At 46.2% G+C, this 115,343-nt stretch carries 81 protein-coding genes (1 of these 81 cut by a window edge); 46 read left to right on the top strand and 35 right to left on the bottom strand.

Going from position 1 to position 115,343, the window contains the following annotated elements; translation table 11 throughout:
* The 5 genes from BMX95_RS15635 to BMX95_RS15615 all read left to right on the top strand — a co-directional run.
* On the top strand, positions 1 to 1,733 hold the 3' portion of the coding sequence (locus tag BMX95_RS15635) for a TonB-dependent receptor (RefSeq protein WP_081203372.1). Its footprint begins 742 nt before the window's first position; the window shows 1,733 of its 2,475 coding nt (coding positions 743-2,475); its start codon lies beyond the left edge, outside the window; the stop codon is at positions 1,731 to 1,733.
* A 70-nt stretch (positions 1,734 to 1,803) separates the two neighbouring features.
* Entirely contained in the window at positions 1,804 to 3,036 is a 1,233-nt protein-coding gene (locus BMX95_RS15630; protein WP_081203371.1) for a TolC family protein, read from the top strand.
* 14 nt (positions 3,037 to 3,050) lie between these two features.
* Complete coding sequence (locus BMX95_RS15625) at positions 3,051 to 3,965, top strand: efflux RND transporter periplasmic adaptor subunit (protein WP_081203623.1); 915 nt, start codon at positions 3,051 to 3,053, stop codon at positions 3,963 to 3,965.
* A 10-nt stretch (positions 3,966 to 3,975) separates the two neighbouring features.
* The gene (locus BMX95_RS15620; RefSeq protein ID WP_081203370.1) at positions 3,976 to 7,008 is read left to right on the top strand and encodes an efflux RND transporter permease subunit; all 3,033 of its coding nucleotides are present in this window, start codon (positions 3,976 to 3,978) and stop codon (positions 7,006 to 7,008) included.
* Positions 7,009 to 7,019: 11 nt separating this feature from the next.
* Entirely contained in the window at positions 7,020 to 7,991 is a 972-nt protein-coding gene (locus BMX95_RS15615) for a YncE family protein (protein ID WP_081203369.1), read from the top strand.
* 8 nt (positions 7,992 to 7,999) lie between these two features.
* On the opposite strand, the gene BMX95_RS15610 is transcribed toward BMX95_RS15615, so the two are convergent.
* Positions 8,000 to 8,704, bottom strand: a complete 705-nt coding sequence (locus BMX95_RS15610) for a LytR/AlgR family response regulator transcription factor (RefSeq protein ID WP_081203368.1) — start codon at positions 8,702 to 8,704, stop codon at positions 8,000 to 8,002.
* 4 nt (positions 8,705 to 8,708) lie between these two features.
* Entirely contained in the window at positions 8,709 to 9,734 is a 1,026-nt protein-coding gene (locus BMX95_RS15605) for a sensor histidine kinase (protein ID WP_081203367.1), read from the bottom strand.
* 195 nt (positions 9,735 to 9,929) lie between these two features.
* Between BMX95_RS15605 and BMX95_RS15600 the strand changes: the two genes are divergently transcribed.
* The 11 genes from BMX95_RS15600 (at position 9,930) to BMX95_RS15550 (ending at position 24,176) form a co-directional block, all read left to right on the top strand.
* The gene (locus BMX95_RS15600) at positions 9,930 to 12,104 is read left to right on the top strand and encodes an outer membrane beta-barrel protein (RefSeq protein ID WP_165759068.1); all 2,175 of its coding nucleotides are present in this window, start codon (positions 9,930 to 9,932) and stop codon (positions 12,102 to 12,104) included.
* Positions 12,105 to 12,178: 74 nt separating this feature from the next.
* The gene (locus BMX95_RS15595) at positions 12,179 to 12,880 is read left to right on the top strand and encodes a response regulator transcription factor (RefSeq protein WP_081203365.1); all 702 of its coding nucleotides are present in this window, start codon (positions 12,179 to 12,181) and stop codon (positions 12,878 to 12,880) included.
* A complete protein-coding gene (locus BMX95_RS15590) occupies positions 12,877 to 14,130 on the top strand; it encodes a sensor histidine kinase (protein WP_081203364.1) in 1,254 nt (417 codons plus the stop codon). The genes BMX95_RS15595 and BMX95_RS15590 overlap by 4 nt, the downstream gene beginning before the upstream one ends.
* A 129-nt stretch (positions 14,131 to 14,259) precedes the next feature.
* Positions 14,260 to 17,115, top strand: coding sequence for a TonB-dependent receptor (locus BMX95_RS15585; RefSeq protein WP_081203363.1), 2,856 nt, complete (start codon positions 14,260 to 14,262; stop codon positions 17,113 to 17,115).
* 17 nt (positions 17,116 to 17,132) lie between these two features.
* The gene (locus BMX95_RS15580) at positions 17,133 to 18,554 is read left to right on the top strand and encodes a hypothetical protein (RefSeq protein WP_081203362.1); all 1,422 of its coding nucleotides are present in this window, start codon (positions 17,133 to 17,135) and stop codon (positions 18,552 to 18,554) included.
* Between the two features lie 79 nt (positions 18,555 to 18,633).
* Positions 18,634 to 19,668, top strand: a complete 1,035-nt coding sequence (locus BMX95_RS15575; protein WP_081203361.1) for a YncE family protein — start codon at positions 18,634 to 18,636, stop codon at positions 19,666 to 19,668.
* Between the two features lie 97 nt (positions 19,669 to 19,765).
* Positions 19,766 to 20,164, top strand: coding sequence for an NUDIX hydrolase (locus BMX95_RS15570; RefSeq protein WP_081203360.1), 399 nt, complete (start codon positions 19,766 to 19,768; stop codon positions 20,162 to 20,164).
* 178 nt (positions 20,165 to 20,342) lie between these two features.
* Positions 20,343 to 21,392 carry an HAD family hydrolase gene (locus tag BMX95_RS15565; protein ID WP_207631702.1) on the top strand — a complete coding sequence of 350 codons (1,050 nt, stop codon included), beginning with the start codon at positions 20,343 to 20,345 and terminating at the stop codon, positions 21,390 to 21,392.
* Positions 21,393 to 21,533: 141 nt separating this feature from the next.
* The gene (locus BMX95_RS15560) at positions 21,534 to 22,397 is read left to right on the top strand and encodes a DUF6515 family protein (protein ID WP_081203359.1); all 864 of its coding nucleotides are present in this window, start codon (positions 21,534 to 21,536) and stop codon (positions 22,395 to 22,397) included.
* A 98-nt stretch (positions 22,398 to 22,495) separates the two neighbouring features.
* Complete coding sequence (locus BMX95_RS15555) at positions 22,496 to 23,398, top strand: alpha/beta fold hydrolase (protein ID WP_081203358.1); 903 nt, start codon at positions 22,496 to 22,498, stop codon at positions 23,396 to 23,398.
* Positions 23,399 to 23,477: 79 nt separating this feature from the next.
* A complete protein-coding gene (locus BMX95_RS15550; RefSeq protein ID WP_081203357.1) occupies positions 23,478 to 24,176 on the top strand; it encodes a response regulator transcription factor in 699 nt (232 codons plus the stop codon).
* Positions 24,177 to 24,259: 83 nt separating this feature from the next.
* Here BMX95_RS15550 and BMX95_RS15545 read toward each other — a convergent pair whose 3' ends face one another.
* The 15 genes from BMX95_RS15545 to BMX95_RS15475 all read right to left on the bottom strand — a co-directional run bounded on the left by BMX95_RS15545 (position 24,260) and on the right by BMX95_RS15475 (position 38,992).
* Positions 24,260 to 25,282: a proline iminopeptidase-family hydrolase gene (locus tag BMX95_RS15545; protein WP_081203356.1), complete on the bottom strand. Its 1,023-nt coding sequence runs from the start codon at positions 25,280 to 25,282 to the stop codon at positions 24,260 to 24,262.
* Positions 25,283 to 25,292: 10 nt separating this feature from the next.
* Complete coding sequence (locus BMX95_RS15540) at positions 25,293 to 25,781, bottom strand: YybH family protein (protein WP_165759067.1); 489 nt, start codon at positions 25,779 to 25,781, stop codon at positions 25,293 to 25,295.
* 113 nt (positions 25,782 to 25,894) lie between these two features.
* Positions 25,895 to 26,794, bottom strand: a complete 900-nt coding sequence (locus BMX95_RS15535) for a LysR family transcriptional regulator (protein ID WP_081203354.1) — start codon at positions 26,792 to 26,794, stop codon at positions 25,895 to 25,897.
* Between the two features lie 19 nt (positions 26,795 to 26,813).
* Positions 26,814 to 28,220, bottom strand: a complete 1,407-nt coding sequence (locus BMX95_RS15530) for a RagB/SusD family nutrient uptake outer membrane protein (RefSeq protein ID WP_081203353.1) — start codon at positions 28,218 to 28,220, stop codon at positions 26,814 to 26,816.
* 5 nt (positions 28,221 to 28,225) lie between these two features.
* Positions 28,226 to 31,594, bottom strand: a complete 3,369-nt coding sequence (locus tag BMX95_RS15525; RefSeq protein ID WP_165759066.1) for a SusC/RagA family TonB-linked outer membrane protein — start codon at positions 31,592 to 31,594, stop codon at positions 28,226 to 28,228.
* Positions 31,595 to 31,786: 192 nt separating this feature from the next.
* Positions 31,787 to 32,854 (bottom strand): FecR family protein, encoded by a 1,068-nt coding sequence (locus tag BMX95_RS15520; protein WP_081203351.1) that lies wholly within the window; start codon positions 32,852 to 32,854, stop codon positions 31,787 to 31,789.
* 68 nt (positions 32,855 to 32,922) lie between these two features.
* Positions 32,923 to 33,570, bottom strand: coding sequence for an RNA polymerase sigma factor (locus BMX95_RS15515; protein WP_081203350.1), 648 nt, complete (start codon positions 33,568 to 33,570; stop codon positions 32,923 to 32,925).
* Between the two features lie 84 nt (positions 33,571 to 33,654).
* Complete coding sequence (locus BMX95_RS15510; RefSeq protein ID WP_081203349.1) at positions 33,655 to 33,957, bottom strand: putative quinol monooxygenase; 303 nt, start codon at positions 33,955 to 33,957, stop codon at positions 33,655 to 33,657.
* Positions 33,958 to 34,059: 102 nt separating this feature from the next.
* Complete coding sequence (locus BMX95_RS15505) at positions 34,060 to 34,728, bottom strand: type 1 glutamine amidotransferase domain-containing protein (RefSeq protein ID WP_081203348.1); 669 nt, start codon at positions 34,726 to 34,728, stop codon at positions 34,060 to 34,062.
* Positions 34,729 to 34,945: 217 nt separating this feature from the next.
* A complete protein-coding gene (locus BMX95_RS15500; RefSeq protein WP_081203347.1) occupies positions 34,946 to 35,512 on the bottom strand; it encodes a DUF417 family protein in 567 nt (188 codons plus the stop codon).
* A gap of 250 nt (positions 35,513 to 35,762) precedes the next feature.
* Positions 35,763 to 36,626, bottom strand: a complete 864-nt coding sequence (locus BMX95_RS15495) for a helix-turn-helix domain-containing protein (protein WP_090519455.1) — start codon at positions 36,624 to 36,626, stop codon at positions 35,763 to 35,765.
* 62 nt (positions 36,627 to 36,688) lie between these two features.
* Positions 36,689 to 37,075 (bottom strand): VOC family protein, encoded by a 387-nt coding sequence (locus tag BMX95_RS15490; protein ID WP_081203346.1) that lies wholly within the window; start codon positions 37,073 to 37,075, stop codon positions 36,689 to 36,691.
* Between the two features lie 50 nt (positions 37,076 to 37,125).
* Entirely contained in the window at positions 37,126 to 37,719 is a 594-nt protein-coding gene (locus tag BMX95_RS15485) for an HD domain-containing protein (RefSeq protein ID WP_081203345.1), read from the bottom strand.
* Positions 37,720 to 37,775: 56 nt separating this feature from the next.
* Entirely contained in the window at positions 37,776 to 38,153 is a 378-nt protein-coding gene (locus tag BMX95_RS15480) for a DUF1634 domain-containing protein (protein ID WP_081203344.1), read from the bottom strand.
* A 2-nt stretch (positions 38,154 to 38,155) separates the two neighbouring features.
* Positions 38,156 to 38,992 carry a sulfite exporter TauE/SafE family protein gene (locus BMX95_RS15475; RefSeq protein WP_081203343.1) on the bottom strand — a complete coding sequence of 279 codons (837 nt, stop codon included), beginning with the start codon at positions 38,990 to 38,992 and terminating at the stop codon, positions 38,156 to 38,158.
* A 126-nt stretch (positions 38,993 to 39,118) separates the two neighbouring features.
* Between BMX95_RS15475 and BMX95_RS15470 the strand changes: the two genes are divergently transcribed.
* A complete protein-coding gene (locus BMX95_RS15470) occupies positions 39,119 to 40,726 on the top strand; it encodes a DUF5605 domain-containing protein (protein WP_207631700.1) in 1,608 nt (535 codons plus the stop codon).
* A 717-nt stretch (positions 40,727 to 41,443) separates the two neighbouring features.
* Here the strand turns inward: BMX95_RS15470 and BMX95_RS15465 are convergent.
* Positions 41,444 to 43,810, bottom strand: a complete 2,367-nt coding sequence (locus BMX95_RS15465) for an arylsulfatase (protein ID WP_090519453.1) — start codon at positions 43,808 to 43,810, stop codon at positions 41,444 to 41,446.
* A gap of 122 nt (positions 43,811 to 43,932) precedes the next feature.
* Here BMX95_RS15465 and BMX95_RS15460 point away from each other — a divergent pair, with 122 nt between their 5' ends.
* On the top strand, positions 43,933 to 44,697 hold the full coding sequence (locus tag BMX95_RS15460) for a hypothetical protein (protein WP_081203341.1): 765 nt from the start codon (positions 43,933 to 43,935) through the stop codon (positions 44,695 to 44,697).
* Positions 44,698 to 44,769: 72 nt separating this feature from the next.
* Here BMX95_RS15460 and BMX95_RS15455 read toward each other — a convergent pair whose 3' ends face one another.
* From BMX95_RS15455 to BMX95_RS15445, 3 genes are all read right to left on the bottom strand, one after another.
* Positions 44,770 to 46,278, bottom strand: a complete 1,509-nt coding sequence (locus BMX95_RS15455) for a RagB/SusD family nutrient uptake outer membrane protein (RefSeq protein WP_081203340.1) — start codon at positions 46,276 to 46,278, stop codon at positions 44,770 to 44,772.
* 24 nt (positions 46,279 to 46,302) lie between these two features.
* Positions 46,303 to 49,389 carry a SusC/RagA family TonB-linked outer membrane protein gene (locus BMX95_RS15450; protein ID WP_081203339.1) on the bottom strand — a complete coding sequence of 1,029 codons (3,087 nt, stop codon included), beginning with the start codon at positions 49,387 to 49,389 and terminating at the stop codon, positions 46,303 to 46,305.
* Between the two features lie 363 nt (positions 49,390 to 49,752).
* Positions 49,753 to 52,395, bottom strand: a complete 2,643-nt coding sequence (locus BMX95_RS15445; RefSeq protein ID WP_081203338.1) for a hypothetical protein — start codon at positions 52,393 to 52,395, stop codon at positions 49,753 to 49,755.
* A gap of 190 nt (positions 52,396 to 52,585) precedes the next feature.
* Between BMX95_RS15445 and BMX95_RS15440 the strand changes: the two genes are divergently transcribed.
* The 7 genes from BMX95_RS15440 (at position 52,586) to BMX95_RS15410 (ending at position 69,206) form a co-directional block, all read left to right on the top strand.
* Positions 52,586 to 55,834: a SusC/RagA family TonB-linked outer membrane protein gene (locus tag BMX95_RS15440; RefSeq protein ID WP_081203337.1), complete on the top strand. Its 3,249-nt coding sequence runs from the start codon at positions 52,586 to 52,588 to the stop codon at positions 55,832 to 55,834.
* Positions 55,835 to 55,857: 23 nt separating this feature from the next.
* Positions 55,858 to 57,669, top strand: coding sequence for a SusD/RagB family nutrient-binding outer membrane lipoprotein (locus BMX95_RS15435; protein ID WP_081203336.1), 1,812 nt, complete (start codon positions 55,858 to 55,860; stop codon positions 57,667 to 57,669).
* Between the two features lie 5 nt (positions 57,670 to 57,674).
* Positions 57,675 to 58,781 carry a glycoside hydrolase family 99-like domain-containing protein gene (locus BMX95_RS15430; RefSeq protein WP_081203335.1) on the top strand — a complete coding sequence of 369 codons (1,107 nt, stop codon included), beginning with the start codon at positions 57,675 to 57,677 and terminating at the stop codon, positions 58,779 to 58,781.
* A 238-nt stretch (positions 58,782 to 59,019) separates the two neighbouring features.
* Positions 59,020 to 60,717 carry a glycoside hydrolase family 99 protein gene (locus tag BMX95_RS15425; protein WP_081203334.1) on the top strand — a complete coding sequence of 566 codons (1,698 nt, stop codon included), beginning with the start codon at positions 59,020 to 59,022 and terminating at the stop codon, positions 60,715 to 60,717.
* 44 nt (positions 60,718 to 60,761) lie between these two features.
* Positions 60,762 to 62,273 (top strand): SGNH/GDSL hydrolase family protein, encoded by a 1,512-nt coding sequence (locus tag BMX95_RS15420; RefSeq protein ID WP_165759065.1) that lies wholly within the window; start codon positions 60,762 to 60,764, stop codon positions 62,271 to 62,273.
* Between the two features lie 214 nt (positions 62,274 to 62,487).
* Entirely contained in the window at positions 62,488 to 66,096 is a 3,609-nt protein-coding gene (locus tag BMX95_RS15415) for a glycoside hydrolase family 2 protein (RefSeq protein WP_081203332.1), read from the top strand.
* A 5-nt stretch (positions 66,097 to 66,101) separates the two neighbouring features.
* Positions 66,102 to 69,206 carry a glycoside hydrolase family 2 protein gene (locus BMX95_RS15410; RefSeq protein ID WP_081203331.1) on the top strand — a complete coding sequence of 1,035 codons (3,105 nt, stop codon included), beginning with the start codon at positions 66,102 to 66,104 and terminating at the stop codon, positions 69,204 to 69,206.
* 93 nt (positions 69,207 to 69,299) lie between these two features.
* On the opposite strand, the gene BMX95_RS15405 is transcribed toward BMX95_RS15410, so the two are convergent.
* From BMX95_RS15405 to BMX95_RS15380, 6 genes are all read right to left on the bottom strand, one after another.
* On the bottom strand, positions 69,300 to 70,757 hold the full coding sequence (locus tag BMX95_RS15405) for a TlpA family protein disulfide reductase (protein WP_133054030.1): 1,458 nt from the start codon (positions 70,755 to 70,757) through the stop codon (positions 69,300 to 69,302).
* Positions 70,758 to 70,882: 125 nt separating this feature from the next.
* Positions 70,883 to 72,418: a RagB/SusD family nutrient uptake outer membrane protein gene (locus BMX95_RS15400; RefSeq protein ID WP_081203329.1), complete on the bottom strand. Its 1,536-nt coding sequence runs from the start codon at positions 72,416 to 72,418 to the stop codon at positions 70,883 to 70,885.
* Positions 72,419 to 72,480: 62 nt separating this feature from the next.
* On the bottom strand, positions 72,481 to 75,804 hold the full coding sequence (locus tag BMX95_RS15395) for a TonB-dependent receptor (RefSeq protein ID WP_081203328.1): 3,324 nt from the start codon (positions 75,802 to 75,804) through the stop codon (positions 72,481 to 72,483).
* On the bottom strand, positions 75,801 to 76,991 hold the full coding sequence (locus BMX95_RS15390; RefSeq protein ID WP_081203327.1) for a FecR family protein: 1,191 nt from the start codon (positions 76,989 to 76,991) through the stop codon (positions 75,801 to 75,803). Before BMX95_RS15390 ends, BMX95_RS15395 begins: the two co-directional genes overlap by 4 nt.
* Before the next feature lie 80 nt (positions 76,992 to 77,071).
* On the bottom strand, positions 77,072 to 77,734 hold the full coding sequence (locus BMX95_RS15385) for an RNA polymerase sigma factor (protein ID WP_165759064.1): 663 nt from the start codon (positions 77,732 to 77,734) through the stop codon (positions 77,072 to 77,074).
* Positions 77,735 to 77,751: 17 nt separating this feature from the next.
* Positions 77,752 to 78,984, bottom strand: coding sequence for a hypothetical protein (locus BMX95_RS15380; protein WP_081203325.1), 1,233 nt, complete (start codon positions 78,982 to 78,984; stop codon positions 77,752 to 77,754).
* 467 nt (positions 78,985 to 79,451) lie between these two features.
* Here BMX95_RS15380 and BMX95_RS15375 point away from each other — a divergent pair, with 467 nt between their 5' ends.
* A complete protein-coding gene (locus tag BMX95_RS15375; protein WP_081203324.1) occupies positions 79,452 to 80,189 on the top strand; it encodes a LuxR C-terminal-related transcriptional regulator in 738 nt (245 codons plus the stop codon).
* A 5-nt stretch (positions 80,190 to 80,194) separates the two neighbouring features.
* Here the strand turns inward: BMX95_RS15375 and BMX95_RS15370 are convergent, their stop codons facing one another.
* Positions 80,195 to 81,238, bottom strand: a complete 1,044-nt coding sequence (locus BMX95_RS15370) for a hypothetical protein (RefSeq protein ID WP_081203323.1) — start codon at positions 81,236 to 81,238, stop codon at positions 80,195 to 80,197.
* A 134-nt stretch (positions 81,239 to 81,372) separates the two neighbouring features.
* Between BMX95_RS15370 and BMX95_RS15365 the strand changes: the two genes are divergently transcribed.
* Positions 81,373 to 82,437 (top strand): NADH:flavin oxidoreductase/NADH oxidase, encoded by a 1,065-nt coding sequence (locus BMX95_RS15365; protein WP_081203322.1) that lies wholly within the window; start codon positions 81,373 to 81,375, stop codon positions 82,435 to 82,437.
* Positions 82,438 to 82,784: 347 nt separating this feature from the next.
* On the opposite strand, the gene BMX95_RS15360 is transcribed toward BMX95_RS15365, so the two are convergent.
* Positions 82,785 to 83,741 carry a YihY/virulence factor BrkB family protein gene (locus BMX95_RS15360; protein ID WP_081203321.1) on the bottom strand — a complete coding sequence of 319 codons (957 nt, stop codon included), beginning with the start codon at positions 83,739 to 83,741 and terminating at the stop codon, positions 82,785 to 82,787.
* A gap of 82 nt (positions 83,742 to 83,823) precedes the next feature.
* Between BMX95_RS15360 and BMX95_RS15355 the strand changes: the two genes are divergently transcribed.
* Together BMX95_RS15355 and BMX95_RS15350 are read left to right on the top strand one after the other, a co-directional pair.
* Positions 83,824 to 84,432 (top strand): NAD(P)H-dependent oxidoreductase, encoded by a 609-nt coding sequence (locus BMX95_RS15355; protein ID WP_081203320.1) that lies wholly within the window; start codon positions 83,824 to 83,826, stop codon positions 84,430 to 84,432.
* Position 84,433: 1 nt separating this feature from the next.
* Positions 84,434 to 86,335: a monovalent cation:proton antiporter-2 (CPA2) family protein gene (locus BMX95_RS15350; RefSeq protein ID WP_081203319.1), complete on the top strand. Its 1,902-nt coding sequence runs from the start codon at positions 84,434 to 84,436 to the stop codon at positions 86,333 to 86,335.
* Between the two features lie 9 nt (positions 86,336 to 86,344).
* On the opposite strand, the gene BMX95_RS15345 is transcribed toward BMX95_RS15350, so the two are convergent.
* The gene (locus BMX95_RS15345) at positions 86,345 to 87,310 is read right to left on the bottom strand and encodes a glycoside hydrolase family 5 protein (RefSeq protein ID WP_081203318.1); all 966 of its coding nucleotides are present in this window, start codon (positions 87,308 to 87,310) and stop codon (positions 86,345 to 86,347) included.
* Positions 87,307 to 88,407 (bottom strand): Gfo/Idh/MocA family protein, encoded by a 1,101-nt coding sequence (locus BMX95_RS15340; protein ID WP_081203317.1) that lies wholly within the window; start codon positions 88,405 to 88,407, stop codon positions 87,307 to 87,309. The genes BMX95_RS15345 and BMX95_RS15340 overlap by 4 nt, the downstream gene beginning before the upstream one ends.
* Positions 88,408 to 88,514: 107 nt before the next feature.
* Between BMX95_RS15340 and BMX95_RS15335 the strand changes: the two genes are divergently transcribed.
* Complete coding sequence (locus BMX95_RS15335) at positions 88,515 to 88,820, top strand: YbaB/EbfC family nucleoid-associated protein (protein ID WP_081203316.1); 306 nt, start codon at positions 88,515 to 88,517, stop codon at positions 88,818 to 88,820.
* A 17-nt stretch (positions 88,821 to 88,837) separates the two neighbouring features.
* On the opposite strand, the gene BMX95_RS15330 is transcribed toward BMX95_RS15335, so the two are convergent.
* Positions 88,838 to 89,470: a trimeric intracellular cation channel family protein gene (locus BMX95_RS15330; protein ID WP_081203315.1), complete on the bottom strand. Its 633-nt coding sequence runs from the start codon at positions 89,468 to 89,470 to the stop codon at positions 88,838 to 88,840.
* 91 nt (positions 89,471 to 89,561) lie between these two features.
* The gene (locus BMX95_RS15325; protein ID WP_081203314.1) at positions 89,562 to 90,518 is read right to left on the bottom strand and encodes an NHL repeat-containing protein; all 957 of its coding nucleotides are present in this window, start codon (positions 90,516 to 90,518) and stop codon (positions 89,562 to 89,564) included.
* 418 nt (positions 90,519 to 90,936) lie between these two features.
* Here BMX95_RS15325 and BMX95_RS15320 point away from each other — a divergent pair, with 418 nt between their 5' ends.
* The 11 genes from BMX95_RS15320 (at position 90,937) to BMX95_RS15270 (ending at position 100,476) form a co-directional block, all read left to right on the top strand.
* Positions 90,937 to 92,238 (top strand): epoxide hydrolase family protein, encoded by a 1,302-nt coding sequence (locus tag BMX95_RS15320; RefSeq protein WP_081203313.1) that lies wholly within the window; start codon positions 90,937 to 90,939, stop codon positions 92,236 to 92,238.
* 263 nt (positions 92,239 to 92,501) lie between these two features.
* Complete coding sequence (locus tag BMX95_RS15315; protein ID WP_081203619.1) at positions 92,502 to 92,933, top strand: RrF2 family transcriptional regulator; 432 nt, start codon at positions 92,502 to 92,504, stop codon at positions 92,931 to 92,933.
* A 47-nt stretch (positions 92,934 to 92,980) separates the two neighbouring features.
* Positions 92,981 to 95,053 carry a cbb3-type cytochrome c oxidase subunit I gene (locus tag BMX95_RS15310; RefSeq protein WP_081203312.1) on the top strand — a complete coding sequence of 691 codons (2,073 nt, stop codon included), beginning with the start codon at positions 92,981 to 92,983 and terminating at the stop codon, positions 95,051 to 95,053.
* 6 nt (positions 95,054 to 95,059) lie between these two features.
* Positions 95,060 to 96,076: a cytochrome c gene (locus BMX95_RS15305; RefSeq protein ID WP_081203311.1), complete on the top strand. Its 1,017-nt coding sequence runs from the start codon at positions 95,060 to 95,062 to the stop codon at positions 96,074 to 96,076.
* Positions 96,073 to 96,333, top strand: coding sequence for a hypothetical protein (locus tag BMX95_RS15300; RefSeq protein ID WP_081203310.1), 261 nt, complete (start codon positions 96,073 to 96,075; stop codon positions 96,331 to 96,333). Before BMX95_RS15305 ends, BMX95_RS15300 begins: the two co-directional genes overlap by 4 nt.
* Before the next feature lies 1 nt (position 96,334).
* Positions 96,335 to 96,748, top strand: coding sequence for a cytochrome C (locus tag BMX95_RS15295; RefSeq protein ID WP_081203309.1), 414 nt, complete (start codon positions 96,335 to 96,337; stop codon positions 96,746 to 96,748).
* Positions 96,749 to 96,775: 27 nt separating this feature from the next.
* The gene (gene ric, locus BMX95_RS15290; RefSeq protein WP_081203308.1) at positions 96,776 to 97,726 is read left to right on the top strand and encodes an iron-sulfur cluster repair di-iron protein; all 951 of its coding nucleotides are present in this window, start codon (positions 96,776 to 96,778) and stop codon (positions 97,724 to 97,726) included.
* A 15-nt stretch (positions 97,727 to 97,741) separates the two neighbouring features.
* A complete protein-coding gene (locus BMX95_RS15285) occupies positions 97,742 to 98,566 on the top strand; it encodes a DUF2249 domain-containing protein (protein WP_081203307.1) in 825 nt (274 codons plus the stop codon).
* Between the two features lie 5 nt (positions 98,567 to 98,571).
* A complete protein-coding gene (locus BMX95_RS15280; protein WP_081203306.1) occupies positions 98,572 to 99,840 on the top strand; it encodes a heme-copper oxidase family protein in 1,269 nt (422 codons plus the stop codon).
* Positions 99,824 to 100,147 carry a metal-sulfur cluster assembly factor gene (locus BMX95_RS15275; protein ID WP_081203305.1) on the top strand — a complete coding sequence of 108 codons (324 nt, stop codon included), beginning with the start codon at positions 99,824 to 99,826 and terminating at the stop codon, positions 100,145 to 100,147. Before BMX95_RS15280 ends, BMX95_RS15275 begins: the two co-directional genes overlap by 17 nt.
* Positions 100,144 to 100,476, top strand: a complete 333-nt coding sequence (locus BMX95_RS15270) for a 2Fe-2S iron-sulfur cluster-binding family protein (protein ID WP_165759063.1) — start codon at positions 100,144 to 100,146, stop codon at positions 100,474 to 100,476. The genes BMX95_RS15275 and BMX95_RS15270 overlap by 4 nt, the downstream gene beginning before the upstream one ends.
* A 283-nt stretch (positions 100,477 to 100,759) precedes the next feature.
* Here BMX95_RS15270 and BMX95_RS15265 read toward each other — a convergent pair whose 3' ends face one another.
* Both BMX95_RS15265 and BMX95_RS15260 read right to left on the bottom strand, forming a co-directional pair.
* On the bottom strand, positions 100,760 to 102,217 hold the full coding sequence (locus tag BMX95_RS15265; RefSeq protein WP_081203303.1) for a RagB/SusD family nutrient uptake outer membrane protein: 1,458 nt from the start codon (positions 102,215 to 102,217) through the stop codon (positions 100,760 to 100,762).
* 36 nt (positions 102,218 to 102,253) lie between these two features.
* Positions 102,254 to 105,328, bottom strand: a complete 3,075-nt coding sequence (locus BMX95_RS15260) for a SusC/RagA family TonB-linked outer membrane protein (protein WP_081203302.1) — start codon at positions 105,326 to 105,328, stop codon at positions 102,254 to 102,256.
* A gap of 320 nt (positions 105,329 to 105,648) precedes the next feature.
* Here BMX95_RS15260 and BMX95_RS15255 point away from each other — a divergent pair, with 320 nt between their 5' ends.
* The 5 genes from BMX95_RS15255 to BMX95_RS15235 all read left to right on the top strand — a co-directional run bounded on the left by BMX95_RS15255 (position 105,649) and on the right by BMX95_RS15235 (position 115,343).
* A complete protein-coding gene (locus tag BMX95_RS15255) occupies positions 105,649 to 106,251 on the top strand; it encodes an RNA polymerase sigma factor (RefSeq protein ID WP_165759062.1) in 603 nt (200 codons plus the stop codon).
* A gap of 169 nt (positions 106,252 to 106,420) precedes the next feature.
* A complete protein-coding gene (locus BMX95_RS15250) occupies positions 106,421 to 107,653 on the top strand; it encodes a FecR family protein (protein WP_081203300.1) in 1,233 nt (410 codons plus the stop codon).
* 215 nt (positions 107,654 to 107,868) lie between these two features.
* Positions 107,869 to 111,216, top strand: a complete 3,348-nt coding sequence (locus tag BMX95_RS15245; protein WP_165759061.1) for a SusC/RagA family TonB-linked outer membrane protein — start codon at positions 107,869 to 107,871, stop codon at positions 111,214 to 111,216.
* Positions 111,217 to 111,228: 12 nt separating this feature from the next.
* Positions 111,229 to 112,695: a RagB/SusD family nutrient uptake outer membrane protein gene (locus tag BMX95_RS15240; protein WP_081203298.1), complete on the top strand. Its 1,467-nt coding sequence runs from the start codon at positions 111,229 to 111,231 to the stop codon at positions 112,693 to 112,695.
* Between the two features lie 116 nt (positions 112,696 to 112,811).
* Entirely contained in the window at positions 112,812 to 115,343 is a 2,532-nt protein-coding gene (locus tag BMX95_RS15235; RefSeq protein WP_081203297.1) for a zinc-dependent metalloprotease, read from the top strand.

Here is a 115,343-nt window from a genome sequence, read left to right as displayed (position 1 = left end):
CTGCCGGCACCCGGGTTGAAAATGGGGCGGTGAATTTCAATGCACGAAATAAAAATATTGGCTTGAATGCATTTGTAAGCGGAAATACAAGACTGCCCGTAAGCACGCCTTACACGAGTGAACGTAATTCCACCGATACTGTGGGTAAAACCAATACACTGTTACTGCAAAACGGCAATACAAGATTAAAACGTTATGGGTTGCAATCAGGAATGGGACTGGACTGGACGTATAAAAAACATAATAGTTTTTCTGCGTCTGTTAACTATGATATTTTTGGCACCAGCACCAATGGCCTTATTGATCAGGTGCAGCAAAACAGCAATTATAATGGCAGTTTATTAAATAACCTGGTAACGCTGAACAATACCGACAGCCGTAACCGTTCCCACAACGTAGACCTTTCATTCAATTATAAAAGGACCTTTGCCCGGGAAGACCAGGAATTGGAGTTCGCGGTCAATTCAAGTATCGGTCGTACCCGGGGCAATGCGGCCAATGAACAGTTTTTAATGCCGCAGGATTCCCTGTATTATGGAGTAATGAACAACAATCCCGGTAAAGAAAATGAAACCCAGGTCACGCTTGATTATACCCAGCCATTGTCAGAAAAAATTCAATTAGGCACCGGTGTTAAAACCACCTTTTTCGATATCAGCAGTGAGGCCGCCGCCTGGGGTTACAGCCCGTTGAATAAAGATTATCTGTATGCGGCTGGTTTGTCGAACAACCTGCAATACCATCAGCAGGTGTATGCGGGCTATGCAGAGCTGAGTTTTCCGGTGGGTAAATTATTCGATGTAAAAGCAGGCGGCCGGTATGAACGCACAGAAATAAACTCCTATTATTCAAATGCACAGCAACAGGTAAAAAAGCCTGGGTATAATACCTGGGTGCCCTCTTTATTCCTGTCAAAGAAAATAGAGGAAGGCCAGGTGATCAAGCTGAGTTATTCAAAACGAATAGAAAGACCCGATTATGAGGACCTGAACCCTTTTGTAAACACAAGCGACCCAAAGAATATTACTGCAGGAAATCCTTACCTGTTGCCGGAATTGGGCCAGCGGGTGGAACTAAGCTATAGCCGTGATATAGGAAACATTGGTTCGGTGATATTGACCGGTTTTTATCGGCATAACCAGCAGGATATTCAACCGTATGTAAAATATTATCCTTCCCTGATAGTGGGTGATTCAACGTATTACAATGTGTCGGTAAGCACCAGGGAAAACATTGGTACGGAAAACAATACCGGGTTGAATATTTTTTCTGATCTGCATCCTACCGCTAAGCTGGGGTTGCGTACGAACTTATCTTTCTTTCACCGGAAGATCATCAATGCAATAGATGTAGGACAAAGCCGCACGTCTTTCAATTACCGCATGAACCTGAATGTGAGCTATCAGTTCAGTCCTTTACTGGCAGGTGAGTTCTTTGGTAATTTCAATTCAGCCCGCAACGAGGTACAGGGCCGGTATCCTTCCCTTACTACTTACAGTATAGCGATGCGTAAAATGATCTGGCATAAAAAAGGAAGTGTGGCATTAACGGCCACCAATCCTTTTAATGAGTATGTAAAACAGCAGCTTGATATAAATGGACCGGGTTTTACTACTACTACCATCCGCAAAATACCTTTTCGTTCAATTGGGATCAACTTCACCTGGAAGTTTGGAAAACTGGAATTTAAGAATGAACATAAAGAAGAAGGAAGTGATATGAACAACCTGTAAGGCAATACTTACTTCAATATTTTACCAGATTAGGCACATATTTTTAATACAATGATATAAAAGTGGGTAAATGAAGGGATTTTTGTTCTTATTTCTTTTGATTGTGACAAAAGTATCGGCACAACAAAATGGCCTTGCATATTACCTGGCTAATGCAGTCAAAAACAGCCCGCTGATCAAAGACTTTCAGAACCAGGTATTGGGCTTTTCAATTGACAGCCAATTGGTACGGGCAAATTTAAGACCTCAGGTAAGCGCTAACAGCAATAACATGTATGCGCCTGTTATTAATGGCTATGGGTACGATGAGATCATTACGAACAAGGCACAGGTATCGGGTTTGGTTGCCGTGAACAAAGCCATTATCAGCCGCAGGAATGTAAATACCCAAATCGCCGGTTTTCAAATACAGTCGCAATCGGCGGCTAATAATATCAAACTATCCGAGCAGGATCTTAAAAGGAGTATTACAGATCAATACATCAATGCTTTTGGCGACTTGCTGCAATTGCAATACAACCGGGAAATAAACGATCTGTTGGCACGCGAAGATACCCTCTTGAAAAAACTTACCCAGGGTAACGTATTTAAACAATCCGATTACCTGTCGTTTACTGTAACAAGGCAACAGCAATTACTTACTACCTCTGAACTGGAAGTACAGTATGCCAGTGACTATGCCTTGTTGAACTACCTGGCCGGCATCCAGGATACCACTACTCCCCAGCAACTGGAAGACCCGAAATTGTCATTGAATACATTGCCCGACTACACTACTTCTGCTTTTTACCGGCAATACATTCTGGATAGTTTAAAAATAAGGAACGACCGGGCGCTGGTTGATCTCAACTATAAACCAAAGATCAATTCTTTTGCCGATGCCGGTTATAATTCATCCCTGAATTATATGCCGTATAAGAACTGGGGCGCCAGCTTTGGCGTTTCCCTCACCGTGCCTATTTACGATGGCCATCAAAGAAAATTGCAATACCAGAAGTTGAACCTGGCCGAACAAACCAGGCAGGCGCAACGGGATTTTTTTGTAAACCAGCGACAGCAACAATTGTTTCAATTGATGCAACAACTGCGCTCCATCGAAAAACTTATCAGCAATATCAATCAGCAAATCCGCTATACCGACACCCTGATAAAAGTCAACGAAAAATTATTGGGTACCGGGGATATCAGGGTTACTGATTTTATACTGGCGCTTACCAATTATTTCAATGCACGAAATCTGGTTACGCAGAATTATATCAATAGAATGAAAATAATAAACCAAATTAATTATTGGAACAGGTAATACGAACAGGCATTATGAGATCAGGAATTTATATATTATTCGCGACCTTATTAGTTTCCTGCGGACATGCAGCTTCCGACGATAGCAATGATGACGACCAGGATGTAATTACACCCGTAACGGTTACTGTTGCACAAACCGGCCTCATGGCAGATACCATTGAAATGAATGCTACCTCTACCTTTTTACAGAGAAGCGTCGTAAAGGCAAGTGCCAATGGCTATCTTACCACAGTAAAGGCTGTTGTTGGTCAAACGGCCGGCAAGGGGGAGGTGTTATTTGTGTTAAAAACAAAGGAGGCGCAGAGTATAGGCAATACCATCAACGAGCTTGATTCTACTTTTAAATTCTCTGGACTTATTACCATAAAGGCTGCCCGAACCGGTCATATTACAGAAGTGGATCACCAGGCAGGTGATTATGTGCAGGATGGCGAGCAACTGGCGGTGATCAGTGATGTGAATAGTTTTGTATTCGTAATGAACCTTCCTTATGAATTAAGGCCCTGGGTGTTGGGCAAAAAAGAAGTACAGCTGGAACTGCCCGATGGTCAAAAGCTGGCCGGAACCATTACTGCAGTAACTGCAATCGTAGATTCGGCCAGCCAAACCCAGAATATTTATATAAAAGTACCTACCGATAAACTACCGGTAAACCTGGTTGCCAAAGTTGATATAATAAAAACGGCCAAAACCAATGCGGTGTTTTTACCAAGACAGGCCGTGTTGGCCAATGAAACGCAAACTGAATTCTGGGTAATGAAGGTAGTGGGCGATACTACTGCGGTGAAGGTGCCGGTAAAAAAGGGATTGGAAACCAACGGCCAGATAGAGATCGTTGCGCCTGCATTTGCAGCCGCCGATCAGATTGTGCTTACTGGTAATTATGGGTTAGCCGATACCGCCACCATTAAAATTGTAAAGCAATAAAATAATCCCGGTGAACAATTTCTTTCTTACACATAAAAACCCGCTCACCGTTCTACTGGTACTTATATTGGGTGGTGGCATCTTTGTATACACGAAATTACAAACCTCCCTTTTCCCTGAGATCACTTTCCCTAAAATAAAGGTAATAGCCGATGCTGGTTTACAGCCGGTCGATAAAATGATGGTCACCGTAACCAAACCACTGGAAGGAGCTATCAAGCAGGTGCCCGACCTTCAAATGATACGAAGCACTACCAGCAGGGGAAGCTGCGAGATCTCGGCATTTATGGACTGGAATGCGAATATAGACCTCAGCCAGCAACGTATAGAATCAAAAATAGCGGAGATCCGAAACCAGTTGCCGCCGGAAGTGCAAATAAGCGTGGCCCGCATGAACCCTTCCATTCTGCCGGTAATGGGTTATTCGCTGGAAAGCAATACCAAATCGCCGATTGAATTGAAACAGATCGCCAATTTTACGGTAAAACCATTCCTGTCGCAGGTAGCAGGTGTATCGGAAATAAGAATAACCGGCGGAAAAGCAAAAGAGTACTGGCTGCAATTGAACATACAAAAAATGGGCACCTTTTCAATAACGCCCGATATGGTGAACACTGCCTTAAGCCAAACCAACTTTATAAAATCAAACGGGTATTTGTCAGACTATCATTATCTGTATCTCACCGTTACAGATGCAACCGTACATAATAAAAATGAACTGGAGCAAATTGTAATAAAGAATGATGGCAAAAGGATTATTACCGTTAAAGATATTGCCGATGTACAGATAAACGAAGGGGTTGAGTTTGTAAAGATCAATGCCAATGGCCGCGATGGCGTACTGGTGGCTGTGGTAAAGCAACCTAATGCCAACCTGGTAACGCTGTCGAAGGCAATGGAAAAAAAGATCAGTGAACTGAAGAAAATATTACCGCCTGATGTTCGTATAATTCCCTATTACATCCAGGCCGATTTTGTAAACGACTCTATAAAAAGCGTTACAGACAGTTTGTGGATTGGGTTGTTGCTGGCGATTGTGGTGGCTATTATTTTTCTGCGATCCCTGAAGGCAAGCGCTACCTTACTGTTTACCATACCTATTACGCTGGGGCTTACGTTAATTGTGTTATATGCAGTAGGTTATACATTTAACATCATGACACTGGGTGCCATTGCCGCTGCCGTTGGGTTGATCATTGACGATGCCATTGTTGTAGTAGAACAAATACACCGTACCCATGAGGAACATCCGGAAGAACCTTCCACTACGCTGGTGCAAAAAGCCATTCATTACCTGTTCCCTGCCATGCTGGGGTCGTCTATCAGTACTATTGTTATTTTCATTCCCTTTTTATTGATGAGTGGGGTAGCTGGCGCTTATTTCAGTGTTATGACCAACACGATGATCATAACACTGGTGTGTTCTTTTTTTGTTACCTGGATAGGGTTGCCTGTCGTTTACCTGTTGCTTACCAAAGACAAGCCACGATCGGGGCAGCAGGCAGCCGTTCATAATGTGCGATCACAGAACTGGGTATCTTTTTTTATAAAGCGCCCCTATCTCAGTATTGCCTTTGTAGTGGCGTTGGCAGTTTTAATAGCCTTGCTGGTACCCCGGTTAGAAACCGGTTTTTTACCTGAGATGGATGAAGGCAGTATTGTGCTGGATTACAATTCCCCACCGGGTACTTCACTGGAAGAAACGGACCGCGAATTGCGACAGGTTGAAAAGATCCTGAAGGCTATACCGGAGGTACAGGCCTATTCAAGAAGGACCGGCGCGCAAATGGGTTTTTTTATTACAGAACCTAACCGGGGCGACTACCTGATACAACTTAAAAAAAGCAGGAAGCGGGGCACAGAAGACGTGATCACAGACATTCGCAAACAAATTGAGGGATCGCAACCTGCCTTACGGGTCGATTTCGGCCAGGTAATCGGCGATATGCTGGGCGATTTAATGACCTCTGTTCAGCCAATAGAAATAAAGATCTATGGCAATGATCAAAAAACATTACAACAGTTGAGTAAGCAGGTAGCCAATGTAGTGTCAAACGTTTCCGGCACAGCCGATGTCTTTGATGGCGTTGTTATTGCCGGCCCCTCGATAAGTGTACAACCTGATTATGCGAAACTGGCGCAGTTTGGGATAACCCCGGCCAATTTCCAGTACCAGCTGCAAACCTCACTGGAAGGCAATATCTCGGGGAGTTTATTCGAGAAACAACAATATGTACCTATCCGGTTAGTGTATCCCGGAAATCGAAAAATGAGTGTCAGTAATATAGACGATCTGAAAATATTTCTGCCCGACGGGCGGTTGAAACCGCTCACTGCACTGGCTACTGTAAAAGTAAATGGAGGGGATGCTGAAATAGAAAGGGAGAATTTACAATCGATGGGGGTTGTTACTGCCCGCCTCGAAAACCGCGACCTGGGAAGTGTTATGAAAGATATACAACAAAAGCTGGCTGCCGGCATTCATTTGCCACAGTCATACAGCATTCAATATGGCGGCGCCTATGCCGATCAGCAGCAATCGTTTAAAGAGCTGCTGATGATCCTGGTAACAGCCAGCCTGCTGGTGTTCGCGGTTATCCTGTTTCTGTACAGAAGCTTTAGTATAGCCCTACTTATCTTAGGTATCGCTGTATTAGGCATTTCAGGAAGCTATCTGGCGCTTTTCCTTACCGGTACCCCATTAAATGTAGGCAGTTATACAGGGCTTATAATGATCACTGGTATCATTGGTGAGAATTCAGTATTTACTTTTTTGCAGTTCAGGGAATCGCTGCATGAAAAAAATACCGATGAGGCCATTATCTATTCCATTTCAACAAGGCTGCGTCCCAAATTAATGACTGCTCTGGGCGCCATCATCGCCCTGATGCCATTGGCATTGGGTATTGGTACGGGAGCTCAATTGCACCAGCCGTTGGCCATAGCGGTAATTGGCGGTTTTATTATGGCATTACCGCTGTTGTTGATCGTTTTACCGACAGGCATAAGAATGATCTATAAAAATAAAACTACCACCACATAAAATAAGTAAATATGAAAAAGCAATCAGGGTTGATCAGTATGCTGTTATTAATTGCAGCAATTTCGGGTAATGCCCAGCCTGCTGCTGATATGAAATTGCTTACTACGTTTCATTTGTCAGGAACAGGTGGCTGGGATTACCTGGCTATTCAGCCAGGTTCCGATAAGTTATATGTATCGCATGGTACCCAGGTCAATATAGTAAATAAAACAACCGGCGATTCGCTGGGAATTATTCGGAATACCACCGGGGTACATGGAATCGCTTTTGTGCCAAACCTGAATAAAGGCTACACCAGCAATGGCCGGTTAAATACACTAACCGTATTTGATTTGCAAACTGCCAAAGTATTTGGCCAATTGCCTGTGGGAGAAAATCCGGATGCCATTATGTATGATGAATATTCAAAACACCTGGTAGTATGTAATGGCCGTAGTAATAGTGTAAGCATTATTGATCCGGAAAATGATAAAGTAATGGGAACTATTGAAGTGGGCGGAAAGCCGGAAGAAGCGGTAACGAATGGTGCTGGTACCCTGTTTGTGAATATTGAAGATAAAAATGAAATAGTAGTGATCGATCTGAAAAGCCGGCGCGTACTTCACCATTGGGCGTTGAATCCGGGAGAAGCGCCTACCGGCTTAGCTATTGATAAAAAGACGAACCGCTTATTTTCTGCCTGCAGCGATAGCAGGCAACTAATGGTGCTGGACGCTGGTAGTGGCGCTATTATAAGCAAGATTCCTATTGGTGCTGGTTGTGATGGCGTTGTCTTTGATGAATCTTCCAGCCATATTTATACCTCCAACGGGGAAGGCAGTATCACTGTAGTTAAACAGGGTGGTAAAGACAATTATAGCAAAATAGCTACCATATCAACTAAGAAAGGGGCGCGCACTTTAACGCTTGATGAAACTACTCATAAACTGTATTTGCCCACAAAAGATAATAATACTTTTCAGGTGTTGGTATTAGGAAAGTAAGGCATTGGTTATATTCCCAAAGCTTTCAAAAAAGGTTCTTTGTAATTCATGCCGATGGGTATCTGTGTTTGCTGAATTTCTACCATGTTCCCTTCAATATGGTCAATCTTTGATTTGTTGATGATGAATGACCGGTGTACCCTGATAAAAAGATCGGGGGGCAGAAGCGATTCAAACGACGAAAAGGACATATTGGGCAGCAGGGTTTGATCGGCGCAGACTATTCTTGTGTAGTTTCCTTTTGCCTCTGCTAACAGGATCTGGTTATACAGGAGTTTATAAATTTTGCCGTCGGCTTTTATAAAAAAATAATCGGTAGGTGTGGTGTTCCTGTTTTCATTTACCTCGTTGCCGGCAGCCTTTCGATTTTCTGTCGCCTTGTCAACGGCCATGATGAATCGTTCGAGCGAGTATGGTTTTACCAGGTAATCGCAGGCGGAAAGTTCAAAAGCATCTACGGCATATTCTTTATAGGCGGTGGTGAAGATTACCTGTGGTTTGTTTTTAAGGGTTCGTAAAAAGGCAATCCCATCCAGTACCGGCATGTGGACGTCCAGGAACAGGATATCTATGGGGTGTTGTAACAGGATCTCCTTTGCTTCAAATACATTGCCACAACTGCCCAGCACCCGAAGTTGTGGCAGATGGCTGCAGTAATTGAGGATGATGTCTCTCGCAATAGGTTCATCGTCTACAACAAGACAGTTAAACATACCGTTATTTTATTTTTAGGCGAAGCTGAACAATGTACATATTATCTGTTATATACTGGTCCAATTGATAATTTTTCTCATACAACAGGTTCAGTCGCCTGATGGTGTTGGCAAGCCCCAGACCGGAACTGACTTGTGGGGTGCTGTTTTCCTGCTTTGACCCGTTATAGGAATTTTTTACTGAAAATACAATATCGTTATCTGTGATCTGTAAAGCGATATGAACATAGATCTTGTCGTCCAGGGTATTCCGGGCGTGTTTGAAAGCATTTTCAATAAATACGATCAGTACCATGGGCGCAATGGGAATGGCGGGGTTGTTGATTGTTTCTATGTCGGTTTGCAAGACCAGCCGGTCGCTTATGCGCAGTTTTTCAAAGCTGATATAGTTAGTGATATATTCCAATTCTTCTGTAATAGGGACAAACTGATTTTTTGTATCGTATACTGAATAACGCAACAGGTTGCTTAGTTGTAATAACAAAGCAGGTACCCGTTCGTGTTGGGTTATGGATATTCCATATATATTGTTCAGGGTGTTAAACAAAAAATGCGGACTTAGCTGGGATTGCAACAGGTTTAACTCACTTTGTTTTTGTTCGGCGGCCAACTGTGCATCCTGTATTTGTTTTTGTATAGAAGCCCGGATCAGCTTTATAAAAATACCCATTACCAGCCCAATAATAAGGAAGGGTAGGGTGGTAACGGAAAATTCAATAATATCATGCGGTGATTTGAAAACCAATTTTGCCGCCAGTGGCCATATCGTGATGATCGCCATCAGGGCTAATACCGTATATAAACTAAAGTGAAACGGTTTATTGCGCAGGTAGAACCGGATACAAAGTTCTCTGCCGGTGTAAATACAGGCCAGCAGGAAAAGACAGGTATAGGTGGTTAGTCCGGTTCTTACCAGTATAAACCGGTAGTAGAAATAAATGCCCGTTACTACCAGCATAACCACCGCCATGCTGAAGATGGCATGTATGATCAGGGCTTCATTTGAGATCTTTCGGGATGCTACTCGCATAGTATAAAGATCGCACTAGTTTTTGCAAACAAGGTGGTAAAATGTTGAATTAAGGGAAATCGGTTACGGACTGGCCCGGCAGCGTGATGAAATTTTAAGGGGAAAAAGGACGGCTTTCAACACCATTTTTCCCGCATTCGACACTATGATTTTATGGGGTGGGAGCAACCCATAAAATTTGTAGAAACAACTATTATGAAATCCCTTATTCCAATCCTTTGGATCATTTTTTTATGTATGCTACACCTTACCGGCAATGCCCAGGAAAAGAACAACGGCAAAGCCCTGAAAGAAGTGACCGTTACGGCTAAAAAACCGCTGATCAGGCATAAAGCAGACCGGATAATAGTAAATGTAGATGCTATGATCACCGCAGCCGGTAGTAATGCCATGGAAGTGTTGGCTCAAAGCCCGGGCGTTTTTGTTGACATGGATGGTAACATCCAATTGAATGGAAAGGGTGGGGTGCTGGTACTCATCGATGATAAGCCCACTTATATGTCGGCCCAGGACCTGGCAGCTTATTTACGTTCGCTGCCTGCGGGTATGTTAGATAAAATTGAATTGATAAGCACGCCACCTGCCCGGTACGATGCCTCGGGTGGGGCTGTTATTAATCTACAGCTAAAGAAAAACAAGACCCCGGGTTTTAATGGAATTATGAGTATTGGTTACAACCAGGGCGTGTATGCCAGAAGTAATAATTCCCTTAACCTCAATTACCGGAAAAAGAAAGTAAATGTATTTGGTAATGTAGGGTATACAAGAGATGCAGGCTATACCACCGAAACCAGTCAGCGAAATTATGGAACGGGGGCAGTCACCCTGCTCAATAGAAGATACGGCTACTCCTCCAATGGATATAACCTGCGGGCAGGCGTTGATTATTATGTTTCTGCTAAAACAACGCTTGGGGTTTTGTTAACGGGCGGTATCAGACCTAAAACAGATGTGCTGAATTACAACAGCGATCAGTTGAACGCCCGCCAACAACCGGATTCTACCGGTATAGGTAACACCACCGGCAATTACCAGTGGTACAGCGGGGGTGTTAACCTCAATATGCAACGCCGCATCAATGAAAAAGGTGCATCCATTACCGGTGACCTTGATTATGTGAACATCCATGCGAATGGCAATCAGGTTTTATTAAATGAGGTATACCAGGTAAACGGAAATCTCAGCAGTGCCAATGATATGTTGTACCGTTTGCCTGTCGATATCGATATCTGGTCGGCTAAGTCAGATTATAACCTTCCCCTGAAAGGAAATGTGGTTATCGAGGCGGGTGCTAAATTTTCCTGGGTAAACACCAATTACAAAAACAGCTGGTTTCAAAAAGCAGGGGTTGAATATTTGCCAGACTATGGCCGGTCGGACCATTTTATGTATTCAGAAAACATCAATGCCGGGTATATTAGCTCCGCTAAAGAATGGAAGCGGTGGGCCATAAAAGGCGGATTAAGGGTGGAAAATACCCGGATGCAGGGACATCAGCCCGGGAATATAGCCATAGCGGATTCCGCTTTTAAAAGGGATTACACCAACTTTTTTCCCTCCTTTCATCTTTCCTTGAAAGCAGACAGCGCGGGGCATCATGTGTTCTCTTTAAGTTATAGTACCCGCATCCGCAGACCCGGTTACCAGCAACTAAACCCCTTTCTTTTTTATAACGACCGGTACTCCTATACAACAGGCAATCCCTGGCTGAAACCTCAGTATATGTATAGCCTCGAACTGAAATACGATTATAAAAGTTTTGTGGGTGTTGAACTGGCTTATCTAAAAGTCAACAACCTGATTCAATCCATTGTGCAACCCGTTGGCGATGTTTGGGTAACCCGGCCTGAGAATTTTGGTATAAATTATTCATTCAATTTATTTTCCTGGTTGTCGGTAGATGTAGCGAAGGCCTGGCATGTAAATACCTTCTTCATTTTGTTTCATTTGATCAATAAAGGTGTGGCGGATAATGAGCCCATATATAATAACATTTATTCCGGGGAAGCAGAGTTCAGCAATCAGTTTCGCCTTTCGAAAACATGGAGCGCTGAATTGAATGGGACATTTGCCACCAGGCATTTACAAGGCCAAACAAAAACCGACCCGTTCTGGTATTTGAATGGCGGCATACAAAAGCTGATCTTAAAGGAAAAGGGTACGTTGAAGATAAGTGTCGATGATATCTTTCACACCAGGATCAGGCGCGATCACATTACTACGGCAGAAATGCTTGCCCTACGCCGGGTTAAAACAGATACGCGAAGAATAGGGATCGCCTTTTCGTATCGTTTTGGGAAAGATACCAATAACCGGAAACGTAATCACAACACAGGCGGCGCTGCAGAAGAACAGGGGCGGGTGAATTGAGTGTCGCTTCAGAATTCCTTCAGGATTACACATTTCTTTTAAATTTCATCTGCTGCGCCTGTTAAACGTTTTACATGAAACTATTGGTTATTGAAGATCAAATGGAATTATCCAGGAGCATCTGTGCCTATCTTAAAAAGGATAATTTTATTTGTGAACCCGCCTATAATTTTAATGACGCCATGGAGCGGATACAAACAAAAAATTACGATTGTATCTTGTTGGACATATCATTGCCGATGACCAATGGTCAAATGGGAAACGGGTTGCATATCTTAAATGAATTGAAAGAAATGGGCAAGGTAGACGGGGTATTGATCATCTCCGCAAAAAATTCATTAAATGATAAACTGGAAGGGCTTAACCTGGGCGCTGATGATTATTTAAGCAAGCCTTTTCATTTACCCGAATTGTCTGCCCGCATAAACGCGATCATCCGTCGTAAATCATTTGAAGGGAAAAATAAAATAATGGCCGGTGATCTGGTTATTCATCTCCAGGATAAAATAGTAAAAGGCAAAAATGGAGAGATAGATCTAACCCGCAAAGAATACGAACTGCTGGTTTATTTTGCCAGTAATATAAATAAGGTAGTAACCAAGGAAGCCATTGTAGAACATTTGTGGGGCGAACAAATTGATTTGAACGATAACCATGATTTCATTTACACCCACTTGAAAAATCTTCGAAAGAAACTGGTGCAGGCAGGTTGTGCAGATAATATCAAAGTGGTATATGGCATGGGGTATAAGTTTACCATAAATGAGCAGCCATGAAATTGTTGACACGTTATTCGCTGATCAATTTACTGGTAATGGTTGTTATTTTTTTTGTCTCCAGCCTTACCCTGTTTTTATTCATCAAAGTAATACTGTTACGGGAAATAGATGGCGATTTAGGTGGTATTGAAACAAAGATAAAGGAGTATGTAACACAATACCACGCGCTGCCCAATTTGTATGCACTGGATGAGGAGCAGATCAACTTTTACCCAACAGGCGAACAACCCGCCGCCCGGGAGTTTGAAATGATCAGGCTGTACAGTAACCGGGAAAAGAAAATGCACAACTTCAGGAAGATCAGTTTCCCGCTCCGGTTTAACAACAATTGGTACAAGGTAACGGTGGCCAAACCGCTGGAAGGGATGCGGCATTTGTCCCATACTTTATTGACCATTTCGGTGTTCACCATTTTGATAACTATTTTGATCGCTATTGTGATCAACAGGTTTTTATTGAAGCGGCTTTGGAAGCCTTTTTATCATTCCCTCGAAGTAATGCGGAATTTTAAATTAGGCAAAACAGGTACACCCGTTTTCCCAAAAACAACTATCCAGGAATTTGCTTTTATGAATGAAAGCCTGTTGATGGCTACTGAAAAAGCTGAACAGGATTACCTGTTGTTGAGAGAGTTTACAGAAAATGCCTCGCACGAAATACAAACGCCATTGTCTATAATCCGTTCCAAACTGGATATGATGATCCAGGAAGAGGACCTTTCCCATAAGCAAAGTGAACTGGCCCGCAGCGCCTATACTTCAGTTAAAAAATTAACCCGGTTAAATCAATCCTTATTGCTGCTGGCTAAAATAGAAAACCATCAGTTTGAAGCAACAGAGGTAATAAACCTGAAGGGAAAGATAGAAGAAAAGCTGGAACAGTTCTCAGAGTTATGGGAAAGCCAGCATATTAAAGTGTGTCATGAACTGGAGGAGGTGACCGTGTACATAAACCCGGAGTTACTGGATATTTTATTGAACAATTTACTGAGCAATGCAAGTAACCACAACATTCCGTTTGGTCATATTTTTATAAAACTAGAGGGATCGAAACTCGTTATCAGCAATACGGGTTTTGCCGGGGCATTGGATCAAAAACGTTTATTTACCCGCTTCTATAAACAATCGTTGAACAGCAACCATAACGGGCTGGGCCTTTCTATTGTAAAACAAATTACCCGCGTTTCATTGATCAACATCAATTATTTATTTGCCAGTGGCCTGCATTCATTTGTGTTGAATTGGTAATTCTGATTTATTTCTGAGGATATTTTTACTTTACAATTAAGGAAACATCATTAAAGCATTAATTCATAAGCCCCGGTAATACAGGCTGTTGACGTCCCTTTATTTTTGTAGCACATTCAAAAATCAGCGATGATCAACTGCGCACTTTACCGAAAACTAATTGCTGTCTTTACTTTCTTATTGACCACTACCGCTGTATTGGCTGGTACTATTAAAGGCCATGTGTATGATGGACTCACGAAGGAACAATTGATTGGCGCCAATATATTGATCAAACATGAACTAAAGAAAGTGGTTACTTCACTGGACGGTGGATTTACATTTAAAGGGCTTGTCAATGGTACCTACGACCTGCAGATCTCTTATATTGGTTATACCGATGTAGATACCATCATTGTAATTGCCGGTAACGATACCAGAGAGTTTGATATATACCTTTTCCCGAAAGGTGTAACCTTGTCAGAGGTTACTAAATCAGCTGTACGCGATGGCGGTTCAGATCAATACGCGCAAAAAAGAGAACAACTGGCCAATAGCATTGTCAATATTGTTTCCTCCAAAACCATTGCTATTTCACCAGATATTACCGTTGCCAATGTAATGCAGCGGATCTCTGGCGTGTCAATTGAACGCAGCAGTACGGGCGATGGACAACATGCCATTATCCGCGGCATGGATAAAAGATACAACACCACCCTGGTAAATGGAATAAAAATACCAAGCCCCGATAACCGGAACCGCTACGTTCCCCTCGATATTTTTCCTGCCGACCTGTTAGACAGGATAGAAGTAATTAAATCACTGACGCCCGATCTGGAAGGGGATGCAACCGGTGGGGTAATGAACCTGGTGATGAGAAGTGCGCCCAATCGTTTTATTGCAGAAGGGAATGTGGGAACAGGGTACAGTCAGCTTTTTTTGAACCGGGATTTTCATTCATTTAATAAGTCCTCAGTAAATAGTAAATCACCGGCCGAGTTGTCGGGACCCGGCGTGTATGCGCCTGTTGATGCATTTCCCTATAACAACCTGGTTACAGATGCGTCAAAGCCGCCCATCAATAAAAATGTAAACCTGACGCTGGGCAACCGGTTTTTACACAATAAGCTGGGCGTTATATTAGCAGGCAGTTATCAGAATACATACCGGGGAAGTAATTCACAGATCTTACAGCAAAGCGCCACGGTACCCCCGGCACCCAATGACCATACAGCCCAGCAACCAGCTATTTCAGATGATTTTTACCGGCAGTACAATTCCCGCATAGACCGCTCGGGTGTAGAAGGCAAGATTGACTATGCATTCAATAAAAATAACTCCATCAGTCTCTTTGCCACACACCTGCAATTGAATGAAAGAAGGGTGCGGTTAACCAGCGATACCCTGTTAGGCGGTTATACGCTTCCAAACAATTTTGTAGGGCCTTATGCAATACATAATAAAATTGAAACGCGCAGCGATCTGCAAACCATCAACAACATTACCCTACAGGGCAATAACACCTTGTGGGAGGGTCTTACTACCGATTGGTCGCTGACGGCGGCCCTGGCAAAAAGGGAAGTGCCTGATATTGCCGAGTTTTCAATGGGACAGAAAGTAACACCCAATGCCGGCGCGGGGACCTATACTTTAGGCACCTTGCAAACAGAAGACGAATCGCGTGAATGGATCCATAATACAGATAAAGACCTGGCGGGGTATTTGAATTTCCATTACAAAACGGCCATTGCAGGTAAAACTGCCCTGCTAAGTTTTGGCGGTATGTACCGGCATAAAGAAAGGGATAACTATGACAATGCCTACAACCTTACACCGGTGAATGATAAAGATTCTGTGTACCAGAAATATGTTTCCATTCCTGACAGCAAATACACTTTTATTCCCTACAACGCAGCATTAGGAAACGCAGCACAAAATCCCGGCATTTACCATGCCTATGAAAATGTATATGCTGCCTATGGCATGCTCAAATATCAGCTTAGCAGCCATTTTGAAATACTGGGTGGTTTACGGGTGGAGAATACCCATCAGAATTATATGTCGTCGCTGAACGATGCGTTGCCTGGTAAATCGGCAGATATCAACTTCATGGATTTCTTACCCAGCGTACAGGGTAAATATGCATTCAGCAAAACCAGGGACATTCGCTTCTCTTATTTCAGGTCCATTTTCCGTCCGGCCTTTGCCGACCTGATCCCGTTCCCCGATAAAAGCGGTTCCAATGATACGTATTTAGTGGAAGGCAATCCCTACATCAAACATACGGTGATCGACAACTTTGATGTGCGTTATGAATTATTCCCCAAAGGGCTCGACCAGTTCATGATCGGTGCTTTTTACAAGCTCATCAACAATCCAATTGAATATGCATTTGCGCCTTATTCAGCTACCAGTGGCAACTATGGCGCTACACCGATCTTATCACCGCAAAACTTTGGTACCGCCAATAACTTTGGTGTTGAACTGGTTTTCAGAAAATTCTTTGGCAACTTTGGTGTATCAGGTAATTATACTTTCACCAACTCCGTGATCAATGCCACCAAGTTATATGTGTACCTTACTCCGGACAATACTACGAAGTTTACCAACGTGCCCGATCGCCGGCCATTACAGGGGCAAAGTGCACATATAGGTAACTTCTCTTTGTTGTATAAAAGTGCTAAAAATAAAACCGACGCACAGTTGGCGCTGGTATATACAGGAGAAAGGATCAATACCCTCTCTCAATACAAAGGGTTCGACAACTGGGAAAAGCCTACTACCAATCTTGATTTTTCTGCGCAACGGCAGTTTGGCAAACACTATATCATATATGTAAAAGCAAATAACCTGCTGAATACGCCCTTCAGGCTGATCATAAAGCAGCATAACAATGCTTATCATACAAAAACGCAGTTGCCATTCCAGGAGAGCACTGATTATATGACCGTTCAATACGACCGGTTCTATGCTTCTTATTCACTCGGATTCAGATTTAAATTCTAACATATAAATTCCAACAAATGAAACATGTAACAATTGCAGGTTGCAGTTTGGTGCTTGCATTGGCATTCACTGCCTGTTCAAAAAACGACAGCAAAGTGTCGCAGGCGCAGATCCAGATCGGGCAGCAGGTAGACAACAGCGCTCCGTTATCCGGCGCAATTAAGGGCACCATGAAAACGGGCCTTACCTATACTGTCACCGGAAATGTGACCGTTAATGCCGGCGATACGTTGTTGATCCAGAAAGGGGTAACGGTGCAGGTTAAGAACGGAGCATGCTTCTTTGTAAATGGTACCATGGTTACATTAGGTACAAAAGAGGCACCGATCACCATTACCGATCCTTCCAGAACAAAAACTACCGGGTCATCAACCGCTACAACCGATTCTGCTTATGCAGGCGGCTGGGGTGGTATCTGGTGCGGACCTACCTGTCCGTTATTGGTGCTTAAATGGACGCATCTTGACTTTACCGGCGCTGGTTTGCAAAGCATTCCATTTGCAGGTCCGGCCGTGGGTGATAAATACGCTGTTTATTTCGGCAACTACAGCGGCAAATTTATTATGGAAGATTCCTGGATCTATGGTACGCCCGATGACGCTATCCGTTATTATGGCGGCGACATCTTTATGGTGCGTAATACCATGGAAAAATGCGGCGCTACCGGCGGTGATGGATTGAACGCCAAAGGTGGTACGCAGGGTGTTATGGCTTATAACCTGATCATTGGCGGTGCTACCAACGGTACCAAATCGGCCAATGATGGCAGCACCGGCAGAGAGTGTATGATTGCCATGTTCAACAATACCTATATCAACATGGGCTACAGAAATGTAAAGACCTTTGGCGCCCGCGGCGGTTCTATTGAAATTGAAAACAATTCAAGGGGACTGGCTTATAACAACCTGTTGGTAGATTGTCAGTTTGGGATGAGAGTTGCCGGCGGAAATGACGTAACAGCTAAAGTGTACCTGGCAGATACTACCGGCCCGCACAACGGCGACTTTATTCCCAGAACAGCCTATGGTTATAACTTCAATTATGTTGATAATGCAGCGCAGGCAGCGCAGATCGTTCCCACCAATGTGGCGCAGGCGGTAGTTACTTATCCGCAATCAACTGATGTTCCGGATATGAAAACATTCCTGGGAGCCGGTTATACCTTTGGCATCCAATATGACGGATCAGCATTGGTTGGACTGAACAACCCCCAGTTTGTTAATTATCCTTTGCCTAATATGAATTTTGCCACTCAGGCTTCGGTAGATGGCTACGATTTTCATTTGAAAACAGGTTCACCTGCATTGGGTAAAGGGTATACCAGCTTTACAATTCCAGTTAACATTCCAATTGATGCCAACTTTGGTGCAACAGCTGCGGCTACACCAGGAAAAGACCTCGGCTGCTATCAGGCCGACGGTTCCGGCAATCAGCATTAATCCATACCTTTTGAAACCCGCATTACCCCGGTTGGCAGCAGTGCATTGCCGGCCGGGGTTATTTTATAAAACACAATAAATGAAACGTTCTATTTTTATTTTACTGCTTGTTATATGCCATTCTCTTTGCGGGTTTTCCCAAACGCATACTTCCGGTATTGAACTGTTGAAAAAGACAGTGATAGGCGGGGAAGGCGGCTGGGATTATGTTTCTGTGAGTTCAGAAGACAGGCGTTTATATGTTTCTCATAACAACCAGGTAGAAGTGCTGAATGCAGACACCCATGAAAAGATCGGGGTTATTCCAAATACAAAAGGGGTACATGGTATTTGTGCCATTCAGTCGTTGGGAAAAGGGTTTATCACCAATGGCAAGGCCAATAACGTAACGGTGTTTGATATTAAGACGCTGCAACCACTGGCGCAGATTGCTACTGATGAAGACCCGGATGCGCTGTTATACGATCCCTTTACGAACCGGGTTTTTATTTTCAATAACGATGCTAAGAGCATTACGGTTATCGATGCCTTGTCAAATAAAGTAATCAAGACTTTCAATGCAGGAGGCAATCCGGAAGCTGGTGTAACAGATGGCGCCGGTACCATTTATGTGAACCTGGAAGATGCCAATGAAATTGTGGTATTTGATAGTAAAACGCTGGTCATAAAAAAGAGGTTTAAATTATCGCCCGGTGAAGAACCGACCGGTTTAGCATATGATAAACAAACCCACCGGTTGTTCAGCACCTGCCGTAAGAGCCAGTTGATGATGGTGATGGATGCCGATGATGGCAACGTTGTGGCACGATTACCCATCGGTAAATTAACAGATGGGGCCATCTTCGATGCACAGTCAAAGTTGGTTGCCTGTTCAAATGGCGAAGGGACTATAACAATAGTAAAAGAATTAGCACCCGATAAGTTTGAAGTGGTTGATACCATAGTTACTGCACGGGGCGCCAAAACCCTGGCTTTTGACAGCAAGACAGAACATCTGTATACGGTCACTGCGCAATTGGGAGATACGCCGGCGCCTACGGCGGCAAATCCAAAACCAAGACCAGCCATTATACCCGGCACCTTTATGTTGCTGGAGTATGGAAAGAAATTATAATAAAGGACTCAGTACAGGTTCACATGGTTAATTTCAATCCCCTTTCGTAATTGAAGGGGATTTTTGTTTACTTGCAGGTGTAACTAAACCTTCCTGTATGACAATAATTGATAAACTGGCCTGGATAGCAATTGAAAACAGAATGGTACTTTCTTCAAGATCATTCGGTAAGGATAAATTTTACATTCCTGGTGGCAAACGGGAGGCCGGAGAAACGGATGAACAGGCCTTGCTGCGTGAAATAAAAGAAGAGTTGAATGTTGAACTTGACAAAACTACCCTGAAAGCATTTGGCATTTTTCAAGCCCAGGCACATGGCCATGCCGAAGGGGTTATAGTCAAAATGACCTGTTATACCGCTGCCTACACTGGAACACTTTCTCCCCAGTCAGAGATAGAAGAAATAGCCTGGCTGACATATGCTGACAAAGACAAGATCTCACATGTCGATATACTCATCTTCGACTACTTAAAAGAAAATGATCTGATCGATTAGCCTCTTGACGTTTATTAAAGGTAAGTATTGAAAAAAGGAAGCATCTCTGAATAAATACAACCATCTTTTCCCGGTAGGCGCAAGAAATGGTTGTTATTTTTGAGCAGCCCGCTTTTTTTTCGGTTTTTTGGCGGACTAATAGGCTGTTCCGTGTCCTTTTGGTATATATAGTCGGTCTATGAATTGTGAAAAATGGGCAACCGGTTGCCTCCTGCTGTTTATAATGTTGATTTTTTGGGCAACCGGGTGTAAATACAAGGGAAACGAAATACCAAAAGCAGAAGGCACTCCATCAGCTAAACCGGACGCTGTTGTATCTGACCCATTGCCATCCTGGAATAACGGGCCTTTGAAAGAGTCCATTATTGCTTATGTAAAAGGAGTAACGGATACAGCCTCCCACACATTTATTCCCGTCATCGATCGGATAGCCACATTTGACAATGATGGCACGCTGTGGGCGGAAAAGCCCTTTGTACAGGAGTTATTTATCCAGTACCGGGTAAGAAGAATGGTAAAAGACAATCCGGCACTGGCTAATAAACAACCATTTAAAGCTGTACTGGAAGGCAATAAATCATATTTTACTACCGGTGGTGATAAAGCCATCATACAATTGATCGCAGCTATGCATACCGGTATGACGGCAGATAAATTTGAATTGGCCGTTCATGATTTTTTTGCCTATGCTACCTATCCGCGCCTGAATGTGCCAATCAGGGATATCATTTACCAACCCCAGCTGGAACTGTTACAATATTTACGGTCAAACGGTTTTACCACTTTTATTTGTACGGGTGGTACCGCTGAATTTGTGAGAGGCATCTCCTGGCAGCTTTATGATATACCCAAATACCAGGTTATAGGTACCACGTTCAAGTACCAATATAACGATAGCATAAAAAGCGTTATCCGCCAACCAGTCCTTACCCTCATCAATGACAAGGAAGGTAAACCGGCAGGTATAGCCACTTTCATCGGGCAACGGCCTGTCTTCGCCTGTGGCAATGAAGGCGGGGAAGGCGATATCGCCATGTTAACTTTCTGCCAGGGCAGCCGGTATCCATCCTATCAGCTACTCATCAATCACGACGATTCAACAAGGGAATTTTACTACCAGGAACAATCAAACGCATCTTTAAACGCTGCCGCTAAAAACAACTGGCATGTAGTAAGTATGCAAAAAGACTGGCAAAGGGTGTTTCCGGATACCAGCCAACAACACTAATAAGAACCAAATAATATTAAAATAATGGCAAAGGCAAAACCACAACAACCGAATATCCGGTTCAGGTGCCCGCAACCGGTTCGAAGGAAATACGTTTTTTGTAACCTATGGTTTTATTATTAAATCATTGGAGAAAAAGAAATGAAATCAGAGAAATACAGTACGCTATTCTTATTTGCGTTGCTGCTTGCTGTAAGCAGTCAGCCCATAACAGCGCAGAGAAGGGGAGGGGGACAAAGACCTGGCGGCGGAATTAACCGGCAGCCCATGCATGGCGGTGCCACGGAACGTACGCGGCCCAATATTAATAATAACAACATTAATAACAGGGATATTGACCGGAACAGGAACATCAACAATGCCAGCCGCAACAGCAATAACACCAATATCAGTGGCAATACGGTCAATGTAAATGTTGACAGAAGCCACGATGTAAATGTAGTCAATAACCGAAACACGGTGGTGCAGCGGAATAACATTGCTACCTACAGAAGACCGCCGTATGTATATGGAGGAGCAAGGTATTATTGTTATCATCCTTATGTGTATCATCCGTACCGGCCTTATTATTGGGGGCCCGCCTGGCATCCCTGGGGCTTTTTTGTGGCAGCCCTGACGGTTACCGCTATTGTAGTTACTATTGAAAATGAGAAATATCACTATGATCAGGGTGTTTGGTATGCACAATCTGGTGGAGGGTATACGGTTGTACAGGCGCCGGTTGGCGGTACTGTTACAACCATTCCTTCCAACAGCCAGACGACCGTAGTGAACAATGTTACCAATTATTATTATGGGGGCGCTTATTATCAAAAAGACGGTACTACTTATAAAGTAGTACCACCACCAGCCGGCGCTGTAGTAGAGAATCTGCCCGAGGGTGGGGAAGAAGTAAAGGTGGGTGATCAAACTTATGTTAAAATTGGAGAAACATATTATCAGCCGGTACAGGTTGATGGCAAAAATAAATATGAAGTGGTGCAGGTAGAATCTGAAAAATCATAGTTGTATTTTCTTTTCTATAACAAATGTGATATCACCCATTAATTATCTCATAGAACATCTTCAGGTGTTTACAGGAGCTTTGCAGGAAAAATTGAATTATGAGAAAACCATGGTTCCTGATTTGTTTGTTAAGTTTTTCCTTTACAGAGTTGCTGGCGCAAAAAAGTTATTTTATCACTACACCCGACAAGATCAAATTGTACATCAACGAATATGGTACGGGCAAGCCGGTGGTGATGTTAGCTGGCGGTCCGGGCATCAATCCAGGTTATCTTCAACCGATCTGCCACAAAATGACTGGATATCGGTTTATCGTTCCTGATCAGCGTGGCACCGGCCGGTCTGTAATGAACAACATGGATTCACTGAACCTGGTTGTTGATAAGTATGTAGAAGATCTGGAAGCAGTGAGAGTGCAATTAAAGTTGCCGAAGCTGACCATTTGCGGGCACTCCTGGGGTGGAATGCTGGCCTATGCATATGCAGCTAAATATCCCGATAAAGTAGAACGGCTGGTGTTGCTGGGACCGGGCGGTATTACGCCCAGGTTTTTTGCTTACTTCTATTCCAATATTAATTTTCGGCTGCACCAGGAAGACAGGGACGAAGCCAGCCACGCGGTTGCAGGCGATCTGGTAGCAGAATTAAAAGCCATTTGGCCGGGTTACTTTTTCAGCAGGGAACGGGCATTGGCATCGAAGCAATTGTTAGATTCCAGCCTGGCAAATAAAGGTGCTTCAAAAATAGATCAGGTAACCACCGGCAATTATAATGCTACCACCATTGCCAGATTGAATGGGTTACACAACTACAAAAGCCCGCTCTATATTATACAGGGCCGGCAGGACCCGGTAGGTGAGTCGACTGTATATGAGACCGCAGAGCTAGTGAAGCAAAGCAAATTCTCCTTTATTGAAAATTGTGGGCATCTTCCCTGGCTGGAAGAAGAGAAGGAGGCCAGTGAGTTTTACGAGCTGTTGGATTATTCATTGAAAAATTAACGCTGTCTTATTAGGGCCTCCGGCAAACCGGGGGCCTATGACGTGATACCCCACATCTCACACATGCACGATCCAATTCATGAATAAAATCAAAGTATTATTGGTTGATGATGAACCTGTATTAGCAGCTATCATCAAGGAATCACTGGAAATGCGCGAGTTTACCGTTCATATTGCATTAAATGGTATTGATGGCTGGAATCAATTCAAAGAATTGAGACCGGATATCTGTGTCATCGATGTGGTATTGCCCAGGAAAGATGGTTTTGCGTTGGTATCTGAAATTCGCCTGGTAGATGAAAACGTACCGGTTATGTTCCTGACAGCCAGATCAGAAACGGAAAATGTTATTCGTGGGTTGGAGGCGGGGGCTGATGATTATATGAAGAAACCATTTTCCATGGAAGAGCTGGTGTTGCGATTAAAAGTATTATTGCGGCGGCGAAGCTACGGGTTCAATACCCGTTTAGATCCTTCCGAAGAAATAAAGATAGGCCGTTATGTATTTAATGCCCGCAGACTGGAGTTAAGCTGGAACAGGGAAATCATTCAGTTGTCACAACGCGAGGCAGAACTGTTGCAATTGCTGATCGATGTAAAAAATAGTTTGCTCGACAGGAAAACTGCACTTATTAAATTATGGGGGAAGGATGATTTTTTTTCTGCAAGAAGTATGGATGTGTATATCACCCGTATCAGAAAATATTTCCGCCCCGATACGTCTGTTGAAATTGTGAACATCCGGGGAAAAGGCTACAGCCTGCTGGAACATTCATAGAGGCAGCAATTGATAGCAATACCTAATAGTACGAGACTATCAGGTATTGTTGGTTTTCAAACTACGGATCTTAAAAAACGGGGCTATTTTTTATCTGCTGTAAAGGAACCATTGTCTACTTCCTTTAAAAATTGAGTCAGATTATTAAAGTAGTTTTGCTGATCATCATACATAGACAGATGACTGCCGTTAGGACACAAATAGGTACGGCTGTTAGGTAACAACTGACCTTCTCTTTTTAAACCCTCTGGATTCATTTCATCTTTCATTCCGCCTAATACCAGCACAGGTATTTTGATGTCAGGCAGTCTGTCCCAAAATTCCCAATCTTTAAAATTGCCGGTAACATGGAACTCGTCAACACCCTGCATTTGCTGATAGATAACCGGGTTCATTTTTTTAAAGGCGCGTAGTAAAGGCTCCGGCCACTGTTCCAGTGGCATACGGCAAATTACCTGTGTATACAGCCTGCCCATCATCAGTTCATTATAAGCAGGGGAGCTGTACTGCTTCAGTTTATCGAGCGAATCATATACCGTGCGCTCTCTTTCGGAAAATATTTGTTGTTTTAACTGAGCGGTATAAGTGGTGTAATCTTTCATGCCGGCGGTCATGTTCGAAAGCACCGCACCTTTTACATGCGACTGGTATTTATGCAGGTATTCCATGGCCAGCATACCACCCCAGGAGTGGCCCAATAAATAAAAGCTGTCGAGTTTCAATCCTTTTCTTACCTGTTCCACTTCTTCAATAAACCGGGGCAGATGCCAGAGGGAGGTATCTGAGGGGTTGTCTGAATAACCGCTGCCCAACTGATCGTAGTAATATATTTCCATTCCTTCTTTGGGCAGAAAATCTTCAAAGCATTCAAAATAATCATGGTTAACGCCCGGGCCGCCATGTAACAACAAGACCTTTATTTTACCATCGCCTATTTTTTTTGTCCAGACCTGGTATTTGCCAGCTACTTCAATCATTTTACTGCCGCCTGTTTTTACTTCATTGGCCGGGGAGTCAGTTGATGAAGCAGTGGCTTTTTCCGTTGTGTTGGTTTTACAGCCCAACAGGCTGATTGCCGTTAAGGCAATGAGGAACGTTTTTTTCATTTATGCGAGTTTAATTTTGCACAAGTTTGTCTTCTTTGAAGCAAAAAGGATCTGTGTTCCAGATATCGATGAGCTTTTTCCAGGAATCGTTTTCTTTTCTCCAGATGCTTATTCCTTTATTGACATTTATAAAGGATTTGCCTAACGTATGATATACGGAGATCTGGTTCTCTTCGGTTATATACGCCAGGTCACCGGATTTGGAAATGACAACGCTTTTAGGTTCCCAGCTGACCTTGAAACCCGGCGTGCGGGCTTTATCGAGCAACATGTTTTTAATAGCCATCTTACCCTTTATGGGCGGGTGTCCCGGTGGCATCACCACCGCGTCATCAGCCCAGTAGCTTAAAATTGTTTCGGTACTATCGGCTAATGATAGTTTTGAAAGTTCCCTGCTTAATTGCATCAGTTTCGCTTCTTCTTTTATTTTATCGACAGGCTGATTGCAGGCTCCTAAAACAAGCAGAAGGAACAGGCTTCCAAGAGACGGTATTTTCATATTACTGTTGTTAATAATTATGGCAGCTAAATTAGAACTACCCACTGTTAAACATCTATGCATAATCGTTAACTAGTGTTAATACTACTAAGTGGGTAGTGCGCGATGAACGCTTATGCAAACCAGTTGCCGGTCAATAGTTCTTCCAGTTGCCTGATCTCTTTTGGATGCATGGTTTTTTTTCGCTTGGCAAAATGCAGCGTGTTTTCTACCTGGGAACAACCTTCCCAGGCAAGTTTTATGGTTTTGCTTTCGATCTCTTTTTTACAAAGAAAATCGGGCATCACGGCAAAGCCTTTACCTCCCTGCAGGCAACGCAGTATGGAACCGAAATTGGGCACTACATAATTGGGTTTGAAATCGGGCAGGCAATCGAAGTTAGCGAGGTAGAAATGTTTCAGGTGTTCCATGTCGGCCGCTGTAGTGAACCATATCTGTTCTTTCAGCCATTGCCTGATGTGTGTTGTTTTACCTTCCAGTATGAGTTCATTCAATGCTGAGGTGGCTGTTTCACTGCCGCAGATCAGCACAATGCGTTCTTTGGTAAACGGAGTATATTCAAGGTTTAGTTGTTGTCCTTTTTTGGCGGTTAGCACCAGGTCGAGCGCACCGGTATCCAGGTCGTGCAGCATCTCTCCGTATTCCCCAAATTTCATAATAAGGTTGAAGGGAAGTTTTGCAATGTGCTCTTCAAGGGTTTGCTCAAACATTTCGAAACCCATTCCTACACCAATGGTTGGCTTATCTACTTTTGAATTTCTGCAGATCGTTTGTTCCACCTGCGTGAGGGTGTTCAGGGAATCGAAAATGCAATTGTACAGGATGATGGCCCGCTCGGTAGGGATCATCTTCCTGGTTTCGCGCTCAAACAGGCGGTAGCCGGTATAGGTTTCCAGCGAACGTAAGTGAAGGCTTACGCCCGGCTGGGAAATATACAGCTCCTGCGCAGCGGCAGAAAGATTGCCCGTTTCATAGATAGTCTTAAATGTTCTAAGCCATTCCAGGTTCAACATATAGGTGTCTTTTGATCGGTTATTTGATTGGATAGCCTGGGTTTTGTACCAGGAATTGATTAGCCTGTAATTCTGATCTGGGAACGGGATACCATTGGTCTGTTGGTTGCCAGTCACGTTTTATAGCGCCCAGCACTTCGTCGGCCCTGGTTATATTGGGATTGTTGATGCCGGGCCAGCGCCGGAGATCGAGCCAGCGGTGCCCCCATTCGGAAAACAGTTCTACCTGCCGCTCATGTTCAACCGCACTCATACATTCCTGTTGGGTAAGTGTGGTTAACAGTGCAGGCAGGCCTGCCCGGGCGCGCACCACATTAAGGTCATCTATTGCCGCTTGTGTTTCCCCAAGACGCACATGAGCTTCTGCCCGTATCAGGTATTGTTCTGCCAGCCGGAATATGATGTAGTATTCGGTAGGGTTGGTATTTCCGGTAGCGCCTTTGTCTTTATATTTATTGGCGGTTGTATAGGTGCTGCCTGAAAAAACATTGTTCACCACCCATGCCTGTCTTCGAAGATCACCGGGTTCAAAGGCTGCCAGCAGTTGAGGGGTAAGACTGGTGGCGCTTCGCTGATACAGCACCACATCTGCAACGGCACCCGATACGCCGCTGCCAACAGAGGGCATGAGTTGCCAGATAGCTTCGGGGCTGTCTTTTAAAAATGCCGAAACGGGTGTGGGTAAAGGCAGGTACAGGTTACTGGCAATCACCGATGTTGCCTGGTCAATGGCATCAGCGTATCGGTTCTGATATAAATACACCCTTGCCAGCAAGGCGTTTGCCGCCATTCGATTGGGGCGGGCCCTGCTTTTGCCGGGATATGCATTGGTTAACAATTCCCGGGCCTGCAACAGATCGGCCAGTATTTGATCGTATACCTGTTGGCGTGGTACGCTTTTGGCGTTCCGGTTCGCCTGCAGGTCAGGAGTGGTAACCAGTGGTACGGCATCGCCCCAGATATTTACCAATAAGAAGTTGATAAATGCCCGGCAAAAAAGAGTTTCTCCCAGTAATTGATGCTGTAGCGGGGTACTTAACCTGGTAGTTGATTGAAGCGCCCTGATACAGGTGTTGGCCGTCAACAGACAGGTGAAGCCTTCGTCCCACATGTAATCTATCTCCGTGTCGGTATAAAGCAGCGAGTCGAGTGCGAAGTAATCGAGGATTTGTCTGCAAATAACATCATCTGCTGACCGAGCGGTAAAAAACGACAAACCGCCGCATTGAAAATAACCGTTGGATCCCATCTGGTTATAAATGCCACTAACAGCAGCAACAGCCGATGCACTGTCGCCGAATGCCTGATCGATGCCCAGCTCATTAGGCGGCGGCGGTACCTCCAGCAATTTGTTGCAGGCTGTAAACCCGGTAAGCAGCAACCCGGCAAAAAGCAAATGGTAGAGTATGGTAATATAGCGTTGCATATAAATTACAGATTGATGGTGAAACCGGTTACCAGTATTCGCCGTAAAGGCAATTGCGTGTCCGTTAAGCCGGCCTGTTCAGGATTGGTACCCTGATAAGCTGTAGAGAGCACAAGCAGGTTTTCCGCATTGAGATAGATGCTCATGCCCCACTTATGCAACAGGGATTCGGGGAACCGGTAGTTGAGGGAGGCGTTTTTTATGGCCATATAAGAAGCATCACCCCAGTTAATATCCATAGTAAGGTTGTTTGAGATCGGACCTGCATAGAAGGCCCCGCCTGGTTGCTTATGCTGTATTACGGAGAGCGGTTGATTGCCTATACCGGTTGGGTCCAGATTACCCGGAAGCCCTGTGCCCTGCATGTTGATAAAACCTTGCTGTTTGGCATAAACGCAATTGATTGACAGGGAGACCCCCTTCCAGGAAATACCGGCCTGCAGCCCGCCTGTAAAAGCCGGGTTGTTGTTGGCAAAATGGGACACTGCTGCCGGGTGCGCGGGATCGACATATTGATACAGTCCCAGTTTTGTATTCAGAAAGGACGACCACAGCTCCTGCCTGATCAGCGGCTGTCCTATGTCATAATAATAATCCAGGTATAAACTTTCCAGCCCGGGGTAGGCAAGCAGTTTGTTTCGGTTGGCGGCTATGTTAAAATGAATGTTCCAGTTTATACCGGTAGGGTGTACGGACGATCTGTAATCGATCAGGGCTTCAATGCCACTGTTTTCTACCTTGGCGGCTGTATTGTCTATGAATGTATTTTGATTGCCCACCACCCCGCTAACCGGCGTAATGACAAATTGATTACCGATAATTTCCCGGTACCATTGAAATGTCAGCTTCAGTCGTTGATCGGTCAGGAAATAAAGATCGATGCCAAGATCTGCACTATTGGCCTGGGCCCAGCCAAGATTTGGATTAGCCGTTCGCGTGAGTGTAAGGCTGGACACGCCATCATATATTCCATTGGTAAAGATCCCATATAGGAAGTTAGGCAGGGGAAAACCCACCGTGCCAGGTCTGGTATAAGTGGCGAAATAAGCATAGGGAAGATAATTCTGACAGCCGGTAATACCATAACTGCCCCTGATCTTTCCAAACGTAAGCAACGGTAAATGGCGGCCCCAGGGTTCATCTGTAAAGATCCAGCCAAGACCCATAGATCCAAAATTTCCATATCGCCGGCCGGGGCCAAAGCTGCTGGAACCGTCCCGGCGAACAGACAGATCAGCCAGGTATTTACCGGCATACAGATAACTTGCACGTCCCCACCCAGACAATGTTTTACGTACTGCAATATTGTTGAGATAAGAAAGTGTTTTGGCTCCTGTCAGGCTGCCCATCTGATCATCGGTTGTAAATCCCCTGCCGGTAGTTACGTGTCCTTCCTGTTTGTCTGACTGAAAACTTCCACCTGCCTGCAGAATAAAGTGGTTTCGCTCCATGCTGTTTTCGTAACGCAGGCTGGGCTCAACAGTGAACCCGTTATCGGTGCTGTGCCCAAAAGAGGAGGAACGAACAGACGAAAGCAGGGTGGAATCGCTGGAGATGGGCGGCGTCTTCCGCAATTGCCTGCCATTGCTTCCGATATAGCCGGCATTGATCGAAAATACCAGGGACCGGATGAGTTCATACGACAAATGGGAACTCACCTGCATACTTGACCAGTTAGCCTGATAGGTGTACCGCATCAATTGCATCGGATTGCCTGTAAGCAGACTGGTACCGGTGGCGCCTGTTTGCCATTGTTTATTATTTATCTGGCCATTTTCATCGAGCATAGCGGGTGCGTTGGGCGCCAGGAAAATATAGTTATAGGCATCGTAGAACGGTTGAAAGGAATAAAAAGCAGCGCCACTTGCCACCGTAACCAGTTTAAACCGGTTGTTGTGCGAACGTGTTGAAATATGTAACGACAGCGTACTTCTTTCTTCCCTGAATGCAGCCGTTCCCGGTGGGGTGGGGTACGAGGCCCGTGCATTGTTATAACCTGCGCCGAGCCGGTAGGCAGTAGGCCCTTTTCCCCCTGATAGTTCAAGATGTGCATTGGAGTTAGGAGCGCTTCCCAGTAATACTTGCTGCCAGTCGGTATAACGGGTGGTATCCCATTGTAACAGATCAAACGAATGGAGCCCCGCTACTGGGAGACCCGTTTTGATCGTATTATCCCAGGCTTCATGACGCATGGCCAGGTATTGTTGGGTATTCATCAGTTTCAGGCGTTTTGCCTGTACGTTGATGCCTGTATTGACGGTAATATTCAGGGCTGTTTTACCGGGCTTGCCTTTTTTCGTAGTAATGATGATAACACCGTTAGCGGCACGTGAACCATATAAGGCGGTGGCTTCTGCGTTCTTGAGTACCGAGATGCTTTCTATATCGAGCGGGTTGAGCCAATACAAAGGATCATGTCCGCCGCCGGCGCCTATAAGGCCGGTGCTGGCATCCATGCCATAATTATTCCCCGAGGCATGTACCAGGTCAGGCGCCATCGGCAAGCCATCCACTACCATTAACGGTTTGCTGAGTAAGTACACCATGCTGCTTGCTCTCGAAACAGCAACCGCATCTGGCGGGATTATATTTGTACCCCGAAGCTGGATATTGTATACACTGCTGGCAAAGCTGCCACTTTGCCAAACATTCAAACCTGGTATACGCCCGGCAAGTGCCTCTACTATATTCAGTGCGGGTATCTTCTCTATATCGGCTGATTTTACCATGGCAATATCGCCGGTGCGGAATCGTTCAGATGTAGCGCCGTATGCCCTGATCACCGTTTCATCGAGCACGTTATCTGCCAACTGCAACACGATGTTGCCAAGATCCCTTTTATTGCCTGGTTGCAGGCTGTGGCTTTTCAGTCCCACAAAACTGATGTTCACAGAATCGGTGGCCTGCAGCTCTTTTATTTTCAGCACGAACAAACCAAACCTGTCTGTTTGGGTGCCTGCATTGGTACGCATCAGTATAACCGATGCCATTTCCACAGGCTGGCCTTGTGCATCGACTACCCGGCCGGTGATATGCACAACACGGGCATCGTTGACCGGATCTTTTGTTTGGGTATCGTCGTCGAGTTTGAAAATAATGATGGTGTTGCTACGTACATTGAAGCCAAGCCCCTGCCCCTGCAGGCAGTGCTGCAATATGTCTTCTACAGGCATTTCCTGCACATGCAGCGTTACCTTATGCGCAGTTTTCAATAAAGCGCTTTCATAAACAAATTCAATACTGGTTTGCTTCCTTATCTCCATAAATACCTGTTCAAGACTTAAATTCTTTCCTGAGATGCTTACCCGCTGCGAAAGGGCAGGAGTGCACATATACAGCATCGCAGTCAGGAAAAAAAAGGCAATTAGCTTCATAACCAAAAATATATTGCGCAGCAAGGACCCTGACGGGGTTTTGCCGCCTGATTTGAAATGCATAACTTGGCTTCAGTTTTGGTTAGGAATGTAATTGTCTGATCGCAATCGGGCTTTATATACAGCCGGGACTACTTCCGGGAGCGGCGCAATCGCTCCCGTTTTCTTACGGTATCGGGTATGGTGATCTTTTTATTTATGACCGGGAATCACTACTATAGTCGAATCGTTTGTCATTTCAAAATGCACCTTGCGGGTGTCTGATAAAATATCGAGCAGTTCATTAATATGCTCCTTTCTTGAAATTTGTCCGCTGAAATGGATATCATCCACCGCACCATTATATTCGATTTTCACCTTGTACCACCGGGCAATCTGCCGCATAATAGAAGGTATATCGGTTTCATTAAACCGAAATTGTCCCTCACGCCAGGCGGTCACTTCATCTGTCTGAACCGGGATGGGTTGAGATAGCCCGGATGATCGGGAAACCGATACCTGTTCCCCCGGTTTAAGAACAACAGTTTCCTCCTCTCTGCCCTCTGCCCTCTGCCTTCTGCCCACTCTTACGCTTCCCTCCAGCAACGTTACCCTGGTGGCGTCTTCATCACTATATGCCATTACATCGAATTTGGTACCCACTACCTGCACCTGCGCGTTATTGGCAGTAACAAGGAAGGGCTTTGTTTTGTCCTTTGTTACACTGAAATACGCTTCGCCGGTTATAGCCACTTCCCGGGTATCACCCTTAAATGAAGCAGGATACCTGATGGAAGAAGCTGCACTTAACCATACCTCACTGCCATCAGCCAGCAATACGCGGTGTTGTTCACCCGGGGCTGTTGAAATTGTTTTATAAACTATCGACGGGCCGCCGTTCTTTGTTGATCCGGTTTTAAGCAAATAGAACCACGAAGCCAAGCCAATAAGTACCAGCAACGAGGCCGCCGCCAAAAAACTGCCCATCTTTATTGTCGCTTTTGGGGCAACAGCCGGTAATGGTTCACCGAGTGCGCTAAAGATGGCAGCCACCGCATTGTCTTCGTCATATTGCATCAATGCCTCCAGCTCCGCCGTCAGGTTTTCCCTGTTTTGCAGGGTTTCCAGCAACTGCGTATTGGATTCGTTACTGTTCAACCAATCGGCCAGTTCCTGCTGTTCAGCAGGCAGCAGCGGTTGCTTTTCACGCATTTTGTGAATAAGGGCAGCCATACGGACTGCCTGGTTATATATTAGTTCGTTTTCATTTCTTGATGACATAATACAATCGGTGGTATATATAAAACGCCGCCCGGGAGAAATCGACCCCCACCGGCTTCAACTTTTTTTTAAAGATTTTTATCAGCCAGCAGGGCTGCCGTAGTAAGCAGGCCCAATAGGGGTTCGCTGCGTTTTGAAAACCGGCCGCGGAGAGCGACCAATGCTTTATATTTCTGTTTTTTTACGGCTTTCAGGTTCATGCCAAGCTGAGTGGCAATTTCACTGACCGTTAAACCATCGCGGTAGCTGAGGAAAAAGACCTGTTGCATTTTGGCAGGCATGGCTTTAACGGCCTGAAAGATAAGCGCAACAGATTCCGCCCTGATGATCTCTGTTAACACCGGTTCCAATGTTTCTGCTGCCTCTATGGTTGCCTGCTGGTGCCGGTTGTCGAGCCGATTGCGGCTTCTGATCAGGTCCAGGCAACCATTACGGGTAATAGTGTATAAATACACTTTAAGCGCCTGGGTGGAGTTGAACGATTTGTTCGACTTCCACAATTTTATAAAGGATTCCTGAACCACATCTTTGGCGAGGGAAGCATCTGGAAGGAATTTTTCCGCAAAGCGGCACAATACAGGATAGTAGGAACGAATAAGTATTTCGAGGGCCGCAGTGTCTCCCACCGATAACCGGGTAAGTATTTCTTCTTCCTGTAATGTAAATAACGCGGCCACTACTAAATGGTTGTAGCCGCAATATAGAGATATTGCCATGATATTCCTATGCCGGCAGTCACATAATAATTAACATGGCCGGCGCAGGAGGCTATTTTGCCTGATATGTAAAAAATGTTTATGTTACACTTCTATGGGCGAGGTCAGCGTTACCTCCCTTTCATCCAATAGCGGAATGATCTGATCTATGGCCAGCTTTTTAAAGTGTGCGGAATTTATATGTGCCTGTTGCGACACTTCATCTGTATATCCTTCGGTTAAAATAAGGGTATTGTTATCTGTACGGCTTTGATGAACCTGGTAAAAAAGGTTTCCTTCTTCCTTTACAGAGGCAGCATGCAGCTCTTTAAGCAGTTTTAATACAACGGGCATATTACCTGCTTTTACTTTCCATTTGGCAAATACAGTAACAGGAGTTGTTGCCATTATTGGTGATTTTTTCTATTGATGCTAATAAAACAATCAGTGAGCAATAGCTGCCCTTCTTTCTGCTTGAGAAAGAAGGGCAGCTATTGCTTCAAAAAATGATCAGGCTTCCAGGATAGCGATCACCTTTTCTGCCACGCCCTGGGCAGAAGCAGGATTTTGACCGGTTACCAGTCTGCCATCAGCAATACTGTAGGCTTGCCAGGGGGCTACACAACTGTAGTCGGCGCCGCGTTCTTTGAGGGCATCTTCCAGTTCAAAAGGAACATCTTCTTTGGCATAATTCATTTCTTCGGCAATACTAAAGCCGGTTACTTTTTTTCCGTCAACCAGATAAGAACCGTCTTTCAACTTCACGTTTATCAATGAAACAGGACCATGGCAAACCGCGCTTACCACCTTTCCTTTGTCGTACATAGAAGATAAAATGTTTTGAACGGTTGGGTTATCTGGCATGTCCACAACGGGGGCCAGACCGCCCGGTACAAAAACGGCGTCGTAATTATCTACCAATGCCTTGTCGATGCCAGTAGTGTTTTTGAATTTGGTGAGGCCTTCATCAGCCAGGAATGCCTTATTGGTAGGATCATCCAGTTCTACCATATCAATGGGAGCTTCTCCTCCTTTCACACTGAATACATCGATATCGTACCCCTGCTTTTTAAAAGTTTCGTAGGGATGGGCTACTTCGGTTAATAAATTTCCGGTGCGGCGGTTTTTAGGCCCAATAACATTGGTGCTCGATACCATAAACAAGATCTTCTTACTCATAGCAAAATGATTAAAGTGATTAATTAATGAATAGTACTTGTTGCTGTCAATAATGATCGTTGTGCAGGAGGAGGATTTATTCAGGCACTAAAGGTCAACCTGATCCCGTGAATTGTAAAATCACAGGAATAATAGATGCTATTATAAAAATTATAGCAACATAAAAAAAGCCTTCCCGGTTTAACCAGGAAGGCCTTTTTGATATATACGGTATGGATTATTTACCCTTGCGGGAAAGGTAGAGCCGTGCTGATTCGCTCATTGTTATAATGGCCCCACCGAGGATAACGATATCCTTTATTACCAGCCGGCCCCGGCCGGAAAGATAAGGGAAGCCGTGCGCTGGATCACCAATATTCGGTACCCAGCTCTCAGGGGTAGTGACTAAAAACGACAGAGTGCCCAACGTCATCAGAAATACCAGTATACTTCCTACCATACTGGCTAACGGAAATACTTTATGCAAGGCTACCAGCACACTTAATATGATCAGAAACGTACCCAGCCCATAAGAAAAACCATAGGTGTTATTCAGGCTATGCCAGCTGTGGTTGGCAACGACAATCGCGCCTTCCGGGTTCATGTGTGTTTTATATTGTGTGGGATGGTTGTAGAAAAATGACATAAACGGGCTATTCGCCACAAACGGTACTATACCGTCTGCTTCATAGGTAGTGAACTTCAAAGCTCCGATCCAAAGAAATACGACTACAATTCCGAATCTGACAGCGTTCCGGCCAACCTGGTCAAGCGATGCAATTTTTGTTACAAAAGACTTATTCATAGATAATAGTTGTTGACGTTTTGATATAGCAAAACTATTAACTACTTCACTGCCGGAACATGGACAAAGATGGATAAGTCATGCACTTTTGTGACAAGAAGGGCAGAGGGCAGAGGGCAGAGAAATTTCAGCGAGGCAAGATCGCACATTAGTTTCAAAATGCGTAAATGCAGATACGCGAAGCATCTTTGAACCCAATCATAACTGGCTATTGCCTTTATTTCTGCCCTCTGCCTTCTGCCCTTTTTCTTCAAGCCAAATCAGCAACAACAGAAATCCCAATATTGTCCCGATAAGCCTGTGGCGAAACCTTGGTGAATTTTTTAAAGAAACGGCTGAAGTAAAATTCATCGGAGAAATTCAGGGCAAATGCGATCTCCTTAACGGATTGCCGGGTAAGGTGCAATCTTTTCTTGGCTTCCAGGATCAATCGTTCCTGGATCATAAGGGAAGGCGATTTGCCAAAATACCGCTGGCTTTTTTTCGCCAGGGTGTTGGGGGTGATGGCCAGCAGATCGGCATAATCGGCTGGTTTGTGCAGCGTGAGGTAGTTTTTTTCCAACAGATTTTTGAAAGCTTCCATGTCTTCATCCCGCCCGTTATCAGGCTCCGGCTTTTCCATGGATTTTAACTTGATGCTGCTCGCTTTTGCCAAAAACAATTGCAGGTATGACCGCAGCACCATTTCATCGGGTCCGGCAGCGCCCAGTTCTTCGATCAGGTCGCGGCACAGTTTTTCAAAAAAAACGGTGTGGTCGGCTGCTAAAGATACCGAGGGCTCTATGTAAATATTGTTGAAGAGGAGGCCATTACAGGCAACCTCCGCTTTGTGGTATTCGATGCAGTAAAAATCACCATGGAAGTGGAGGGTAAAACCTTTTAATGGCTGGTTTCTGTTTATGGACAATTGCTGCAGCGGAGTGGCAAACAACAATACAGGTGCCTGAAATTCAAATTTGCCAATATCGGCAATCCAGGTGCCATTGCCCTCCGTTAAAAAGAGAACGGTATACAATGGAACACGCAAGGGTGTATCGAGCAACCGCGGCCCGATTGCTTCAACTGCCAGTAAAGTAACTTCATCTTTTGAAAAAAGCCGGTTCAAGCTGTTCATAGACTAGCTGTGAGGAAGGTCTCAACAGCCTCAAAAATAATAAAATCCGCGAGTATAGATCGTTAACTTTCAATAACAGAAATAAAGTTACCGGCAGGATCTTTGAACCAGGCGATTACAGGGCCCTGGCCGCGGGAAATGCCTTTTTTATCCGTCTTTAATTCGCCGCTGTTGTACTGTTCGAAAACAATACCCCGGGCAGTCAGCTCGTCCACAGCAGCTTCCACATTATCCACCACAAAGTTGAGTACCGTAAAAGTGGCCGGTTCATGATTTTCCTTTTCATAAATCATCATCCCATTCTCATTGCCGGGAATGTTTAACGTCAGCGTATTCATGGGTGTTTTGGCAACATCCAGCTTAAGAATACCCGTATAAAACTTAAAAGCTGTGTCAATATCATCAACCGAAAAAGTATTAAATACTTTCTTATATGTTAATGTGCTCATGGTATTTTGTTTTAGGGAGTATTGCTGAAAAAGGTATGCCAGCCGGGGCCTTACTCACCCTGTTGGGAGATCAGTATTTGAAGGTTCTTCTGTTTTCCCGCATTAAGATGCTCCTGACAGTAAGAGGTATAAAAATGATGGGTGATCATAAACGACAGGGTGCTGTTGCTCCAGTCTTCGATCTTTCTTCCCAGTTTTGCTTCCAGTTCGGCTTTTACCAGTTTATTATGTACAAAAAAATCATCGGTACCGAGGTGATACAGGTCTGCATCGCAAATGATCTTTTCCGATAATGTGTGCGGGTTTACCGGCATTTTGGTTGCCATTATGTACTTGCTTATTTCTTCAATGGTGCGGTGGTCAACCCGCCGGGTCGATAAAAAATCCACCAGCAGGTCAATGCTTTTTAGTTCATGGGTGCTGCTGTCGGCCAGCAAATACCCGGTGTCATGAAACCAGGCTGCGGCCAGAATTTTGAATAGCTCCAGGTTATTGTACTGATAAAATTCAGCGATCTCTTTGGTATGGGTTACAACCTGAACGGTATGTTGCAGGTTATGATAAATTAAATTCGGGCGTGGGTATTGCGAGAATAAGCTTTTTACATGTTTCTCAATGTCGGATAACAAGGTCGCTGTGTGCATTTTTCTAAAGAAAAGGGGATTAAGGAGGGAAGTTCCCCGGTAATTCTGAAGAAATTCTAAAGGAACCCGTATAATACAACCATCAGTACCGCAACGGTAATGATCGTATAAAGCAGGTCTTTTTCCAGCACAAAACCCACTATGGAAAACAGGATCCTCGCAATAGGTGTGGCGATCAGGAACAGCAACCCCAATTGGATCACTGATCTTCCTCTGCCCTGAAAAGCTGTTTGCCAAATGCGTTTATAGGACGTTAGTCGTTCAGGCTCACCTTTAAAAAAAGTATATTGTGATTGGTCGAAACCATGTTGTTTTAAAAAGATCAGGGCACCCGCCACCACAATAATGGCTGAAAATAATACGCCATATCGCAACAGGTTGCCCATTATTATTTCAAGGTCTTTGTCTTCAGGTGTATGCCTGTGTTTGCCCATGGTTACAATTTATGGGTGATGCCGTTATAGATCATTTCTACTGCAAGAATAGAGATGATAATAGCAAAAAGAAATTTCAGTACCCGGGTTTTTGCTTTGAATAAAATTTTAGAACCGATGAAGGCGCCCAGTAAAACACCCAGCACAACGGGCATCGAAAGCCCCGGATCTATATACCCCTCTCTTAAATAAATACCGGCGCTTACCGCGGCCGTAACGCCGATCATGAAATTGCTGGTGGTGGTAGATACCTTGAATGGAATACGCATGATCCTGTCCATGGCAATAACCTTCAACGCGCCGGAGCCAATGCCCAACAATCCCGAAACTATCCCGGCTACATTCATCATTACAAACCCGCCGGTTACATGTTTCACCGTATAAGGTTGCATGCCCGTTTCGGTTGGATATTCATTATTCAGCCGTAACCAGTTTGATAACCGGCCGGGCAATTCCCCATCAATCTTTGCTTCGTGGTGAATAAAAGAAGTGGCCGCCGAAATAAGCAGTATGATGCCAAAAACAATGGCAATACCGGAAGTGGAAACGTGTTTTGCTAACACAGCTCCCATAATGGCGCCAATGGTGGTGGCCAGTTCAAGGAACATTCCTAACCGGATATTGGTAATACCTTCTTTTACATAGGCTGCCGCTGCGCCCGATGAGGTGGCTATCACGCTGATCAGGGAAGTGCCGATGGCATAATGAATATCCACTTTAAATACAAGGGTTAACAGTGGTATCAATACAACGCCGCCACCCAATCCTGTTAAAGATCCAATAAACCCGGCTATGGCAGCGCCTAAAATTAAAACCAGCGTGAAGGTGAGAACGATCATAGGTTATTTATTTCATGGCAACATCAATCCTAAAATACGCATTAAAAATGAATAAGAAGAAGTGTAAAAATGAACTTTATTATTCACCACTGTATTATCTTACAGGCTTAAAAAATAGTGCCACGTATGAAAAAACTCGGAATGGCTACCCTGTTCCTGATTGTATTGGTTGGTAAAATAATAGCGCAGGACAAAATTGAAAAATGGGATGTATTTGAATTGACATTAAAAGGCCCCGCTACTGGTAATCCGTTTATGGGGACCGAATTGCTCGCCCGGTTTACCAATGGCGATAAAGTATATGAGCAGGAGGGGTATTACGATGGCAATGGTATTTACAAGATCCGGTTCATGCCCGATAAAGAAGGTACCTGGAGTTATGTTACCACGAGCAATAAAAAAGAACTGAATAACAGCAAGGGCAATTTTGAGTGTACGCCTGCTGCAACCAATAATCATGGTCCGGTAAGGGTAAAGGCCACCTATCATTTTCAATACGAAGATGGAACACCGTACTGGCCTTTTGGTACCACCATTTACGAATGGCCTTTTCAGGACTCTGCAACAAAAAAGCAGACAATAGAAACAATGGCCGCCAGTGCCTTCAACAAAGCCCGTTTTTTAGCTGTGCCGCCGTATAAAGACAGGTATATTACCGGTCCGCTCACTATTACTACATTTCCATTCGAAGGCACCAACCGCGACAATTGGGATTTTTCCCGGTTCAACCCCGCGTATTTTAAAAACCTCGATTCTTGTGTAGCGGAGTTGAGACGGATAGGTGTGGAAGCGGATATGATCCTTTTCCGTCCGTACGATAAAGGCAAATGGGGTTTTGATATGATGGGCCAGGAAGTGAACAAACGCTTTACCCGCTATATGGTGGCCCGTTATGCTGCCTACCGCAATATCTGGTGGAGCATGTGCAACGAAAACAGTTTTATCAGAAACATGACTGATGAAGATTGGGACGAACTGTTTAAACTGGTACAGGAGAAAGACCCCTATCATCACCTGCGCTCTATCCACAATGCCGATAGGATTTACGATTACGCCAAACCATGGGTAACACATGTAAGCCTTCAATATTACAATGTGGTGAAAGCACCGTGGGGCACGCCTTTGCTGCGCGACCTGTACAAAAAACCAATCGTGAATGATGAGATCAATTACGAAGGGGATATCGAAAGCCGCTGGGGACAATTGTCGGGCGAAGAAATGACTTACCGGTTTTGGAATGCCTACATCGGTGGCGGTTATGCTACACATGGGGAAACATATAAATCGAGTCCCTGGATCTCATACGGTGGTAAGTTGATCGGTACAAGCCCGGCGCGCATAGCGTTTTTAAGAAAGATCGTGGAAAGCGGTCCTAAAGGTGGACTGGAACCGATTGACCAATACTGGGAAACCAATATGGCGGGAAAGGCAGGTGAGTATTACCTCGTTTATTTTGGGAAAGATAAACCGGCCAAATGGGATTTTGTGCTTCCTAAAAGAGATCTTACCAATGGAGCCAAATTCAAGGTAGATATCATCGACACCTGGAACATGACCATTACCCCGGTTGATAAAGAATTTGAAATAATACCTATGCCAGATAACCGGTATAAATTCATCGAAAAAAACAAGGCCTCTATAAAGCTGCCGGCCAAACAATACCTGGCGTTGCGCATCTATAAAACAGCTGATGGTACCAAAGTGGCCAATGATGGCCGGCATGAGTTGGAATAGGACGTAGGGAGTAAGAAATAGGAAGTAAGAAATAGGAAGTAGGAAATAGGACTTTTGACAAGAAGCAGGAAGCACACGAATTTCGTACTTCCTGCTTTTTGCTTTTTTATCTTCGGAAATGCCATATTTTATGAAGATATTTGAAAGTTACTTGTCCTCAGTCATCAGGCCGCGTAGCCTTTTGTAAATCTTAAACCACTATACGCAGGCGATAGCTGATCTGGAATAAAATCTAAATCGATTTAGAACCTCCATGCATCCTCGATATCTGTAGATTATTCTTTCTTCTTCAACTCCCGCCGCTAAATAATTTCTCTAACGTTATAGCTAAAGTGACGTTCCTGGCTCCAACGGAAATGCACCTCCTGATTGTTTGATCTCCTTGTACTTGTTCTATATGCTTTTCCCTATTGATTCTTATATAAGATTGCTGGTTATCTTATGCCAGATTCGGTGATAAGCCGTTATTTCTCCCACCAATCTGCCTGCGAAATTGCACTGGAATGCCACTGAAGAGTGGCGTTACAGTGGCATTCTGGTGGCATTACAGTGGCATTATTACCGGGGAAGTCGTATAGATGGAACGAATCTAACAGGCATTTGACTAGGCAATTTAAAGGCTGTCACCAGGGTGACCATTGGGGCAGGCGTCATCATCAAATAAAAAGAGGCCGCCCCTATTTAGTAGCAGACAGCCCCTTACCCTAAAAACAACAATTAATCCCTTGCCATCACTGCAGCCAGTTCTTTTTCCACATCTACATACACGTCATCGGCCACGTCAAAAACAACTTTTATCACCTTTCCATTTACAAATGGAAACCGGGGCGTGTATTCGCTGCTTACCGAATCGCCACTGTCGTACCCGATGCATAAACCTTCGCCACACAACGCATACCGGCCGGTTTGGGTACGAAACTCACCATTGGCCTGTTCTTTTTCATCCACATACAACTTCATGGTGCCGATGGATTCGCCGTACTTACCCTGTTTGTTCTTGGTGAATTCAACCCCCATGATATGTTTGCCCGATTGGGGGGCTTTACATACCAGGCGTTGTTCGGGTGGAATGCCCAGGAAATTGTATACATAATACAACTGGCCACCTTTAATGAACAGCGTGTGGCCACCAAACCTTGATCCATGTGCAAAGATCACGCCTTCAGATTCGCCAGTAACTTCTACTTCTGCAAAGATCTTGTAGGAGCGCCCATGTGTACTCGCAGCCGAGGCTTCCGGTATTTCTGTTGTGCCGGGATAATAAGTGTATCTGCCGCTTTCGGGAATGGCGGCATGGAATTCCAGTTTGATGAAATCCAGCACAGAGAGATCGTTTAATGGGAATACATTATACTTCTGCGCTTCCTGCATCCACAATGCCGATAGTTCCCTTACTTTTTCCGGGAATTCTTCAGCCAGGTCAATGGCTTCAGAACGGTCCTGGTCGGTATTGAACAATTGCCATTTGTCTTTATCGAAATTGCCCAGTCCTACCGGCAGCGGTCCATGTAAGGCGGCTAATTTCCAGCCTTTGTGCCAGAGACCGCGGGTGCCGCACATCTCGTAGTATTGTATTTCTTTTTTAGTAGGTGTATTGGCGTTATCGAAACTGTACTTCATAGAAACACCGGCCAGTGGGGTTTGTTTAACGCCATCCACTACATCAGGCATGGGAACACCGCAACATTCCAGAATGGTAGGCACGATATCGGTACAGTGGTGGTATTGATGCCGCAGTTCACCCCTGGCTTTTATGCCTTTGGGCCAGCAGATCACCAGCGGATCGCAGGTGCCACCAGCATAATTAGAATAGCGTTTGAACATGCGGTAAGGGGTGGAGAAAGCCACTGCCCAACCGGTTGGATAATGGTTGTACGTATCTGGGCTCCCCAGTTTATCGATCATGGCCAGGTTCTGATTGATGTCATCGGGATAGCCGTTGAAAAAAGTATTCTCATTCACAGAACCATTGGGGCTTCCTTCGCCCGATGCACCATTGTCGGCACAATAAAAGATCAGTGTATTTTCCAGCTGTCCTGATTCTTTGAGGTAGTCGATGACGCGGCCTATTTGCGCATCGGTATATTCCGAGTAACCGGCAAACACTTCGGCCATGCGGCAGAACAATTTCTTTTCCTCTTTATTCAGGGTATTCCAGGGGCGTACAAGGTCGCCTTCATCGCAGGTGCCTGCTGGCATGGGATTGATCGGTGTAAGCTGGGTATCTGTTGGCAGAATGCCTTTTTCTTTCATGCGTTGCAATACCCATTCCCGGTAGGCTTCATACCCATCATCAAAAACGCCTTTGTATTTATCGATATACTCCTGGGGCGCGTGGTGGGGTGCGTGATTGGCGCCGGGACAATACCACATGTACCAGGGTTTACCGGGTTGCGATTGTTTGGAGTCCCTGATGAAGTTGATGGCTTTGTCTGCAATGTCTTTTGAAAAATGATACCCTTCCTTTGGCAGATAAGGTTGTTCAACAAAATGATTATCCTCAATTAACTCAGGATACCATTGATTGGTTTCGCCGCCGATAAAACCATAAAAACGATCGTAACCCAAACCAAGCGGCCAGCGTTTTTTGGAAGCGCCCATATCGAAGGAATCAACAGGCACGTTGTGGTTCTTTCCGATCCAGAAAGTGCTATAACCCGCATCACGCAGCACCGTAGCCATAGTGGCGTTTTCCAGTGGGATCTTGCCAGCATAACCGGGGAACCCGATCGCAGACTCAGCTATGGTGCCAAAGCCATTCTGATGGTGGTTCCTGCCGGTTAAAAAAGTAGAACGGGTAGGGGAGCAAACGGCCGTTGTATGCCATTGCGTATAGGTCAATCCCTCCCGGGCCAGCCTGTCCATGGTAGGCATGTTTATTCTGCCCCCATAAGGAGACCAGGAAGCAAAACCGGTATCATCGTATAAGATCACCAGTACATTGGGTGCGCCCTCCGGTGCATTGGGTTCCAGAAATGCCGACCAGTCGGGTTGGGAATTTCGGACATCCATATTGATCACGCCTTTGAATGTTTTATTGGCGGCGGTGGTTATTTGGGATTTTCCATTTGTTGCTTTTGCCATGAAAAATGTTTTATAAATAAGACACGTCAGCCCCGGTGGCTCCGCCATGGTGATAAAAAATAAAACCGTTTTGGCGGAACAGCTATCCGGCCGGTGTCTTAACCTGTTTATAAAAGAGGGTAATGAAACTTCCCGGAATTGTATTGTTAATGGTTTTTACTGTTAATCAATTATACGCACAACAAAAACCGTCAGATGAAGAATTAAAAAGAGCCAACGACCCTATGGCAAACGTGAAAGCTTTTAATATCCAGGATTACATCGTATCAAAATTGTATGGGTTACCCGATCGGCAGATCAACCAACTGCTTGTTCGTTACTCGCAGCCTATAGGACCGGTGCTTTTACGCGCCACCATGCCGTTTGTAACTTCTTCCGGCGAAGGGGAGGGGCCTGTGAGTGGCTTAGGCGATTTCAATCTTTTTGCTATCTATACGCTACCCTCATCAAATGGTAATAAATTCGGTGTTGGCCCTAACATTACCATACCCACCGGAACGCATGACCTGGGTGCGGGTAAATGGCAGACGGGTTTGTCGGTACTGGCGTTTTTTGCACAGAGTAAAATTGTACAGGCCGGCTCTCTGTTGCAATGGTCGGTCTCCTTTGCAGGTGACGACGACCGGCCGGATGTTAGTGTACTCACCCCACAGGTGTTCTTTATCTGGCAAATCGGGGCGGGCTTCTGCATAAGAAGTACGGGTGTTATGACCTTTAATTTAAAGACGGGAGATTACAATGTACCAATAGGGCTGGGGGTTGGTAAAGTATTGAAAGCGGGCGGAGTGGTATTCAACTTATTTGCAGAGCCGCAATTTACGGTGCTGGCAGAAGGCATTGGGCAGCCCAGGTACCAGACCTTTGTTGGGTTCAATACCCAGTTCTGATAAAAAGGAAAAAGGTTAGCCTGTTTTGGGCTAACCTTTTTAACTGTATTAGGGGGAGGAGAAAGTCAGCAATTAATTGAACAGGTTCGGGTTGTTCTGTTCTTCTGTTTGCGGAATGGTAAACAAATAATTCGGGCTGTTGGCCACGAAGGGTGTGCCATCTGCAAATTTCAGGGCCGTATGATATTGGATGGCTACTGTTTTAACGGTACCATCAGTTTGAGTAATGGTTACCTTCTTGCCGGCGCCGCTGCCATCTACATATGGGTTGCGTACTACAGGTAATTGGTTACGGATAATATCTGCCAGGGCAAAACCTTCGCCCCACAATTCTTTGCGGCGTTCAATAAGAATGGCATCGATCAGTTGTTGCTGGGTAGCACCTGCAGGATCGAAGGTGGCGGCGCCACGGGCGGTGCGTAAGGCATTGAGTGCGGCGGCACCCTCGGTGATGTTGTTTTCACGTGCATATCCCTCTGCTTTTATCAGGTAAGCCTCAGCGCTTCTCATCAGCACCAGGTCACCGGTATTATCGGCGCGGAACCTGAATTTTTTATACTGCAGGTAACCTTCACGGCCGGGGTTAGGGTCCCAGGAAAAAAGGGTTTTGCGGATGTCGCCATTGTCGAACAGATCGCCAAAGAAAGGATCGGCCATGAAGCTGTAATAACCGGAAGAGGCTGACGATACATCCAGGAAATTAAAGCTGTAACTGCCATCGCTCTGGCTGGGTGTTTCGGGATGGCCCCAGATCCATTCTGAATTATTTACATCGTTGAAGCCTTTGGTATAATCTGCCGGCGCCATCAGGGGATAGTTTTTCAATGCATCATTGGCCGCAGTGGCAGCAGCAAGCCATTGTCCTGTATTCAAATAAGCGCGTGCCAGCAAACCATTCACTACATCTTTATCGATCTTGTATTTGGCGGTACGCTGATAACCTTCGAGCAGGCCTTTCGCATCCTGCAGATCGGAGAACACAAGAGTATAGATGTCTTTCAGGGTTGCTTTTGGATTGCCGGTTGTTGTAGTGGTAGCAGGCGTAGTAGTGATGGGCGCCGTTTTTGCGTTAGGGTCCTTTAAATAAGAGAACTGGTAAAACGAAGCAATGGTCAAATAGAGCTGGGCCCGTAATGCGAGTGCCTGTCCTTTCAACACCTTTTTGGCGGTTGAATCGCCAGTTGCCTTATCTACGTTCGTAATGATGATGTTGGTACTGTTGATGATCTTGTACAACTGGTTCCAGATGGCATTGTTACGGCTTTGGGTTTTATCAACCATTTGGGTGAACTGGTACACGGGTGCAAAGCTGTACTTGGTAGTGATCAGGTTCACATCATCGCCCATGGCTTCACTTACCAGGGTAAGGGTTTTAAAACCCGGGTTGCCAAAAATGTCTGCATAAAAGTCATCCATCAATGCCCGCCACGAGCCTTCGTACAGGGCGCTTAAATTGGCCACTGATTTCAACACAATTTCTTCCTGTACTGCATTGGTGGGCGAGGTGTTTAACTGTTTGTTGCAGGCCGATAAACCGAACACCAGCGCTGCGAGGTATATATATGATCTATACGTTTTCATTCGTTTGAAAATTTAAAGTGAACGTTATAAGCCTACCTGGATCCCTACAGAAATTGTTTTCATTTGCGGATACTGATAGTAGGTGGTGCCATCGATTGACTGTTCGGGGTCCATACCCTGGTGGCCATAGAAGGTCAGCAGGTTTTCTGCCAGTCCATATACCCTGGCCGATTTAAACCCGATGCGGCCCAGCAGGGTTGCAGGAATGTTATAACCCAGGCTCAATTGTTTCAACCGGGCATAAGTAGCATCGTATAAAAAGCGGGTAGAGGTGGATGTCCAGCTCAGGTTGTCGGTAGTAAAACGGGGCACATTGGTATTGGTATTTTCGGGCGTCCAGCGGCTCAACAGTTCGGGCGACCAGTTACGGCCGGGATTTACGGCGCCGGTGAGCAGGTTGATGTAATCTGCATCCAGCACTTTACCCCCAAGGCTATACGCGAATACAAATGACAAGGTGAACTGTTTATAATCAAGGGTATTGGTAATACCGCCGGTTACATCGGGCAGGGCAGAGCTGGCACTGTATTGTGTGGCCAATGAATACGTACCGGTTGTTACCTTTTTGCCATCGGCAGTAGTCTGATACCATAAAGGATTTCCTGTTGCCGGATCTACACCAGCCCACTCACGCAGGTAGAAATCGTATACAGAGGAACCTACTGTCAACCGTTTGGTGCCATTGATGATCTCTTTTTGTGGCAGGGCGGTGATCTCGTTCTTATTGTGTGCCACGTTAATGCCTACCAGCCAGCGCCAGTCGCGGGTACTAACGGGAACAACATTCAATTCCAGTTCAACCCCGGTATTGCGCAACTCGCCAATGTTGGCATTGATGGCGGTGAACCCGGTTGACCCGGCCATTGGTTTGGCGTACAACAGGTCTTTACTGGTTCTTCTATAATAGTTGAAGGTACCGTACACACGGTTTTTAAATAAACCAAAATCAATACCTGAATTGAAGTTCAGGTTGCTTTCCCATTTCAGGCCGGGTGTTGGCAAACTGGAAGTGGTTACCCCGCCATTGCCCTGGTTGCTGGTAATATTATACAACGCAAGGTATTCATAGTAACCGGAGAGGTTGTCATTACCAGAAGCTCCATAGCTTGCTTTCAGGGTAAGGGCGCTTAACCAGTTCACTGATTTCAGGAATTCTTCTTCCGATAAGCGCCAGCTGGCACCGGTACTCCAGAATGTACCCCAGCGGCTATCGGGTGAAAAGCGGGAAGAACCATCGCGGCGGATAGAAGCCGTGAAGAAATATTTGCCCTGGTAATTGTATTGTCCCTGGCCGAAAAAGCTCAGCTTGGTATAATTGTCTGAACTACCGGTGAAACCCATCAATTGGGCTGCTGCTACTGGTTCATCCAGATCACTCAGTGCAAAATTCTGCCGGTTCCCACTCAGGTCGCTTGAATTCAGGTAATAGTATTCGTGCCCGGCCAGCAGGTTGATGTGATGGTCCGATGCAATATCGAGATCGTAGGTAGCTATATTGTTCCAGGTATAAGCAAGGAAACGGCTGCTGCTTTTACTCACCGTACCACCAATAGGGGCATCTTCACCTAGCAATGGATTGGTGTAATACAACGAATTCTTGTTGATATAATCCAGGTTGAAACTGGTTTTAACTTTCAGCGCTTTGGTAATGGCCGCTTCCAGGAACGTGCGGGTTGATACATTTTCATTGGTCAGTCTGGAGGTGTTCAAAGGCTGGGAACCGATGAGGTTGTACTTTGGCAATGCCGCATTGGGCCGGTAAGCGCCGTAGTCGAATTGTTTGTCGCCATTGTTATCAAGCTTGTAGCTGCCATCGGGATTACGCTGATAAATAGGATAGAAGCTGGGTATGGTACGACCGAACAACACCACGTTGGCCTGTTTTGAATCGGAAGACGTGGGGTAGTCTTGTGAAGTACTGGCGCCGCTGAGGTTAAGACCCACTTTTAACCAGGGTTTTGCCTGCAGCGTAACATTGCTTCTGAGGTTGTATCGTTTAAAACCAGAGCCAAGAAAAGCACCATCGTTTTTCAAATAACCCCCACCTATATAATAAGTGGATTTGTCACTACCACCTGCCACACTAAGTTGCGCCTGTGTGTATTGCGCGCTCTGATGCATGCCTTTTTCCCAGTCATCATTCCATAATGGTTTGGCGCCGGCAACGAGTTTACCATCGTGGCCAACGGGTTCGGGGAAAGCAGCACCATAAGGGTTGATACCCAGATTACCTACTAACGAACTACTGGCTGTGGCGGCTGCCTGATCGGCAGTTTGCCCGTTGGAGAGTGCTTTATTGCGCAGGGCTTCCCAATACAATTGAAAATACTGATCGGTGCCCAGTTTATCATAATCTTTTACCGCCCGGCTGCTCCAGCCCTGGTTGAAGGTGGCGTTGATGGCAGCCTCACCTTTCTTTCCCTGTTTGGTGGTAATGATAATAACGCCATTGGCTGCCCGCGAACCATACAGGTTGGCGGCCGTGGCGTCTTTCAGAATACTGATAGCAGCAATGTCCGCCGGATCGAGTGCATTGATATCGCCTTCGTATGGGGCACCATCCACTACAAACAAGGGAGAACTGGAGGCATTGATACTTCCCACACCACGAATTCGGATGGTAGAGGCATTACCTGGTTGTCCGTTGGCTGAACTGGTTTGTATGCCCGGGGCCAATCCCTGCAGCGAATTGGTGATATTGGGGGTAAGCCGGTTGTTTACTTTATCAGAAGAAATGGAGGTAACCGCACCAGGATAACCTGACCGTTTAACCGTAGTATAGGCTACGGTTACCACTTCATCGAGCGTGGTATTGGACGCATTTAAAAGTATGGTAAGGTTGGACTGGCCTGCTTTCACGTCAATTTGATAGGATTCTCTGCCTACAAATGAAACGGTGAGCGATGCCTTGTCATCTGTTAATTCCAGTTCAAAAATTCCCTGGGCATTGGTAACAGTTTTACGGTCTGAATTGTTCACGGCAACGGTGGCGCCTTCGAGGGGCTGTTTGTTTTCCGCCCCCAGCACCACACCGCGGACCTGTTTTGTTTGAGCGAAAAGCCCGCTGCTGAACAGTAACAACAGTACGAGCAAGCCATGTTTTTGTAGCATACGCATATAGGTTGATAGATAGATAAAAAAATTCACTGGCCATTGTGATAGAATGGCCCGGGAAAAGCAATGTTAAAAGGCCTGCTCAGCAGACCCTGTACATTATTAGCAAGGTGTTAAAGTGTAAGCTGTTATCCTGTACAACAGCAATAGGTGCACGACATATATAAGTAGACCAGATATGGACGTGTATGTGGGTTAGTTGTTCTCATATGCTGGTGCAAATATAATACAAACAATAACCCTATCAAAGAGGTGGACTAAATTGTTACAGCAAATATTTAAATGGTGTATGTAATGGATGAGGGAACGCAACTGGATAGTTTGCGCAGTGGGAAAAAGAGAAATGTTTTGTGGAAAACTTTATGTGTGAATGATGGCCTGGTAGTTTTCTGCAAATTCTTCCCCATAAATTTCTCTGTATTTTGAACTAAACTTGTCGTACGTGGTTTTAGCGAGCGTATGACGGCCCAGGGCGATCAGCGTTTTGCATTTGATGCGAAGGGCATGTTCATTCAATTCATCGAACTGGAAGATGGCATTGGCAATAGCGATGCTTTTTTCGCGGTGCCGGCCCGGTTCCAGCGTAGTATTGCATTGCAGCAGGGCTTCCACAATGAAATTACTCACCTCGGCCTTTAAGGGGTCCAGCCATTCATAATAAGTTTGTTCAAGGAAGGCGCCGGCTGAACAAATACGCAGCAGTTTGTTGGTGTCGGTGGCTGCCAGGTTGCCACCCGGTTTTTGAAACAGCTGCAGGTAATCGAAGAAGTCAATACGAACAACTGACGGATCAAATTCAAATTTCCAGGCGCCCGTTTCGCGGCTGATGGTACAACCCTCCAGCTTTTCGAGGATGTTCTTTATTTTAGCCAGGTTAACGGCGCGGTTGTTTTTGGCGTCTTTAACGTCTTTGTCGTGCCACAGCAATTCATTCATTTTTTCAGCCGGCACACCTTTGTTGTACCGCAGCGAATCGATCACGATCAATAAGAACAGTTCTTTCAACAGGGGCGTAAACTGGCGCGTCAATTGTTGCCCGCTGGCTGTCGCTACTTCAAACTGTCCAAACAATTTGATATTGCCGCGGGCCGGTCCTGTTTCTTCTGCTGAAAAGTGTTCTACATATGGGGCTGTATACTCTTCTTCCGGAATGGGGTTGGGGATCTCTGCAGACTCTGGTTCAACAACGGGCAGCGGAACCGTAGTTACAACCGGTGTACCGTTTGGTTTAACAGCTGTTTTATTTTCTACCTGTATAACTGCTTTCTTTTTGCGCCGGTACAACCACCATATACCTGCTGCACCTGCTACAACCAGCGCTGCTATGCTAATGATATTTTTCCAATTGGTTTCAGGTGATGGGGCAGGTGTGTTTACTGCTTCGTTTACCGGAAAATCGATGTGGTTGATGTGCAGTTCGGTACTGTTTTTCTCCTTATTAGTATATAAGGTAACCGCCAGGAACTGGTTGGTTTTTTTACAATAATAAAGGTCGGCATACGAGCGTACATCATTGAATGCATAAGGGAAGGGCGAACCCAGGCTGATATACTCGGGCCGTTGCAAAGAACCTTTTATGAGTTGCAGCTGGCTGTTAAACCGGTCGTTTGAAAAGATCAGCGCATAATAGTTTTGTCCGTTTGAATCCAGTATCAGCGATTTGCCAAATACAAATGGCGTGGGTGGTTCAGGCAATGAATAGATCTTTTTAAAGCGGTTATTTGGTACCTCGTACAACAACAGGTCATAAAAATAATGGGGGCTCAACATCTGGTCGCCTTCCCTGCTGCCATACCCGCCAATTATATAGGCAGAATCTGTGGAGGGTGTTACACCCAGTGCAGCCATATAGCGTGGTGCCAGAAAATCACCCTGGTGCGGCAGGGTATCCCAGGTTTTTGCAGACAGGTTGCAGCGCTGAATGGTGTTTTTATATTTCAGTTGGCCATACCCACCTATAATATACAGGTAATTGTTTTTTGTAATAAAGCTATTGGCCTGCCAGTACTCCGTAACATCGCCCTTTGAAAAATTAAAATCCCACTGGTGGTTGATGGAATCGTACACTGCAATCTCTTTTTGATCGGGATAATAATTGTACAAAACACCCGTGCTTTTGTCGACGATGGACTGGTTACCGGGCAACAGGTTGCTGTGTGTAGTGGCTAATGATTGAGCCGAAAGCTTCAGACCCCGGGCAGAAAAACTATATAAGGTATCGGCAGTAACCACATACACTGTTTCACGCACGGGATCGAAGGCAAAACTCGGCCGGCCCGGTACAATCAGGGTGGCTGCGTTTTCCCAAACCTCATGTTTGGGTTTTATCCATACGGCATTTTCCACGGTACCATTCCGGTGGCCATAGGTATCTGTTGCCAGGGTACCTGATGATTCCGATAAAGGCCAGGCATTGCGCTGTTCTCCATCTTCTTTCAATTCAACATTGCGCAGTCGCATGGGGGGCAGGTCGCGCGAAACAAAATTATGCTCGTTGCACGAACCAAAAACCAGGGTAAAACACTTGCTTTTGAGCGAAATGCCGTTGCTGTGCCATTCTTTATTGCCTACCCTACAGGTGAGCTGGCCTTTGGCGTTGATGGAAAACCCGAGGCGGGTCCAGTCGTGTTTCAGGGATTCATCGTTCAGCTGAAAAGAAATATCGGTAAAGTTTTCTCCCGCCACTACGCGGAAGTTGGCACTTTTTTGATCGTACAGCAGATCGATATTCTGCCCCTTATCATTGATGAGGCGGAATATATAACCAAAATATGTGATGTGGTCGTCTAAAAAGTTGAAATCAAAAGAAAGGTCCAACTGGTTGGAAAAACAGATCGGTTCCTTCCCGGTCAAAACGAGAGAAGTACGTTTTTCGGGAACGGCTTCGTGACTGGAAAACTGGAGTCCATATGCCTGCGAAGGCGTTTGGCCAAACCCTTCCTGCATCAAAAAAAAGAACCCGGCAATAAAAACAAACCCTTTATATAATCCGCTAACATTCATGGGGCAGTACAGCAATAGTTGGTGTCAATATACTGCAATATTACACATATCAGTACCATAGTGGGGGAAGCTGGATAAAAAACCGAAAAGAACCGCAATTAATGACCGTATTAACCCGCGATTAAGCCATTATTAAACCGTTCGGAGCTATTTTCAACTTCATTATCAATCTAAAATTTGCTTTGCCAGTATGAAACAACTGCTACTGCTTATAATGGCTTTTTCCGCAGCCATTACCTACGCCCAAACCAAAACGGTGCAGGGACGCGTGACGGACGATAAAGACCGGCCGCTTGCCGGCGTAACGGTCTCCGCCAAAAGCACCCCCAATGCACAGGTACTTACTACCGAAAACGGAACTTTCGTATTAAAGATGCCAGACAAAGAAACCACGCTGGTGTTTACCCACATTGGTTATGAACGACAGGAAATAAAAGCTACCGGTTCAAACCTGGATATAAAGCTGGTGTTTTCTGCCAAAAACCTCGACGATGTAATTGTGATCTCTGCCCTTGGAGTAAACCGGAAACAAAAATCGCTGACGTACGCCTCGCAAACTATTAATCCCAACACCCTGACAGAAGCCAGGGATGTAAACTTTTTGAATGCCCTTTCAGGAAAAGTAGCAGGTCTTCAGGTACTCGGTTCCGGCCAACCCGGCGGCAGCGTGCGTTTAACCCTGCGTGGCAACAGTTCGATCTCAGGTAATAACCAGCCCCTGTTTGTAGTGGATGGCGTGCCCATCGAAAACGGACCGGGCGATGCGGGTAACCTGGACTATGGCAATGCCGTGGCCAATATTAATCCCGATGATATAGAATCTATCACCGTGCTGGCGGGTCCCAATGGTGCGGCTTTATATGGGTCGAAGGCGTCCAACGGCGCCATTTTGATTACCCTTAAAAAAGCCAAACCCGGTGCCGATGGAAAGCTGGGCATCGATGTGAACCAGGATATCCAGAAATACAAGATCACCCAGTTTCCTGCTTACCAGAATACCTGGGGCGAAGGCGAATTTGGGATGCTGACCACTGGTAGCACCAGCAAGGTGAACCAGGCCAATGGTGGGGTAAATATGGGCTCCAGCAACAAAAGCTGGGGTGCTCCTATGCTGGGGCAGCCTTATAATAATTTTGCCGGCACACCCATTCCTGGTGGTTATAGGCCCCAGCCAAACAACGTGAGTGACCTGTACCAGGACAGCTATACCAGTACCTCCAACGTGTCCATAGGCAAGGCTGACGCAAATGGCGCTTTTCGCCTTTCATATGGCCTGGTAAAAGGGAATGATGTGATCGACAACCTGAACAAGATCACCAAACACAATGCCACCCTTACTGCTTCGCGTAACCTGAGTTCGAAGATCAGTATCAATACCCGCCTGGCCTATACCAATTATAATACAAAGAACCGGATGACCAAAAATCTGGACCCGAATAATCCACTGGCATCCTATGTATACATGGCCCGCAGTGCACAACTCGGTGCCTTTATGCCGTATATGGATGCGTTGGGTAATGCCGTGAATCCCGGACAGGTGAACGATGTGGAAAATCCATACTGGAGTATTTATGCCAATTCGAATGCAGATACCCGCTCGGCCTTCAATGGCGGTATAACAGCTACGGCCAACCTTACTTCGGCTTTGCGTTTCAGGGGGCAGGTGGTAGGCGACCTTGCTACTGTAGACAATTATATATACCGGGAACTGGGTGCACTAAAAACACCCAATGGCTTTTACAGCAATGACCTGCGCCGCCAAAACAACTGGTATTATGAGGGTATACTGATGTACAATAAACCGTTGATGAAAGACCTCAGTTTCGATGCGTTGGCCGGGGTGAGTTTTGATAACCGCAATACGCTCGACCGGTTTGCATCTGTAAACACGCTGCTGGTGCACAATATGCCCAGTATAGGCAATGCCAATGCAGTGCCTTCGGTAGGGGAGTCTTTGTACCGGTTAAAAACCCTGTCGTTATTTGGAAAAGCAACGGTTGGGTTTAAAGAACTGCTGTACCTCGATGTGTCGGCCCGGAACGAATGGTCGTCGAGCCTGCCGTTGAACAGTAATTCTTATTTCTACCCGATGATCGGTGGCGGCTTTGTTTTTTCTGAACTTATTCAGGATAAAAGCATCATCAACTCCGGTAAGATCCGCGTCAGTGTTGCCAAAGTGGGTAACAGTACCTCACCTTACCAGTTAATAAATACGTATGCTACACAAGGGTTGTACATGGGTTACCCAATCATGGCTTTTACCAACACGTTAAAGAACCCCAGCCTGAAACCGGAACAAAGCACTTCGCGTGAAATTGGGTTAGACCTTACGTTGTTAAGGAACCGCATTAACCTGAGCGCTACGTATTACCGGAACAGCAATATCAACCAGATCATTTCAGCGCAAACGCCTAATGAAACCGGTTTTAATAACCGCATTGTGAATGCCGGGGAAATACAAAATAAAGGGTTTGAATTTACGGTGGCTGCTACGCCGGTGCAAACCCGTACGTTCAGCTGGCGTACTACCGTGAATTTTTCTACCAATAAAAATAAAGTGGTGGCACTGCTGCCCGGGTTGAACCGGATCCAAATGGGCGGCCGTTTAGGTATGACCGTGAACGCGATGGTGGGTCAGCCTTTTGGCATTCAGTTGGGCAACCGGCCGTACCGGGTAGGGGATACCATTCTGGTAGCGTCCAGCGGCCGGGCCGTTGTGGAGCCAAATGTAATTACCGGCGACCCCAATCCCAGGTGGTTGGGTGGCTGGCAGAATACCTTCAACTATAAAGGCTTTACGCTGCAGGTAACGGCTACCATCCGCATGGGTGGCGTGCTGTTCTCCGAATCATATGGCCGCGCCATGTTCCAGGGAACTACCGTGGCAAGCCTCGAAGGACGTGATGATTATTTCCTCAGTAATGTTATTCTGGGCGAAAGCGATCCTGAACGCCTGGGGATTGGACAAAATGTAGGTTCTTCTCCTACGCGTTATTGGGATTCCTCCCGCATAAAAGGACTGGCTTATCCCAATGCTTATCTCATTAAACAAGACCCGGTAACCGGCGTACAAATGACCGATAAAAATGGCCGCTACCTGGTGGGTGATAAATTTACCGGAACGGTATATCCCCAGGCGATCCTGGGAAATGACAAGGTGACGAATGATGTGCCGTACCTCACCTTCGATGCCACTTCTATCCGCATCAGTGAAATAGTGTTTGGTTATGCTCTTCCGCAAAAAGTACTGGGCAAAAGTTTCGTGAAGGGGGTGTATGCAGCCGTTACCGGCCGTAACGTATGGCAGATCTTTCAAAGAACACCCATTGGCATCGACCCTGAATCAACTGCCGGTACCACCAATGGTACCATGGGTATTGAATCAGGCGGTTCTTTCCCTTATGCCACTATGGGCTTTACCCTCAAGCTTTCCTTTTAATCACGCATCAACAACTGAAAGAAATGAACAAACTAACTTCTATAATATTACTGGCGGCGATGGTGCTGGTTTTTGGCTCCTGTTTGAAAAAGTTTGAGGAGCTGAATACCGATCCTACCCAGTTTTTAAAAGTATCACCCGAATCGTCTATAACAATTGCCATTAAACGTACCGGTGATATGATCGGCGGCGCAGGACTGAACAGCGGCATCAATATTAATATGTGGGAGATTGCGAATTTTATAGAGGCCGGCGCCCGATACTCGGCGAATGACCAGGGCATTTGGCAAACCAGCTATGTGAACATTTTACAAAACCTGGTGCAGGTTGAGAAAACCTATGGCGGTGACACCCTCTTTACCAACCGGGTGCAGATTGCCCGCATCTGGAAAATGTACATCTATTCCATACTGGCAGGTTATTATGGACCTATTCCTATGGATGAAGCCAATAACCTCGACAACCTGGCTGTTATCAATTTTCAAAGTGAAGACGAAGTATATACCCGCATTCTTTCTGTATTGAAAGAAGCCAGCAATACGATCAATATAAACAATAGTAAAGACAAACTCACGTATGATGTGGTGTATGGTAATACTGCCAATCCGTTGTTGAGCTGGAAAAAGTTTGCCAATACCCTGCGCTTGCGCATTGCCCTGCGCTGCCGCCGCAACCTGGGTGCTGTGGCCGATGATGCTATAAGGGAATTGATGGCGAATGAAACACAACTGATCAATGCTGAAGCCGAGACCATGAAGGTGCCCTATGAGAACGTGAACAATAATGAGAACCCGTATTACCGGTATTACATCAAAACCAATTTCAACAGTGGTACCTGGCCCAAAATGACCGACATGATGTTCATGTACCTGCGGTCGTACAAAGATCCACGAATGGCGTACTATTTCGATTCGGTTAAAACCGTAGCCAATCGTTACCGGGTAACCGATACACTCTCAAGTACAGCCGATGATTCCCTGCGGGTTGTTACGTATCCAATCCCTTTTTATGGGTTGAATAAATCAAATTCCATTCTCACGGGCTGGCAGGCTACCCTGGCAGGACAGATAAGTCCGCAGGGGCAGAATAACCAGAATGGGCTTACCGGTGCGAGTGTGTATTCGAATTATTCAGCTGCTATTTATAACAATCCAGCCCGGCCGCTTATTATTCTGAATTATGCCGAAGCGCAGTTTCTGAAAGCACAGGCGTCCCTGCTGGGGTTGGGCGGTGCGCAACCGGCAGAAACCTATTATGCACAAGGTATAGATGCCAACTTCGCCTTCTGGGGAGTGCCCAATAACCAACGCGATGCGTACAAAGGAGTCAACGGTATCAGATTCGGCACCACCGGAACGGGTTTCTATAATTACCTGCATATTGTAAAGGCCGATCTGCCCGATGGCGATATCAACAAGGTCTATTTTCAAATGTGGTTGAATTATTATCCCGATCAGCCATTTGAAGCCTGGTGTTTGCAGCGTCAGACCCGCGTACTGAACCTGTCGCCCCACACAACGCCGGGTCTTGCGGCCCTTTTATTTCAGGATGTCCCGGACCGGGGTGCGTATCCGCTTACCGTCAATTCACAAAACCCCGATGGCTATCAAAGTGCCCTGGGTTTACTGAACGTAGGAAGTTTTAACGAAGAAAGTACCAACCCGTATATCCGCCTGCGTTTCGAAATGCCTTATAAGGTGCCTGATTATAATGCCATGACGGCTTATTATGATAACACGGCTGCCATGAAATGGTATGGCACCACCATCCAATCCCTGCAGGCTGCAGCTGCTGCATCTGGATTTACGGTAACTATTGTCAAAGCTTATAAATAAATAGTATGAAACGAATTGCTTTTATCATATACGGATGCCTGGTGTTGTTGTTTTCTTCCTGTGTGAAAAAAGACAGTGGCGAATTTGCTTCCGATAACATTTTGAATTACGAAATTAAAGAGGTGCCCGTAACCGATGATTTTGTGGTAGGCGCCTGGTATTATAACACTGGCAACTTCAATGCTAATGTTACTGAAGTACCGGTGGTGGGCAAATATTCCATGCCCAATGGCGTAGTACCACCGGCCGTGATGAGTAAACACATTGAATACGCCGGTAAAGCGGGCCTTGATTATTTTCTGTTCCAGTTCCGCTCAGCCAGCCGCGATGCGAACAACTATAAATCAGACTCCACGGTCATCAAATCATTCCTGGATGCCAATACGACCAATATGAAATTTGCCCTGGCCTATAATTTCAGTAGTGGTACCTATGCCATCTCCACTACCTCTCCGTTGGAAAAAGATGCCGTGAAACTGGAGCAATTCTACCAGGATGTATTACGAGTAGCGGCTTTGCTTTCCAACACCAACTATATGAAAACAGACGGCAAGGCCCTGTTGTACATCATGAATGCGCAACAGCTGTTTTCGAACGACAATCCAACGATCTATAAAACGCTGCGCAGCCGGGTAGCGGCATTAGGGGTTCAATTGTACATAGTAGGTATGCAGGACCGCTGGACGCCACCGGCCCGCTATCCCTTCCGGTATCAGAACAGTGTAGATGCCATCTATCACCAGTCGTACAGCTCACAACTCAATAACTGGGACCGCTGGTGGATGCTGCCGCAGACAATGGACCAGAACTGGAAATATTCAAAACAATGGTTTGCCGATAATCTGGCTGTTGATTATGTGCCTAACATTTCACCGGCCTATAACTGGAAAATTACCCAGCCAACCAGTGTTAACCCCAATTACCCGCGCACTGACAATGGTGATATGTACCGCAAACTGTGCAACGTAGCCAAGATGAATGCCAGTACCACCACCCGGCTTATTCTGGTTGACTCGTGGAATAAATGGGATGAAGACATGCAACTGGAACCAGCTAACAGTTATGGGGAGTTGTATTTGAATATTACCCGGGAGGAGTTTAAAAGGCAGTAGGCAGAGGGCAGAAGGCAGAGGGCAGAAGGCAGAAAGGAATACACCTCAGCGCGGTGGCGAGCTTAATGCTTGTTTTAAGGAATCCCCTCCCGGGAGGGGTAGGGGTGGGTTTATCATGTTAATATTATTCCCTGTGTTTCATTCCAGATTAATCAAATCAATACCCACCGCTATCATCAGTGCCTATGTGCTGCACGCAGCGGATGAAACAAATCCATTGCCATTAAACACTTGTTATATGAAAAAGAAACACCTTTTGCTGGCCGCTGTTTTTATTGCAGGCGGTTGTGCAAAAAAAGTAATTACAGAAACTGCCCTTCCGGCAACGGAGGAAAAGGCAAAAGTTGAATTGCTATCCCCGCCAGGCGATGTGGTGGGCAAACTAACCGTGGGTTACCAGGGCTGGTTTGCGGCTGCCGGCGATGGATCGCCCTATAACAGCTGGCAGCACCAGAACTTTGAAACCTGGCCTGAGCTAGCAGAATATACCAACTCCTATGCGCCCGTTCCGTTTTATCAGGATGGGGTGTTGCAATCCCCTTATAGTGGCAACCTGGGTAATGGCCGTCCTGCCAAAATGTTTTCTTCTTATGATCAGCAGGTAGCCAATACACATTGCCTGTGGATGCAACAGAACGGTATTGACTGTATTGCGCTGCAGCGTTTCGGCAGTTCCATTGTAGTGGGCAGTGTGAAGAAAGCACAATTCGACGGTATTGCCACCATGATGGAGAATTCGGCACAAACCTATGGCCGCAAGTTTTATATCATGTATGATTGCAAAGCCACCGATCCTATCGATATCGACTGGACGAATACCCTCACCGGCACGTTGAACCTGACCGCTTCGCCCAATTATGCCAAACAAAATGGCAAACCGGTAGTTTGTTTTTGGGGCGTTGGTTTTTCAGGCCGGGGTGCCGCTGCAGACTGGGTGAGTAAGATCAACTGGTTTAAAGCGCAGGGTTGTTATGTGATCATCGGTTCTGTGGCCAACTTTACCACCGACACGGCTTATGTGACGGCTTACGAAGCAACTGATATGATCATGCCGTGGTGGGTAGGCAAACGGGGCAATTTTCAAACTTCCTATACCAGCGACCTGGCCTGGTGTTCTGCCCGAGATATAGATTATCAGGGTTGCGTATACGCAGGATTCGCATTTTCCAATAACAGCGGACAAACAGTTAAACCCCGTAACGAGATCCCGCGGCTACACGGTGATTTTATGTGGCAGATGTTTGCCGGTATCAGAAATACCGGTGTGCAAAGCGCCTATGTAGCCATGTTTGATGAAGCGCAGGAAGCCACTTCTATTTTTAAATGTGCAGAAACCAATGCTGACATCCCGGCCGGTAAATATTTCCTTACACTGGACGCGGACGGCGTGCAGGTGTCCTCGGATTTCTACCTGCGATTGGTAAACAACGGACAGAAAATGATGAAGGGATTGATCCCTTATCAGGCAACACATAGTACGAAGTTTACGATTTCGCCCGATCGCTGCGATGCTACTACCGGCTGGGTATCGGCTAATACATTGTCGGTAAATACAACAGATTTTAAAGAAGGCGCAGGATCCCTGCAATCAGTTGGCAGCGGCACCGATGAATTCAAAAAAGTATTAACTCCCTATAATACCGGCGCTACCGCTGCCTCTGGTTATCTCCGGTTCTGGTATTATGTCTCGGATGTTAGCCAACTGGGAACTTCCAACCAGATTGAAATAGGAAGCGGTGGTGCCAATGACATAAATGAATACAACTGGAATATCGGCACGCTGGTAAATGGCTGGAACCTGATCACCAAAACATTTGCTTCTGCAGGTACAACAGGTGGCACGCCCAATTTGAATGCCATTAACTGGTTTCGGATCTATCATGCCAAAACGGGTGCTGTCACCACCAGGCTGGATCGAATCGAAATCATACCATAACTATAAATAACCGAACTATGATATCTGTGATGAAAATGGCCAGCATGATAACATTGGTACTGATGTCTGTAGCGCATTATAACTGTGCCAAGACCATGGAAGCGTTAACTACTCAAAAATTTGATGATCAAACGCTGCAAACGAAGTCTGCAAGCATTGCACTGGGGAACGGCAATCTGAGAGATACCAATATCAAATATTTTGGCAGATGGGATTTTAGCAATTCCACGCAATATATAAGCAAGTGGGGCGGCGCTTACATAAGGGTACGATTTACCGGAACAACGGTAAAAGTAAAGCTGGGCAATACAAGTAATTTTTATGCAAAAATAGATAATGGCCCCTGGGTACGTTATATCGGTGTAACGGGTACGGTCAATTTAACCCCGTCTGCGTTAGCCAATGGAAACCACACGGTAAGTGTGGCTCAGGGGAAAGACTATGATTACGTTTTTAACTTCCAGGGGCTGGTACTCGATGCCGGTGCTACCACATTAGCGACACCGGTAAACACCGATCTGGTTGAATGGATAGGGGATTCCATTACCGCAGGTTATACCGATTCTCTGGCCAACGTAAGCGGTTATGCCTGGGTGTGTTCTGAGGCAATGGGTACAGAACATACGCAGATTGCTTATCCCGGTATTACTTTAACCAATGGGTTTGGCACCTACCCGGGTATGGAGGTGAGTTATTTTAATTTACAGTCGCCTAATAATCTTTCCTCACCGGCATGGGATTTTACCAGGTACACCCCCAAACTGGTAGTGATCAATTTAGGCACCAACGACAATGGTAAACAGGTGCCTGATGCTACTTTTCAAACCGCTATGACCTCCTTCCTGGCCAATGTGCGCACCAGGTTCCCCAATGCCCAGATCTTTGTGATGCAATGTTTATTAAATGGTATTAAATCGGTACCCACCAAAGCAGCAGTAAATGCCCGGCAAAATGCAGGCGATGGCAGGTTGATCTATATTGAAACTACCAACTGGGTCACTACAGCCGATTATACAGATGGGTTACATCCCAGTGATGCGGGTAACAGAAAGATCGCCAACCTGCTTAACCCAATTCTTACCCCTTATTTAAGTTCGGCCACACCGTTGTACCTGGATCGTTGTGATGCCACTACCGGCTGGACATCCGGTAACACCTTATCGCTAAACACAACAGATAAAAAAGAAGGCACAGGCGCCTTGCAGGCAGTGGGCAGCGGTACTGAGGAATTTAGAAAAGTATTTACCACGTCCATTAATACCGGTGCATCTCCGGCTACCGGTTCTATTCAATTCTGGTATTATGTTTCTGACGTCAGCAAACTAAGCGCCTCCAATCAAATTGAAATAGGAAGTGGTGGCACCAATGACGTAAGCGAATACAACTGGAATATCGGCCCGCTCGTAAATGGCTGGAACCTGATCACCAAACCGATCAGTGCCGCCGGAACCACCAATGGTACTCCCGATCTGAATGCGATCAATTTTATCAGGATCTATCATGCCAAGACGGGGAGTGTTACTACAAAGGTGGATGGGTTTAGGATAATTCCTTAGAAGGGCAGAAGGCAGAGGGCAGAGGGCAGAGAGAAGAAAGGCAATGGGGAATGGGCAATGGGAGAAAGGCAGTAGGCAGTGGGCAGTGGGCAGTGGGCTTCTTCGCGGCAAGGAATCTCGCCGACCGGCATATTGAAATTATTAGCGAGGCTTCCCAACTCCCCCTCCACCGGAGGGGGCGGGGGGAGGCCCTTGAACTCAGAACTAAGAATAAATGAAAAAACTTGTTGTAAGTCTTTTACTATTATCGTGTATCCATGCAAACTCACAGACTGGCTTTGCATTAGTAGAGCAGTTTAATTCGCAGCCGACATTCTATGAAAAGACTGGTAGGGGTACTTGTAAATTGACCAATGGTATATTAAGTACACAAGAGGCGTATGCCAGTTTTGGTACTGCACAATGGACCAATTATGCGATTACGTTTAAAGCCCGTTCGCAGGCAGGTAAAGAAGAAGTGCAGATATGGGCGGGGTTTCGGGAATACAACCGCAACGATCGGTATGTGATAGGCTTGCGGGGTGGTTTGCAAAATAATCTGTACCTGAGCCGCATGGGCTATATGGGCACCGATGAATTCCTGGCTTTGCGGCCACTCGATTTTCACCCGGTGGCCAATACCTGGTATACCTTCCGAATCGAGGTGTGTGATAATCGCATCCGGGTGTTTTTAAACAATGAAACATTACCCCGGATAGATGTAACAGATAAGAACAGCCGCCTGGCGCCTTCGGGCAAAGTGATCCTGGGTGGCGGCTGGTTGCCTACCGATTATGATGACCTGGCGGTAAAGGAACTGCCAGATGATTACTTCAAAAATATCCCACGTAAGGAATACAGCTCGCCGCAAATCGATAAGGAAAAGAAACGCGTTACTGAGCGAAAGGCCTATCAGGCGATGGCCATAAACAAATTGAGTGGGGCCCGTACAACGGTTTCATTGAACGGACAATGGTTGTTTATGCCGGTATACGAGCTGGCTAATGAGCAGGATGCCGTTTCCCCTTCGGTGGGTGACAAAAACTGGCACTCGATGCATGTGCCCGATTTCTGGAATCCTATTCGCATCTGGTTACATGGGGAGACTTTTGGTCCGCATTCAAAAGGGGTGTCGGATGTATATTATAGAAAAGAAACTGAACGATGCGAAAACTATACGTTCGATTACCAGAAAACGAATGCGGCCTGGTACCGGCAGTGGATTGAGTTGCCGGCCGGGATCCAGGATAAGGAAACCGAACTGGCGTTTGATGCCGTATCGAAAGTAGCGGAAGTATGGATCAATGGTTCGCTGGCAGGTAAACATACCGGCATGTTTGGCGATTTCAAAGTGAATGGCAAAGGATTGTTCAAGCCAGGTAAAAACCTGGTAGCCGTTAAAGTGATCCGGGATTACGTAAAAGACGTAAAGGATGCCAATAAAGTAATAGACGTGGCCGTGAGTGTTGAAGTGACCAACAAAATGCTGAAAGACCTGGCGCATGGTTTTTACGGAAATGACCCCGCCGGGATCTGGCAGCCGGTGTCGCTGGTGATTACCGATCCGCTTAAAATAAAAGATGTATTTATACAACCCAGTCTAACGGGCGCCACTTTTGATATTACAATTGCCAATACCAGCAAACAGGATAAAACTTTTTCTATAGCCACTAACATCGCTGATAAAAAAGGCAGTTTGTTATACAAAGGCGACGCATTGCCACAAACGGTATTACATGCGGGTGAAGAAAAAAAGCTGACCTACTCTGTAAAAGACCTGAAACCATTGTTGTGGTCACCGCAAACGCCCAATCTGTATGACTTCACCTTCAGTGTATTACAAAGCGGTCGCATTATCGATAGCACCGTTATCTGTTCCGGGTTCCGCACATTTGAATCGAAGAACGGTTATTTCTGGCTGAATGGGAAACAGTACTGGCTGCGTGGCGGTAATCAAACACCTTTTGCGCTGGCGCCCAACGACCGCGAACTGGCCGACCGGTTTTACGAGGTGATGAAGGCGGGTAATATGGAAGTAACGCGTACGCATACGGCTCCCTATAATGAATTGTGGATGGACGCGGCCGACCGCAAAGGCATTGGGGTAAGTTTTGAAGGCACCTGGCCCTGGCTGATGCTGGCTAGCTCCATGCCCGACCGCTCATTGATTGATCTTTGGGCCGATGAGTTTATGGATATGCTTAAGAAATTCCGCAACCATCCTTCGCTTTTGTTCTGGACGGTGAACAACGAAATGAAGTTCTATGATAATGAGCCCGACCTGGCACGCGCCAAAGAAAAAATGACCATCATTTCAGAGGTGGTGAAAAGAATGCGCGCCGTTGATCCTACCCGGCCTATGTGTTTTGATTCTAATTATAAACGCAAAGGCAAAGCCAAACGATTTGGCGATGATTTTATGAGTGGCATCGATGATGGGGATATAGACGATGTACACAGCTATATCAACTGGTACGATTACAACATCTTTAAAATGTTCAATGGTGAGTTTCAGCAGGAGAACTGGACAGCAGGGCGGCCGCTCATCAGCCAGGAGATGTCAACCGGTTATCCCAATGGCGAAACCGGCCATCCCACACGGTTTTACACGCTGGTGCACCAAACACCGCAATCGCTGATAGGCGACCTGGCGTATGAATACAACAACCCGGCTTACTTCCTCGAAGCGCAATCTTTTATAACCGGCGAATTGGCCGAAGCATTAAGGAGAAGCAATGATAAGGCCGCTGGTTTTATTCATTTTGCCTTACTCACCTGGTTCCGGAGTGTATATGATGCAAAAAAGATAGAACCATATCCTGCCTATTATGCAATGCAACGCGCCATGCAGCCGATTTTGGTGAGCGCTGAATTATGGGGGCGGCATTTCTACGAAGGCGCCCCGTTACCAGTACGTATTTGTGTGGCAAACGATCGCACAGAAGGAACAGAACTGGCGGCATCGGTGTTGGAATGGAAACTGGTAGGGGAAGATGGAAAGTTGCTGCAGTCAGGAACCCAACCCGTAAACCCGGTGGCTTATTATGGCCGGGAATGGGTAACGCCGCCCATTACGCTACCGGCCAATTTACCGCAGGAGCGGGTAAATGCCAAGCTGCTATTGTCGCTTAAGGAGAAGGGTAAGGAGGTAAGTGCCAATGAATACAAACTGGTGCTGGCCCGCAAAGAATGGAATGCGGCTACCGGCACCAGGAAAATTGTGCTGGTCGATCGTTGTAACCTGCAACCGGTTTTTGATTTTCTGAATCTTCGGTACACCGCAGCCACTGATGTAAATGCGGCCCTGCAACAAACCGCCGATGTATATGTGCTGGCGGGTATCGATTCGGCTGACCTCAATAACGAACAATTACAGCGGGTAAGATCACTGGTGGCGAAAGGCGGGAAACTGTTGCTGTTGAACGGGCCGTCGCTGGCTAAAGCGCTTTATCCTGAATACATCCGGGGCTGGTTCAAACCCACTGAAGGCGAGATCGTGAATATGGATATTCCGGAATCACCTGTTTTTGATGGCCTCGCCCTGATGGACCTGCGCTATTTCAATAACAACAAACGCGAAATACCCACGGTGTGTAATTCGGTGCTGAAAGTAAACAGAGCTGCCAATGTGGAATTACTGGCGAAACATATTAGGATCCACGGTTACATAAACGGTGAAATGCCTGAACGGGCAAAACACATGGAAACGATTCAGGGTACTACTATAATGACCATAAAAGACAATGGAAAGGCAATGGTGTCTACAATGTCTTTGGAAAAAGGCGCTACAGACCCGGTAGCTGGAAAATTATTGGTGAACATGCTTAATTACCTGATGCAATAAAAACTATGATGTTACTGAATAAACGATCGCTTTACTTTTTTATAACACTGGCTTTGCCCTTGAAACACTATGGCCAGCGAACGGAATACAAGGAAGTATTTGCTCCATCGAACAGATTGGTACAAACAGCCGAAAAACCATATCGGGATGATCTTTGTCTGAACGGTTTGTGGCAATTTCAACCGGTGGCTTTACCATCCGGTTTTAAAGAAGGAGTTGATCCAACACCCGCACTGCCTGATCTGAATGACAATGCCTGGGAGCAAACACCCATTCGCATTCCTTCACCCTGGAATGTAAACAGTTTTGCCAACAGGGATGGGCAGGGTGGTGATTTTCGTTGTTATCCCAGTTATCCGGTTGTCTGGGAGAGTTGTAAAATGGGTTGGCTGAAGAAAAAATTTACTGTGCCTGCAGGCTGGAAGGGCCGTCGGATCCAGCTACATTTTGAAGCGGTGGCTGGTGATGCGGTGATAATGGTGAATGGAAAAAAGGCAGGCTCCCATTTCGGCATCTTTCTTCCTTTTGATCTGGACATAACCGATGTCGTTATACCGGGCAAAGAAAATGAGATCTGTGTAGGTGTTCGGAAGGCTTCGCTTTTTGATCATAGAAGTGAATATGGCCGCCGTACATACCAGGCAGGTTCTTTTTGGGGGCAGCATGTTGCCGGCATTTGGCAGGATGTGTTTGTAGTGGCCCTGCCTGCGGTGCATATTTCCAATGTGTTTATTCAGCCACGGGTTAATGCCGATACGTTACAGGCAGAACTAACCCTTGTGAATGAAAAGGCAGAAGCGGCTACTGTTTCATTGGATGCCATTGCCGGTGCTTTGTCATTACCGGCTAAAACAATAAAAATGCCTGCGCATAGTGAAACAAAAATAATGCTGGCAGCTGCGGTGAAAGGAAAATTGAAATACTGGTCAACTGAAACACCCCTGCTGTATAACCTGGTGGCACAGGTGCGGGAGAAAGGAAAAGTGACGGATGCAAAAAGTACCCGTTTTGGCTGGCGGCAGGTAACGCTGGAAGGAAATAAAGTGTTGCTGAATGGGAAGGCCATAACCATGCGCGGTGACTCCTGGCATTTTTTAGGTATTCCGCAAATGACCCGCCGGTATGCACAGGCCTGGTACCAGGCTATGCGTGATGCAAAAATAAATGCAGTGCGGTTACATGCCCAACCTTATCCTGAGTTTTATTTGGATGTGGCTGATGAGATGGGAATCCTGGTACTGGATGAAACCGCGATGTGGGCAAGTGATGGGGGGCCTAAATTGAATGAGCCGCTGTACTGGGCAGACAGCAAACAACATTTAAAAGAATTGATCCTGCGCGATCGCAATCATCCTTCGGTGTTTGGCTGGAGTGTTTCCAATGAAATAATGCCCATTGTGCGGGGTGTAATGCATAACCCGCCGGGGATGAAAGACACGCTGGTAAAATACTATGGTGAATGGGCGGAGATCTGCCGCCAGGTTGATCCTACCCGCCAATGGATCTCGGCCGATGGGGAAGACGATGGGGAAGGGCGCCTGCCGGTATACATTGTTCACTATGGTGGAACAGACGCCATGAACAGGGCGCAAAAGAATGGCAAACCCTGGGGCGTAGGAGAGGCTGGTATGGCTTATTATGGTACGCCCGCCCAGGTAGGGGAAACCAATGGCATGCGCGCCTATGAATCGTTTGAAGGCCGGATGGAAGGGGTTGCTGCTTCTTCGTATCAGTCGCTGATTGGACAGCGCGACCGGAATGCTATTTATCAAAGTGTGTTCAATATGGTGTGGTATGGCTTGCGGCCCCTGCCATTGGGTTTGAAGGATATTACCCGCGCACCTGAGATAAACGATGGTGTTTATTTCACTCACTTCAAAGAAGGCGAACCGGGTGTACAACCCGAACGCCTGGGCCCTTATTGTACTACGTTGAACCCCGGTTACGATGCATCCTTGCCGTTATACCGTACCTGGCCTTTGTTTGATGCCATCAGAGACGCAGGCTCGCCGGGTATAGTCAATAAATGGATGAACCCTAAACCGGTTCCGGCAAAACCGCCGGTAGTAACACCGGTTGCATCGGTACAATTGCTGGGGGGAACCAATAGCACGTTAGCCGCTTCCTTACAACACACCGGTGTGACTTTTGAAGAATATGGCGGTAACAAAATACCTGGCCTGTTATTTATCGATGGTGCGAATGTACCTACTGCTCCTGAGCGTGGACTGATAGAAAGAGTAACCGCATCTGGTGGTACCGTAGTGATATGGGGCGTGCAACCGGGTAGTTTACCTGTATTGAATGAACTGCTTCCGGCTAAACTGGAACTGAATGCAAGAAAAGTGTCTTCGCTGGTAACAGAAACGCCGGATGCCATCGCTGCCGGCGTCACCGCTGCCGATCTGTATTTTTCAGAAATGCGGCCGCCCGAGATCACGGAACAGGCGATGGCCGGTCCGCTGGTAAAACAAAGCCGGGTATTGTTAAAAGCCTGCGAAACCGACTGGTTGAAATGGAATAAACAACCCGAGTATGCGAAAACGGGTATGGTGTTGCGATCTGAACTGGAAGCAAAACCTGCCAGTGCTGTTTTGATCAGCCGGCCAATGGGAAAAGGCAAACTGATCGTTACCACCCTGCCTGCAGCACCACGGATTGATAAAGCAGAAAAAGCCATGCGGCTGTTACTCGCTAACATGGGTGTATCAATGACTGACAGCAGTTATGCCGGTAAACCTTTGTTGAAGAGTGGCGAACTGGCCGTTGATTTTTCAAAAGCGAAAAAGCAGGGCGATGCCCGCTCGTTGGATTTTTGGGTGTTAAGCCCACGGTCGCTGGACGATCTGTTGATAGAACCGAACATTCCGGTAGTAAGTATGGAAGTGAACACCGCTAATGGGATACAGGTATGGCTGAACGATAAACAAATTATCAATAATGCGCAATCAGGGAAAGCTATAGCCAACACGCTCCGGTTACACCAGGGCTGGAATCATGTTATGATCAAACTAATTGGCAGTGGAGAAAATGGATCTTTTTCAGGAAAGCTGATCTGTAACCAGCCAGCCTTTCTGAAAGACCTGGAATCAGCATTTGAAAAACCGTAATATAGACAACAGCAATCAGTTTTGTCAGCACGTGCAACTACACGTGAACCACCTGGAATTCTTTTCGGGTGGTTTTGTTTTATGAAGGGAATTTTATTTCAGTAAAAGATCTATGGGGTTTTGCCCGCTTCCCAGATCGAGGCGGTTGACACCTGGCCCATTGTTGTCACTGATCTTTCCGCTTTTATCAATAAGTAAGTAATGAGGTATTGCGTTAATATTATAGGTTTTGCACACCGGATTTTTTATCCAGTCTTCTGCGATCAGGTTAACGCCATCTAATTTATATTGTTTCAGTGCTTCTTTCCATTCACTTTCTGTTGCATCAACACAGATACTGATGAATACCACATCCTTGTTTTTATAGTGTTCATGCAATTGAGGTACCGTATTTTTTATATCATAGATACAGGGCCCGCAGCCAACACCCCAGAAATCGATATAAACAACTTTCCCTTTGAAATCGCTTAAAGAGACCAGCTTCCCCTGGTCATTCTTTAAAGAAAATCCCGGTGCCGGGTTGCCTGGTTTTAAACGATTCATGGCGGCATAAAAATGCTGTAACGTATCTTTCAGGAAAGGGGAGGTAAGCGTATTGGCGGCTAGTTTATACACGTTTTCTACATCCGTAAAATTGTAATGTTCGAAACCAAGCAGGATCGATTTTGTAATAAACCAATCCCTCATGTTGGGGGCGCTTAAATTGGCCAGGGCTAAATGATATTCGTCGAGCGTAGGGTTGAATGGTTTTTCCGGAATATTATTGTAAGGTACATAGGCGTTAAATGGCCTGGTAAAACGAAGATAATCAAACATAAAATCTTTGTACTCGGGCACATTCCAGAACCAGTCTTCATATTGCGTGGTGTAATTCGGCAGATAATCATTAGGATGGGTGGAGTCTTTGATAAATTTCAGGTTATACCTGGGTATCAGTCCTTGTGACTGCAGCACATGGGCATATTGGAAATATAATTGTAAAAGCAGGAGGGTTGAACTACGTGAATTGGAATAACCTGGATCGATTGCCGCCTTCACATGCCGGTTGAACAGGTCATTTATAAGGGCATACTTGTTATCGGTTGTTAAGTTGGTGTTCCGGTATAAGGTATCATTTAATTTCATGAATGGGGTACGGAATTGATACCAGATCGCCAGTTGTCCGGTCAGTTCCTTTGTTCTGGTCTCATTATTCCCTTTTACGGTGAAGGTGTTTTTGAAATCGGCTTCGTCCCAATAAAGGATTAACGTGTCTTTGTCCTGGATGGTAAAACTAAGGGCATCATCGTTTAGGTATAAATACAGGTTTTGTCTGTTTTGAATCGGGAATTGCTGTTCGAAATTTCCGTTTGCCTGTACTTTAACCGAATTGGTGACGCCATTCAGGTAGGTAGTCATACCAAAGTCGAACAGGGGTTCTTTATAATTTTTTACCTGGCCTTTGATCACAAAAGAACCATACTTGTATAAAGGTTGTGCATTTATAATAAAAGGAACAAATGCGAATAGAATAAGCAGTCGTTTGGGGTGCATCAGATAAAAATTTTGCAATGCTACGTTTTTTACAACGGGCAGCTATACCAGTAAAGTTATTATTAGGAGCTATTTAACATATTAAAAGAAAAGCCGTCCCGACTTAACGGGAACGGCTTTTCTATAACTGGCCCGTAAACAGATCAATAACCTGAATTCTGTTTCCAGACGGCTTGATTTCTGAGCATTTCATTAAAGGGGATGGGCGCCAGGTACCGGTTGTTGATAGCTGTTGGCACGATCGGATTTTCCGAGGCGTGCCGATCGCCGTTGATTGTTGGCAGTAATTGTAACCGCACCACATCGAACCAGCGCATACCAAACTCACCGGCAAATTCATAGGCGCGTTCAAATACCACTGAATCGCGGAAAGCGGTTGCCGATAAATTGGGCGTAAGGTTGGGAAGCCCCGCCCTTTTTCGCACCAGGTTAATGGCATTATAACTGTCGGCGGTAGGGGCGTTGTTGGCCATGGCCGATGCTTCTGCATAATCCAGCAGGGTCATTGGGTAACGGATAATATCAAGTGCTTTGTTGGTACTGGCCTGAATGCTCAGGATCGACGTGTCTGTTTCTTTTACGCCATCGCCATTAAGACCCGACCTGAATTTTTTGTAATAAGGATGGCCGGCATGGGTTTCGGTTGAATGCCAGGGAACCAGCTTGAAGACATTACCGGGCTGCTTCAATTTAAGTGTGGTATAAAACGTAGCATCTGTACGGGTGCAGGCTGGGGCTTTAAGGTAAAAGTTGATCTCGGGATAATAATCATCCCAACCGCCAGACGCATCGATGCCTGATTCATCGAGTGGTACACAGGAGGCCCCGAAACCGCGCTGGGGCAGGTTGCCACTCACTTTAAAATAAAGGGAGAAGACAGACTCGGAGGAGCCATTGGTGCTGAAAACCTTGTCGTAAGGCGTATTCAGATCGTAAAAGTTTTGTTTGATCAACGATTCTGCTTCTGTAGCGGCCAGTGCGTAATAACTGGTTTGATTGATGGGCCAGCCGGTCATAGTAAGGTATACATCGGCCAGCAACGCCGTGGCTGCAAACTGGTTGGCGCGGCCGGGTTCCGATTTCCACGGATAGTTGGAAGCGTTAGGGGCCGGTAACATCGTTTGGGCCAGTTTCAGGTCACTGATAATAGCCTCATAAATTTTACTTACCTCTTCCCGCGGCGGCCGGGCATCTGCATCGATGGGCGTTAGTACCAGCGGCAACTGTCCAAAGGTGCGCACCAGCATGTAATATCCCCAGGCCCTTAAAAAATAAGCCTGGCCTGCCGCGCGTGCTTTCAGGTTTTCATCGCCTTTGATGCGTTGATAATTGGCGATGACGTTATTGGCGTTGTAAATGGCACGCCAGGGGCCTTCCCATTGTGCATTCAAACTGCCATTGGTACTGCTTCCGTTCAATCGGTCAAAATCGCGCTGGTCCTGTTTATTAAGACCCGGGTCGGTAGTCAGATCATCTGACCCAAAATAAGAACACATGCGGCTGGTGAAACCATAAGCGCCATCCCAGGCATATACTTCATAAATACCAGCCACAGCTGCATCCAGGTCTTTCTGACTGGTAAAGCTTTCCGGAGTAAGATTGCCTTTCGGATCTTCATCGAGCTTTTGACAGCCGGTGATTACCACAAGAGCAAATAATATGAATGGATATATTTTCATTGTATGATTATTTTGAATTTAAAGAAGAAACCCACCCCTACCCCTCCCAGGAGGGGATTCTATCAAAAACCTGCCCGTAAACCAAAGGTGTATGTTCTTGGATTGGGGATCACGCCTGTTTCCAAACCCTGGGCAATAGAAGGATAGATGCCATAGTTGGCATTGGATACTTCAGGATCATAGCCCGGATAATCGGTGATCATAAACAGGTTTTGTCCGCTCACATATAATTCCAGGCTGCGCATTTTTATGTTTTTCAACAGTTGTTGCGGAACCTGGTAACTGATGGAAAGGTTCTTGAGTTTGATATAACTGCCATCGTATACCCATCTGCTGCTGTTTACGAAGTTTTGTCCGGTTTTGCTGAAGGCTGGAATATCGGTCTCATTACCCGGCGTCCATCTGTTCAGTACATCGCGGTTGGTGGCATGCCGGGCATCGCCCTGTTCACCAAACGTATAAGGGAAAGTACCTGAATAGATCTTGTTGCCATGCGTACCCTGGATCATTACACTCAGGGTGAAATGGCCGTAACTGACATCGTTGATGAATCCAAACGAATACCGGGGGTTCCCGTTACCGATCAGCATCATGTCGGCGGAAGTATATTTGTTATCACCATCTACATCGGTATACCGGGCATCGCCGGGTTTGTTGCCGAAAGCAGCCGCAGCGCTGGCGTCTTTGCTTTTCCAGGTGCCCAGGTACTGGTAGCCATAAAAGCTGCCCAGCGGCTGGCCTACGATGAGAATGGAGTGGTTGGTTTGGGCCGAGCCGATATTTCCCAGCACTACGCTGTCGAGCCCGCCAAGATTCACCACTTTATTTCGATTGAACGAAAGCGTTAAATTGGTATTCCAGCGTAGTTTGTGTGTGTTTACGGGTGTACCGCCCAGGGCAAATTCGACACCTCTGTTTTCCAGACTACCCATATTGCGGATGTAAGAACCGCCGCCACTGTAAAAAGGCGCCTGGTAATTGTACAGCAGATCAGTGATCTTTTTGTAATAAGCATCTACTGTAAATAATAACCGGCCGTGCAGGAAAGCGGCATCGATACCCGCATCATAAGCCGTGTTCTTCTCCCACTTCAATGACTTCGATACCGGTGCGCCAAGGATGGTAGCGATGGTGAGTGCACTGCCATCAAAATAATAACCGGGTGTACCGCCCCAGGGACCCTGTGGCCCGGTAAGTACCTGGTTGATGGTGGCATAAGGTGGTACCGCCTGGTTGCCGGTAACGCCATAACTGGCACGCACTTTCAGATCGGAGAATATTTTGGAAGAGGCCATGAAATCTTCCTTGCTTACCACCCAGCCCAACGCCACTGATGGAAAGGTGCTGTATTTTTCTATCAGGTGCGAAGAACCATCAGAACGGATACTGGCAGTAAGCAGGTATTTGTCTTTGTAGGAATAGTTCACCCTGCCCATATACGATTGCAGCGCATCGGCGCCGTAGTTGCTGCTGGTTTGCTGGCTGGCGCCCAGTCCCAGGTTGTAATAGCCATTGGCATAACTGGAAAGGTTAGTTGCCCTTGCCGTTGAGCTCATGCCTTCATATTGTTTTCTTTCGTACAGGGCGGTAAGTGTGATGTTGTGATCAGCAATGCGCTTGTTGTACGTAAGGAAATTACTGCTTTGCCAGCTCCAGGTCCGGCCTGCAATGGTTTGGGCGTAATCGGAACCATTCAGATAATTAGAGGTGCCCGGGCCACGCAATGATTGATTGTAATACGAATTGCGGTCATAAGTAGTATTGCTGGTAAAGGTGAGCCCGTCGAGGATCTTCCAGGTTAGTACCCCGGTCCCGGCGAGATAGGTACTGCTGCCATCTTCCAACTGATTCGTGGCCTGTGCAACCGGGTTAATACCCAAAGACGCATGTGATGATTGCAGAATAAAATTACCTGCTGAATCGCGTACCGGGGTAGTAGGGTCCCATTCATACGCCTGCGCAAACGGATCAACGATATCACCGGCATAATTGGTGTTGCGGTTCTTTGGCATTACTGCATTCAGGTATACCTTCAGGCTGATGCGGTCGCTGATCTTTGCTTCTACGTTCGACCGGAATGTGGCCCTTTTATAATACTGGTTCAGGATCAGGCCGGGCTGGTCGAGCAGGTTAAAGGAGAATAGATATTTTACGCCGGGAGAACCGCCCGAAACACTGAGTTGATAACTCTTGATCCAGGGTTTGGTCCTGATCTCATTTTGCCAGTCGGTACCCGGATTGTTTTTAAAACCATCGAGCTGGGTTTGTGAAAAACTAAGTCCATTACCAAGGTCGGCATCACGGGCATTCACCATGCTGGCAAACTCATAGGCATTCATGAGTTTGAGTTTTCCCGGGATCTCTGCCTTGCTGAACCAGGGGTTGAAATCAACACGCGGTTTGCCTTCCTTACCCATTTTTGTAGTAACCAGAACAACGCCATTGGAACCCCGGGAACCATAGATGGCAGTAGAAGAAGCATCTTTTAAGATTTCAATGGATTCTATATCGGTGAGGGAAATGCTTTCAATATTGCCGCCGATGAAACCATCTATCACATACAACGGTTCATTGCTGCCGGTGATAGAGTTGGCGCCCCTGATCCTTACCGTAAGGCTATTACCGGGCTGGCCGCTGTTGCTTTGCACGTTAACACCAGCCACGGTACCCTGGAGGGCCTGTTCAACCCGAACCAGTGGCCGTTTGGCGATCTCTTCTGCTTTTACGGTTGCAGTGGAGCCGGTAATATCTCTTTTGCGCTGGCTGCCATAACCCACCATCACCACATCGGTAAGGGCTTTTACATCGAGCGTAAGCGTAATGTTTATTACTGTTTTTCCGGCAAGGGGTATTTCACGCGTGGCATAACTTACAAAACTGATCACGAGCACGGCATGTGCAGGATCTGCCACCTGTAGTTCGAAATTACCCGCCGAATCAGTAGTGGTGTTGGTACCACTGCCTTTCAAGGCTACCGTAGCGCCGGCTAATGGCTCTCCACTATCACCAGTTACTTTTCCGCTGACAACGACGCGGGGTTTGTCATCCGCTTTGGCAAAGGCAGTAGTGTCGCGGATGGTTATGATGGTGTTTTTTACGCGGTATGCATAAGGCTGGTTTTTCAAACAGGCGTCCAGTACTTCCTGAATAGGAACCTTCTTTACACTGATACTAACCGGTAAAAAGTGCTCGAACAGTTTTTCATCATAAATTATTGACACCTCCGTTTGGCGCGAGATCTCGGCAAAGACCTTTTGCATGGTGGCGTTCTTCAGGGAAAGTGTAACGGTTTGTGAATAACCGTGCGCACTTACCTGCAGACAGGTGGCCAATAATAAAATTGCTGTAATCTTCATTACTAACAGCGGTTGGTTTACTATTTTCATATAACAATCAATTTTTTGTTTTCCATTTTAAAATGAACGCCATAGGTTTCAAGCATACTGATGATACTGGCCAGGTTTAGCTTCCGGCTGATCCGGCCGCCAAAGCGTTTGTCGGGATAGCTGGCTTCCATACCCACATCTACATCGTACCACCGGCTTATCTGTCGCATAATAGCTGGCAGTGGTAGGTTGTTGAATTCGAAAAAACCGTCTTTCCAGGCGATGGCTTTTTGAACGTCCACTGTCTGAACCGGGATGGATTGGGTTGTTAGGGATGGCTGGGTTACGGTGGCCTGTTCGTTGGGTTTTAGGATTACTGATCCTTCTCTGCCCGCTGCCTGCTGCCCTCTGCCCACTTTTACACTTCCTTCAAGCAAAGTCACCTTGGCAACTTCTTCATCTTCATAAGCATTGATATTAAAGTGTGTTCCCAGCACCTGCACGGCCCCCCCCGGCCCCCCCGGAAGGGGGGGAGTAATAACCTTAAAGGGCATGTTCTTATTCTTAACTACCTCGAAATATCCTTCACCGCTTACTTCCACTTCGCGTGTTTTGCCTGTGAACGAAGTGGGGAACCGGAGTGAGCTGGCTGCGTTTAACCATACATGCGTTCCATCGGGAAGTACTATGTGGTACTGGCCGGCCCGGGGCGTGGAGATCGTGTTGTATTCAATGGCGGTAGTGCCGGTAGTGGCTGGATAATATACCAGTTGACCATTGTTCGACTTAACTATCCTTGATCCGCCCTGGTGAGCGAGATCACCGGTTGCAGCCTGGTCAAGTAGGATCACACTGCCATTGGATAAGGTGAGGGTGGCGTGATTACCACCAGGAGCAGCATCGATCGGGGGTGTCGTTTTTATCGTTACAAAAGGAACTGGCTTAATGGATGTATTCCTGGTGGTGAACCAGTAAACCGCGGAGCCGGCAACCAGCAACACTGCTGCTGCGGCCAGCCATTTTGTCCATCGGATGCCGGTGCGCATGGGTAGCACCGGTGCTTTGAACCGTTCATCGGGAGGCCCAGGTGACTGTTGGGCAACTATCTCATATAATCTATTGTAAACCTGTACATATGCGGCTTCATCCAGGGCTTCCAATGCTTTCAGGAACGCGGCCAGTTCTTCCGGTGTATAGTTCCCCGTAGCAATCTTGTACAAGGTGGCTTCAGCAAATTCGTTAGACATACTATTTAATATATTACAGCAGCGGCTTATATAACTGTCGCTTTTGAGGTAATAAAGTATACCTATGGAAATAAATTCTTCTATAAAATTTTTATCAGGCAACAGATAAAGGCGAGCAGCCAGCCCCCCTGTTCGTGCAGGTGCTTCCTGATGCTGCGAATGGCCGTATACAGGTTTTTCTTTACGGCGGGTAAACTGATCTTTAACAGGCAGGCTATTTCCTTCAAGGAAAGATCGGCGGAAGTTCGAAGGTTGAATACTTCTTTTTGCCGGGGAGGTAAACAGTTGATGGCTTCCATTACCATCGTTCTGTATTCAATCCGCAAAATATCATGGTCGAGTGGTTGCACGGATTGATCCTGCTGCCGGTACTCTATTTCCCTGATGTAACGCTGTTTTACTTTTTCCCGCCGGTGCCTGCTCACCAGCATATTGCGGCCCATTCTGAATACATAGGCCTGAAAGGATTGAATGGCAATCAACACCTCTCTTTTTTCCCAGATCTGCAGAAAGATATCCTGGATGATCTCATCGGTATCCTGCCGGTTCTCATTGGTGAGTGGATACAAGAGCTTATACAGTAAAGGAACATAATGGCTGTAGAGTTTTGAAAAAGCTTCCCGGTCGCCATCGGCCGTTCTTTGCAAAAGGAGTGGTTCATCTGCAGGCACGGGCCGGGTATTGGAATAATTATTGAATCGCCGGGAAATGGAGATAGATGAAGTTAGCAATTCTGTTTGCATATGGCTTGCATTACTGGTTACTGGCCCCATAATGTTTTGATCGTTTCTTCCTGTGAATAGCCTATCGGACAGGCGTCGCTTTTTGTATTGGCGCGATAACTGCCCTGCGATTCGTTGGGGCAGGTGATCATGCGGCAGCCTGGCATTTCAAGATGGCCGTTGGTATCGGTTTGTTTTAACCAGTGAAAAGCATATTGCAGCCATTGGTTGCGATAGGTTTCGGGTTGCAGCGAAAGCCAGGAAATTTCATCCCAGCCCCAAACGAAATGTGTGGTGGTGTCTGCAACATTCGGTTGTTTGTCGCGGCCAAAATTATCAAACTCAACCAGGTAGGGGAGGTGTTCGCAAGGCCAGCCGCTGGGCGTTGTGCCGCCTTTGCTTTTTGTATAGATGCCGTCGAGGAAGTTTACCTGCAATTTACCTTCGTATGGGTTTTGCGGGATTTCTTTTATGCGCAACGGGAATGAATTAAAATCGAGCAGGCTTTTATTGTTTTTTACCATGCCGCCAGAGGGAACATGGGCATCCAGGAGTACCCAATGCCGGCGGGCATGTTTTTTCGCATACCCCCGTATTTTAGTGATCACCTTTTCCCAGGCGTTTTTGTCGGGATCATTCATGCCGATCAGTTCTACCTGACCCAGGTGCAGGGCTTCACAACCTACATTCATATATGCGCCTGCCAGGTAATAAAACCAGAGTTGGGTTTCGGTTTCACTGATATCAGGCACGCTGCTTCCTTTGCGCCAGTGATCAACCAGTTTGCCCTGCCGGTTCAACATAGCGGTGTAGGAAAAATTTCTTGTTGTAACAGGCAAACCAAAGTCTTTAAAAACCCAGTTTGGTATGGGTACCTGGTTCACCTGTTCGGTAACGATCTCAAACAAACAGGCCTGAAAGATGATGTTCCCATCATACCGGTGAAGCCGGTGGATGATTGATTGGGCAGTATCCCAGAAGGCAGGCTGGTTTAATAAACTTTCCCCGCCCCAGCGGTAAATGGCGCGGCCAATGAATTTGGCACCGAGGTGTTGTACCATGCGAAGATCATCCCCATGATAAGGATAAGTGCGGCTGCCTTCGGGCGCATGCGGTACCAACAGGTACACCATGGTAATGGACTTTTCGAGATAGTTTTCCAGCACTTCGCGCGAAATGCCATTACCGGTAAACTGCCAGTCAGCTTTTTGTGCGTGACTACATGCATGGAATAACAGCAGGCAAAAAATGGCAACAATCGTAGAACGCATAGCAGGTTTTTGATGGCTGTAAAACCTGTAATAAACAATTGCGGCCTTAATTTTTGCTTAATAAGGTATTAATAGGGCAAAACCATGCTAAAAAATATAGTGGGTATTAATGGATATGTAAATTATTAATAAGGAAACCCTCCCGGCGCTGGGAGGGTTTTTCTTTTTATAAGCACCTGCAGATATTAATAAATTTTATGTTGTCAAGTTAAAAAGGACCGCTGGAGCGATCCTTTTTTGCAGCATGTCGGTGCACGACTATAACCCGATAATAAAACCTGTGGAAAAACCGTCCGCCGCTTCTCCTGAGTGGAACCAGTATCATTAAGGAAGAATACCGCGGGATATTTTTGAATTCACTACTGTTTTTATAATTTAGCAACAGCGCAAATGTAATACTGGACCCTTCGACAGACAACTGCGAAAAACCGCAGGTAACAACATTAGCTAATCTTCTTATTTACACAATGAGCGATAACCCAGGGGCTGGAGACTACTCAAAGTCTCATATTACAGGTGTTCCGGCTGATTTGTCGGGCCCGGAAGCACAACGTTTCAAACAAACCATCCCTAAATTTCCCGAAGAAGCTGTTTACATCTATTCTTTTCAGCAGGGCCGGATGATCTATGCAGAGGGTTGGGAAGATGTATTGGGGTACAAAGATGAGGAGATCAATATGTTTACTATTATAAACAGTACAACACCCGAATACGCACCCTTTTCGAACGAATTGAACGATCGCGCCCTGATGTTCCTGCATCGCATTAAAGAGGATCTTGAAAAGTACAGCTTTGCCATCGAGGTAAAGAAGCGGCATAAAGAAGGGCACGAAGTGCCCCTGATCTCCAGGGTAGGGGTGTTCAGGGCCGAGGCCGGCCGGGTAGTGGAGATTATAGGCCGCTCCCAGATCAGCCACAGCATTACTTTTGGGAAAGTAATGCGTTGTTATGTGTATGGTCCTGAAAAATCGGCTTTTGAAGACGAGCTAAAAGGAACTGCATTCCATTATGTTGGTATAAGTAAAAAAGAAAAAGAAGCCCTGGCGCTTGTGGCCAAAGGCTACTCATTTAAACAGATCGCTCACCACTATGGTGTATCGCAATCGGCTATTGAAAAAAGGATCATACCCTTATATAAGAAGTTTGATGTGAAAAGCCTGCCGCACCTGGTCAGTTTTGCTTACCAGAATCATATTCTGCCTTAAGTTAATTAGGGGGTGCCCAAATAAATTGTCTTGATATTTTGTGAGGCTACCCCAAATTCCGCCAGCATCTGCAGCCAGGTTTTATACAATTCGCTGTCTGGTGTTTCTGATCCCATTACCCAAATGATATTCTTTTCCCTTATCATTCTCCGGTTCTCTTTATTGAGCGTATAGTTGTCCAGTATGCCTTTAAAGGTGGTCATGTTAATGATCGTTTCTTTGATGGGCGGTCCGGGGTTTATATCGTCGATCACCCACACCGAAGCATTTTGCCAGGTCCATAAACAATTGGGATATTTTTTACCGGGCGGATCAAAGAACAGGTTGAACAATTTCATGGCAGTGGTATAATAACAGCTGTGGTGTTTGATGGAAAGTTCGGTAGCTATTCCAATACCCAAACTTGTTTTGCCACTTTTTTCAGATCCCAATATAAACAGGTGTTGCCCACCCATTTCAGCCTGCAGGTACGATTCAACTATTGATTTATACAGATCGGGTATGGCGAAACTCCATTGGCTTAACCGGAACTGCGCAGGGTACTGTGCAGCCTGCAGGTATATTTTTGTAGTGTACCAGTAACGGCAGGGATACAGTAATGCTATAATTAAAATACCAAAGACCAGCCACGCAGTTTGTGTAGGCGCCAACGTTAGACTGGCGGAAAAAGCGCCCAGCCAGAAAAAGCAAAGGTCTGTGAGCGTGTCGAACGTTACATTGCCCCAGGCCGGTGAAAAGGTATATCCATTATCTGCGTTCAGCTTTACTTTTTTGGAAGATTTGAATTTCAGTAAAGGCCCTAAGAAATTATAAGTTTCAAAACACAACCAGGTACCCGAAATAATAACGGCCGCCCACAATTGTGCCGCTGGCATTTGTAGTTTGTTTAAACCGGCATATAACAACAGGGTTGGAATAAAACCCAGTCCAAAATGCCCGAACTGGTTGGCCATCCATGAATAGGTAAAAGTGATGCCGCGATAAGAATCTTTCCCTATCAGATCAAACTTCAATTGTTTTAGGATATCTGAGCCAGATAGTTTAAACATAACGTTTAGGTGTTATTAGGAATGGGGTTACCGGCCTGGTAAGATAAAACAAAAAATATGGCTTTGCTATAAGTGTAATCAAATACCGTCATTTCACCTTTTATGAAGTATATTTAATATCTAATTGTTCGTATATGTCAAAGCTATTCACGCCCCTACAGATTAAATCTATTGAAATAAAGAACCGCATCACCGTTTCACCTATGTGTCAGTATAGCAGTACAGACGGTTTTGCAACAGACTGGCACCTGGTACATTTAGGCAGCAGGGCTATAGGCGGGGCAGGACTTATTATATCGGAAGCTACGGCCGTTTCACCGGAAGGACGTATTTCGCCGCATGACCTGGGCATCTGGAAAGAGGAGCACCTGGAAAAATTACAACAGATCACTTCATTTATATCGGCGCAGGGAACAGTGCCCGGTATTCAATTAGCGCATGCCGGCCGTAAGGGCAGCACCAATGTGCCCTGGAAAGGACGCGGTAAAGTTTCCATTAAAGAAGGTGGCTGGGAAGTGGTAGCTCCTTCTGCAATCGCATTTGCCGATAATTACCCCCTGCCGGTTGCATTGGATGAAACCGGTATTCAAAAAATAATCAGCGATTTCACTACTGCTGCCGGCCGTGCTTTACGGGCAGGTTTTAAAGTAATTGAAATACATGGCGCCCATGGTTACCTGGTACATGAATTTCTATCACCACTCAGCAATCACCGTACTGATAAATATGGCGGCTCTTTTGAAAACCGCATTCGCCTGTTGCTGGAAATTATTGCCGGTATTCAAACTGTTTGGCCAAATGACCTGCCCTTGCTGGTACGCATCTCGGCCAGCGATTGGGCCGAGGGTGGCTGGAACCTGGAAGAGTCTGTACAATTGGTCCATATCCTGAAACAGAAAGGGATCGATCTGATAGATGTTTCATCCGGCGGGTTGGCACACCATCAGCAAATCACCATTGGGCCGGCCTACCAGTTGCCTTTTGCCTCCCGCATAAAAAAAGAAACCGGGATCCTCACCGGCACAGTAGGCATGATCACCACAGCCATTCAGGCAGAAACCATTTTAATAAATAACGATGCCGATATGATCATCATGGCGCGGGAAATGCTTCGGCAGCCCTATTTTCCCTTGCAAGCAGCACATGAATTACATGAGAAGGTTGAATGGCCGGTGCAGTATGAAAGAGCCAGGTTTTAAAGTTGAAAGTTGAAAGTTTAAAGTTGAAAGTTTAAAGTTGAAAGTTTAAAGTTGAAAGTTTAAAGTTGAAAGTTTAAAGTTTAAAGTTGAAGGATCCTGCATCTGGGTGCTAAGTTGAAGTTATTGGGTTCTTAGGTTATTAGGTTCTGAGTTTGCGGATTCGGGCCTCCCCCCGACCCCCTCCGGTGGAGGGGGAGAAATATAACCTCGCTATTATTCTCATCATTTTGATTGGTGGGATTCGTTGCCTCGCCCGCCGACTGCGTGCAGCCGAAGCTTTAGCGAAGGCGCAAGACTTGGCGTAGGAGGGCCCATTCCCCTACTGCCCACTGCCTACTGCCTACTGCCTAATGCCTTTCTTCTCTCTGCCCTCTGCCCTCTGCCTTCTGCCCTCTGTCCACTTTATGCAATTCATACTGATAGGCCTTATGCGTAGGGACAATGGGATCGTTGGTAAACAGGGAATATTCTTTAATGAAACTGGCGCCGAAGTATAAAATAAAAGAAGAGTAAAACATAAACAGCAAGATCAAAACCAGGGCGGCACCTGCGCCATACACGATACCGGCGTTGCTGTGCCGCATCATATAGGAAAGCAGCGCTTTGCCAAAATAAAACAACACACCCGTTAAGATGCCGCCAACCGTTGCTACCCGCCAGGAGGGGCGGCCATTGGCCAGGAACCGGAACAGTACAATAAACCATACGATGATCGTAAGCGCACCAATGAGCTCGTTTAAAATGCTGGAAAAGAAAACACCGCCTTCTGCCCATACACTTTCGACATATTTGCCGGCCACTTCACGCGCTATGGCAATAATTTCACCGGCAATAAACAGTATAGCCGCTGCGAGTATGATCACCAGTGACCGGCCACGCACCGTAAGGTCGTACAGGAAACCCGATTTCTCAGGACGAATATTCCAGATATCGTTCAGCGTATTGCGGATCACTTTGAATAAAGTGGTGGCTACAAAGATGAGGAACAAAACGCCTAACACTACCATGTACCAGTTTTGAGCAAGGTTGCGCAGGCCAAGGGCAGTGATCCGCAATTGTTCATAATTTTCTTTACCCAGCGAGGTGGTAAGCACCGTTCGCATTTCACTGCCCACCAGCTTTTTGCTGAAAAAAATACTGAAGAACTGAAAAATGAGCACCATAATGGGGGGCAGCGCAAAGCTGGTAAAAAAAGCAGTGGCGCCAGCTATGCGTAAAGGATCATTCTGCTGTAGCCGGTTAAAGGAATGCCGAAGCAATTTTCCCCATTCCGGCAGGCTCCATCTGGTTTTTTGTTTCTCCATCTTATGACCTTAAATTTAAGTGATACCTTAGATAATTGTTCCATTTCTCTTTAAGTTGTGAATTATTTAAAACCAGTGGTTCATGAGGAAGATCCTGATAATTTTTGCTCATCCGGTACTGGAAAAGTCCCGGGTGCATAAACGACTCCTGCATTATATTCCCCAGCAAGACGGAATAACCTTGAACGACTTGTACGAAAATTACCCCGATTTTGATATCGATGTGAAACGTGAGCAGCAACTGTTGCTGGCGCATGATATCATTGTCTGGCAACATCCATTGTACTGGTACAGTGCACCTGCCTTGTTAAAACAATGGCAGGACCTGGTGCTGGAACATGGCTGGGCCTATGGTAAAAACGGGTATGCATTAAAGGGTAAAAAAGTGTTTAATGTGATCACCTCCGGCGGAAGTATACAGGCCTATCAGCGGGAAGGTTATCAGCATTGCACCATTACCGAAGTGCTGCGGCCTTATGAACGCACCGCAGAGCTTTGCCACATGACCTACCTGCCGCCTTTCTGGGTTTCGGGAACGCATAAACTGGAATTATTACAGATAAATGAATACGGCCATAAATACAGCCAGCTGCTGCAGCGGTTACAGCAGGATAGTTTGAATGATGAAGACATGATGCAGGCCAGCTGCTTGAACGACCTTATTGAAAACTCACAAAATAACCTGGCGTAATATGGAGCATTCTTTTTTTTACAAGGCATTGGTGTTTCTGGGAGCGGCCGTATTGTTTGTTCCGCTGGCAAAAAAGTCAGGATTGGGTTCTGTATTAGGCTATCTGTTCGCCGGTGTTATCATCGGGCCTTCTGTTATGGGATTTGTGGGTGCCGAAGGACAGGATATTATGCATTACGCCGAGTTTGGAGTAGTAATGATGTTGTTTTTAATTGGGTTGGAACTGGAGCCGGAATTGTTATGGAAGCTGCGTAAATCGATTCTGGGGTTGGGCGGATTACAGGTAATAGTAACCACGGCAGCGATAGCAGGTATTGCCATGCTCTTTCATTTTAACTGGCAGCAGGCATTGGCGTTGGGAATGATCTTTTCTTTGTCGTCTACTGCCATTGTGTTGCAAACAATGGCAGAAAAAGGCCTGATGGGAACTTCTGCCGGTCAAAGCGCCTTTTCGGTATTACTGTTCCAGGACGTTGCGGTAATCCCCATGCTGGCGCTTTTCCCTTTGCTGGCCACAACAGACATTCTACATAAACCATCCAATGATACACATGAAGCGGGTACCTGGGTTGCCGGACAGCCTGCCTGGTTACATGCAGCGATCGTACTGGGCACCATTGCAGCGGTTATTGCTGTAGGTAGGGTAGCAGTACGCCCCTTGTTACGCCTGGTGGCGAAAACCAATATGCGGGAAATTTTTACGGCAACATCCCTGCTGATCGTTGTAGGTATTGCGGTGCTGATGGGCAGGATCGGATTGAGTCCCGCCCTGGGAGCGTTTTTAGCCGGGGTAGTGCTGGCCAACAGCGAATACCGGCATGAGCTGGAAAGTGATATAGAACCTTTTAAGGGATTGTTACTGGGGGTGTTTTTTATAGCCGTGGGAGCATCTATAGATTTTGGGCTGGTGTCACAGCATTTGCGTGAAATAATACTATGGGTATGTATCCTGATAGCGGTGAAATCGCTGGTGCTTTTATTGCTGGGCAAAGTGTTTAAAATGGGAACGGAGCAGAATTTTATTTTCTCTTTTGGCCTTACCCAGGTAGGGGAGTTTGCGTTTGTGTTGTTCTCTTTTTCCTTTCAACAGGGTATTCTGTCGCTGGAAACCATCAATATAATGACTGCCGTGGTGGCTATCAGCATGGGCCTAACGCCGTTGATCGTAATGGCTAATGAAAAGCTGATCCTGCCCCGGGTGGGCACAGATGAAACCGAAGAAAGACCAGCCGATGAGATCGATGAAAAACATGCGGTGATCATTGCAGGGTTTGGTCACTTTGGCAGCACCATCGGACGTTTTCTACGGGCAAATAACGTTCCGGCCACTTACCTCGATATGGACTCTGACCGCGTAGATACCTTACGGAAAATGGGGTATAAAGTTTTTTATGGCGATGCTTCCCGGGTTGACCTGTTAATGGCTGCCGGGGCAGATAAGGCAAAGATCATCGTTATCGCCGTCAACTCGCCCGAAAAAAGGCTGGAGATGATAGAAACAGTAAAAAAGCATTTCCCCGATTTACATATGCTGGTACGGGCTGCCAACCGGTACGATGCCTACGACCTGATGAACGCAGGCATCTTGCATATTTACCGCGAGTCGCTGGATACCAGTTTGCGCGTGGGGGTAGATGTGATGAGCCTGCTCGGGTTCAGAAAATACACCGCCCGCCGCCTGGCCAGAAATTTTATCCGGTACGATGAGGCCAACCTGAAAAGATTATCAGCCATCAGAAACCCCGATGAATATGTGGTAGAGGCAAGAAAGTACATGGAAGAGATAGAAGCCACTATTCAATCTGACCGGCAATTCCTGACTGGTGAAGCTGATCTTTCCTGGGACCCCGACACCCTGATAGAAGAGGTGCGTGCCTCCCTGCAGGAAGATCCGCTGCAGTAAACAACCTTATCAGGGTTTCAGTCCGCTGTATTTTCGAATAAGCGCCCGGGTTGTAATACCCGATGGCTGCAGGTCGTTTAAACCCCAGTTTCCGGTTGAGGAAGCCGTGGGTTTTAGCACGGAACAGGTTTCTTCCTTGTCTGTTACCGACCAAACCAGCCAACTGATCTTGTTCTCCTCTGCCCATGTTATCCAGGCAGTCCATTCGGCTTCATTGATATTGCCATTGCCCGTATGCTCCATGCCGGCAGATTCAGAAATAAAAATGGGCAAGCCTTTTTTCAGCGCATAAATGCCCCTGTTGCGCAGGTCCTGTTTATGTGAGGCCGCATAAAAGTGAAGCGTATACATCAGGTTGTTATACCCCTTTATCGGATCATCGGCAACAATATGTACATCCTGGTCCCAATGGGGTGAACCGACAAGGATCACGTTGTCCGGGTCGATGGCCCGGATGGTTTTGATCACTTCTTCGGAATAGGCCTTTACATCCGGCCAGGGGATCTCGGCTGGTTCATTAAAGATCTCGTAAATGATATTGGGCTGATGGCCGTATTCCGTTGCTATTTCGGTGAAGAATTGTTTTGCTTCGTTCAGTCTGATGTTATGGCTGTGCCAGTCAACGATCACATAAATGCCGTCTTTTATGGCGGCGTTTATCACTTCTTTTACTTTCTCCTTTGACCAGGTGGGTTCTTTTATATAGCCATGGTCCGGTTCAACTCCCATGGCTGCGCGTACCACCGTACAGCCCCAGTCGTTTTGCAGCCAGGATACGGCACCGGCATTATAAAACCGCGGCCACCAGTTGTGCCAGCCCAAACTCATTCCCCGAAGAATAACGGGCTGTCCTTTTTGATTCACCAATTTTGTGCCCACTACTTTGAGGGCGCCATTGTTAGTAACAGATCGTAGTTGTGCAGAACCGGCGAGGGCAATACCTGCCAACAGAAAAACAGCGGAGATCTTTTTCATAGACTTACGCGTTGTTTGGTGGCTGCCGATCTGTAAATAGCTTCTACGATGCGGATGTCGCGCAGCCCTTCTTCACCTGGTACCAGCATGGGTTTTTTATTTAAAATACTCAGTGCATCATCATCCATTTGTTTGGCCTGTTGGTAGGGAACATTGTAAGGATGGTTGATGGTACCCAACGGGCTTGTTCCATTCTGGCCATTGTACGCAGAATAGGGTTGTATTTTTATTTCCCCTTTTTCGCAGGTGATGTTGTTGAAGTTGATGTTCTCCCCAAAACTGGTTTTTATCTCAGCCAGTACACCACCGGGAAATTCCAAAGTGGCAATGGTTGTTTCATCCAGCCCGTTTTTATAGATCTCTGGTCTGGTGGTGGAGGTTTGTGCCTGTACAATGGCAACCGGTTCCATATTGGCGCCCAGTCTTGCTCCCTGTATGGCGTAAACGCCCATATCGTACAACACACCACCGCCCATTTCTTTTTTCTGTTTCCAGTGATCGGTGCGGTTATCGCGATAACCTGCGGCACAATTTATTTTCGTTACGCGGCCCAGTTTTTTCTCTTTTATAATACCGCGCCATTCCTGGGTATTGGGTTCGTGGTGCAGGCGGTAGCCAATGGCCAGTGATTTTTTGTTTGAGCGGCAGGCTGCTATCATGGCTTTGCATTCTGCTTCTGTTAGTGCCATGGGTTTTTCGCACCATACTTCCTTGCCTGCATTGGCTGCCCTGATCACATATTCCTTATGCATGGAAGGCGGCAGCACCACGTAGATCACATCTATATCAGGATTGTTGGCAATGGAGTCGAAGTTTTGATAGTTGTAAATATTCTTATCAGGAATATTGTACTTCTGTTTCCAGGCTTCGGCTTTAGCTGGCGTGCCGGTAACAATACCAGCCAGGTAACAATGTTTGGTTTGCTGTAAAGCAGGCGCCAACAGGTCGGTACTGTAATAACCCAGGCCTACCAGGGCGATGCCTAGTTTGTCTTTAAATCGGGGAGGGGAGGCGAAGATCGATTTGGGAGAAAGCAGCAGGATACCACTGCCGGTTGCAATCGTTTTAATTACACGCCTGCGTGAAATAGTGTTCATGTAACAGGATTTTACAGGTTTAAGATAATGGCGCACCACTGTGGGTGGTGTTGGTACTGAAGATAAGACAATTTTAAGATACCTTTGTGGACTTAAACATTTATTATATGTTCGGAGATCTATTTGGCAAATTGCAGGAAGCACAACAGAAAATGCAGGAAGGCAAGCAAAAGCTTGGTGCTGTAATCATTGATGGGGACGCCGGTAATGGACTGGTAAAGGTTTCTGTGACCGGGAACCGGGAAGTAAAGACCATTTCGATAGATAACCAGTTAATGACGCCCGACAGGAAAGAGGAGCTGGAAGACCTGCTCATCACCGCCCTGAACCGGGCGCTTAAAAATGCCGAAGAGGCGTATGAAGATGAAATGAAAGGCCTGGCCGGCGGTATGTTAGGTGGGCTGGGATTATAAAAAAATGAAGGCTGTCTTTAAGGACGGCCTTTTTTGTCTTCGCTGTACAGATCGGGCATTTCCAGTTTGTATCGTACCGCCAGAAAACGTATCATAAATACCACCAGCATAACAGTAACGTCTAACCATTCTTTGGGGAAATGGGTTTGAAACAATATAAAATAAATAATACCACCCAGTATGCAGGCGGTTGCATATATTTCCCGCCTAAAGATCAGGGGAATATTGTTTAATAAAATATCCCTGATAACCCCGCCAAAGCAACCGGTGACAGTACCCAGCACCACACAAATGCCGGGGTTTAAACCAAATTTTATTCCTTTCTGAATGCCCAGCACGGTAAAAAAGCCCAAACCAAGGGAGTCGAAAATGAACAGGGTCTGCTGAAAGTTTTTAATGATATGCCGGAACAGGATGGCGCATATTGCGCTCACCAGAATGATAAGCGGTGTTTCAATATCCCGCATCCATTTTACCGGCAGGTCGCCCAGCAATACATCTCTTAACGTACCACCCCCGATAGAGGTAATAAATGAAATGATCAGGATGCCAAAGATATCCAGCCGCTTCTGCATAGCGGCAAAAACACCCGAGATGGAAAAGGTGATGGTACCCAGGATATCGATCAGTTTAAGCAGGTCTTCTTTCATATTAAAAACTTGCCCTAAATATAAGTACAATCATAAAGCAAAATCCCGTCGCACCAGGGTGAGACGGGATTTTTACTGTTTATAGTTCCACTTAATTACTGATCAGGTCATAAAAGCTGACTTTGGAATCTGTTGTAAGTGCTGTAAGCGTGGACGTATTGGTACCCAGGTTATACCTGTACAATGAAGTATCATCCCAGATGCTGAGAAATTCATTGGTTTTTGGCATAAACAGCAGGTCATAAATGGGTTCCTCTTCATTCAGGGTGGTTAACACGGTTTCCGCTCCGGTGGCAGCATTCAGTTTTACAATTTGTGAATTGTTGGTAGCGCCACTGAACTCCTTGAAACCATACAGGTTTGAATTATTATCTACCGTTAAACCCAGATAATTGGGGTTGCCTGTGGCAGCTATTATTACAGAAGATGTATCCCTGGTAGTAAGATTGTATTTCTGCAAAATAGTTCCTGAGGTACCTACAATCTCATTGGTGGCCGGGATATACGTAAACCCAATGAGGCTTTTCTTGAAGGTAGCCATAGGCGTGGTGTTCCCGGTTGCAATATCGATCTTTGTAATTTCCCAGGTAGCATCCAGTCCATTTCTGCGGTTACCAACGGTATACAGATTACCTGCTTTGTCAAGCTTCAATCCTTCATATTCCTGGTTGGCTCCGAGCGGAAGGGGAAGGATGGCTGTTTGTTTAGTGGCGACATTTATCTTCACTAATTTATATCCATTCCAGTCAATGCCTGCAACTTCGTTAGTAGCAGGTAAATAAATAAGGCTGCCCATGTTAAAGCTATTGGGCTGCTCTGTAAGGTTTAACAGGGTTGTTATAGCTGCAGTAGCGGGGTCAATGGCTACTAACTCGTTGGTATAATTATTGGGTGAAACCTCGGTTTCCCTGATGCTGTACATAGTCAATGCCTTATCGGTGTCTGCAGGAGAGTCGGAATCTTTTTTACAGGCTGCCAGTAATGACAACGCTGACAAAAGAATTACCATTGGTCTTTTGAATCCTGGGGCCATCTTGTTTGTTTTCATGCTACGGTATTGAGTTTTTGAATTTGTCGCGCGCTAACGCAAATAATTACACTGATATTGCAAATAATGATAAGTTGGTGCGGGGTGTTTTTTCTCACCTTTTTATGGTGTTTTTCACAGAAGACAGGTTGCCGCGTTTTCATGGACAAAATTAAATTGTGACGCACTAACGCAAACGGATAGGTCTTATTGCAATCCGTGATAATTGAGTGAATGTTTATTTTCTACTTTACTGGTGGTGTTTTTCCTCGTAAGTTTCATGCAGGGTGCATTTTCTTTTTTAGCTGGTATAAATGAAGTGTTGAATTGCCGGGTTGGGCTATTAATTCGTCCAGTTTGACTCAAAGTCATTGGAACAGGGGTAGGGGCCGGTGTACTTTTACGGGGTAATTGAAAATGAAACTCTAAAAATTTAGCAATGAAAAAAATTACAGGCACACTGAGCAATGGGCTGTTAACAGCTGTATTTATTTTGCAGGGTTTAGTTGGGAATGCACAAAATAGTACAAGTAATACAGACAAATCCGCCAGTTCTCCAACATCGCATGAGGCCATCCGTCCCTTTAAAATAAATGTTCCCGAAGCCCGGCTTACCGATCTTCGCAAGCGTATACAGGCAACTCAATGGCCAGAAAAGGAATTAGTTGCAGATGCCACACAGGGAGTGCAGCTGGCAACCATGAAACAACTGGCCAGTTATTGGGCCACGTATGACTGGCGCAAAACCGAGAAGAAGCTGAACGCGTTTCCACAGTTTGTAACAAACATCGATGGCGTTGACATACAATTTATACATGTTCGTTCAAAAAATAAAAATGCGCTGCCGGTTATCATAACGCATGGCTGGCCCGGTTCTATTATCGAACAATTGAAAGTTATAGGTCCCCTTACTGATCCAACCGCTTATGGGGGCAAAGCAGAAGACGCTTTTGACGTTGTAATACCTTCATTACCAGGACATGGATTTTCAGGCAAACCAACTGAGCCTGGCTGGGACCCGGTTCGTATTGCCAAGGCCTGGATCACGCTGATGAAACGGCTTGGTTATACTAAATATGTGGCCCAGGGCGGCGATTGGGGGGATGCGGTAACAGAACAAATGGCGGTAATAGCACCACCGGAGCTGATTGGCATTCATACCAATATGGCGGCTACCGTGCCTGCTGAAATTAATAAGGCCCTGCAGGCTGGCGGACCAATGCCTGAAGGGTTGTCGGCCGATGAACAACATGCCTATAAACAACTGGATTTCTTTTACAAGAATGGACTTAGTTATGCCCTGGAAATGGCACACCGCCCACAAACATTATATGGTATTTCCGATTCACCCATTGGCCTGGCAGCCTGGATCCTCGATCATGATGCAGCCAGTCTGGCGCTTATCTCCCGCGTATTTAATGGGGAGTCTGCCGGTCTTACCAAAGAAGACATTGTTGAGAACATTACGCTGTACTGGTTAACAAATACAGGGATCTCTTCGGCTCGTCTCTACTGGGAAAACAAACTGCCTTTCTTCGATGTGAAAAATATCAAGATCCCGGTAGCTGTAAGCGCATTCCCCGATGAACTGTACCAGGTACCACGCAGTTGGGCTGAAAAAGCTTTTCCTAATTTGCTCCATTATAATAAACTCGATGTAGGTGGTCACTTTGCAGCCTGGGAACAACCCAAATTGTTTTCAGAAGAATTGCGGGCTTCCTTTGCATCGCTGAGAAAATAAGAAAATAAATAAAATAATTGGATAGAGATTGGAACAGCCAGGTAGCAATAGTTACCTGGCTGTTTTAGTCACTGGTTGCCGGTTTCCGGTTTCCGGGAAGACAAAATACAATCAGCTGTCTGCAATAAGGACCCGGTGACCGGTAACTGGTAACCGGTAACGAATTCACGCCTGCCGCACCAATTTTTTGAGCGCCAATAGAAGATAAATTTGTCTTTTATTGTTTTGTGATTATCTTTGTGGGGTCAAACAATGCCAGTGATATGTTCTCTAAAACTTGTGAATATGCAATACGGGGTGTAATATTTATAGCGCAGAAAACTGCTGACGGTTCGCGCATAGGTATTAAGGAAGTAGCGGCTGGCATTGATTCGCCGGAACATTTTATTGCAAAGATCCTGCAGGAGTTAAGCCGGAAGGGGATCATACAATCACAAAAAGGGCCTACCGGTGGTTTTTATCTCGATGCGCAATCCCGCAAACACACGCTTGCCGATATAGTTCATGTCATCGATGGCGATCAGATCTTTACTGGTTGTGGCCTGGGGCTGAAACAATGCTCAGAAACAAAGCCATGTCCCCTGCACAATGAGTTCAAAAAGATCCGTGATGCCATCTCAAAATTGCTGCGCTCTACCCATTTGGGTGAATTCAGTGAGCAGCTGGAGCATAAATTGGTATTCCTTAAGCGTTGATATTTTTTTGCTCCAATAGAAGATAAAAAGGTATTTAATTATTCTATATGAAGGCGTTTTTTTCCATTCATTCAAGCGCGGGGCTGCTCGCCTGTCTGCTGCTACTCTTTATTGTAATGCTGGGCGCGAGTTTAATACTGGCCATCAGAGTAAAGCAGCTGCTGGCTGCAAGCCGTAAAAGCAGGCAGGATGGACATTGTAAGCCACTGCGTGCGTATCTGCAACAATTTGACCGTAGTCAGTTGACACAGTTATTGTCTTTTCGTAAAAACAATCAAAAGGCAGCGCTGCTGGCAGCGCTGTTGTTGAGCCAGGCTTTATTGCAACCGCTAAACGGTTTGGCCCAACCAACTGCAAAGAGCGTCCATTCCATGTGGAGTGAAACAGGTGTGTTGATCACCCTGGTGTTGATTGCCATTCCCGTATGTGTGGGGGTATTGATCCTTGCAGCAAGGGTATTACGGGTTATCAGGCAGCAACGGTATAAACTGGTGCGGGATGAAGCCGAGCAGCTGGTTGAACAGCTGGCAGCGGCGGATGAGGATATTGTTACCTCCCTGGTTAAACGCAAACAGGCATTGGAATACCAGTTGACCAATTATGAACTGGCAGGCAGGGAGCAGGCTGATGATGAAAAAGGTTTATTGGGCAATGTGCAAAACAACGACAGCCTGCCTTTTGTTCCGCTCAAAAAGAAAGCCGTGCAACGTCCACCGGTATCGGGGGAGTTAAGTAAACTGGTACTTTGGTTTTTAGGATGCGCCAGCTTTTGGCTGGTGTTTGGCACCAGTGTGGGCGAGTATATCGGCGTCAAGTTCATGGCGCCCGATGCCGATCATGTAAGCTGGTTGAGCTTTGGCCGGTTACGGCCTGTACATACCAATGTAGTGTTCTGGGGTTGGGCTTCCATGGCCATGCTGGGCCTGGCTTATTATGTAGTGCCACGCGTGGGTAATAATACAATCGCGAGTATCCGCAAGGGTTGGTGGTCGCTTATTCTTATCAATGCAGCGTTGGTGTTGGGCACGCTCACTTTAATGGCAGGCATCAATAACGCAGGTGGGGAGTACCGCGAATGGATCTGGCCGGTAATGGCGTTGTTTGCCCTGGGCTTGTTGATTTCGCTCGGCAATTTTTTACAAACCATTGCCAGAAGAACGACCAAAGAAATTTACATCTCCAACTGGTATATTGTTTCTGCACTCATCTTTACGGCCATTATTGTAACGGTTGGTTATTTACCGTTTTGGCAGGATGGCCTGGGTGAAACCATTGTGCAGGGTTATTATATGCACCAGGCAGTAGGTATGTGGTTCATGTTATTTACACTGGGGCTCGTATATTATTTTCTGCCCCAGCAGCTGAACCGGCCCATTTACTCTTACAGTTTGGGGATCCTGGCGTTTTGGGCGCAAATTGTGTTCTATACATTGATCGGTACGCACCACTTTGTATTCAGTTCCATTCCCTGGTGGTTGCAAACCGTGGCCATTGTAGGAAGCGCCGGTATGATCATTCCCGTGGTGGCTGGTACTACCAACTTTCTGATGACCTTCAGCGCCAGCCGGCATAAGATCTCTTCCAGTTATACGCTGCCTTTCTTTCTGGTAGGTGTTATCTTTTATTTTACGGGCTCGCTGCAGGGTACAGCCGAAGCATTCCGGTCCACCAACCTGATCTGGCACTTCACCGATTTTACAGTAGCGCACTCGCACATCACCATGTATGGCATCATTTCTTTCTTACTGTGGGCTTGTATCTACGCCATTGTGCCCCGCCTTACCGGCAAAGAAGCGCCGCAAATAACAGTAGGTACCCATTTCTGGCTGGCCCTGGCAGGCCTGCTGGTATACACGGTACCGCTGATGTATGGGGCTACCTTAAAAGGGTTGATGTGGAAGGAAGGCAAACCATTTATCGATGGAGTGGTGTTTATGGCGCCATACTGGCTCTGGCGGGCAATAGGGGGCAGCCTCATGTGGCTCTCGCACCTGTTCTTTGCCTGGAACATGTATAAAATGCTTTCCGGTTCGGGTGTGCCTGATGTTAAGGACCTGGCCCTGGAACAACTGAAAACCCAACACAAAAACAACGAACAAAATATTCTTAGTGCTGAATAATTGATTATGGAACTATTTAACAATCACAAAAAACTGTTCAGGGCAGCGGCCGTACTCTTTGCCACGTTAACCGTATTCGTCGCTGTTCTACCGGCGCTGCACAATCAGGAGAACAATGCGCCCCTGCCGCAATCAGAACCTCTTTCTGCCAGTGCTGTTCGCGGCAAAGCTGTTTATATCGCCAACGGCTGTGTGGCCTGTCATACCCAGCAGGTGCGCAATGTGGATATGGATAAAGTATGGGGTACGCGGCCGGGTATTGCGGCCGATTATGCCCGAAACCATCGCATAGATACCTGGCGGAATACGGCTACGCTGATGGGTACGGAACGCACAGGGCCCGATCTTACCAATATCGGGTTGCGTCAACCCGCTATCGACTGGCACCTTACGCATTTGTATAATCCACGCATAGTAGTGCAACAATCCATTATGCCGGCCTATCCGTGGTTGTTTATAATAAAAGAAAACCCTGCCAAAGAAGATGTGGTGGTAAACGTACCTGCTGAAGCAAGAGATGAGGAGGGCGGAAAAATAGTAGCTTCCGCTGAGGCGCTTGACCTGGTTGCTTACCTGCAATCGCTGAAACAGGTGGCGTTGCCGGATGGCCGTGCCACCCCCGAATTCCTGTATAAAAAACAACAAGCGGTTACAACGGGAGGCAGCAAAACAATCGAGTTGGATGGAGCCGCCCTGTACACTGCCAATTGCCAGGGTTGTCACCAGCAGAATGGGGAAGGGTTAAAAGGCGCTTTCCCGGCACTAAAAGGCAGTTCAGTGGTATTGGACAACAATCCCGAACTGATGGTAGACATCATTATGAATGGCTATACGGGCCGCATGCAGGAAGGCTTCGGACCTATGCCACCGGTAGGTACCAATAACAACCTTACGCCCGAAGAAGTAGCTGCCATCATGAATCATGAAAAAACAAGCTGGGGCAACAACGCAAAAAAAGTAACGCCCGATCAGGTAAAGCTGCTTGTTGAAAAAGTACAATCACTAACAAAAGATAAAAAATGAAAGCTAGCTGGCTCCTGACAGTGGTTTTGTTGATGAAGTTACCGGTGTTGGCCTGTCCGGCCTGTAAACGCCAGCAGCCCCGCCTGCTGCAAGGCATAACACATGGTACCGGCCCCGAAAGCCGATGGGATTATGTAATTGTTTGTGTGGCCCTGGCCCTTACTGTACTGGCCCTTTATTATTCGGTAAAGTGGCTGATACGGCCAGGCGAACAGGCACCCGGTCATATTAAACAATTCATTTTAAACAACGAATGATATGAAAGAGAAAAGCTCCGTAACCATTTTTGTGGATGACGAATTAAAACCGGTAGCTGAATTGCAAACCCCTGTTCAGTTTGAACTGGATACCACCCGGTTAACCGATGGCCAGCATACGCTGCGCATCGTAAGCCGCGATCCATCGGGCAAAGAAGGCATCCGTATCATTCCTTTTGAAGTGCGGAACGGTCCGGCCATTGCCATCGAGGGCATAAAAGAGAATGCCGTAGTAGACGGCAAGGTGCCCATTATGGTAAATGCTTATGGTAAAGGCGATCAAAAAAATTTCCTGATCATTGGCAGTGAAACACCCCAAAGCATTCCCTTCTGGATCTTTTTGATCCTCATCGGTTTTGTTGCCTGGGCCGCTTACTACCTGATAACCTCAGCCGCTATACCACTTGATAAATAATATTTCTAACACTATAAATGTTGAATTATGATAATCGCGGAAATACTCGACGTAACAAAAATAGAACCCCGGTTAAAGCACCCTACAATTTTTCAATGCTTCGATGCCCTGGGCGCCGGTGAATCTTTTACCATCCTCAACGACCATGACCCCAAACCCCTGTATTACCAGTTGCTGGGTGAACGAGGCAATACCTTTACCTGGGATTACCTGGAGCAGGGACCCGACTGGTGGCGCGTAGCACTGGCCAAACCAGCGCCCGCTGAGAAAGGGATTACCGTAGGGCAAATTGTTGCCAAAGACATTCGCAAAGCGGAAGTGTTTAAAAAACTGGGCATCGACTTTTGCTGCGGCGGTAAAAAAACAGTGAAACAGGCATGTGAAGAAGTGGGTATTACCCCGGAACAACTGGACACTGCTTTAGAAAACTTTGACACCACCACGCGTAACAAAGCCGAACATGATTTCAATACCTGGGACCTCGATTTTCTGGCCGACTACATTGTAAACATTCACCACAAATATGTTCGAGAGAACGCCAAAATGATCGAAGAACTGGCCCTGAAAGTGGCGAACAGACATGGCGATCACCATCCGGAACTGGTACACCTCGCATTAGGCGTACAGCAATGCCTGGCAGATCTGTTATCGCACCTGGAAAAAGAAGAAATAGTATTGTTCCCTTATGTGAAAGACCTGGTGACTAAAAAGAAACAGGGCGTGCAATTCAGGAGCGCGTTTTCTGTGGCTTCACCGGTGCAGGCCATGGAAGCTGAACATGAACACACCGGTGAAGAATTGAATGCATTTCGCGAACTCACCAATGATTATACACTTCCGGCCAATGCCTGCAACTCTTATTCCTTTTTATTCAGCAAACTGCAGGAGTTTGAGGCTGATCTGTTAAGGCACATTCACCTGGAAAATAATATCCTGTTCCCCAAAGCACTTGGGCTGGAACGGGAACTGGCTGCATAAGTAAAACAATTTTTTATGGTTATTAACAGCACTACTAAAATAGCAGCGATCATAAAAGCCAATAAAGCAGGTATTGACGTAATCGCTTCCCTGGCAAAACCATTGGAAAAACTGCGCAACCCCGTGTTGCGCAGTTTAATGGCGGGGCGGGTTAGCATTGCCGAAGCGGCAAAAATGGGCGGCTGCCCGGTGGAAGATTTCAAAAAAGCGCTGGCACCGTTAGGTTTTAGTTGGGTCACATCAGAAGAAGAGGGTACAAATGAGTCGGGCGGGGAACCAATCCCTGCCTGGTTCAACACCCTTGCTGACACGCAAAAAGAAACGATCGATGTGCGGCCCATCATCAGTAATGGTAAAGATCCTTTAAAAGAGATCATGCAACAGTATAAATCGTTAAAGGAAGGGAATGCGCTGTGTGTTGTCAATTCGTTCATTCCTTTTCCGCTGATCGATCTGCTGCAGAAAAATGGTGCTTCCTGTTTTACAGAAACAGTTCAGGCAGATCATTATCGCACCTGGTTCCTGAAAGGGAAAAATAATAAAGCGAAAGAAGAAACAGCTTCACCCGTGGTGCATGGCACCCAGGTAGATTTTACCAATGCCTGCAACCAGTTTGGTTCAGAACGTTTACATACCATTGATGTACGGCCTTATGAAATGCCGGTGCCTATGCAAATGATCCTGGAGGCATTGGGCAAACTGCCCACCGGTTATGCGCTGCTGGTTTATCACAAAAGAATACCGGTGTATTTGCTGGAAGAATTGGGCGATAAAGCCTATAACATTCTTGTGTATACGGCCGGTGACACCGATGTCCGGTTGTTGATCTATCAATCTTAACCTTTATGTCAGATCTAAATATTGGTAAAGCGCCCCCGCCGAAAGCAGTAATTCCTTTTTACGCCACGGGGGCGCTTTTTTTCGTGGTGCTTTGTTTGTTGCTTTTTTTATCGGCCGGTGATTTAACGGGACATTATTTTAGTCCGCACTTGCTGGCCGTAGTGCACACGGCTGTATTAGGATGGGGCACCATGATCATTTTCGGCGCCGGCTACCAGTTGATGCCGGTTATATGCGAACGCGATATCTACAGTCCATTGCTGGCGGTTATTTCGTTTTATGCGCTTACTGCCGGCGCTGTTTTACTGGTGATCAGTTTCTGGTTCTTTTGGGTTGGCTGGCCCATGATAACGGGTGGTGCACTGGTTGTAACCGCTGCCGTCCTGTATGCGGTGAATGTATACCATACGTCTGGTCAGTGCAACAGGCAGGCGGCTAAGTTTATTGTGAGCTCAGCAGCCTGGTTGATGTTTACGGTGGTGGTTGGCTTGTTACTGGCCATCAACCTGCGCTTTCCGTTCATCCCCATGAACCACATCGATGTATTAAAGCTGCATGCCCATGCGGGGCTGGCAGGTTGGTTTCTGCAACTGATCACTGGCGTTAGTGCCCGGCTGGTGCCCATGTTCCTGCTGGGTAAATCGGCAAAAGAGCCATTGATGAAATATGCGTTTTATTGTCAAAACGGAGGACTGGTGCTTTTTCTCGCCGATGCCTATTTCAACGGCATTTCAACCCGGGGATTGTTTTATGAATTGATCATAGCCGTGGGCGCAGTAGCCTGGGTATTGTACCTGGCAGATGTATATAAGAACAGGGTTCGCAAAAAAACAGACTGGCAAATGAAACAGACCGGCCTGTCCTTTGTTTGTTTGCTGGGCGCTTTTGTTGTATTGCCGCTCTTGTATGGCAGCAACGATAAACGCTGGGCAATAGTAATGGGCACGTTGTTGTTTATGGGTTGGATGACAGGGATCATTCTCGGAAAAACATTTAAAACCCTTCCCTTTATTGTATGGAACAATAAGTTCAGACAACTGAATGGAAAAGTGAAAGTACCCATGCCCAAACATTTGTATAAGGAACAGCTGGTGCAATATCAATTCTGGTGTTTTTTAATTGCCTTGCTGTTGCTGATTGCCGGTATTTCACTGGCCTGTGTGGTACTTATCAGAATTGCGCTGGTAGCCTGGATAATAACGGCCTGTTTGTATGTATATAATGTAGGCGTGATCCTGTTTTATAAAATTGATACCAATGGAAGTAGTAACTGATACTATATATAACAAGGAAAAGTTGCAGGCGCTGGAGCTGTTGTATTCGGTGATGGACCCTGAGCTTTTTGTAAATATTATGGACCTGGGGCTCATCTATGACCTTATCTTTACACCGCAAACAATTGAGGTTATAATGACCCTGTCTACCCCGCATTGTCCCATGGGCGAAGCTATTGTGGAAGGCGTTAAAAATGTACTGGCGCAGCAATTCACCGATCATGTTGTTGAGGTGAACCTGGTGTGGGAGCCCAAATGGAATTTCGAATTGATCTCCTCCGAGGGGCGCCGGCAGTTAGGAATATGATGGAAAGAGAAAAAAATATCACTTTATTTATCGAGTACAATGGAAACAGGCAAACCGTTGAAACGTTTGCTGGTGAGTACCGGAACCTGATGGTACTGATAAAAGATCAAATGTGGGTGGAAGGAATAGGGGAGTGCGGCGGCATGGCCCGCTGCGGCACCTGTATGGTGGAACTGCTGAATGCCGGGGAGAACCTGGCGGTAACAGATACAAAAGAAGCAGCCGTGATCAGGCGATCTACCACCGCCCATTCTACCATCCGGCTGGCCTGCCAGATCCTGGTTGATGAAACTATAAGCGGGTTACAAATAAAAGTACTTGAGCCATAGGTTATTGCAGTGTTTTATCCTGGGAAAACGATATAAAATCCTATGAAAACATGTCATTTTCCTGGGAAAACAGGGTGAAATCCTGGGAAAACGTATCATTTTCCTGGGAAAATAAGGTGAAATCCCAGGAAAATATACCTTTTCCCTGGGAAAATAGGGTAAAATCCTAGGATACGGATCATTTTCATGGGGAAATAAAGTGTAATTCCGGGATCATCATAACATAAAAAAAGCATCCCGATTGCTCAGGATGCCCTAATGTAACTAACGTACCATTTATCATCTACTTAGGATAGCCATCATTTTGACTCAGCTTCTTGTTCACATCCCGCTCGGTTTGCGGAATGGGCAACAGGAACCTGAAGTCAGGAACAGTATAGCCTAACTTAGCCATTACCTGTTTGTAACGACCCAAACGGATGAGGTCATACTTACGGTGTCCTTCTACAAACAGCTCACGGCCTCTGTCCTTCACCAGGCTGTCGATGAATGCATCCTGTGTTGGCGTATTGATCATGTCCAGTTGAAACGCGGCGTCCTTTAATCCGGCTCTTGCTCTTACTGCATTCACCCCATCGAATTTTTTAGGATCAGCGGCATTAATGTTATTTAGTGCTTCGGATTGCATCAGCAGCACATCGGCATAACGCAGTACGATCCAGTTTACATTGGAATTATTGCTACCTTTTACATAACCGGGATCGCGGTATTTGTAAATGAACGGCGGCAGGTTTTTGGCAGTATCTGCTTTGTCGGCCATGTTCCAGTTTTTGCGGATGCTGTCTTCTGCCTGATAGCCGGTTTTGAAGTAAGTGGTATCAGCCGTGAAGGGGCCGGCACCACCCAGCTGAGCGGGGTAGAACATGCGTAAAATGATATTGGAGTTGGCGCCATTATTGCCCGGGCCAAACTGAATAGAAAAGATATGCTCAGGGCCATTCTTCTTGGCATTGTCAAACACATCAGCGTAGTTGTCTACCAGCTTGTATACGTTTGAGTTGATCACTGAGTTGAGTTCAGCCAGTGCATTCTGATTATCCTGCGCATCTGCGTAAGTGGTACTGGCCCTTTGCAGATACACTTTGGCCAACAGCGAAGAAGCGGCGCCTTTTGATACCATGCCTTTACTGGCGGCAGCGATCTTATTCTCCGGCGGACAAACCTTTTCTGCAAACTTCAGGTCATCAATAATGGTGTTATAAATTTCAGCAGCCGATGTTCTGATTGGATACAACAGCGTGTCTGATGCGGTTGTGACAGGACGTAACACCAGGGGCACATCGCCAAAATTCCTCACCAGGTCAAAATAAGCCATGGCTCGCAGGAACCGGGCATTGCCCAGGATGTTGTTGCGGGCGGTGGTATCCATGGTAATGTTAGGTACATTTTCCAACAGGTCATTTGCCCGGCTGATGGCCTGGTAGGACGTTTTCCACCAGTTACTGATCTCTACGTTGGCCGGTGTCCAGGTAAACCGGTTCAGCTCCAGGCGTTCTGAGGTGGACGTGCCCACCAGATTATCGGCCGGCAATTCCCCAATAAGCCAGGCTGTACGCTGATAGGAGGTTTGTTGCTGAAATACATTGAATACGCCATTGAGTGCAGTTTGGGCATCAGTAGCATTTAAATAGTAATTTTTAGGAATAAGAAAACTGTAAGGTTTTTCTTCCAGGTTCTTTTTACAGGAGGCGGCCATCAACATAAGACCGGCGCCTGCTATATAGAAAATACTTTTTTTCATAATTGTTCTTTTACTAGTAAGCAATACGATCGCGCATTAAAATCCGAGTTTCAGTCCTACTGTATAGGTTTTGATGTTCGGGTATGGGTTATAGTCAACGCTCAGCGAAGTGTAATTGCCCTGTGAGTTGGGGTAGGAATTCACTTCGGGATCGTAGCCTGAATAGTCGGTAATGGTGAACAGGTTCTGGGCAGTAGCGTATACGCTGGCTGTTTTGAACACGGTGCTCAGTTTTGGCAATGGCAGGTCGTAAGTAAGCGTAATGGTCTTGAAGCGCAGGTAGCTGCCATTCTCGATCATATCGCTGGTTACACCCAGGTTACGGCGAAGGGTATTGCCTGCACTGGGCAACGTGTTACTGGTGCCTTCACCGCGCCAGGTATCAGTATATACATAAGCGAACTTATTGGCATATGCGTTGCCTGCTTCCATTTCGATCTTGTTCTCATTAAGAATGTCAACACCCTGTACGCCCTGGATCAACACATACAGGTTGAACCGGTTAACGGTAAGGTTGCTGGTAAATCCATATGTGAATTTGGGAAGTGCGTGACCAATGATGGTTCTGTCGTTGGTTGCATCCAGGTCGTTATCGCCATTGAGGTCTTTATAAATTGGGTCGCCTGGTTTTACCTTTTGTTTGGTTCCGCTTTTGGTGATCTGGTCGGTACTTTGCCAGATACCATCGAATACATAACCATAGAATTCGCCGATTGGTTTTCCTACCTGTAAAATAGAAGAGGTTTTACCACCGGGGAACAGATTCGAGCTCACGTTACCGGTAAACTGGGATGTATAAGGCCCCAGGTCGAGTACCTTGTTACGGTTAGCTGAGATGTTGAAAGCAGTACTCCATTTAATACTCTTCTTATCAATATTAATGGTGTTGATCGCCAGCTCGATCCCCTGGTTCTGCACGCTGCCCAGGTTTTGGGTCATGGCATTAAAACCGGAAGTGGCAGGCAGCAGTACATCATACAGCAGCTTGGTAGTTTTCTTTCTGTAATAATCGGCCGACAATTGCACCCGGCTATCCAGTACCGACAGATCGAAGCCGAGGTCCAGTGCACTGGTTGATTCCCATCTCAGGTTAGGATTGTACAGGTTACTGGGCGAGAAACCATTTACCCGGGCCTGGCCCAGCCAATACGTGTTGGGCTGGTATTGTTTCAACGACAGGTAAGAAGGGATCTCCTGGTTACCGGTAGCTCCATAACTGGCGCGGAATTTCAGGTCGCTGATGGCGTTAACATCTTTCAGGAAGTTCTCTTCTTTTACACGCCAGGCGAAAGCGCCCGAAGGAAAATAACCCCATTTGTTGTTCACGCCAAAACGCGAAGAGCCGTCGGCCCGGAACGTGAAAGTGAAGAGATATCTGTCTAACAACCGGTAATTTAACCGGCCCAGGAACGAAGCCAGCGTATTCAGCGTGGTATTGGAGCCGTCGTTGGCGCCGCCGATTGAAAGGTTATCGGTACCCAGCATATTGGTAGACAAACCTGTTACCGTAGAAGTTACAGATGCATTCTTGAATTCCTGGTAGGTAAAACCACCCAGTAGGTTAATTGAATGGATCTTGTTGAACGTTTTATCGTACGTGATGGTGTTTTCGTTCAGCCAGTTGTAGTTGTTATTGGTCACTACCTGCGCATAACCCCCGCCGCTCAGGGCGCCCAGATAGGTAGTGCTGGGACGGAACACGTCATTGCGGTAATTGCGGTACTCGCCACCAAAACTGGTGCGCAGTTTCAAACCCTTAGCCAGTTCATATTCAGCAAAGAAATTACCAAACAAGCGGATGTTCTTGGCTTTATCGCTGTTGAGGGTAGCGGCTGCAACCGGATTACCAGCTATAATGGAATAATCTTTAGGGTCGTTTTGATAAGTGAAAGCGCCGGTGCTGTCGTAAACAGGGATACCGGGGTTGAAGAGCAGGGCATCGAGCAGGGTACCACCGGTACTGCCACCTGTGGTATTTACATTTGCCCTTAACTGATTGTCGTAAGAGATCTGGGTATTCAGACCGATCTTGATCTTCTCACTTACTTTTGAATCGAGGTTGAACCGAACGTTACCCCGTTTATAGTTGGAGTTGATGATGATACCATCCTGCGTGAAATAGTTCATGCTGAGGTAGTAGCGGGAATCGGTATTGCCGCCGCTAAAGCCCAGGTTGAAATTTGACATTTGTGCGCTGCGGAACAGTTCATCCTGCCAGTCGGTGCCTTTGCCCAGCTTTGCAACCTGTGCATCGCTGAAAGGTCTTTTGCTACTTGTTGGGTTTAAATTAGCGTACGTCTCGTTCATGAATTCGGCGTACTGTTTAGCATCCATCATATCCAACTTTTTGGCTACCTGCTGAACACCGCTATACGCATCAAACGTAAGTGATTTTCTACCGGCAGTGCCACGGCGGGTGGTGATCATTACCACGCCATTGGCGCCCCTGCTGCCGTAAATGGCTGTGGCGGAGGCGTCCTTCAATACGTCAACAGAAACGATGTCGTTAGGATTTAAAGCCGCAATGTCAGCGCCGGCATATCCATCCACCACATACAGCGGGTCGCTGCTCGATGAAATGGAGTTGGTACCGCGGATGCGCACTGTGAAGGAAGAACCTGGCTGCGCATTGGTTTGGGTTACCTGAACCCCGGCTACACGGCCCTGCATTAACTGGCCGGTACCAAATACAGGTGTTTTGTCAACACTCGACAGGGCCACCGACCCTACTGAACCGGTAAGGTCTTTTTTGCGGGCGGTGCCATAACCAACAACCACAACATCGCCGAGCTGGGTAACCTGTTCAGCCAATGAAACGGTCACTTCGCCATTGCTGTTGGTAACATCCACTTCCTGGGTGGTAAAACCCACGGCAGATACTACAATAATAGCTTGTTTGGTTTCCGGAATGGTAAGCGTAAAAACTCCTTTGGTGTCGGTAAAGGTGCCAATGTTGGTACCTTTTAATTGAACATTGATTCCCGGCATAGGTAAATTGGAAGCATTGAAAACCTTGCCGAAAATCCTTTTTTGTTGGGCAGCTGACTCATAGGGTAAACAGAGCCACAAAATGAACAGCAGCAGGCAGAATTTCCGAATCGTCGCAATCATTTGTTAAGATTAAGGTGAGGAAACAAAGCGGTGAAATTCAATCAAAAAGGACGAATTGCTAAGAAATTCTGCGGAAACGTTTCCGTAGTTACAATTGGACAATTAACGACATTCTATGCTAAAAATTAGTATGCTATATCGTTTTTAATGGTAAACTATTAGCTATTTCGACCAATACCAAATTATTTTGAAGCATTAGGAAAAAATGGAATGCCTTATATTTGTAAGGTTAAGTGCTAATCAACCTGCTACATAGAGCCTTCCAATGAATTGTTACCGGAATAATGCTGCAATAAAACCAAATAGTACAGAAACTGCCCGTGCCACCTGAATTGTCAAATAGCGAAAAAGGACTGTTATTGCAGATCATCAATGGAGATGCAGATGCTTTTGCGGAAGTATATGAATTGTACAAAGACCGGATCTTCGCCTTTGCTTTTACCCTTACCAAATCAAAAGAAATAGCCGAAGAGGCCACCCAGGAAGTTTTTGTAAAACTATGGGAACGCAGGAACCAGATAGATGCCAATTACCCGCTCACTCCTTACATAAAGAAGATCACCTACAACTATATCATTAGCTTTTTCAGAAAAGTAAAGCTCGACCGGCAGCTGCAGCAAAACCTGTATAGCAATATGGAGGCGCTGCGCAATACCAATGAAGACGAGCTGTTGCAAAAAGAGCTGAACAAATTATACCAGCAGGCCATTGAACAGTTACCCCAGCAAAAACGCACGGCATATATGCTGAGCCGGGAACAGCATTTAAGCTATGAAGAAATTGCTTTGCAAATGGGCATTAGCAAAAATACCGTGCGCAACCACATGACCGAAGCCATTCAGTTCATCAGGAATTACATCACTAATCATACCGACCTGGCGTGTCTTATTCTTGCTTTTTGTTTGCATAAACAAGGTTCTTAGGTTATTAAGTTAATAGGTTATTGAGTTATTAGGTTCCTGAGTTTTCAAACTAAATAACCAACGAACCCAATAACTGCCCCTTTCCTACGGATTTTTTTTTAAGCGAGGTAGTACTCTCTATTCGCTCGCGCGTATCTATACCACGGGCCGCACATTTAATATAAATATAATGGCACTTAGTAAGGAACAATTAGAAGCGCTTTATCATAAATACGTACAAAACCAGTGTACGCAACAGGAGCTGGATGCATTGATCAATGAGTTGGGTTTTGAGGGGCAGGCGATGCAGGAAGAAACGATCACGCAATTATTCAATGCTACCTGGGATGGTCTCGATGTATTTCCCGATAAATATGAACTGCCTCCCTTGTCGCTCCCGCAAACACCCGTTGTTAAGCTGTATACTGTGAAGAAAAGATGGATGCGGATTGCAGCCGCCGCTTCTGTTTTGGTTGTTTTGGGTGTGGCTGCCTACTGGATAATCCGTACCCGGGAAACTAAAACCGGCACAACAACAATTGCAGTAACTAAAGATATTTTACCAGGCGGTAACAAGGCCATACTTATTCTGGCCGACAATTCGACCATCGTTCTTGACAGCGCCGCAAACGGAAAACTGGCGCAACAGGGGATAGCAATCGTAACAAAATCGAACAATGGTCAGCTCGCTTATTCCCTCCCGGCAAAACGGGGGGGAGGCGGCGAGCCTGTGTTTAACACCCTTCGCACGCCCCGGGGCGGTCAGTACCAGCTGGTATTACCCGATGGGTCAAAGGTGTGGTTAAACGCCGCTTCTGCTATTACTTATCCTACTTCATTTCCCGGAAAAGAAAGAAAGATCACCATTGATGGCGAAGCTTATCTGGAAGTGGCGCATAATGCCGCAAAACCTTTTAAAGTACAAGCCAACGGAACCGAAGTAGAAGTGCTGGGTACTCACTTTAATGTAGATGCCTATAAAGATGAAACGACTGAGAAGATTACTTTGATTGAGGGAAGTGTGAAAGTAGGCAGCCGGCCCTCCTACGCCAAGGCTTCGGCGGGCGAAGCAGAAGGAAGAGAAAAATCCGTAATTCTTAGACCAGGAGAACAGGCTATTGTTGTAGCGAACCCACTCACCACTGACCACTCACCACTCACCATAAACCATTCACCTGATTTAGATGAGGTCCTCGCCTGGAAAGATGGCTTATTCAATTTTAACAATGCCAGTATTGAATCGATCATGAAACAGGTGGAACGCTGGTACGATGTAGAGGTAGTGTATGAAGGACCGAAACCGGAAGGGCATTTCAGGGGAAAGATCCCGCGTAATGTAATGGCCAGTGATATGCTGAAGATCGTGGAAGCCAGCGGCGTTCATTTCAGAATTGAAAACAAGAAAATCATCATTATGAAATAAGTACTTCAGGAAAGCTCAAATAAAAAACCTGGTCGCGGGGAAGGCGATCCAGGTTTGGAATGAGTTAACCTGATATAACAAACAGCTCGCTAAAGACTGCTTTATCAATTAACCCAAAACTTTACAAAGTTATGTCAATTTTGCTTTGTAGTAGCGTCGCTTTGCCCGGGCGTTACGTAACAGACCATGGATCGGTCAACAAACTGCTAAAAATCATGAGAATCACAGCCATTCTGTTATTGGGCGCCTGCTTGCAGGTTGCCGCTAAAGGAAGGGCCCAGAACATTACGCTTTCTGAAAAGAATGCGCCCATCGAACAGGTACTGCAATTGATAGAGAAGCAGGCCAACGTTAATTTTTACTATAAGGTGGAGCTATTGCAAAAAGCGGGGCCGGTAACCATACATGTAAAAAATGGAACCCTGAAGCAGGTGTTGGATTTTTGTTTTAACAACCAGCCGTTTACGTACGAAGTGTTCGATAAGGTGGTAGTGATAAAACCAAAGATCATCCCGCCCCCCAATATAAATACCGTCTTGAACTCACTTCCTGCCTGGGGCATAAAAATATCCGGACGAATAATTGGTGAAGGGGGAGAACAACTGGTGGGTGCTTCCATCCGCATATTACAACGGGGCAAGCTTATCAGTTCCGGTGTCTCAGATGAAAAAGGAGAATTTAAACTGGGGGCGGAATTTGAAAATGGCGCCTATACACTGGAAGTATCTTACATAGGGTATGAAAAACTCATCAGGGAAATAAAGCTGCCGGAATTACAGATCACCGTTATTGTAATGAAGAAATCGCCCAGTGTGCTGGATGAAGTGCAGTACACGGCGTACAGCAGCACCAGCATGCGGTACAATACCGGTGATATCACTACTGTCAGTTCAAAAGAAATAGCACGTAACCCCGTGCCAAACGTACTGCAGGCATTGCAGGGACGGGTGGCCGGGATGTACGTAGCCCAACATACCGGTGTGCCAAACGGCGCGTTCCAGGTGCAGATCAGAAGCCTTAACACCTTGTCGGGCGGGGCTGCTAATTCACCGGCTGCTGTACCCAACCTGGCACAACCCTTATATATTATCGATGGGGTAGAGTATCCATCCAATGGTACGTTGCCCATGCTCAATTTTGGCCTGCCCCAGTTCAGGATGAATGGGAATGCCCTTAATTACCTGGACCCAACCCTGTTTGAATCGATCAGTGTTCTGAAGGGACCTGATGCTACAGCTATTTATGGTTCCCGGGGTGCTTTTGGCGTTATCATCATCACTACCAAAAAAGCAAAAGCCGGTAAATCTTCGGTGAACGTCAATGCATCTTACGGTTTTTCAGAACTGGGCAAGTATGTGGATATGATGAATACCCAGGAATACCTGGCTGTACGCCGCAACGCCATGGCAAACGATAACACCAGGCCCGGGCTCGCCGATTACGACCTGAATGGTACCTGGGATACAACCGTTTCCTACGACTGGAAAGATTTTTATCTGGGCGAACATGCGCCTACGAGCCGGTTGAATGCTACGTATCAGAGTGGAAATTCAAATACCAGTTTTTTGCTGGGCGCTAATTACAGTAAGATCTCGAATATTCAACGCAGCAAAGGATCTGTACGGGCAGGAGGCATGAACTTCAATGTAAACTCAGCTACCAACGACCGCAAATTCACCACGTCCCTTTCGGGCGCTTATACTACCAATGTAGATGATATGGTACCGGTTGATTTTGCCGGTGCACAGGGCCTTACCAACGCGCCCAATTCACCTTATCCTTTATTGCCCGATGGGAAACTAAACTGGGAAACCGGTTCCAATGCAGCCGCCATCCTGAATGCTTTATATAATAATGGTACCGATAACCTGGTGGCCAATCTCTCACTGGTATATACGCCCATAAAGGGATTGTCATTTACAGCTGCGGGTGGTTATAGTCTGTTAACGGCAAAAGAATTTGCCGGCAGGCCCAGATCTTATTACAACCCCGCCACATTTACCGCTGCACAAACCTGGAGCACGATCAATCAGTACCGCCTTCGCACCTTCAGTGCCGATCCGAGGGCTGAATATAACACGGTGATATTTGGTAAAGGCCGGTTGAACCTGATTGCGGGTGGTAGTATCCGGGATATCATGAACCAAAGAATACTGATAACCGGCACCGGTTTTGCTTCAGATGAGTTGCTGATGAACCCTACCAATGCCGTTGCGGCCAATATCTCCACTAGCTACAACGTTTCGCCACAACGATATATCGGGGGATTTGGAATCGTCAATTTCCGATGGGCCGATAAATATATACTCTCATTAAATGGCCGTCGCGATGGTTCCTCTGTATTTGGGAACAATAAACAATTTGGCAATTATGGATCTGTTGGCGGCGGCTGGATTGTTAGTGAAGAACCCTGGTTCAAGCCCTTACGCAACATCATCAGCTTTCTTAAATTCAAGGCCAGTTATGGCCTGGTTGGTGGAAGCGCTATTCCTCCCTATTTGTATATGAGTTCTTATCTGTTTGGCAGCCAGGCCTATAATAATGGGGTTTCGCTAACGCCGCTTAACCTGTCGAACCCATACCTGCATTGGGAAACCAATAAGAATACAGAAGTGGGGGTGAACCTGGATGTGCTGAAAGGGGTAGTGAATATCGAGGCCATCTATTACACCAACAAGGTAGGCGACCAACTCACCAATCAGACGTTGTCGGGTATTACGGGTTTCCCATCACTGCTTATTAATTCGCCCGCGAATATTCATAGCTATGGGGGTGAGTTTACAGTAAATACCAAAAATATCATCACCAAAAACTTCAGCTGGACCTCCCGCATCAATGCAACCCTGCCGCGTACAAAATTGGAAACGTATCCCGGTATCGAAAACCTGGTGACCAATGTGAACTATGTGATCGGTAAACCTATTACCGGTATCAAGCTGTTCAAATATGCAGGTGTTGACCCCACAACCGGTGTGTACAATTTTATCAATTCCGAAGGCGTGAAAGGCGACTATACCCCTTTCCTTAGCCCCAAACAATTGAATGCAAATACTGACAGAACTGAATTCGTTGACCTCGCACCAAAATACTACGGCGGTATACTGAACTCTTTTACGTATAAAAGTTTAAGTATGGATTTCCTGGTTACGGTAACCAACAGAATGGGACCTAATTACCTGGCATTCCAGTCGTATCCATTGGGTACCACCAATGTGAATTATCCTAAAGATATTGCCGACAGGCGGTGGATGAAAGAGGGCGATGTAACCGATGTGCCCAAGGCCAGTGCCGGTTTAGCCGCCTTGCTGAGCCAGGCTAACTTTATCAGCAGTACAGGTGCCTACAGCAGGGCTACCTATGCCCGGCTGCAAAACCTGAGCATCAGTTACCGGTTACCCGCCAAGCTGATCCAACGGGCACGCATGAGTGGATTATCGGTTTATGCAGCAGGTCAGAACCTGTATACCATTTCGAAGTACCACAACCTCGATCCGGAGAATATGCTGGGCGGCCGCACGCCTCCATTACGGGTATACACTATCGGTATCAATGTCAACTATTAAAAAGACTGAAACATGAAACAACCACTTCAATATATATCAATGCAATCGGGCAAATTTATTGCCGGTTGTTTACTTATACTCATTACTGCGTCGGGCTGTAGAAAATACCTCGAAGTGCCTTTGCCCATCGATAGAATAGCAGGGAACACGGTATTCGATAACGATTATTCAGCATCAGCTGCTTTAAACGGTGTTTATGGGGCTTTGTACGTAAACGGGATCTTCGATGGAGGCGGAAGCATTAATTATTATTCCGGCCTGTATGTAGATGAACTAAAGAACTTCTCGCCGTCAGTTAATTACCTGGCCCTGTATATGAATGGCGTAAGCAGTACCATCGGCAACGTGAGCGGCTTCTGGACCAGTATGTACAAACAAATGTATACAGTGAATGTGGCCATCGAAGGATTAACCCCCGATAACAAGGGGCTCACCTATCGTAACCAGTGGCTGGGAGAAGCTTACTTCCTGCGTGGCCTGCTGTATTTTTACCTTACCAATGCCTTTGGCGATGTGCCGTTGGTATTGGGGTCAGATTATCTTAAGAACAATGCCCTGGCCCGCAGCCCGCAGGCGGATGTATACAAACAGATCCTGTCGGATCTGCAACAGGCGCAAACATTGCTCCCCGTTGATTTTCGCGACGGAAACGGTGTGTCAACAAAAGACAGGGGCAGGCCCAACCAAGCTGCCGCTGCTGCCCTGTTGGCGCGGGTATACCTGTATTTGCAGGACTGGAAAAATGCAGCCACACAGGCAGGCGTCTCCATTGGTAACGCAGGTACGTACCAGTTAGTAAATCCTGCGCAGACTTTTTTAGTGAACAGCATAGAGAACATCTGGGGTATTGTACCCTTCCAAACCACCATTGCCCCTTACAAGGTTAAAGACAACGGAAGTTTCTTTCTTCCCAAAGGCAAAACGCCCATTGCCGCAAATGTGCCTGTAAGTTTGAGCGATTCGCTGGTAAGCAGTTTTGAACCCAATGACCTCCGGTTTACTACCTGGGTAGGCATTGATACTGTACCTGCTGCCGGCGCTACACCCATGGGGTTATATTATTATGCATCTAAGTACAAAGCTGGTGGAACATATACAACGGCGCAGGAAACCCTGGTTATGTTGCGCCTGGCAGAACAATACCTGATCAGGGCCGAAGCACGGGCACAGGACAACGATCTCTCCGGCGCCCTGGCCGACCTGAATGCGGTGCGCACCCGGGCCGGATTGCCCAATTCCACCGCAGTTACACAACCGGAAATATTAGGCGCCATTCAAAGAGAACGCCGGGTAGAATTGTTTACCGAAGGGTCCCATCGCTTTTTTGATTTGCGCCGCACCAAAAGTCTGGATGCTCTCATGACAAAAGTAAGCGTGCAAAAAGGCGGTGCCTGGGAACCCTTTAAACAATGGTGGCCCATACCCCTGACAGACGTACAAAACAATAAAAACCTTCTTCAAACGCCAGGCTATCAATAATACAAAAGTTGAAAGTTCAAAGTTTAAAGTTTAAAGTTTAAAGTTGAAAGTTCAGGCCTTTGAACTTTCAACTTTAAACTGCAATTGATTTAATTCTGATTTATAAAATATAATACATGTCAACACGTATTACAAAACGGGTATTGTTATTTATTGCCCTGTTTGTTGTTGCCGGTTTTTCTGCGTTCGCGCAAAAGACTACCAAAGCCGATACAACAAAGATCAAAAAAAGCGATTCCGTTGCTGCACTGGTAAAATTATTGCCAAAACCGGATGGACTGAAACCCTATAAGGATGTAGTGACAGCCGACGCCAAAACCGCCACCGGTTTTTTCAAAGTGCATAAAATAGATGACCGCCTGTTATTTGAATTGCCCGACTCCATTCTGGGCCGCGACCTGCTAACGGTAAACCGCATCGCCAAATCATCTTCTGAATTCAGGCATCCGCTGAGCAGGCTGGTGAGTTATTCGGGCGACTGGATCGGCGAAAGCGTGATCCGTTTTGAAAAAGGCGGCATGAACAAGATCATGCTGAAGGTGATCTCCTACAAAGAACGGTCAAGCGACAGCTCGGCAAACGGCCTGTCAAAAACACTGGAGACAAATAACATTCAGCCTATTTATGCCGCCTTTCCGGTAAAAGCGGTCAACAAGGACAAAGCTGCTACCGTTATCGATGTTACTGATTATTTACTCAGCGACAACCCGGTGTTTGGTTACCAGGTAGATCTGAAGTCATGGACAACATTAGGACCGGTACTGCCCGACAGAAGTTATATCGACAGCATCAGGGCATTCCCGATGAATGTCGAGATCCAATCAGTAAAAACCTATTCAGTACCCAAACCCGGCAGTACCGCCATGACACCCGCTACATTTGAGTTTAATAGCTCGATCGTATTACTGCCAAAAGAACCCATGAAGGGCCGTCCATACGATCCCCGTGTTGGTTTCTTTGGACTGTGGCCAACCGATTATGTAGACTTCGATGCCAATCCACAGGGAGTGAAAAAAATCAGCAATATCTGGCGCTGGCGTTTGGAGCCCAAACCGGAAGATGTAGAAAAATATAACCGCGGAGAATTGGTTGAACCGCAAAGACCAATCATCATTTATATAGATCCGTTGACACCGAAAAAATGGGTGCCCTACCTGATCCAGGGGGTGAACGACTGGCAGGCTGCTTTTGAAAAGGCTGGATTCAAAAATGCCATCATGGCCAAAGAAGCGCCTACCAAAGAAGAAGACAGTACCTGGAGCATCGATGATGCCCGCCATTCTGCATTGGTGTACAAACCTTCTGATTTTGCCAATGCCAGCGGTCCCAGTGTAAAGGACCCACGCAGCGGCGAGATCCTGGAAACACACATCAACTGGTATCACAACGTAATGGACATCCTGTACAAATGGTATTTCATTCAGGCCGGCGCCATTGATCCGCGCGCCAATAAACCACAGTTTGATGATTCCTTAATGGGGGAACTGATCCGTTTTGTATCATCGCACGAAGTAGGGCATACCCTGGGGTTACGGCATAACTGGGGCGCTTCCTCTACCGTGCCGGTTGAAAAACTGCGCGATAAAGCCTGGGTAGAAGCACATGGACATACCCCTTCCATTATGGATTATGCCCGCTTTAACTATGTAGCCCAACCGGAAGACCACATCAGCGAAAAAGGGATCTTTCCCCGTATTGGCGATTATGATAAATGGGCAATAGAGTGGGGGTATAAAATGATTCCCGGTAACAAAACAGCTGCAGAGGAAAAACCAATCCTGAACAAATGGATCATCGATAAATTAAAATCAGGTTCCCAATACTTTTTTGGGATTGAAGCTGTGCAGGGCGAGGCCACTACCCAACTGGATCCCCGCAACCAGAATGAAGACCTGGGCGATGATGCCATGCTGGCCAGTTCTTATGGTATCAAAAACCTGAAAAGGATTTTACCCAACCTCATAAAATGGACACAGGAGCCGGATGAGAACTATGCCCGGGCCGGAGAAATGTACACCGAACTGGTGAATCAGTACAACCGGTATATGGGACATGTGCTCATGAACATCGGCGGCGTGTTAACAACACCCAAAACGGTTGAACAACCCGGTGATGTATACGATTTTGTGCCGAAAGAAAAACAAAAACGGGCAATGGCGTTCCTGCAAAAAGAATTGTTCACTACACCGGAATGGCTGCGCGATACGCATTTGTACAGCATCAGTTCAACCAGTTTTGCCAGTGTGGAGAATGTGCAGAAAGGGATCCTGGTACAATTGCTCGATGCCAAATACATCAGCCGACTGGCCATACAGGAAGCAGAATCAGGCACCAAAGCATATACAGTACTGGAAATGTTGACCGATCTGCGGAAAGGTATTTTTTCAGAGTTGGCGCTGAACAAACCCATCGGCCTGAACCGGCGCAACCTGCAAAAAGTATACGTTATCAAGTTATTGACCCTGTTACCTCCCGATAAAGGAGCCCTTGCACCAGACAGCGATGCCAGTTCGGTGGTTAAGGCGCATGCGCGCGAACTGGCTGCTGAAATAAAACGGTCCCTGCCCAACTACCAGGATGTGATGTCAGTAGATCATTTAAAAGATCTGGCTGACCGGATTACGACAGCGCTGGATCCTAAGAAGTAG

Source organism: Niastella yeongjuensis, assembly GCF_900110245.1.
GTDB classification, from domain to species: domain Bacteria; phylum Bacteroidota; class Bacteroidia; order Chitinophagales; family Chitinophagaceae; genus Niastella; species Niastella yeongjuensis.
This window is presented reverse-complemented; position numbering and strand designations above follow the sequence as displayed.

What these genes read in the sequence shown, in the direction of transcription:
- BMX95_RS15630 (WP_081203371.1), top strand. Translation starts at nt 1,804, where the DNA reads ATGAAGGGATTTTTGTTCTTATTTCTTTTGATTGTGACAAAAGTATCG.
- BMX95_RS15625 (WP_081203623.1), top strand. Translation starts at nt 3,051, where the DNA reads ATGAGATCAGGAATTTATATATTATTCGCGACCTTATTAGTTTCCTGC.
- BMX95_RS15615 (WP_081203369.1), top strand. Translation starts at nt 7,020, where the DNA reads ATGAAAAAGCAATCAGGGTTGATCAGTATGCTGTTATTAATTGCAGCA.
- BMX95_RS15610 (WP_081203368.1), bottom strand. Translation starts at nt 8,704, where the DNA reads ATGTTTAACTGTCTTGTTGTAGACGATGAACCTATTGCGAGAGACATC.
- BMX95_RS15605 (WP_081203367.1), bottom strand. Translation starts at nt 9,734, where the DNA reads ATGCGAGTAGCATCCCGAAAGATCTCAAATGAAGCCCTGATCATACAT.
- BMX95_RS15600 (WP_165759068.1), top strand. Translation starts at nt 9,930, where the DNA reads ATGAAATCCCTTATTCCAATCCTTTGGATCATTTTTTTATGTATGCTA.
- BMX95_RS15595 (WP_081203365.1), top strand. Translation starts at nt 12,179, where the DNA reads ATGAAACTATTGGTTATTGAAGATCAAATGGAATTATCCAGGAGCATC.
- BMX95_RS15590 (WP_081203364.1), top strand. Translation starts at nt 12,877, where the DNA reads ATGAAATTGTTGACACGTTATTCGCTGATCAATTTACTGGTAATGGTT.
- BMX95_RS15585 (WP_081203363.1), top strand. Translation starts at nt 14,260, where the DNA reads ATGATCAACTGCGCACTTTACCGAAAACTAATTGCTGTCTTTACTTTC.
- BMX95_RS15580 (WP_081203362.1), top strand. Translation starts at nt 17,133, where the DNA reads ATGAAACATGTAACAATTGCAGGTTGCAGTTTGGTGCTTGCATTGGCA.
- BMX95_RS15575 (WP_081203361.1), top strand. Translation starts at nt 18,634, where the DNA reads ATGAAACGTTCTATTTTTATTTTACTGCTTGTTATATGCCATTCTCTT.
- BMX95_RS15570 (WP_081203360.1), top strand. Translation starts at nt 19,766, where the DNA reads ATGACAATAATTGATAAACTGGCCTGGATAGCAATTGAAAACAGAATG.
- BMX95_RS15565 (WP_207631702.1), top strand. Translation starts at nt 20,343, where the DNA reads ATGAATTGTGAAAAATGGGCAACCGGTTGCCTCCTGCTGTTTATAATG.
- BMX95_RS15560 (WP_081203359.1), top strand. Translation starts at nt 21,534, where the DNA reads ATGAAATCAGAGAAATACAGTACGCTATTCTTATTTGCGTTGCTGCTT.
- BMX95_RS15555 (WP_081203358.1), top strand. Translation starts at nt 22,496, where the DNA reads ATGAGAAAACCATGGTTCCTGATTTGTTTGTTAAGTTTTTCCTTTACA.
- BMX95_RS15550 (WP_081203357.1), top strand. Translation starts at nt 23,478, where the DNA reads ATGAATAAAATCAAAGTATTATTGGTTGATGATGAACCTGTATTAGCA.
- BMX95_RS15545 (WP_081203356.1), bottom strand. Translation starts at nt 25,282, where the DNA reads ATGAAAAAAACGTTCCTCATTGCCTTAACGGCAATCAGCCTGTTGGGC.
- BMX95_RS15540 (WP_165759067.1), bottom strand. Translation starts at nt 25,781, where the DNA reads ATGAAAATACCGTCTCTTGGAAGCCTGTTCCTTCTGCTTGTTTTAGGA.
- BMX95_RS15535 (WP_081203354.1), bottom strand. Translation starts at nt 26,794, where the DNA reads ATGTTGAACCTGGAATGGCTTAGAACATTTAAGACTATCTATGAAACG.
- BMX95_RS15530 (WP_081203353.1), bottom strand. Translation starts at nt 28,220, where the DNA reads ATGCAACGCTATATTACCATACTCTACCATTTGCTTTTTGCCGGGTTG.
- BMX95_RS15525 (WP_165759066.1), bottom strand. Translation starts at nt 31,594, where the DNA reads ATGAAGCTAATTGCCTTTTTTTTCCTGACTGCGATGCTGTATATGTGC.
- BMX95_RS15520 (WP_081203351.1), bottom strand. Translation starts at nt 32,854, where the DNA reads ATGTCATCAAGAAATGAAAACGAACTAATATATAACCAGGCAGTCCGT.
- BMX95_RS15515 (WP_081203350.1), bottom strand. Translation starts at nt 33,570, where the DNA reads ATGGCAATATCTCTATATTGCGGCTACAACCATTTAGTAGTGGCCGCG.
- BMX95_RS15510 (WP_081203349.1), bottom strand. Translation starts at nt 33,957, where the DNA reads ATGGCAACAACTCCTGTTACTGTATTTGCCAAATGGAAAGTAAAAGCA.
- BMX95_RS15505 (WP_081203348.1), bottom strand. Translation starts at nt 34,728, where the DNA reads ATGAGTAAGAAGATCTTGTTTATGGTATCGAGCACCAATGTTATTGGG.
- BMX95_RS15500 (WP_081203347.1), bottom strand. Translation starts at nt 35,512, where the DNA reads ATGAATAAGTCTTTTGTAACAAAAATTGCATCGCTTGACCAGGTTGGC.
- BMX95_RS15495 (WP_090519455.1), bottom strand. Translation starts at nt 36,626, where the DNA reads ATGAACAGCTTGAACCGGCTTTTTTCAAAAGATGAAGTTACTTTACTG.
- BMX95_RS15490 (WP_081203346.1), bottom strand. Translation starts at nt 37,075, where the DNA reads ATGAGCACATTAACATATAAGAAAGTATTTAATACTTTTTCGGTTGAT.
- BMX95_RS15485 (WP_081203345.1), bottom strand. Translation starts at nt 37,719, where the DNA reads ATGCACACAGCGACCTTGTTATCCGACATTGAGAAACATGTAAAAAGC.
- BMX95_RS15480 (WP_081203344.1), bottom strand. Translation starts at nt 38,153, where the DNA reads ATGGGCAAACACAGGCATACACCTGAAGACAAAGACCTTGAAATAATA.
- BMX95_RS15475 (WP_081203343.1), bottom strand. Translation starts at nt 38,992, where the DNA reads ATGATCGTTCTCACCTTCACGCTGGTTTTAATTTTAGGCGCTGCCATA.
- BMX95_RS15470 (WP_207631700.1), top strand. Translation starts at nt 39,119, where the DNA reads ATGAAAAAACTCGGAATGGCTACCCTGTTCCTGATTGTATTGGTTGGT.
- BMX95_RS15465 (WP_090519453.1), bottom strand. Translation starts at nt 43,810, where the DNA reads ATGGCAAAAGCAACAAATGGAAAATCCCAAATAACCACCGCCGCCAAT.
- BMX95_RS15460 (WP_081203341.1), top strand. Translation starts at nt 43,933, where the DNA reads ATGAAACTTCCCGGAATTGTATTGTTAATGGTTTTTACTGTTAATCAA.
- BMX95_RS15455 (WP_081203340.1), bottom strand. Translation starts at nt 46,278, where the DNA reads ATGAAAACGTATAGATCATATATATACCTCGCAGCGCTGGTGTTCGGT.
- BMX95_RS15450 (WP_081203339.1), bottom strand. Translation starts at nt 49,389, where the DNA reads ATGCTACAAAAACATGGCTTGCTCGTACTGTTGTTACTGTTCAGCAGC.
- BMX95_RS15445 (WP_081203338.1), bottom strand. Translation starts at nt 52,395, where the DNA reads ATGAATGTTAGCGGATTATATAAAGGGTTTGTTTTTATTGCCGGGTTC.
- BMX95_RS15440 (WP_081203337.1), top strand. Translation starts at nt 52,586, where the DNA reads ATGAAACAACTGCTACTGCTTATAATGGCTTTTTCCGCAGCCATTACC.
- BMX95_RS15435 (WP_081203336.1), top strand. Translation starts at nt 55,858, where the DNA reads ATGAACAAACTAACTTCTATAATATTACTGGCGGCGATGGTGCTGGTT.
- BMX95_RS15430 (WP_081203335.1), top strand. Translation starts at nt 57,675, where the DNA reads ATGAAACGAATTGCTTTTATCATATACGGATGCCTGGTGTTGTTGTTT.
- BMX95_RS15425 (WP_081203334.1), top strand. Translation starts at nt 59,020, where the DNA reads ATGAAAAAGAAACACCTTTTGCTGGCCGCTGTTTTTATTGCAGGCGGT.
- BMX95_RS15420 (WP_165759065.1), top strand. Translation starts at nt 60,762, where the DNA reads ATGATAACATTGGTACTGATGTCTGTAGCGCATTATAACTGTGCCAAG.
- BMX95_RS15415 (WP_081203332.1), top strand. Translation starts at nt 62,488, where the DNA reads ATGAAAAAACTTGTTGTAAGTCTTTTACTATTATCGTGTATCCATGCA.
- BMX95_RS15410 (WP_081203331.1), top strand. Translation starts at nt 66,102, where the DNA reads ATGATGTTACTGAATAAACGATCGCTTTACTTTTTTATAACACTGGCT.
- BMX95_RS15400 (WP_081203329.1), bottom strand. Translation starts at nt 72,418, where the DNA reads ATGAAAATATATCCATTCATATTATTTGCTCTTGTGGTAATCACCGGC.
- BMX95_RS15395 (WP_081203328.1), bottom strand. Translation starts at nt 75,804, where the DNA reads ATGAAAATAGTAAACCAACCGCTGTTAGTAATGAAGATTACAGCAATT.
- BMX95_RS15390 (WP_081203327.1), bottom strand. Translation starts at nt 76,991, where the DNA reads ATGTCTAACGAATTTGCTGAAGCCACCTTGTACAAGATTGCTACGGGG.
- BMX95_RS15385 (WP_165759064.1), bottom strand. Translation starts at nt 77,734, where the DNA reads ATGCAAACAGAATTGCTAACTTCATCTATCTCCATTTCCCGGCGATTC.
- BMX95_RS15380 (WP_081203325.1), bottom strand. Translation starts at nt 78,984, where the DNA reads ATGCGTTCTACGATTGTTGCCATTTTTTGCCTGCTGTTATTCCATGCA.
- BMX95_RS15375 (WP_081203324.1), top strand. Translation starts at nt 79,452, where the DNA reads ATGAGCGATAACCCAGGGGCTGGAGACTACTCAAAGTCTCATATTACA.
- BMX95_RS15370 (WP_081203323.1), bottom strand. Translation starts at nt 81,238, where the DNA reads ATGTTTAAACTATCTGGCTCAGATATCCTAAAACAATTGAAGTTTGAT.
- BMX95_RS15365 (WP_081203322.1), top strand. Translation starts at nt 81,373, where the DNA reads ATGTCAAAGCTATTCACGCCCCTACAGATTAAATCTATTGAAATAAAG.
- BMX95_RS15360 (WP_081203321.1), bottom strand. Translation starts at nt 83,741, where the DNA reads ATGGAGAAACAAAAAACCAGATGGAGCCTGCCGGAATGGGGAAAATTG.
- BMX95_RS15355 (WP_081203320.1), top strand. Translation starts at nt 83,824, where the DNA reads ATGAGGAAGATCCTGATAATTTTTGCTCATCCGGTACTGGAAAAGTCC.
- BMX95_RS15350 (WP_081203319.1), top strand. Translation starts at nt 84,434, where the DNA reads ATGGAGCATTCTTTTTTTTACAAGGCATTGGTGTTTCTGGGAGCGGCC.
- BMX95_RS15345 (WP_081203318.1), bottom strand. Translation starts at nt 87,310, where the DNA reads ATGAAAAAGATCTCCGCTGTTTTTCTGTTGGCAGGTATTGCCCTCGCC.
- BMX95_RS15340 (WP_081203317.1), bottom strand. Translation starts at nt 88,407, where the DNA reads ATGAACACTATTTCACGCAGGCGTGTAATTAAAACGATTGCAACCGGC.
- BMX95_RS15335 (WP_081203316.1), top strand. Translation starts at nt 88,515, where the DNA reads ATGTTCGGAGATCTATTTGGCAAATTGCAGGAAGCACAACAGAAAATG.
- BMX95_RS15330 (WP_081203315.1), bottom strand. Translation starts at nt 89,470, where the DNA reads ATGAAAGAAGACCTGCTTAAACTGATCGATATCCTGGGTACCATCACC.
- BMX95_RS15325 (WP_081203314.1), bottom strand. Translation starts at nt 90,518, where the DNA reads ATGAAAACAAACAAGATGGCCCCAGGATTCAAAAGACCAATGGTAATT.
- BMX95_RS15320 (WP_081203313.1), top strand. Translation starts at nt 90,937, where the DNA reads ATGAAAAAAATTACAGGCACACTGAGCAATGGGCTGTTAACAGCTGTA.
- BMX95_RS15315 (WP_081203619.1), top strand. Translation starts at nt 92,502, where the DNA reads ATGTTCTCTAAAACTTGTGAATATGCAATACGGGGTGTAATATTTATA.
- BMX95_RS15310 (WP_081203312.1), top strand. Translation starts at nt 92,981, where the DNA reads ATGAAGGCGTTTTTTTCCATTCATTCAAGCGCGGGGCTGCTCGCCTGT.
- BMX95_RS15305 (WP_081203311.1), top strand. Translation starts at nt 95,060, where the DNA reads ATGGAACTATTTAACAATCACAAAAAACTGTTCAGGGCAGCGGCCGTA.
- BMX95_RS15300 (WP_081203310.1), top strand. Translation starts at nt 96,073, where the DNA reads ATGAAAGCTAGCTGGCTCCTGACAGTGGTTTTGTTGATGAAGTTACCG.
- BMX95_RS15295 (WP_081203309.1), top strand. Translation starts at nt 96,335, where the DNA reads ATGAAAGAGAAAAGCTCCGTAACCATTTTTGTGGATGACGAATTAAAA.
- ric (WP_081203308.1), top strand. Translation starts at nt 96,776, where the DNA reads ATGATAATCGCGGAAATACTCGACGTAACAAAAATAGAACCCCGGTTA.
- BMX95_RS15285 (WP_081203307.1), top strand. Translation starts at nt 97,742, where the DNA reads ATGGTTATTAACAGCACTACTAAAATAGCAGCGATCATAAAAGCCAAT.
- BMX95_RS15280 (WP_081203306.1), top strand. Translation starts at nt 98,572, where the DNA reads ATGTCAGATCTAAATATTGGTAAAGCGCCCCCGCCGAAAGCAGTAATT.
- BMX95_RS15275 (WP_081203305.1), top strand. Translation starts at nt 99,824, where the DNA reads ATGGAAGTAGTAACTGATACTATATATAACAAGGAAAAGTTGCAGGCG.
- BMX95_RS15270 (WP_165759063.1), top strand. Translation starts at nt 100,144, where the DNA reads ATGATGGAAAGAGAAAAAAATATCACTTTATTTATCGAGTACAATGGA.
- BMX95_RS15265 (WP_081203303.1), bottom strand. Translation starts at nt 102,217, where the DNA reads ATGAAAAAAAGTATTTTCTATATAGCAGGCGCCGGTCTTATGTTGATG.
- BMX95_RS15260 (WP_081203302.1), bottom strand. Translation starts at nt 105,328, where the DNA reads ATGATTGCGACGATTCGGAAATTCTGCCTGCTGCTGTTCATTTTGTGG.
- BMX95_RS15250 (WP_081203300.1), top strand. Translation starts at nt 106,421, where the DNA reads ATGGCACTTAGTAAGGAACAATTAGAAGCGCTTTATCATAAATACGTA.
- BMX95_RS15245 (WP_165759061.1), top strand. Translation starts at nt 107,869, where the DNA reads ATGAGAATCACAGCCATTCTGTTATTGGGCGCCTGCTTGCAGGTTGCC.
- BMX95_RS15240 (WP_081203298.1), top strand. Translation starts at nt 111,229, where the DNA reads ATGAAACAACCACTTCAATATATATCAATGCAATCGGGCAAATTTATT.
- BMX95_RS15235 (WP_081203297.1), top strand. Translation starts at nt 112,812, where the DNA reads ATGTCAACACGTATTACAAAACGGGTATTGTTATTTATTGCCCTGTTT.